This is a genomic window from Bradyrhizobium sp. I71 (assembly GCF_022354745.1).
Classification (GTDB): Bacteria; Pseudomonadota; Alphaproteobacteria; order Rhizobiales; family Xanthobacteraceae; genus Bradyrhizobium; species Bradyrhizobium liaoningense.
In genome coordinates this window covers 2,577,280-2,692,622 of sequence record NZ_CP059398.1, presented here as the reverse complement: position 1 = coordinate 2,692,622, position 115,343 = coordinate 2,577,280, and the positions used below count along the sequence as shown (strand labels likewise).

The window sequence follows — 115,343 nt, the reverse complement described above, 5'->3', positions numbered from 1 at the left end:
CGCGACAAGATCTTCGCGATGGTGGGGCCGATGGGATCGCCGACCGTGCTTGCTGCGCAGGATATCTTGCTCGACGCCGGCGTGCTGCAGCTCTTTCCGCTGACGGCGGCCGAGTTCACCTTCAAGTTCGATCCGGCCAAGCCGCAGGAGCGGCTGAAGTTCAACAACCTCCTGCCCTATGTCGAGAGCACGCGGGCCGCGCTCAAATACATGATTGAGGCAAAGAATTTCAAGAAGCCCTGCATCATGCATCAGGACGACGAGTACGGGAAGAACGTGCTCGATGGTTTTAACCAGCAGCTCGCTGCCATGAAGGTGCAGCCGGCCTCGATCACGAGCTACAAGCGCGGCGCCTCCGACTTCTCGGCGCAGGTCGCCAAGATGAAGTCCGACGGCTGCGACCTCGTCGTGCTCGGCGCGGTCCTCCGTGAGCCGATCGGCACGATGAGTGAAGCGAAGAAGCTCGGATGGGACGTCACCTTCCTCGGCGCCACGCCCGTTAACGTGCTCGAAGTGCCGGCGCTCGGCAAGGAAGTGGTGGAGGGCTTGTATTCCGCTTCGAACTTCGAAATTCCCTATGAAGACACCGCGAAAGGAAAGGTGAAGGACTGGCTAGTCAATTACAAGAAGATGTTTAACGCCGATGCCAACACCCAGGCGATCATTGGCTACAATGCGGTGATGACGTTCGCGCATTATGCCAACAAGGCTGGTAAGGATCTCACTGGCCAGAAGATGCTCGACGCGCTGGAGTCCGGCGACAAGTTCCAGGACATCTTCAATTCGCCGCCGACGGTGTTCTCGAAGACCAACCATCTCGCCACCACCATCACACAGGTCCAGCAGGTCAAGAACGGCCGCTGGGTGCTGGTGAAGGACAATCTGATGTTCTGATGCTCTCTTGCGGAGAACTCGGTGCACCCTCTCCCCTTGCGGGCCCCTTGCGGGCCCCTTGCGGGAGAGGGTGGCTTCGCGCAACGCGAAGCCGGGTGAGCGGTTCTCTCCGCGAGGCGTTGTCCTTCGAGCGCGCCGATAGAACCCCTCATCCGGCGCGCGCAGTGCGCGCGCCACCTCCCAAAACGGAGAAGGAAGTAAAGAGTGAGGCGCCCTACAGCCGGCTGTTGTGGGCGGGAAGCTGTCGCAGGAAAAGGGCGGCGCGGCGATGGGCAAAGCCGGCCGTCGGGCGTTAAGCAGAAATCCCGTGCCTGATCAGAGCATCGCTGATTCTGACTGTCGGCGGACAACACCGGTATTCTTGTGTATAGTTCTACGCGCGCGCGAGGTGCCTGTTTTGGGGTTCGGAGTCATGCACAAGACACTTGCATCACTGTTGTCGTTGGCCATCATTGCTGTTGTTTGCGGCTACCCAGCGAGGGCGCAACAGGTCGCGGCCGAAACGCCGAAGGATGAGCTGTCCGCCCAGATCCGCTTGCAAGGTTTCGCCTGCGAAAAGGCGCTTGGTGCAACACGGGACAAGAAGCGCTCCCGGCCGGACTACGCTGTCTGGGTCCTCAAATGCAGCAACGCGACCTACAGGGTCTCGCGTGCCCCGGACATGGCGGCAAAGGTCGAGCTGCTCCGATGAGCGATGCGAGTGAACGCGTGGTGCATGATCCGGACCCGAAGCGCCGCGCTAGCGCAAAGTGTGCAGCGGTTTTCTGAAAAGATCATGCGCGATCAAGAAGCTAAAGCGCGATGATTTATCCCGATCTCATCGCTTAGTGCACTGAGGCCATTACCGGCTCGTCGACATATTTCATCACGGCCGACTGGTAGAGCACGAACAGCGGTTGATAGCTCCGCTCAGCGTCGTCCTCGACCATCGCCATGCGGCGATTGTCGAGCATCAGCCAGTGGCCGTCGAGCCGTGCAGTAGCAATCGCGTGCTCCTCGCCGACGCGGGTGTCGCGCACCACGACGATGCGGAGGTCTTCCGCAGCTACGCCCGCCAGCCGCAGCGCGGCGAGCTTGGCGATGGCGTAGTCTTCGCAATCGCCGGCGCCGCGCGCGAAGGTCGCGAGCGGCGAGCTCCAGGCGTCGTCGATGCCGTCATTGGCGGCGTGGATGGCGAGATTGATGGCTCGGTTGGTCTCGCCGAGGCGCGCGCGGCCCTCACGGGCGCGGGCCTGGTCGACGATGGCGAGCAGCTTCAGGGCCGCAGGGGATGCACAATTGTCCCGGTCGCCGTCGCACAGCGCGAGCTGCACCATGTCGTCGTCGAGCCTGTCCTTCAGCGTGGACCATTTCTGCTGGAGGCCGCCGGATGAGATGGCGAAGGCGAACACGCCGAACGGTTCGGCGGATTTGCGTACGAGGAGGCCGGCGCCGGGCGACAGCAGCGTGCCGGCGCGAAGCTCGGCGGCCGATCCGAGCAGGATCAAGCCGCACAAGATCAGGATTGCGCGCCAGGCGCGCGAGCGAGCAGCGGTCTCCATCTGACATCCCCTTCCCAGGCTTCGCGAGATCCCCCTCGATCTCGACGTGCCGGGCTGTGTTGCTTTCCTGGAGATAGTGCGAGGCGGGCCGTTTTGTTCTGCTTAACGCGCCCGGCAGGGGTCCCAGAACCGTGGGACAGGCTGAAACAGGCCTGCCCAAATTGCCTAAAATTTTACGATCCCGGAGCTAGGAGGGCGCTGTCGTGATATGGATCCGGTTGCAGGCAGGAGTTGCGAGGTGGCTGATTCTGCGTCCTATGGCTAACGGCGCGCTATTTCACGGGTTCTGTTAGCTAGGTCACAGATCTTGTTCCATATTTGGCGCAGGATGTTGCAGGGCATCAAGCAATGAAGATGACGCAAGTATCTCTTCGACCAATTTTACCAAAAACGACTTGGGATGATGGGGAATGCGTGCATCTAAGCTCGTTTCGACTTCAGAATGCTTGGAGTGTTACTTCAGCTTCTCTGGGAAGGCGCCGGCCTGCGGGGCTCTTACGGCCAAGTGACGCGAAATCACACAAGCAATAGATGGTTTCGCTAAGGACTTGGTAATGCTAAGCAAGCTTAGGCAATGATACTTACTTAAATTTTAACCCTTTTGCGGTGCCCCGGTTGAATTACGCTGGCAAATTCGACGCCGCGACGTCCTTGGACGGCCAGGTTTCCGGTACGTCTGGCCACGTCCATGCCGATTCCCTTGCGGCCAAGCCCTTCATCGCGAAGGGACAGGGCCATGTGCCTGATGGCGCGTTCGTTGTTCCCGATCCCAACCTGATCTTCAACGGCGAGTTCAAGCGCGCCGGCCTTGATCTCGTGCTGTCCCACGAAGGTCAGGAGTTCGTGGTTCACGATTATTTCAGGGGCGAGAAGCGCGCCGCGATTGCCTCGCCTGACGGCGCCCACCTCACCGGCGACATCGTCAATGCCCTCACCGGCCACGTCCAGGTTGCCCAGGCCGCGCCCGGCGCCGCTGCGGCCCAGGTCATCGGCCACGTCACAAAACTCTCCGGCAGTGCGACCGCGATTCGCAACGGCGTCTCGGTCATCCTGAACAACGGCGACAATGTCGAGAAGGGCGACGTGGTCTCGACCGGCGCCGATTCGACGCTCGGCATCACCTTCATCGACGGCACCGTGTTCGGCCTGTCCTCCAATGCGCGGATGGTGCTGAACGAGATGGTCTACGACCCCAACGGGTCGAGCAACTCCTCGCTGCTCAGCCTGGTTGCGGGCACCATCACCTTCGTCGCCGGCGAGACCGCCAAGCATGGCGACATGAAGGTCGACACGCCGGTCGCCACCATGGGCATCCGCGGCACGGCGGTGCTGACCCAGATCAACTTCGTCGTTCCCGCCGGCGGCGGCGATCCGCAGCCGCAGGCGAGCTTCCAGGTGCTGGTCGAGCCGAACGGCACGACCGGCTCCTACATCCTGTTCGACAAGATCACGCTGCTGCCGATCGCGACGGTGAACCAGGCCGGCCAGATGATCCAGATCAGCGGCGGCAACGTCTCCGTCACCAACGCGCTGATGTCGCCGGAGGTGCAGAAGCTGATCACGGACGTGTTCTCGCTGAAGTTCACCGACAACAACACCAATACCAAGCTGACCACGAACTTCACCGACACGATCACGCCGATCAGCCTGGACTTCGTGTTCAAGTCGGGGTCCGGCACTGCCGCAATCGCGACATTCGTCACTCTCAGTGCGCCGCAACGCGACGGCTCCGGCAATTCAACGCAGCAGGCCACCCGTGTTCCCGGCCAGCCGATCGTGCAAAGCTTCGACGCCGGCGGGAATCTAAAGACGGCCTTCGCGCTGACTGAGCGCGCGGGCACGACGGGCGACACGCATGCCGATACGATCACCGGCCTGATCAGATTCGTCGATCAAAACCTCGGCGACCGGCCGACGGTGTCGGTGAGCCTCGCCGAAGCGCCGAACTACGTCTACAAGAGCGCCGGCCAGCAGGACGTTACCGGCTCGCTGACCGAGCTCCAGAAGCAGGGCATCGCAGCGACGCAGATCCAGATCAGCGTCGTTGCCGACCCCGCCAACGAGAACAATGGCTCGGCGGTCTGGACCTACACGATCCCCGACAAGGTCTTCGACTTCCTCGCGGCCGGCGAAACCCTGACGCTGACCTACATGGTGCGGGTCGACACCAATTTCGTGGTGAACCCAGAGTCCAGGTTCATACCGATCACCATCACGATCACGGGTACGAACGACAAGCCCACCGTGGCGACGTCGGGCGGAATCGTCATCGAGAAGGTCGGGACCGGCAATGAGGCTCTGGACACCATCACGGGCACCGTCACCTTCACCGACGTCGATCTGACGGACCGGCCGATCGTGAGCGCGGCGCTCTCTTCCACCCAGCCGTTCAAATATCTCGATGCCGAAGGCAACGACATCACCGCGACGCTGACGCCGCAGCAACTCGCCGCGATCGCGGCCGTCAAGGTGCCGCTGACGGTGGTGCAGGGCGCAGGCAACGGCAACAATGGCTCGGCGACCTGGACCTACAGCGTTTCCGACCATCTCTTCGACTTCCTTGCCGAGGACGAGAAGCTGATCCTCAATTACGTGGTGCAGGTCGATGACGGGCACGGCGGCATCGTCAGCACGCCGCTCACGGTTTCCATCAATGGTGCCGATGTCAATGTCGAGGGCACCAACGACGTACCGACGATCATCGAGGACGATACGACCCCGACCGGCGCAGTGACCGAGGACGATGCGGCGGTCACGCTCGTGGCCAACGGTACCATTGAGTTCAACGATCCCGATCTCACGGACACGCATACCGCAAGCGTCGTCCTAAAGTCGACGACGTCGAGCGCGCATCTGCCCGGCTTCAGCAACGGCACCACGCATATCGGCGCGTTTGCGCTGACGGCGGTGAGCGAGAGTCCCGGCGTCAGTTCGCAAGGGTCGGTCGGCTGGAAATTTACGCTCGACAATAGCGATCCGGTGCTGCAGTCGCTGGCCGAAGGCCAGACCATCACGCAGGTCTACACCGTTACGGTCGACGACCATCACGGAGGGACGGTCACCAAAGACGTCACGGTCACCATCACCGGCACCAATGACGCGCCGACCATCACGAGCGGCGCAGACGCCGCGACGGGGAGCGTCACTGAGGACGCCTCCGCAATGTTGTCGATCGACGGGACGCTGGCGATCCAGGATCTCGACCTGATCGACACCCATACGGCGGAAGCCGTCTTCAAATCGTCCACGTCGAGCGTTCAGCTTCCGGGCTTCGCCACGGGCACGCCGCTCGGCACCTTCTCGATCGACTGCGCGGTTGACGAGTTCAACACCGACACCGACAACAGCGCGACGCTGGGCTGGCATTTCACGCTCGACAACAGCAATGCGGTGCTGCAGTCGCTAGCCGAAGGGCAGACCATCACCCAGGTCTACACGATCACGTTCACCGACAGTTACGGTGCCGAGGTCTCTCAGGACGTGACCGTCACGATCAACGGCGCCAACGACGCGCCGACCATCACCAGCAGCGCCGCAGATTCCACTGGATCGGTGACCGAGGATGCCAGTGCGACGTTGGCGATCTGCGGTACGCTGGCGATCCAGGATCTCGACCTGATCGATACCCACACGGCGGAAGCCGTGTTCAAGTCGTCGTCCGTCAGCTCGGCTCTGCCGGGGTTCGGTGCCGGCGCGAACATCGGCAGCTTCACGATCGATCCGTCGGTGCTCGAATCCAGCACCGATACCAGCAACGGCGCGACGCTGGGCTGGCACTTCAGCCTCGACAACAGCAATGCGCTGCTGCAGTCGTTGGCGCAGGGCCAGACCATCACCCAGGTCTACACCGTCACGTTCGACGACCAGCATGGCGGCAAGGTGAGCCAGGATGTCACCGTCACGATTGCCGGCACGAACGACGCGCCGACGCTCGCCGATCTCGACATTGGTCCGCTCACGGATACTGCCGCGGCCGACACCTTCGCCAATCTCGCTGGCCATTTGTCCGGAACGGATGTCGACAGCGGCGAGACGGCGACGCTGACCTATGCCGTTCTGAACGCAGATCATCATGCGGTGACGACGGTTGCAGGACTGTACGGCTCGCTGACGGTCAACCCCGACGGTAGCTACAGTTACGTTCCCAACGCGACGGCGATCGACGCGCTGCCGGAAGGATTTTATACGGATACGTTCACCGTCCAGACCAAGGACGCTCATGGCGCGACCGGCACGGCAACGCTCACGGTGGACGTGACAGGCGCGAACGACGGGAACGTCGCACCGGTGATCGACGTGAACCAGATCAGCGTATCGCAGGAAGGCGTCCAGGTCCTCATCCACGGCATCACGGTCACCGACGCCGACGCTACTCCCGATGAAACCTTCGCACTCACCGTGGCGGCGGATTCGGGCACTTATGTGGAGCCTGAACCGACGTCCGATACGCTGGCGAGCGTCAATTCAGCACTCCAGGGGCTGACCTATACGGAGCCGAGCGCGGCTGCGACGGACAAGGTCGTGCTCACGGTGACCGACGGCCACGGCGCGACCGATACGGTCAACCTGATCTTCAACCTGACCGAACAAGGCCCGGTGACCCTCGCCAGCACCAACGGCAAGGATGTGCTGTTCGGGACCGGCTATCAGGATCAGTTCGTATTCGCCGCCGACTCTAACCACGACACGATCCTCGATTTTGAGCACGGTCAGGACCACATCAATCTGACGGCGGTTGTGGCGACCGATATCGACTCGGCATGGATAGCCCAGCACGCGGCGGCCTCAGGGGCAGACACCCTGATCACGATCAATGCGACGGACACCATCCTCCTGAAGGGCGTCGCCCAGGTCCAGGCGAGCGACTTCATCGTCCATGCCTGATCGCGGCGCGATGGGCCACGATCGTCTGCAAGCCGATCTGCGCTGCCGCTCGCCGTCAAAGCGTGATATCCAACCTCCATGAAACGTCTCAAGATCCTGCGGCGGTGGTTCGCGCGGAAGTTCGGCCTTGCGCGGCTGATGTGCCTTGCGCTGCTGGTTCTGTTTGCCGGCGTTCGCCTCTGGGATCCGCCGCCGATCCAGGAATTGCGGCTGCGCACTTTCGACATGTTCCAGCTGATCGATCCGCGCCACAAGACGGCGCGGCCGGTCACCATCGTCGACATCGACGACAAGAGCCTCGCCAAGCTCGGCCAGTGGCCGTGGCCGCGGACCCGGATCGCGGATATGATCCAGAACCTCACCAGCAACGGCGCGGTGGCGATCGGCTTCGACGTGGTGTTTTCTGAGCCCGACCGGCTCAATCCGGATCTGGTCGCGGGCCAGATGCGCTCTCTCGACGATGCCACCCGCGCCAAGCTGCGCGAGCTGCCGACCAACGACCAGATCCTCGCCGAGGCGATCAAGCGCTCTCGCGTGGTGCTGGGCGAGACCGGACAGTCGGCGATCTCCTCCGAGATCGACAAGTCGCTGCCGTTCACCGGCATCGCGACGGTTGGTGAGGAGGGCGCCGAGCGCTTCCTGTTCGAATTCCCCGGCCTGCTCCGCAACGTGCCGGTCATCGAGAAGGTCGCGGCCGGCCGCGGCCTGTTCACCATCAAGACCGAGCGCGACGGCCTGATCCGCCGCGTGCCGATGGTGATGCGCGCCCAGGGCAACATCATGCCCTCGCTGAGCCTCGAGATTCTGCGCGTCGCCACGGGCACGCCGACGCTGCTGATCCGGACCGACAAGACCGGCGTTCGGGCCGTTCGCCTCAAGGGCGTCGAGATTCCGACCGACAAGAACGGTCAGCTCTGGGTGCATTATGCGCGCCAGGACCCCTCGATCTACGTCTCGGCGGCCGACGTCCTCGACAACACCGTCCCGCCAGCCAAGCTCGCCGGAAAGCTGGTGCTGGTCGGCACCTCCGCGGTCGGGCTCAATGACATCAAGACCACGCCGGTGTCCTCGACCATGCCCGGGGTCGAGATCCATGCCCAGGTGCTCGAGAGCCTGCTGAGCGGCGCGGTGATTTCCCAGCCGAACTACGCGCTCGGCATCGAATTGATCGCTGCGCTCGTCATCGGCCTGCTCGTCATCATCTTCACCCCGAATCTCGGGCCGGTGCGCCTCGTGCTCGCCGGTGCGACCTTCGCGGCGATCCTGGTCGGCACGTCCTGGTTCTTCTACGCGCAGCGCCGCTACCTCATCGACTTCACCTATCCGCTGCTCTCGACCACGGCGATCTATCTGACGCTGATCTTCGCCAGCTTCGTGCGCGAGCAGCGCCAGCGCGTGCAGATCCGCGGCATGTTCGCGCAATACATGTCGCCGGTGCTGGTCGAGCAGCTGGCGCAGTCGCCGGAAAAGCTCGTGCTCGGCGGCGAGGAGCGCGAGATGACGATCATGTTCTCCGACGTGCGCGGCTTCACCACGATCTCCGAGAGCTACAAGCACGATCCGCAAGGGCTGATCGCGCTGATGAACCGCTTCCTGACGCCGCTGACCGACGTGATCATCGAGCGCAAGGGCTACATCGACAAATACATGGGCGACGCCATCATGGCGTTCTGGAACGCGCCGCTCGACGATGCCGAGCACGAGGTCAATGCCTGCGAGGCGGCGATCCAGATGCTGGAGCAGATCGACGTGGTCAACAAGGAGCGCGAGCAGGAAGCTGCCGACGGCGGCCACATCTACATCCCGCTCAACGTCGGCATCGGTCTCAATACCGGCATCGGCGTCGTCGGCAACATGGGCTCCGACCTGAAGAAGAACTATTCGGTGCTTGGCGACAGCGTGAACCTGGCCTCGCGCCTGGAAGGGCAGACCAAGGAATACGGCTTCCCGATCATCGTCGGATCCAGGACCGCGCTCGCGGCCAAGGAGAAGTTCGCGATCCTCGAGCTCGACTTCATCATGGTCAAGGGCAAGACCGAACCGGAAGTCATCTATGCCATCGCGGGCCGTGAAGACGTGATGCATTCGGGCGCATTCCAGCGCCTGCGCAACATCACCATCGAGATGCTCGGCTGCTACCGCAGCCGCAACTGGCAGGGCGCACTGGACGCGATCGAGCGCGGCCGCCGCAGCGAGGACGCCGACACGCTCGAGAAGCTGTTCAGGCTCTACGAGGTGCGGATTAAGGAATTCCAGGTCAATCCACCGCCCGAGGGCTGGACCGGCGCGTATGCGCTGCTGACGAAGTAGGCTGCAAGTGAGTGGGTTGTGCAGTCACCCACACTCCGTCATTGCGAGGAGCCCTTGCGACGAAGCAATCCAGAATCCCTCCGCGGAAAGATTCTGGATTGCTTCGCTCCGCTCGCAATGACGAGTATCGAGGCGATTGCGCGCGATCATTCCGGGCGATCGTCCCGGCGAAAGCCGCGACGGCCGCGTTCATTGAGCCTGGCGCTCAGCCCGCCGCCCTCACTCCATCCCGATCGTCGTCAGATCCTGGAACCAGTGCTGCGCCTGGACGAACTGCTTGATTTTCGGCGACAGCGCGTGCGGGTTGGTGTCGTGGACTACCCAGACCAGCGTGGCATCGTCCACGATCAGCGCATGCGCCTGGGCCAGCAATGCGTCCTGCTTGGCGCTGTCGAAGGTCTGCTTGGCCTCGTCGATCAGCGCGTCGACCTTCGGGTTCTTGTAGCCGCCCCAGTTGACGCCGACAGGCGCGATCTGCCCGGAATGGAAGAAGCGGACGATGGCGTAGAGCGGGTCCGAGGTGACATAGGCGATGTTGTTGGCGGTGATGCCGGCGTTCATCTCGTCGGCCGCGCCCTTGCGCCAATGCGTATAGAGCGTCTCGAGCTCGACCACCTTGAAATCGATGTCGATGCCGATCTCCTTGAAGCTCTGCTGCAGGAATTCGTTCATCGGCAGCGACAGCATCTGGCCGGTGCCGCCCTGCGCGATGATGAAGGTGGTCTTGAGCGGCTTCGCCTTGGAGTAGCCGGCTTCCTCGACCAGCTTCTTGGCTGCTGCGAGATCATATTTCAGCTCGAAAGTGGGCTTCCCGAACCACGGGCTCGACGGGTCGACCTGGCCCTTGGCTGGCTTGGCCAGCCCGTTCATCAGGCCGACCACCGCCTCGCGATCGATCGCAAGGTTGAGCGCCTTGCGCAGGCGGATGTCGGTCCAGGGCGAGCCGGGCAGCACGCTGAGATGATAGTTCCAGACATGCGGCGTGACGTTGTCGACGAGCTTCATGCCGGCCGCTTTCAGCTGCGGCACGGCATCCGGCGCCGGCGTCTCGATCAGGTCGACTTGTCCCGCAAGCAGCGCATTGGTGCGCGTCAACGCTTCCGGCATCGGCACCAGCACGATCTTGTCAGCCTTCGGAATCCGCTTCTTGTTCCAGTAGTCGGGGTTCTTGGTCAGCTCGGCGAGCTCGCGCGGCACCAGCTTGGTCAATTTGAACGGGCCGGTGCCCGAGGGCTGGCTGGCGAACTTGTCCCAATCCTTGCCGAGCTTTTCATACTGTGCCGGGCTCGACACCAGGAACCACAGCATCTGATACGGGAAGAAGGAATCGACCGTCTTGGTGGTGATCTCCACGGTGAAGTCGTCGATCTTGGCGTAGCTGGCGACCGAGGGCAGGCGGGTCTTCACCTGCGCGCTCTGCCGCTTGTCGAATTGCGGCGCCTTGTCGTTGAGCACCTTGTCCAGATTCCAGATCACCGCATCGGCGTTGAACTCGCTGCCGTCGTGAAACTTCACGCCCTTGCGAAGCGTGAAGCGCCACTTGGTCTTGTCGGCATCGTCGACTTTCCATTCGGTGGCGAGGCCCGGCACCAGCTTGCCGGGGCGATCGGCGACGTCCATCTCCCAGGCGACCAAGGGATCGTAGATCGTGTAGGCCGTGAATTGGTAGGCGCCGGCGCCGCGATCGGGCTGGCCCGTCGTCAGCGGGATGTCCGCCATCGAGATGCCGTAACGCACCACCGTTTCGGCGCGCGCCGAGATTGCGGAAACTGCCAGCGCAAGCACGGCGAGACAGGTCGACAGACGAATATGCATGAATCAAAGCTCCAGGGAGGATCTGGGGCCGAACCTGCAATCTTGATGCCAGAATAGGCAGTGCGCCGATTTCGCCGGTGCGTCATCACAAGTACTTGTCGTCGCGGAGGCAATTTGCAGAATAAGTTTCTCCTTGGCATAGCCATTGCATACGAGTGCATCAAAATTAATCATCGAAAGCCGGAAAAGGACTGAGGCGATGCTTATCAAGAAGAACAAGACCCGCGCGGCGCTGATCGCGCTGTTGGCGCTCGGGAGCGTGGCCGCATGGCCGCGGGCGGTCAGCGCCGAGACCGTGCTGCGCATCGGCATGACCGCTGCCGATATTCCGCGCACCCTGGGTCAGCCCGATCAGGGCTTTGAAGGCAATCGCTTCACCGGCCTCACCATGTACGACGCGCTGACCGGCTGGGACCTGTCCTCTGCCGACAAGGCGAGCGTCGTGATCCCCGGTCTTGCCACCGAGTGGAAGGTCGACGATGCCGACAAGACCAAGTGGACCTTCAAGCTGCGCCCCGGCGTCACTTTCCATGACGGCTCGCCGTTCAACGCCGATGCCGTCGTGTGGAACGTCGAAAAGGTGCTGAAGCAGGACGCGCCGCAATTCGACGCCAGCCAGGTCGGCGTCACCGCCTCGCGCATGCCGACGCTGGCCTCGGCAAAGAAGATCGACGACATGACGGTCGAGCTCACCACCAAGGAGCCCGACAGCTTCCTGCCGATCAACCTCACCAACCTGTTCATGGCGAGCCCGGCGAAGTGGCAGGCCTTCTACGACAAGGCTGAAGGCGCCGATGCCAAGGCGAAGTCGCAGGCCGCCTGGACCGCGTTCGCCAAGGACGCCTCGGGCACCGGCCCGTGGAAGATGTCGAGCTTCACGCCGCGCGAACGGCTCGAGCTGGTCAAGAACGCGAACTATTGGGACAAGGCGCGCGTGCCCAAGATCGACAAGATGGTGCTCCTGCCGATGCCGGAGGCAAATGCGCGCACCGCAGCGCTGCTCTCGGGACAGGTCGACTGGGTCGAGGCACCGGCACCCGACGCGCTGCCCGAGCTCAAGCAGCGCGGCTTCAAGCTCTACGCCAACGAGCAGCCGCACGTCTGGCCATGGCAATTCTCGCGCGTCGAGGGCTCGCCCTGGAACGACATCCGCGTGCGCAAGGCGGCGAACCTCTGCGTCGATCGCGAAGGCCTCAGGGACGGCCTGCTCGCCGGCCTGATGGTGCCCGCGACCGGCACCTTCGAGCCCGGCCATCCCTGGCGCGGCAAGCCGACCTTCGAGATCAAGTACGACAAGGCGGCAGCGCAAAAGCTGATGCAGGAAGCGGGCTTCGGTCCCAACAAGAAGCTGACGGTCAAGACGCAGACGTCCGCGTCCGGCTCGGGACAGATGCAGCCGCTGGCGATGAACGAATATCTCCAGCAGGCCCTCGCCGAATGCTATTTCGATGTGAAGCTCGACGTCATCGAGTGGAACACGTTGTTCACCAACTGGCGCCGCGGCGCCAAGGACCCCTCGGCCAACGGCTCGAACGCGACCAACGTGACCTATGCGGCGATGGACCCGTTCTTCGCCCTGGTGCGCTTCCTGCAATCGGGCATGGCGCCGCCGGTCTCGAACAATTGGGGCTTCATCAACAACCCCAAATTCGACGAGCTGGTGAAGAAGGCGCGTCAGACCTTCGATCCCGCCGCACGTGATGCCGCGCTCGCCGAACTGCATGCGGCCTCCGTCGACGACGCGGCGTTCCTCTACGTCGCCCATGACGTCGGCCCGCGCGCGATGAGCCCGAAGGTGACGGGCGTCGTGCAGCCGAAGAGCTGGTTCATCGACTTTTCGCCGGTGTCGATCAAGCAGTAGTCTCGACTTGCTCAGTGCACCCTCTCCCCTTTGTGGGAGAGGGTGGATCGCCGCGACAGCGGCGAGACGGGTGAGGGGTCTCTCTCCGCGAAGGGACTCTATCTCTCGTTTGAAATGCTGTAACCGCGGAAACAACCCCTCATCCGGCGCTTCGCGCCACCTTCTCCCACAAGGGGAGAAGGGAAGAAAAGAGACAACGTGCTCGCCTATATCGCCCGACGCATCGTCTATGTCGTCCCGATCGTCATCAGCGTGGCGCTGGTGTGCTTCCTGCTCGTGCATATCACGCCGGGCGATCCGCTCGTTGCGGTGCTGCCGGCCGATGCATCGCAGGAGCTCGCGGCGCAGCTTCGCGCCGCGTATGGCTTCGACCGGCCGCTGCCGGTGCAGTTCGGCCTGTGGCTCTTGCGCGCGCTGCATGGCGATCTCGGCAACTCCATCGCGACGGGCCGCCCCGTGCTGGCCGAGGTCATGCGTGCGGTCGGCAACACGGTCACGCTCGCGATTGCCGCGGCCATCATCGGCTTCACGATGGGCATCCTGCTCGGCTTGATCGCCGGCTATTTTCGCGAGACCTGGATCGACAAGGTCGCAACGTCCTTTGCCATCGCCGGCGTCTCCGTGCCGCATTACTGGCTCGGCATGCTGCTCGTCATCATCTTCTCGGTTCAGCTCAACTGGCTGCCCGCCGTCGGCGCCGGGCCCAGCGGCTCCAATTCCTGGGCCTGGGACTGGGCGCATCTGAAATATCTCGTGCTGCCGGCAATCACGACATCGGTGATTCCCATGGGCATCGTCACCCGCACGGTGCGTGCCCTCACCGGTGACATTCTCTCGCAGGACTTCGTCGAAGCCTTGCGGGCCAAGGGTCTGCACGAGCGCGGTGTGTTCCGCCACGTCGTCAAGAACGCCGCGCCCACTGCGCTTGCCGTGATGGGTCTTCAGCTCGGTTACATGCTCGGCGGCTCGATCCTGATCGAGACCGTATTCTCCTGGCCGGGATCGGGCTTCCTGCTCAACTCCGCGATCTTCCAGCGTGACCTGCCGCTGCTGCAGGGCACAATCCTGATCCTGGCGCTGTTCTTCGTGTTCCTCAATCTGCTGGTCGACATCGCCCAAGCCGCGATCGACCCGCGCATCAAGCGGGGCTAGTCAGATGAGCCCAGCTGCAGCCACACAAAAGGTCCGCCCCCTCCCCCGCCTGCGGGGGAGGGTTGGGGAGAGGGTGTCTCCTCAATCGAGAACCCCCAAGAGGAGAGAACCCTCACCCGGCGCGCGGGACGATGCTTCGCATCGCCCGGAGCGCCGACCTCTCCCGCAAGCGGGAGAGGTGCACTGCCGCCTTGGCGCGCGCCGGACCCACCAATACGCACCGGGAGCCGGCCAATGAGCGAGCTTCCGTTGTCCGCCACCGCGGACGCCGCGCTCCAGGCCGCGCCCGCGACCAAGGCGCGCGGCTATTGGGCGACCGTCGGCCGCCGCATCATGCGCGACAAGGTCAGCATGGCCTGCGCGCTGGTGCTGCTGCTGATCTTCCTCTCCGCGGTCCTTGCGCCATGGCTGGGTCTCGAAGATCCCTACAAGGGCTCGATGATCCGCCGCCTGCGCCACATCGGCACGGCCGGCTATCCGCTCGGCACCGACGAACTCGGCCGCGATATGCTGGCGCGGCTGATCTACGGCGGCCGGCTGTCGCTGGTCATCGGCATCCTGCCCGTGATTCTCGCCTTCTGCATCGGCACCTCGCTCGGCATCATTGCCGGCTATGTCGGCGGCAAGCTCAACACCGCGATCATGCGCACGGTCGACGTGTTCTATGCCTTTCCGTCCGTGCTGCTGGCGATCGCGATCTCCGGCGCGCTCGGGGCCGGCATCCTCAATTCCATCGTGTCGTTGACGGTGGTGTTCGTGCCGCAGATCACCCGCGTCGCCGAGAGCGTCACGACGGGCGTGCGCAACATGGATTTCGTCGAAGCCGCGCGCGCCTCCGGTGCCGGGCCCTTTACCATCATGCGCGTGCACATCCTCGGCAACGTGCTCGGCGCGATCTTCGTCTATGCCACGAGCCTGATCTCGGTCTCGATGATCCTGGCGGCCGGTCTCTCTTTCCTCGGTCTCGGCACGAAACCGCCGGAGCCGGAATGGGGCCTGATGCTGAACACGCTGCGGACCGCGATCTACGTCAATCCCTGGGTCGCGGCATTGCCGGGCGCGATGATCTTCGCGGTCTCGATCTGCTTCAACCTGCTCTCGGACGGCCTGCGCAGCGCCATGGACATCAGGAATTAAAGCCATGAGAGGGATTCTGATTGCGGCGATGCCGGTGCCACACCTCTCCCATAGGGAGAGGTCGGATTGCATCGTTAGATGCAATCCGGGTGAGGGGCTACACTCCACCGAGTTTGCCGCTCCCCCTCACCCGCGCCTTCGGCGCGACCTCTCCCCGATGGGGAGAGGTGGGAGTCCGCGGCTATGAGCGAGAGCACCACATCCGTTGAAATGCTGGAGCCGGTCGAGGACGTCGGCGGCGTCGCGCAGCCGCTGCTTCAGGTCAACGGCCTGACGAAACATTTCCCGGTGCGCGGTGGGCTGTTCGCCGCCAAGCGTACCGTGCGCGCCGTCGACAACGTCTCGTTCACTGTCGCCAAGGGCGAGACGGTCGGCATCGTCGGCGAGTCCGGCTGCGGCAAGTCCACCACTGCGCGGCTGCTGATGCATCTGATGCCGCGTGACGACGGCGACATCATCTATGACGGCATGACCGTTGGCCAATCGCTGAGCCTGCGCGAATTGCGCCGCGGCATGCAGATGGTGTTCCAGGACTCCTACGCCTCGCTCAATCCGCGCCTCACCATCGAGGAATCGATCGCCTTCGGCCCCAAGGTGCACGGCATGGCCGACGCCACGGCACGCGCGCTCGCGCGCGAGCTGCTCGGCAAGGTCGGCTTGCGTCCGGAAACATTCGCCAACCGCTATCCACACGAGATCTCCGGCGGCCAGCGCCAGCGCGTCAATATCGCGCGGGCACTGGCGCTGTCGCCGCGGCTGGTGATCCTGGACGAAGCCGTCTCGGCGCTCGACAAATCGGTCGAGGCGCAGGTGCTCAATCTCCTGGCCGATCTCAAGCGCGAGTTCGGCCTGACCTATCTGTTCATCAGCCACGACCTCAACGTCGTCCGTTACATCTCCGATCGCGTGCTGGTGATGTATCTCGGCGAGGTCGTCGAGCTTGGCCCGGTCGACCAGGTCTGGGACGCGCCTGCCCATCCCTACACGCGTGCCCTTCTCGCGGCGATGCCGTCATCGGATCCGGACAACCGCACCGAGACGCCGCCGATATCAGGCGATCCGCCCAATCCGATCGATCCGCCCTCGGGCTGCCGCTTCCACACCCGATGTCCGTTTGCGGAGCCGCTCTGCGCAAACGCGACACCAAAGCTCACCGCGCTCGATAGAATGGGCCACGAGGCCGCGTGCTACATGGCGATACCGGGTTCAGGCCATAGCCGCGCGCCCAGGGAGAAGACCGCATGACCAGACCGACACCGAAAGACATCAAGCCGATCGCGCTGGTTGCAGGCGTGCCCGTGGACGACGAGATCGCAACCCGCATTTCCAATGCCATCGGACCTGCCTTCGAGGGCTTCGCGGCCATTGCCGGCACGCTGCCGTTCGACCTCGAGCCCGCCGGCTATGTGCTCGCACAGACGCAGAAGGTGTCGAAATGAGCACCGAACCCGCATTGATGACGCTCACCGAGGTCGCGCGTGCGATCGCGATGAAGCAGCTGTCCTCGCATGAGGTGACGCGCGCGCTGTTGCATCGCATCGCGCAGTGGCAGCCGCACCTCAATGCCTTCATGTCGATCGAGGCGGAGGCTGCGTTGAAGGCGGCCGATGCAGCCGATGCCGAGCTTGCCAAGGGCAACGTCCGTGGTCCGCTGCACGGCGTGCCGCTCGCGCACAAGGATATGTACTACGACGCGGGTCACGTCGCGACCTGTGGCTCGCTGATCCGCCGCGACTTCGTGCCGACCGTGACCTCCACGGCCTTGCAGCGGTTGAAGGACGCCGGCCAGGTCCGTCTCGGCACGCTGCATCTCGCCGAATTCGCCTATGGGCCGACCGGGCACAACGCCCATTACGGCCCGGTGCGCAATCCCTGGAATGTCGCCCACATCACCGGCGGGTCGTCATCCGGCTCGGGCTCCGCGGTCGCCGCGCGCCTGACCTATGCGGCGCTCGGCTCGGATACCGGCGGCTCGATCCGCATGCCCGCGCATTTCTGCGGCGTCACCGGTCTCAAGACCACGGTGGGCCGCGTCAGCCGCGCCGGCGCGATGCCGCTGTCGCAATCGCTCGACACGGTCGGCCCGCTGGCCCGCACTGCCGAGGACTGCGCGCTGTTGCTTGCGCTGATGGCCGGCCCCGATCCCGCCGATTCGACCTGCAGCCACGAGCCGCTGTCGGATTACGTCGGGGCGACCAAAGGCGCGCTGAAGGGCCTGAAGATCGGCGTGCCGGTCTCCTTCTATGTCGACGATCTCGACAGCGAGGTTGCGCGCGTGCTGGACGAGACCATCGCAGTGCTCAAGCGCGAGGGCGCCGACATCGTCAAGGTCGAGCTGCCGGACCAGCGGCAATTGTCCTCGGCCAGCCAGCTCGTGCTTGCCGCGGAAGCCGCCGCCTTCCACAAGCGCTGGATGATCGAGCGTCCGCAGGATTATGGCGCGCAGGTCCTGATGCGGCTCCAGAACGGCCTCGCCGTTCCCGCCATCACCTATCTCGAGGCCATGCGCTGGCGCGGGCCGGCGCTCGCCGCGCACGACGCCGCGACGTCAGGCGTCGATGCGGTGATCGCTCCGGCCTCGCCCGTGCCAGCGCCGACGATCGAGGAGAGCGACGTCGGCGGCGGCCCGAACGCGCCGGCGCTGTTGCAGCGGCTCACGCTGTTCACCCGCCCGGTGAATTTTCTCGGCCTGCCGTCGCTCACAGTGCCCTCCGGCTTCACGAAGACCGGCCTGCCGGTCGGGATGCAGCTGATCGGTCGCTCCTTCGACGAGGCGACCTTGCTCACCATCGGCGCGGCCTTCCAGCGCGCCACCGACTATCACGATCGATTGCCGAAACTGCCGTCATGACAAAGCTGGTCGAGATCTCGGGCCTCAACATCCGCTTCACCGGCGAGCGCACGGTCTATGCCGTGAACGATCTCAGCCTCTCGCTCGGCAACAGCGAGGTGCTGGGCCTGCTCGGAGAGTCCGGTTCCGGCAAGAGCGTGACACTGCGTGCGCTGATGCGGCTGCTGCCGAAGAAGCGTACGCAGATCACTGGCACGGTCAACGTGCTGGGCCGCGACGTGCTCGCCATGAACGACGAGGAGCTGTCGTCGTTTCGCGGCCAGACCGTGTCGATGATCTTCCAGGAGCCGGCGCTCGCGCTCGATCCGGTCTACACCATCGGCGCGCAGATCGCCGAAAGCGTCGTGCGCCACGAAGGCAAGAGTTTCGCGGAGGGCAGGGCGCGGGCGCTCGAAATGCTCGAGGTCGTGCGCATCCCCTCGGCGAAGCGAAGGCTGGATGCCTATCCGCACGAGATGTCGGGCGGCATGCGTCAGCGCGCGATGATCGCGCTCGCGCTCGCCTGCCGTCCCAAGATCCTGCTGGCGGACGAGCCGACCACGGCGCTCGATGCCACCGTGCAGATCCAGATCCTGTTGCTGCTGCGCGAGCTGCAGCGCGAATTCGGCATGTCCGTCATCTTCGTTACCCATGACATCGGCGTCGCCATCGAGATCTGCGACCGCGTCGCGGTGATGTATGCCGGCCAGATCGTGGAGCAGGGCACGCTTCGCGATATCGTCCGCTCCCCGGTGCATCCCTACGCCAAGGGCCTGCTCGCCTCGACCATCCATGGCGCCAAGCGCGGCGCCCGCCTGGAGACCATTCCTGGCACCCCGCCCTCGCTGGCGGAGAAGCCGCACAATTGCTCCTTCGCTCCCCGCTGCAAGCTCGCAGAGCCGCGCTGCCTGGAGCAATTGCCCGCGAATGTCGAGGTCGGCCCGGGCAGGGCGGCGAGATGCGTGCTGGCGCAGCCGGTCACCGTGGTGTCATAGTCCCGGATGAGTTGGGCTAGGCTGCGCGAGCCTCGCCGCCAGTATTCACACCTTATTCATCCCGGTTCGCGTTCCATGGCTCTCTTCACGGAGAGGGGACCGCACTGATGCACATTTCCAACGAAGGCCTGCTCGTCATCCTGTTCGTCGGCCTGGTCGCCGGCTGGCTCGCCGGCAAGGTGGTGCGCGGGACCGGGTTCGGAATCATCGGCGACATCGTGGTCGGCATCGCCGGCGCGCTGGTGGCGAGCTTCCTGTTTCCGAAGCTCGGCATTCGTCTCGGCACAGGGCTCGTCTCCGAAATCGTCTACTCCGCCATCGGCGCCGTCATTCTGCTGGTTGTCGTGCGCCTGGTGCGTGGCGGGGGCAGGTTCTAAGCATGATCCGGAAAAGTGCGCAGCGGTTTTCCGAAAAGATCATGCTTAAACAACAACCTAAAGCGCGATGACGATTCATCCTAATCGCATCGCGCTTTAGCCCGCATTCGGCAGGGGGAACTTCCAGCCTCTCCGTTTTCCCGGAAGAGGCTGAAAGCCTGCAAGAAAAAGCCGCAAGCCTGTGAAATTCCGGGCTTGCGCGGGAGGTCATCAGGGGTAGATGTGGCCTCATCAGGGCTCTGGATGAGCTCGGCTGCGTTGGACGCCGGGCAAACATGATGTTAATCCGGGGCGAGTACCCTGAATTGCCCGTGAAATCAGGGGCTTTGCCCCCTTAGTCGAAAGAGATCAGACTGATGGCAGCCATCCCTGGCGTCCGCCGTTCAGAGCTCGGTGACGCCTTGCGCGCTTGTCGCACGGCATTCATCGGCGTCGGCTTGATGAGCTGCATGATCAACCTGCTCTATCTGACCGGGTCGATCTTCATGCTGGAGGTCTACGACCGGGTGCTGCCGAGCCGCAGCATCCCGACCCTGGTCGGTCTCATCATCCTCGCCAGCTTCCTCTACATGGCGCAGGGCGTGCTCGACATGATTCGCAACCGCATCCTGGGGCGGATCGGTACGTCGCTCGACGAGGCCCTCAACAAGCGCGTGTTCGACACCATCGTGCGCCTGCCGCTTCTGGTCGGCAGCCGCAACGAGGGCCTCCAGCCGCTACGCGACCTCGACAATGTCCGTTCCTTCCTCGGCGGCATGGGCCCGAGCGCATTCTTCGATCTGCCCTGGCTGCCGCTCTATCTCGCCATCTGCTTCGCCTTCCACGTCCTGATCGGCGTCACCGCGCTGGTCGGCGCCATCATCCTGGTCGGCCTGACGCTGGTCACCGAGTTCATGTCCCGCCAGCCGGCACGCGAGGCGATGGGGCTCGCCGCCCAGCGCAACGATCTCGCCCAGGCCAGCCGCCGCAACGCCGAGGTGATGGTGTCGATGGGCATGGCCGGACGGATGAACCAGCGCTGGAGCGAGGCCAACGAAAAATATCTCGCCGGCAATCAGCGTGCGAGCGACGTCGCCGGTGGTCTCGGCGCGATCGCAAAGGTACTGCGCATGATGCTGCAATCGGCCGTGCTCGCGGTCGGCGCCTATCTCGTCATCCACCAGGAGGCGACGGCCGGCATCATCATTGCCGGCTCGATCCTCTCCGCCCGCGCGCTCGCTCCGGTCGATCTTGCCATTGCGCATTGGAAATCCTTCGTCGCCGCACGCCAGAGCTGGCACCGCCTCACCCGCCTGTTGGAGCAGATGCCGGCGCAGGCGATGCCGACCCAGTTGCAGGCGCCCACCAGCCGGCTCTCGGTCGAAGGCGTCGCCATGGTGCCGCCCGGCGATCAGCGTCTCGTGGTGCAGGACGTCACCTTCGCGCTCGCCGCCGGCAACGGCCTCGGCGTGATCGGCCCGAGCGGCTCCGGCAAGTCGTCATTGATCCGCGCGCTGGTCGGGGTCTGGCAGCCGGTGCGCGGCAAGGTACGGCTCGACGGGGCGGCGCTCGATCAATGGTCGTCCGACATGCTCGGCCGCCACATCGGCTATTTGCCGCAGGACGTCGAATTGTTCGGCGGCACCATCGCGCAGAACATCAGCCGGTTCGATCCCGAGGCGACCTCCGACGCGATCATCGCCGCGGCCAAGGAGGCCGGCGTGCACGAGATGATCATCAAGATGCGCGAGGGCTACAACACGCAAGTGGGCGAGCAGGGCGCAGCGCTCTCCGCGGGCCAGGCGCAGCGCGTGGCGCTGGCGCGCGCGCTCTACGGCAGGCCGTTCCTGGTCGTGCTCGACGAGCCCAACTCCAACCTCGACACCGAAGGCGACGAGGCGCTGACCCGCGCCATCCGTGCCGCGCGCGAACGCGGTGCCATCGTCGTCGTGGTGGCGCACCGCCCGATCGGCGTCGAGGCGGTCGACCAGATCCTGGTGCTGCGCGACGGCCGCATGCAGGCGTTCGGCCCCAAGGAGCAGGTGCTCGCCCAGGTGCTGCAGCCGCGCGCGACGCCGCCGGCACCGATCAAGATCGTCAGCGAAGGCGGAGTGGCCAAGTCATGAGCAGCAAGTCATGAGCAGCAAGTCATGAGCACGTTGGCTATCGGCGGAACGAAGCCCCCCGCCAAGAAGACTGTAGGTGATTCCATCAGGTTTCACCTGGTCCTTGGCCTCGCCATCGTGGTGGTCCTGGTCGTCGGGCTCGGCGGCTGGGCGTCGACCGTCTTGATCTCGGGCGCGCTGATCGCGCCGGGGCAGATCGTGGTCGAATCCAACGTCAAGAAGGTGCAGCATCCGACCGGCGGCGTGGTCGGCGAGGTGCGTGCCCGCGACGGCGACCGGGTCAAGGCCGGCGACATCGTGGTGCGGCTCGACGACACCGTGACCAAGGCCAACCTTGCCATCGTCACCAAGAATCTCGACGCCGCGCAAGCGCGCGCGGCGCGACTCCAGGCCGAGCAACGCGGTCTCGACAGCATCGAGTTCCCGCAAACGCTGATCGAGCGCGCCGGCGATCCCGAGCTCAAGGTGCTGCTCTCCGCCGAAACCAAGCTGTTCGACGTCCGCGTCAACGGCCGCACCGGGCAGAAGGCGCAGCTGCGCGAGCGCATCACGCAGCTCAACGAGGAGATCTCCGGTCTCAGCGCCCAGGAGAAGGCCAAGGACCAGGAGATCGCACTGGTGCAGAACGAACTCACCGGCGTGCGCGAGCTTTACGAAAAGCGCCTGGTGCAGATCTCGCGCCTGACCCAGCTCGAACGCGACTCGGCACGTCTCAACGGCGAGCGCGCGCAGTACATCGCCTCGCGCGCCCAGGCCAAGGGCAAGATCACCGAGACCGAGCTCCAGATCATACAGATCGACAAGGACGTGGTCAGCGAGGTCTCCAAGGACCTGCGCGAGACCAACGACAAGATCGGCGAGCTGATCGAGCGCAAGGTCGCTGCCGAAGACCAGCTCCGCCGCATCGACATCCGCGCGCCGCAGGACGGCATGGTGCTGCAATCGACCGTGCACACCGTCGGCGGCGTCGTCACGGCCGGCGATACCTTGATGCTGATCGTTCCGCAGGCCGACGATCTCCAGGTCGAGGCCAAGGTCAATCCGGTCGATATCGACAAGCTCCAGATCGGCCAGAAGACGCTGCTGCGCCTCTCCGCGTTCAACCAGCGCACCACGCCTGAGCTCAACGGCGTCGTCAGCCGCGTCTCGCCCGACGTCACCACCGACCAGCGCACCGGCCAGGGCTACTACACCATCCGCGTCTCGATGCCGCCCGAGGAGATCGCCCGCCTCGGGGACGTCAAGATGATTCCCGGCATGCCGGTGGAGGCCTTCGTCCAGACCGGCGACCGCACCATGCTGTCCTATCTGATGAAGCCGCTGCACGACCAGCTGATGCGCGCTTTCCGGGAGAAGTGACGCGCGAAGGCGCGTCATCTTTCCTCGTCATTGCGAGCGTAGCGAAGCAATCCAGATTGTCTCCGCGGTGAGATTTCTGGATTGCTTCGCTGCGCTCGCAATGACGACTTGGCTGCGATCCTGCTATAGTGCGCTTGTTTCAAGCAAAGCGGCGGTCGAATCATGCAATCTCCCCCCTCCATCGCCACCGAATCCTTCTCCGATGCGTCCCTCGCCGTCGCCCGTCTCGAAGAGATCTACGAGCGCAACACCAAGTTCCTGCGCGAGCGGTTCGAGGCCTATGTCAATGGCGAGACCGTCACGACGCGGATGCGGGCCTATTATCCCTTTGTCCGCATCACCACCGCGACGCATGCGCGGCTGGATTCGCGCCTGTCTTACGGCTTCGTCGCTGGGCCCGGCGTGCACGAGACCAGCGTGACGCGGCCGGATCTGTTCCGCAGCTATCTCACCGAGCAGATCGGATTGCTGATCCAGAACCACGGCGTGCCGGTCGAGATCGGCGAATCCACCGAGCCGATCCCGATCCACTTCGCCTATCGCCGCGACATCAACATCGAAGCCGCCATCACGACCAGCGAGAACTCCGCCGTCACGCGGTCGCTGCGCGATGCGTTCGACGTGCCTGATCTCGCGACGATGGACGATGCGATCGCCGACGGCACCTTCGAGCTGCAGCCGGGGACGCCCAAGCCGCTGTCCCTGTTCCGCGCCGCCCGCATCGATTACTCGCTGCGCCGGCTTTATCACTACACCGGCACCGATTCCGAATATTTCCAGAACTTCGTGATCTTCACCAATTACCAGTTCTATGTCGACGCCTTCGCGCAGCTCTGCCAGCAGCGTCTTCAGTCCGGCGAGGCGGGCCTCGACGCTTTCGTCGCGCCCGGCAACGTCATCACGCGCAGCGGCGGCGCGACGACGGGCGTTGCCCCCGCGCGCGCACCGCAGATGCCGGCCTTCCATCTGGTCGCGCCGGGTTATCGCGGCATCACGCTGATCAACATCGGCACCGGTCCGTCCAATGCGCGCAACGTCACCGACCATGTGGCCGTGTTGCGGCCGCATGCCTGGCTCATGCTCGGCCATTGCGCGGGCCTGCGCAACACGCAGCGGCTCGGCGACTACGTGCTCGCGCATGGCTATGTGCGCGAGGACCATGTGCTCGACCGCGAGCTGCCGCTGTGGGTGCCGATTCCCGCGCTCGCCGAGATGCAGGTCGCGCTCGAGGAGGCGGTCGAGGATGTCACCGGGCTCGAAGGTTTCGAGCTGAAGCGCCTGATGCGCACGGGGACGGTGGCGAGCGTCGACAACCGCAACTGGGAGATTTCCGGGCCTGAAGTGATCCGCCGCCTGTCGCAATCGCGCGCGGTCGCGCTCGACATGGAATCAGCCGCCATCGCCGCCAACGGCTACCGCTTCCGCGTCCCCTATGGCACGCTGCTCTGCGTCTCGGACAAGCCGCTGCACGGCGAGATCAAGCTCGCCGGCATGGCCAGCGAATTCTACCGCCGCCGTGTCGGCCAGCATCTCGAGATCGGCCTGAAGGCGCTGGAGCGGCTCAAGCAGCAGGAATCGGAGCGCCTGCATTCGCGAAAGCTCCGCAGTTTCGCCGAAGTCGCGTTCCAGTAGGTCGGGGCCCCCCTTTCATCCTTGCTGACAAGCCGGAGAATTTTTCGCATTGTCCGCGAGGGGGGCCGACCGGGACGCTTGCAATGCCGCTCACGCGCGACAAGATCATTGGCCATGATCTCGAACGTCTGGCCTTTCGCTTCACCATGCTGAACGATGGCGAGGTCGTGCAGTGCCAGATCAGCGACGCTGCCATGGACGAGCTCGCGGGCATGCAGGGCACCGAGAGCAGCGCGCGCCAGGCACAATTCTTGTCGCTGCGCGAAACCATCGAACGCATTGCGTCGGACCTCTACGACGAAGCGCCGCGCTTTCACGGCTATGTGGTGCGAATTTTCATGCGGCATTTGGGGCGGTGACATTGAGCCGTGCCGCGGACACAACCCCCTCACCGTCACCCCTCCAGATTCCTCAGCAGCAACTCCAGTGCCGTTGCCGCAAACACCTGCATGTTCGCAAACCGGTCGCTGCTGCCCGTCTCCAGCGTCATCACCTCCGCGGCGGGTCCTGCGACCGCCATGCAGCTATGGCCCGCTGCGTCGCCGTAGCGGTTGCCGGTGGGGCCGGCGGCACCGGTCTCGGACAGGCCCCAATCACAATTGAAGCGGCTGCGCATCTGCTCGGCCAGTAATTGCGCGTAGGGCTCCGACGACGACCGGAAGCCTTTCATGCCGTCATCCGAAATATCCATCAGCACCCGTCTGGCGTCGCGGGTGTAGACCACCGCGCCGCCGAGGTAATAGGCGGAGGCGCCGGGCACCGCGAGCAGGCTGGCCGAGATCAGGCCGCCGGCCGATGATTCCGCAACCGCGATGGTCTGCTTGCGCGCGATCAGTTGGGCCGCGACCCGTTCCGCAATGCCGACGAGCTCTTTCATCCCTGAAACCCCTCATTCCTTCGCAACCGAGCTGCGCCTTCCTAGCATATGCCGGCGGCCCCGGCTGAGTTGCGGGCGGCGGGCAGGCCTGCTTGAATGCGGGCACGAGACAAGAATTGACGAGGAAACGTGAAGGAGACGTCATGGCGTCCCTGATCGCCGGTGGGGTGGACTGCGATGTGCATCCGGCCGTGCCGCATCTGACCAGCCTGCTGCCGTACCTGAACGATTATTGGCGCGATCAGGTCACGACGCGCGGCATGGTCGACCTCGTCTCGCAATCCTATCCGCAGAACTCGCCGATTACGGCACGGCCCGACTGGCGGCCCGAGCAGGGCAAGCCGGGCGAGAGTCTGGCGGACATGCAGCGCCATGTGCTCGATCCCTTCCAGCTCGAGCATGCCATCTGCAATCCGCTGTACGGCGTGCAGATGGTGTTCGCCGAGGACATGCAGGCCGCCTTCTGCCGCGCGCTGAACGACTGGCTGGCGAAGGAATGGCTCGATCGCGATAATCGCCTGCGTGGCTCGATCGTGATCCCGACGCAAAGCGTCGAGAAGGCCGTCGCCGAGATCGAGCGCCGCGCCCCGGACAAGCGCTTCGTGCAGGTCCTGATGCTGGTCATGGGCGACGTGCCGCTCGGCAAGCGCGCGCTTTGGCCGATCTATGAGGCCGCGGAGCGGCTGGAACTGCCGGTCGGCATCCATGCCGGTTCCGCCTATCACAATCCGCCGACCGCGGTGGGGTGGGGGTCCTACCACATCGAGGACTATGTCGGGCAGGCCCAGGCGTTCCAGACCCAGCTCACCAGCGTGATCGTCGAAGGCGTGTTCGCCAAATATCCGCGGCTGAAAATGGTGATGCTGGAGTCCGGCGTCTCCTGGATCGCGCCCTATCTCTGGCGACTGCACAAGTTCTGGCGCGGGGTGCGGATGGAGACCCCATGGGTCGATCGCGCGCCGCTGGAGATTGTGCGCAGCAACATCCGCTTCTCGTTACAGCCATTTGATGCACCGCCGGAAGCCGAGACATTAATTCGCCTGTTTGATCATATGCAGTCGGACGAATTGGTCCTATTCTCCACGGACTATCCGCACTGGCAGTTCGACGGCCAGGACGCGCTGCCCGGAGGTCTGTCCCCCGATCTCGTGCGCAAGATCATGATCGACAATCCGCATGCAACCTATCCCCGCCTGACGTGAGCCGCTGCCAAAGGAGGCAAGGCGATGAATATCCAGTTCCGCGAGAGCCAAGAAGCCGCGTCCCCACTGACCGTCAAAACCGCGATCGCGGACTGCGACATCCATCCGGCACGCGCCACCCGCACCGAGCTCTATCCCTACCTCGCCAAACGCTGGCAGCATCACCTCGAAGTCTACGGCGTCCATGCCTATCAAGGCATGATGGAAGGCCCGCCCTATCCGAAAGCCCAGCCCAACGCCTCGCGCCGCGATGCCTATCCGCCGGAGGGCGGACCGCAGGGCTCCTCGCTGTCGTTCATGCAGAAGCAGCTGCTCGATCCCAACAACGTGCAACTGGGCGTGCTCAATCCGCTCAACACCGGACAAGGCATCCGCAATCACGAGCTCTCGGCGGCCCTGTGCTCGGCGATCAACGACTGGCAGATCGACAAATGGACCTCCAGGGACAAGCGGCTGAAGGCCTCGATTGTCGTCGGCAATGAGGACGGGCTGTCGGCCGCCGCCGAGATCCGCGAGCGCGCCGGCGACAAGAACTTCGTGCAGGTGCTGCTGCTCAGCCGCAATGTCGAGCCGCTCGGCCAGCGCCGCTATTGGCCGATCTACCAGGCCGCGGAGGAGGCAGGTCTTCCCGTCGGCGTCCACGCCTTCGGCTTCGGCGGCAACCCGATCACGCCCTCGGGCTGGCCGTCCTACTACATCGAGGAGATGGTGGGCCACTCGCAATGCCAGCAATCGGCGCTGGCGAGCCTCGTGCTGGAGGGCGTGTTCGAGCGCTTCCCGAAACTGAAGATGGTGATGATCGAGGCCGGCTTCGGCTGGGCGCCGTCGCTGGCGTGGCGGCTCGACAAGGCCTGGCAGCGGCTCAGGAGCGAGGTGCCGCATGTGAAGCGGCCGCCGTCGGAATATATCCGCGAGCAGGTGTGGTGGACGACGCAGCCGATGGAGGATCCGGAGCGGCGCGAGGACCTGTTCGACGTCATCAAATGGATCGGATGGGATCGGCTCCTGTTCGCGACCGACTATCCGCATTGGGATTACGATGAGCCCTCGCGCGTCTTGCCGGCGGGCGTCAGCGAGGCCAATCGCGAGGCGTTCTATCTCGGCAATGCGAAGAAGCTTTACGGGATAGCCGCATGATCCGAAAAAGTGTGAAGCGGTTTTTCGATCAGATCGTGCGGAAAACATAAGCATGGCCCGGCATGTCATTGCCGCGGTCGACGAGCTTCCGCCGGGCACCCGAAAATTCCTGGAGATCGACGGACGGCCGATCGCGGTCTTCAACGTCAAGGGCGAGTATTTCGGCCTGATGAACCGCTGCCCGCATCAGGGCGCGGCGCTGTGCGAGGGTCCGCTGATCGGGCTCGCACAATCGAGCAATCCCGGCGAGATCGAATACACGAAACTCGGCGAGATCATCCGCTGCCCCTGGCACGGCTGGGAGTTCGACATCCGCACCGGCCAATCCTACTGCGACCCCCGCCGCTTCCGCGTGAAGGCCTATCCGGCCCATGTCGAGCCGGGCGCAAGCGTGGTGAAAGGGCCATATGTCGCCGAGACGATCCCGGTCAGGATCGAGAGCGACTACGTGGTGGTGGAGCTGTAAGCCCGGCCGTCATTCCGGGGCACCCGAAGGGTGAACCCGGAATCTCGAGGTTCCCCGGTGCGCAATTGCGCACCTGAGGCTCGATGCTTCGCATCGCCCCGGAACGACACTCAACGCCCCGCGACCGGCTCCGGCACCGCATCATAGGCCGGCACCGCTTTGCCGCCGCGATACACCGTCGAGGCCGCGATGATGCCGAGCAGGGCGGCGAGCATCAGCCAGAAGCCGGGCGAGGCCTTGTCGCCGGTCCGCTCGATCAGCCAGGTCGAGGCGAACGGCGTGAAGGTGCCGAACAGGGCCGCGGCGAGCGCGAACGCCAGCGAGAAGCAGGTGGTGCGGACATGCGCCGGCACGATCTCGACGAGGGCACCCAACATGGTGCCGCTGTAGACGCCGAAATAGAACGAGAACATCATCTCGACCGCGAGCAGCTTGCCGAAGGTCGGCGCCGCCACCAGCCAGTGCAATGCCGGATAGGCGGTCACCAGCGCCAGGCAGGCGATCGCGATCAGCACCGGCTTGCGGCCGATGCGATCGGAGAGCGCGCCGCCGACCGGATTCCAGATGAAGTTGGCCACCGCGACGAGCAGCGTGACCAGTAGCGCGTCATGCGTCGACAGCTTCAGCACGGTCTTGCCGAAGGTCGGCGTGTACACGGTGACGAAGTAGAACGTCGTCGTGGTCAGGATCGCGATCATCATGCCGAGGACGACGATGCGCCAGTTGGCGAGCGCGGATGTGAACACCTCGCTCGCGGTCGGATGCTTCTTCATGGCGAGGAAGGCCGGCGTCTCCTCGAGCGTCCGCCGCAGGAGGAAGATCAGCGGAATGATCAGGCATCCCACGAAGAAGGGAATGCGCCAGCCCCAGGCGGCCACGGTGTCGGCGGGCATCACCTCGGAGAGGATGTAGCCGAGGATCGAGGCCACGAAGATCGCGACCTGCTGGCTCGACGATTGGAACGAGGTGTAGAAGCCGCGATTGCCGGGCGTCGCGATCTCCGCGAGATACACCGACACGCCGCCGAGCTCGACGCCGGCCGAGAAGCCTTGCAGCAGCCGGCCGATCAGCACGATGATCGGCGCTGTGATGCCGATGGTCGCGTAGCTCGGGCAGAACGCGATGACGATCGTGCCGAAGGCCATGATGCCGAGCGTGACGATGAGGCCCTGGCGGCGGCCGATGCGGTCGATGTAGGCCCCCAGCACGATGGCGCCCACGGGGCGCATCAAGGCGCCGAGCCAGAACACGCCGAAGGTGTTGAGCAGCGAGGCGGTCTCGTTGGTCGAGGGGAAGAACGCCTTGCCGATCGCGGCGGCGTAGAAGCCGAACAGGAAGAAATCGAACTGCTCGAGGAAGTTGCCTGAGGTGGCGCGCAGGATCGCGCCGACGCGCGACCTGATTGCGGGCGGATTGGTTGAGGCGGCTGGTCCAGCCATGACGTTGCTCCCCTTGGAAAGACGTGGCCGGGCCGAAATGCATTGCACGGCAAGGCGACAGATTGATGCTGCGACAATCTGTCATACCCCATCCCGCGCGGAGCGGAGCGAGTCAACCGGTATTCCGGAGGAAGCTGATGATTTTTCAGGCTTTATTTTGCGTTGCAGCGACGATCCATTGCCGGAACGCGGCAAGCTTCGGCGCCTCGCGGCGGCCCTCCGGCGCGACCAGGTAGAACCCGGCATCGGCCGGCAGCGCGATCTTGAAGGGCACCACCAGGCGGCCCTTGGCGATGTCGTCCTGGACGTAGGAGGTCCGTCCCATCGCCACGCCGATGCCGTCGATCGCGGCCTGGATGGTCATGAAGATCATGTCGAAGGTGATGCCGGGCTGCCTTGCGATATCGACGGGCAGGCCCGCCGCGGTCAGCCACAGCCGCCAGTCGTCGCTGTTGGTGTTCGAGGTGTGCAGCAGCGGATGGTTGCGCAGATCCTCAGGCCGGCGCAGCGGCTTGTCGCCGCGCAGCAGTGACGGACTGCATACCGGAAACAGCTCGTCCGCCATCAGCCAGTCGGCGCGCACGCCCGGCCACTGGCCGCGGCCATAGCGGATTGCGGCATCGACATTGTCGCGCTGGAAGTCGACGAGGCTGGTCGAGGTGGTGATGCGCACGTCGATGCCGGGATGCTGCTCCTGGAAATCGGTCAGCCGCGGCAGCAGCCATTTTGCCGCGAGCGAGGCGAGCGTCGACACGGTCAGCACCTTGTCGTCCTCTTTGCGCAGCAGTCGATCGGTGGCGAGCCGGAGATCGTTGAAGGCGGCGCGGACGCCCGGGAGGTAGTCGCGCGCCTCCGGCGTCAGCGCCAGCGCGCGGTTCTGCCGGATGAACAGGCGGATGCCGAGCTCCTCCTCCAGCCTGCGGATCTGATGGCTGATCGCGGTCTGGGTCACGTTCAGCTCGCTGGCTGCCAGCGTGAAGCTGAGATGGCGCGCGGCGGCCTCGAACGCCCGCAATCCGTTCAGGGATGGCAATCTGGCAGTCATCTGGCAGCAGGATGCATGACGTTATTTCATGCGAAAGGGTACAAATTGTCGTTTGTCGCAGCGCGGTAGGAAGCAGATATTAGTAGTCAACTTAGCTCCAGGAGCTGAAAATGTCTACTTTGACCGACAATTCGATGACAAATCATCATGCACCCGGCCTGATCCAGCAGATCGGCGAGACGCTTCACGTCTGGCATGAGCGCTACCGCACCAGGCGCGAGATGACCAACTGGACCGCCCGCGACCTCCATGATGTCGGGCTGTCCTGGTCCGATGTCGCCTATGAGGCCGACAAACCCTTCTGGCGGGCCTGATAGGCCGCCAGGCCGGCGCCGCCTGACTGTGGGGGCGCCGGCGGTCCCTTTTCCGCACGGCATGTGTCATGAGCATCCTTCGCCTCGAAGACCTGAAGCAATATTCGGACAGGCTGCGCACAAGCGACGGCACGGCGCTCAACGTCCGCTTCGTCGAGCCGCGCGACACCGACGAGCTCCAGCACTACTTCCGCTCCCTCTCGACCCGCTCCCGCTACAACCGTTTCTTCGGCGCGATCAGCGAGCTGCCGCAGGGCCTGCTGCACGACTTCCTTCGGGTGGGCGAGGGCGAGCGCTTCACAATCGTTGCGACCATGATGGTCGACGGCTTCGAGACCATCGTGGCCGAAGCGCGCTACGCCTTCCATGCCGAGACCGCGACTCTCGAGTTCGGCCTGTCGGTCGACGACCGCTGGCAGGGTCTCGGTATCGCCACCGCGCTGATGAAGAACCTCGAATGCCGCGCCGCCGCGCTTGGCGCCGAGCACATGTTCGGCGACACGCTGCGTTCCAACGAGGCGATGGTCTCGCTTGCGCGCAAATCCGGCTTCGCTTTCGTCAACCATCCCGACGACTGGAAGCTGGTGCGTTTCGACAAGGAGATCAGCGTCGCGCCCAGAGACATTCCCTGCGCGAGCTGGCGCCTCGCCGCCCTTTCCCGTCAGGCCGACAGCCCCTCAGCCTCGGCCTGACACCACTGCAGCCCGGCCTGGCCAAGCCAGAGCCGGGTTTTTTTTGCTTTCCTGCCCGATCCGTCATCCTGAGGCGCTCGTTCTGCGCACTTTCGCAGAACGAGCCTCGAAGGATGAACGGCCCCGCTGTTTCCAAGCAGTCTCTCGCAGCAACAGTCGGGCCGTCGCCCTTCGAGGGCCGCTGAAGAAGCGGCCGCCTCAGGGTGACGGTCACAGATTTCGGGTGTCGGCTACTTTCCCGTGAACACCGCCTTGCGCTTCTCGATGAAGGCCTGCACCGCCTCCTTGTGATCCGCGGTCGTGGTCAGGCGGATCAGTCGTTCAGCCTCGTGGTCGCGCGCCGTTTCGAAGTCGAACAGCACGGCCTCGTCGAGATTGTCCTTCATGTAGCGCAGCGCCAGGCGCGGGCCTTCGGCGAGCGATCTGGCCAGCGCGAAGGCCTCGGTTTGCAGCTTGTCATCAGGCACCACGCGGTTGACGAGGCCGATGGCTTCGCAGCGTACCGCATCGACGCGATCGCCGGTGAACATCAGCTCGCGCGCCCGCGCGGTGCCGACGAGCCGGGTCAGGAGCCAGGCGATGCCGTAGTCGCCGCTGAGCGCGATGCGGGCATAGCCGGTTGCAACGAAGGCGGATTGTGCGGCGATGCGGATATCGCAGGCCATGGCGATGGCAAGCCCGGCGCCGACCGCGGGACCGGGCAGCGCGGCGATGGTCGGCTTGCGCACCGACACCAGCGCGCCGGTCAGCAGCCGTTGCCGCTCCTGAAGGTCGGCAACCTTGTCGTCAAAGGACATATCGAGCTTTGCCTTGTCGCGATGTGCGCCCATGCCCTTGACGTTGCCGCCGGCGCAGAACGCTTCGCCCGCGCCGGTGAGCAGCAGCGCGCCGACACCGGGATCCTCGCCGCAGGTTCGGATCATCGTGCGCAGCGCCGGCGTCAGGTTATCGGATAGCGCATTGCGCGCCTCCGGCCGGTTCAGCGTGATGATCGCGACGCGGTCGCGCACGACGCAGAGGAGTTCACTGGTGCCGGTGTCGATGGTGGTTTCCGTGGTCATCGTCGCTCCCTACTCTTGTAGAGTGGGCAAAGCGAAGCGTGCCCACCATTTCTTTCCGTCTCCGAGATGGTGGCATGGCGCTAACGCGCCTTTGCCCACCCTACGGCAGCTGTGAATTTATCGCCTCAAAACTTCTCCACCCAGGGCCGCAGCTCCAGCTCCCAGCTCCAGGCGCTGCGCGGCTGCTGCAGCACGTTCCAGTAGCTCGCTGCGATCGCGTCGGGATCGAGCATCGAATCCGGCTTGTCCGCCGGTTCGGTTCGCGCCGCGCTGCGGATGCCGCCGTCGATGACGAAATGCGCGACATGGATGCCTTGCGGCGACAATTCGCGCGCCATGCTCTGCGCGAGGCCGCGCAGCGCGAACTTGCCCATCGCGAACGGCGCCGACTGCGCATAGCCCTTGACGCTGGCGGAGGCGCCGGTGAACAGGATCGCGCCGTGCTTGTTCGGCAGCATGCGCCTGGCCGCCTGCTGCGCCACCAGGAAGCCGCCATAGGCGCTGACCGCAATCGCCTGCGCGACGTCGGCCGGAACGAGCTCGATGAAAGGCCCGCGCGTGCGGCCGCTGGCATTGTAGACGACGAGGTCGGGCGTTCCGATCTCGCGCTCGACGAGGCCGAACAGCCGCTCCACCTCGTCGGGCTCGGTGGCGTTGCAGGCATAGGCCTTTGCGCCGGTCTCGCTGCAGAGCGCGCCGAGCTTCTCGATCTTTCGCGCGGCGAGCGCGACGCGGATGCCCTGGGCGGAGAGCAGCCGCGCCAGCGAGGCGCTGAGGCCTTCGCCGGCACCGACGATGAGGGCGATCTTGTGTTTCGGATGTTCCATTGCGTGATCTCTCGGAAGCAGGAGCCGCTGATCTATGCATGGGCTGTGCGAACGACCAGCCGGGTCGATCACAATTCCGCAGAGCGAATTGCTCCTCCACGGCGATCATGCCGCCCTGACAATTTGCGGCTTTATCGCTGTCCGCGACTGGAGCATGATCGACATCATCCAAAGCGGCAAGCGCAAAGAATTGCCGTCGGACGGAAACGAAGAGGACGATCATGCACAAGCCGGTCACAGCGCAGCCACAAAATGCCGCGGCCGCACCTTCCGGCCTGCTGGCGCCCGATACGTCAGGCATGAATTTCTACCGCGCCGATCCGGCGCTGGCCGATCTCCTGCGCATTCATCTGCCGGATACGCTGTTCCGTCATATCGAGCCGCATCTCGACCGTCTCGGCGAGCTCGCCGGCGGCCATCTCGACGAGTGCGCGCGGCTCGCGGACCGGCACACGCCCGTTCTGCACCAGCGCGACAAGTTCGGCCGCGACATGCAATGGATCGAATACCATCCGGCCTATCGCGAATTGGAGAACGCCGCGTTCGGCGAGTTCGGCATCCACGCGCTCTCGATCCGCAAGGGCATCATGGGCTGGCCGGACAAATATCCCGTCGTCGCCAAGCACGCCTTCACCTTCCTGTTCAACCAGACCGAATTCGGCATGGGCTGCCCGATCAACGTCACCGACGGTTGCGCCAAGCTGCTGGCAAATTTCGGCAGCGAGGCGCTGAAGGCAAAATATCTCGACGGCCTGACCTCGACCGACACGAGCAAGCTGACGCAGGGCGGCCAGTTCATGACCGAGAAGGAGGGCGGCTCCGACGTCGGCACGCTGACCACGCGTGCGGTGCAGGAGGGCGACCATTGGCGTCTCTACGGCGAAAAATGGTTCTGCTCGAATGCGGACGCGAAGGTCGTGATGCTGCTGGCGCGTCCTGAAGGGGCGGGCCCCGGCACGCGCGGCGTCGGCCTGTTCCTGATGCCGCGCTTTCTCGACGACGGCTCGCAGAACAACTACCGGATCGTGCGCCTCAAGGACAAGCTCGGCACGCGTTCGATGGCCTCGGGCGAGATCAAGCTCGAAGGCGCGATCGCCTACGCGGTCGGCAAGCTCGACCGCGGCTTCGTGCAGATGGCCGAGATGGTGAACTCGTCGCGGCTCTCCAACGGCGTCAAATCCACCGCGCTGATGCGCCGCGCCTATCATGATGCGATGACGGTGGCGACGAACCGCGTGGTGTTCGGCAGCCGCATCGTCGACCTGCCGCTCGGTCGCCGGCAGATGCTGAAGATCATGCTGCCGGTCGAGCAGGCGCTGTCGATGAGCTTTCTCACCGCCGATGCGCTCGATCGTGCCGAAGCCGGCAGCCAGGATGCGGCGGCGCTCCTGCGCATCCTCACCCCGACGCTGAAATTCCGCGCCACGCGCGATGCGCGCAAGGTCTGCGGCGATGCGCTCGAGATGCGTGGCGGCATCGGCTATATCGAGGAATTCGCCACCGCCCGCCTGCTGCGCGATGCCCATCTCGGCTCGGTCTGGGAGGGCACCGGCAACATCGTGGCCATCGATGCGTTGCGGCGCGCGGTCGGCCGTCACGGCGCGGAGTCCGCGCTCGCGGCCGATCTGCAGGCCCGGCTCGACGACAGCGCTTCCGTGCCGCAGGCCTGGCGCGACCGTCTGCGCGGCCTCACCGATCGCGCCGTCGGCTTCGCGCGCGAGGTCGCAAGCAAGTCCGAGAACGAGGCGGAGGCCCGCCGCGCCACCAGCCTGCTCTATCATGTCGCGAGCGCGGTCGCGCTCGCATGGGAGGCGCATCGCATCCACGACATTCGCGGCGATGCGCGCCGCCTGCTGCTGTCGCGCCTCGTCATCGATCATCGGGTGTCGCCGAGCGATCCGTTCCGGCTGACGGAAAATGCCGCGCAAGCGAAGATCGCCGCGTTGCTGCTCGGCGATCGCGCAGGCAGCATGAGCGAGGTTGGCGAACTGGTTCTGGCAGCGTAGGCTCTCTTCACCTCTCCCATGGGGAGAGGTCGGATCGCGCCGGCGGCCCGGGTGAGGGGTTGTGCTTTCATCGAGAGACCTGAACCCCTCACCCGGAATCGCATCTTTGATGCGCTTCCGACCTCTCCCTTTGGGAGAGGTGAAGTGCCCACGCAACGATAATCATAACAACGAGGAAACACCGATGAAGGCCGCCGTCCTCCATGAAGTCAACCAGCCGCTCGTCATCGAGGACATCAGTCTGCCGAAGCCCGGTCCGCGCGAGGTCCTGATCCGCACCGCGGTCGCCGGCCTCTGTCACTCCGATTTGCATTTCATGGAAGGGCTCTATCCGCATCCGCTGCCGGCGGTGCTCGGCCACGAATCCGCCGGCGTGGTCGAGCAGGTCGGCTCCGACGTCACTTACGTGAAGCCGGGCGACCACGTCGTCACCTGCCTGTCCGTGTTCTGCGGCACCTGCGACAACTGCACCACGGGCCGCACCGTGCTCTGCACCGACACCACGGTGAAGATGCTGCCGGGCGTCTCCAACCGGATGCAGTGGTCGAAGCCGGAAAAGCTGCACCAGTTCCTGAACCTCTCCTCCTTTGCGGAGCAGATGCTCGTGCACGAGAACGCCATCGTCAAAATCAGGAAGGAGATGCCGCTCGATCTCGCCGCTCTGATCGGCTGCGGCGTCATCACCGGCTACGGCGCGGTGGTGAACACGGCGAAGGTGACGGCCGGCGAGACCGTCGCCGTGATCGGCTGCGGCGGCGTCGGCATGGCCGCGATCAACGGCGCGCAGATCGCCGGCGCCGGCCGCATCATCGCCATCGACACCAATCCGGCCAAGCTCCAGCTCGCGACCAAGCTCGGCGCCACCGACATCGTCAACCCGACGGACGGTGACGTGGTCAAGCAGGTGCGCGACCTCACCAACGGCGGCGTGCATCATTCCTTCGAAGTGCTCGGCCGCAAGGAGACCGCGGAGCAGGCGTTCGGCATGCTCGCCTCGGGCGGCACCGCGACCATCGTCGGTATGATTCCGTTCGGCCAGAAGATCGAGCTGCACGGCTTCGACTTCCTGCGCGAGCGCAAGATCCAGGGCTCCTCGATGGGCTCCAACCATTTCCGCGTGGACATGCCGCGGCTGGTTGATTTCTACCTGCGCGGCCGCCTGCACCTTGAGGACTGGATCTCGGCCAAGCTGAAGCTGTCGGAGATCAACGAGGGCTTTGCCAACATGAAAGCCGGCAAGACGCTGCGCAGCGTGATCGTGTTCGATAGTTGATTTCAGTATCGCTGTTTTCGCTCCGTCATTGCGAGGAGCTCGCGACAAAATTGCGAAGCAATTTTGCGCTGATGCGACGAAGCAATCCATGATTCTCCGCGGAGGTGGTCTGGATTGCTTCGCTTCGCTCGCAATGACGTGGAGGAATCAATCATCGAACATCTTCGGCGGCACGAACCCGCCGAACTCGCGCTCGATCAACTCTGCGAGCTTCAGCGGCGTGCGATCCTCCAGCCACGGGCCGACGATCTGCACGCCGACCGGCAGGCCATCCTTCGTCAAGCCGAGCGGAACCGCCGTCGCAGGCAGGCCCGGAAGCGTTGCGACGCCCGGCCAGGCGAGCTGGTCGGAATAGGGATAGTCCTTGCCATCGATGCTGATGCGCCGCAGGCGTTGCTCCGGCGAATGGTCATGCGGAAAGGCCGGCGTCGGCATGATCGGGCAGATCACCGCGTCGAAGCTCTTGAACAGTGCGCGCCATTGCGCCCGCAGGCCGGCGCGGCTGCCTGCGTCGAGCACCCAGGCGCGGTGGCTTGCGGTGATGCCGCGCAGTCGCTCCGCGCCGAGGCTGCGATCCTCGGGCGACAACTGGCTCGCCCGGGCCTGCGCATCCGCAAGCTCATCCGGCAGGAAGAATGCGCCGAGAAAGCTCAGGAGCATGCGCATGTATAGCCGCGAGGTCTCCGCGAAATCCGGGAGCTGGCCGCTCTCGCGCGCGATCCTCACGCCGGCCTTCGACAGATCGGTTGCGAGCCTGTCGATCGCGCTGCGGACGTCCCGGTCGGTCGGCAGCAGCGGGTGGCTGTCGATCACCAGGATACGAAAGTCCCGCAATGATTGATGCCGTGCAACGGGCAAGTCGAGCTTGTATGCGACACCGGCATCGAGCGGATCCGGTCCGGCCATGATTTCGAGCAGCAGGGAGATATCTGCTGCCGTGCGCGCCATCGGCCCGATGACGGCGAGGTCGCCCTCGCGCGGAATGGCTGGAAACGGCGGCGGAGTCTCGCCCCGCGCCGGGCAGAGATTGAGGGTCGGCTTGTGCGCGAAGACGCCGCAATGAAAAGCCGGCACACGCAGGGAGCCGCCGATGTCGGAGCCGGTGGCGAGCGCGCAATAGCCCGCGGCAAGGGCTGCGGACGATCCCCCGGACGATCCGCCCGGCGTGCGGCCGAGATCATAGGGGTTGTTGGTGGTGCCGTAGATGTCGTTGTAGCTCTGCCAGTCGCCGAGGCCCACCGGCACGTTGGTCTTGCCGAGGATCACGCCGCCGGCCTGCTTGATACGGGCGACAGGTAGTGCGTCTTCCATAGGCTTGAAATCCTTCTGCGGAACGAACCCCCAGGTCGTCGGCAGGCCGGCGATGTTGAAGGATTCCTTGATCGTCACGGGCAGGCCGAGCAGCGGCTTGCGCTCGCCGCGCGCCAATGCAGCGTCCGCCTCGCGCGCGGCAACGAGCGCGCGGTCGAAATCGCGCACGCAGATCGCATTGATCCTGCCGTCATGCCGTTCGATGCGCTCGATCGCATCCTGCGTGAGCTCGACCGCGGAGACCTTCTTCGCGCTCAATGCGGCCGACAGCTCGACCGCACTCTTGAAACTCCATTCCGACCTCGCCACGGCGCTTCTCCCGCTCTGGTTGTTGGAGGATGATGCGCAGTTTGGCCGAACGCGGCAACGGCTGTTTGATGGCGATTGCTATGTCAGTGGGACAGTGTGGCTCCTACGCCGCCCCGATCACGATCCCGACCGCCAGCACGATGGCGCCGCCGAGCACGATCTGGAACACGGCCTGGAGGAACGGCGTGTCCATGTAGCGCGAGCGGATGAAGGCGATCGCCCACAATTCGAAGAACACCACAATGCAGGCGATTCCCGTCGCGATCCAGAACGCGTTGGCCCAGCTGTCGGGTACGAGATAGGGCGCGGTGTGGCCGAGCCCGCCGAGCGTCGTCATCGCGCCACAGGTGATGCCGCGCAGCCAGGGCGAGCCGCGCCCCGTGAGCGAGCCGTCGTCGGACAGCGCTTCCGCAAAGCCCATGCTGATGCCGGCGCCGATCGAGGCGGCAAGGCCCACCAGAAATGTTTGCCAGTTCTGATGCGTGGCAAAGGCGGCCGCAAACAGCGGCGCGAGCGTCGAGACCGAGCCGTCCATCAGGCCGGCGAGGCCCGGCTGCACATATTGCAGCACGAACATCCTCCGGCGCGTGCGGTCCTCCTCGGCACGCACGTCGGGCTTCAGGATCTCGTCGGTGAGTTTCGCGGCGGTATGCTCATGAGCCTTCTCGGCTTCGGCGAGGTCGCCGAGCAGCCGGCGCACGTTGACGTCCTCGGCCTGCTCGGCGGCCTTGGCGTAGAAGCGCTCGGCCTCGAGCTCCATGGTCTCGACTTCCCGGCGGATCGTGTCGAGCGGCAGGTTCTTGGTCAGCCAGATCGGGCGGCGGCGCAGGAAGCCCTTGACGTCTTCGCGGCGGATCGGCGGCAAATGCTGGCCGAAGCGCTGCTCGTACGTTTCCAGCAGCATGTGGCGATGGCCGCGCTCCTCCTCGGCCATCTGCTCGAACAGTTTCGCGGAGTCGGGATAGCGCTCCTTCAGATCCTCGGCGAAGGTCATGTAGATCCGGCTGTCCTCCTCCTCGGAGGAGATCGCAACCGCCAGCACCTCGCGCTCGGTCAGATCGGCAAAATTCTTCACGGCCGCCCTGTCATAAGTTTAGAACCATTCTAAAAACTATATAGGGCGCAGTGGTTCCCTGGTCAAATCAGGCGGTGCCAGCCCTGGTGAGGAAGTCCAGCAGCAATCGGCTGACCTCGGCCGGCTGCTCCTGCTGGACCCAATGGCCGGCGCCGTCGACGAGATGGCAGCCGAGCATCTTCGTGCATGCGCGCGCCTGCATCGTCTCGAACACGCCCGGGCGCTGATAAGTGCCCCAGTCCTGCTTGCCCGAGATGAAGCAGGAGGGCACGTCGATGCTGCGGCCGGCAAACAATTGCAGCTCGTTGTTGAAAGCGCCCGATGTGCCGCAGCGATACCATTGCAGGCCGCCCTGGAATCCGGTGCGGCCATATTCGGCGCTGTAGTAAGCGAGTTCGCGGTCCGGCAGCCATTGATTGGCGGCGACCGCGGCCGGCGACGGCATCTCCTTCGCAACCGTCTCGGCCATGGTCTCGTTCAGGTCCATCACGTAGTAGGTCGGCAGCTTCGCAAGCTCACCCGCCGACCACGATTCGAGCGGATAGGGCTTGTTGCCGGTCCAGTCCGCGCTCTTGTGATGATAATAGGCGCGCAGGAAATCATGCACGCCCTGCGGCGCGCGCTGCATGTCGGCGCTCGCCTCGCGCGTCGCGTAATACCATTGATAGTGTTTTCGCGGCCGCGGGAGCGCGGCAAGCGCGCGATGAACGGGGTCTTCGGCCGCAGGCTTGGCCGGCATGTCGACGGTGCCAAATGGCAGCGGCGGCGGTCCGCCGAACGGCGCGCTCATCATCGTCACCGAACGAAACACGTCAGGCCGGATCAAGGCGCACCAGGCCGCGACAGGGCTGCCGAAATCATGGCCGACGACATCGACCTGCCTGTAGCCGAACGCCGACACCAGGGCGAGCGCGTCACGCACCAGATTGAAGAGCGAGAACGGCGCGAGATCGCCGTCGTACTCCGCACTCCATCCCGTCGTGCGTCCATAGCCGCGCTGATCCGGCGCAATCACGTGATAGCCGGCCGCGGCGAGCGCCGGCATCACCTTGCGCCAGGAGAAGGCGAGTTCAGGAAAGCCGTGCAACAAGAGAAGACAGCGCCGCCCCCTGGTCTCGAAGCCGGCCTCGAGCACATGCATGCGCAAGCGGTTGATGCCATCGATGGTGCGCGAGCGGATGCCGGCGGGGAGGGGAATGTCGGGCAGATCAGGCATGTTGTTTCCTCGTCATGGCCGGGCTTGTCCCGGCCATCCACGTTCTTCGTGATCGATGGATTGTAAGAGCGTGGATGCCCGGGACAAGCCCGGGCATGACGGGAGGAAGCAGGAAGACCGCTTGCGCTACACCGCCGCGCAAACGAATCCGCTGCCCTTGCGCTTGATCTTTCCGACCGACGGCGAGGGGAAATGTGCCGTGCAGCACAGCGTGTCGGTGTCGCAATAGCGCTCAAGGAAGCTGCGGCGCGTCGTGGCTGCCTTGGTCGGATCGACATCGAACTTGATCGACAGCTCCGGATAGAGCGTCTGCAACGGCGAGTGCATGAGATCGCCGGAGAACACCGCCTCGTCCTTGCCGCGGCCCATCGTGAAGGCGACGTGGCCCGGCGTGTGACCGGGCGTCGGCAGGATGCGGACATGGTCGCCGATCTCATGGTCGTTGCCGACGAGCTCGTGCCTGTTGGCTTCGACCACAGGCAGCACGCTGTCGGCGAAAGGCGGGATCTCCGCCTTCGCATTCTGCTCGGACCAGTGGTCGAACTCCTGCTTGGCGAAGACGTAACGCGCTTTGGGGAAGGTCGGCACCCAGCGGCCGTTCTCCAGCCGCGTGTTCCAGCCGACGTGATCGACATGCAGATGCGTGCACATCACGAAGTCGATGTCGTCCACCGAGAAGCCGGTAGCGTTCAGCGCGCGCAAATAGGTGTCGTCGGTCTTCATGTTCCATTTCGGCCGCTGCGGCCGCGGCTTGTCGTTGCCGATGCAGCTGTCGATCAGGATGGTGTGGTGCGGCGTCCTCACGATGTAGGATTGGAAACACAGCAGCAAAACGTCCTGCTCGTCCAGCGCCCTGGCCTGACGCATCCACGCCCGATTCTCGGCCAGCACCTCCGCCGTCAATCCCGGCAGCATTTCCAGCGCAGGAACGAAGGAGGTCTCCTGCTCGATGACGCGATGGATGGTGAGGTCGCCGACTGAGAACTTCAGGCTCATGAGAACTCCCGGGATTTACGCGGCCGGCGGCACCGAGATATTCACCGAGGGCCGCGCCATCATCTTCTGGTGGAACGCATCGAGCTTCGGATAGGCCTTGCGCCAGCCGCAATCGGCGAAGCGGAAGTCGGCGTAGCCGAGCACGCAAACAAGGCCGATCTGCGAGATGTCGAACGGGCCGTTCAGAACGTCGGGCATGTTCTCGAAGCGCGCCATGCCGGTCCAGGCCCGGTTCCAGTGGTCGTCCGACCAGGCCTGCCATTGCAGACCCTGCGGCCGCACCAACTTCTCATAGCGGCACAGCAGCATGGAATCGAGCATGCCGTTGATCAGCGAGTGATTGGTCTTGGCCTTCCAGCGCCGCGGGCCGTAATCCGGGATCAGGCTGCCGCCGGCCATCTCGTTGAGATATTCGACGATGACGTAGGAATCCAGGATCACGTCGCCGTCATTGGTGATCAGCACCGGCAGCTTCTTCAGCGGCGTGATCTTCGAATAATCCTCGTTGGCCGTGCCCGGCGTCACGGCCGCAGGCACGAACTCGATCTTGTCGATCAGTCCGAGCTCGATCGCGGCGATGCGCACCTTGCGGGCGAAGGGCGAGGCGGGGGAGAAGGTGAGCTTCATGGGAAATGTCCTAGGCAGTATTCGGAAGTTGTCTTCGTCATTGCGAGCGAAGCGAAGCAATCCAGTCTGTCTCTGCGGAAATAGTCTGGATTGCTTCGTCGCTTCGCTCCTCGCAATGACGACGGGAGGGCACGGCTTACGCTGCGATGATCTCCTGGCGCTGCTCGCCGAGACCTTCGATGCCGAGCGTGACGACGTCGCCGACATTGAGGAAGGTCGGCGGCTTCATGCCGAGGCCGACGCCGGGCGGAGTGCCTGTCGTGATGATGTCGCCGGGCAGCAGCGTCATGAACTGCGAGACATAGGAGACGCACTTGGCCATGGAGAAGATCATGGTCTTGGTCGAGCCGGTCTGGCGGCGCTGGCCGTTGACGTCGAGCCACATCGACAGGTTCTGCACATCCTTGATCTCGTCCTTGGTCGCGAGCCACGGGCCGAGCGGGCCGAACGTGTCGTGCGACTTGCCCTTGGTCCACTGGCCCAGGCGCTCGATCTGGAATGCGCGCTCGGAGACGTCGTTGCAGACGCAATAGCCGGCGACATGGTTCAGCGCGTCGGCTTCCGAGACGTATTTTGCGCGGGTGCCGATGATGGCGGCGATCTCGACCTCCCAGTCGAGCTTGGTTGAGCCGCGTGGCTTCTCGACCGGATCGTTCGGGCCCGACAGCGAGGTGTTGGCCTTCATGAAGATGATCGGCTCGCTCGGAATATCGGCGCCCGTCTCCTTGGCATGGTCGCTGTAGTTGAGGCCGATCGCCACGAATTTCGAGATGCCGGTGACGGGCGCACCGAACCGCGGCTTGCCGGAAACGGCGGGCAGCGAGGCGGGATCGAGCGCCGCCAGCTTCTTCAGGGACTCGGGCGAATAGGCTTCGCCGGTGAGGTCCTTCACATGCGCCGACAGGTCGCGCAGCTGGCCGGATCTGTCGATCAGGCCGGGCTTTTCCGCACCCTTCTCGCCGTAACGAACAAGCTTCATTCTCGTTTCTCCCTGGAGATTGGACCGATCGGTTAACAGCTTCATGGAACAGGGCGGCAGGAAATTCAACCGCCCAAAACAGAGATCACCCCAGCGCTACAAACCTGAACGCGTCCCCATCCCGCCTGATATGCCCGGCCGAAAAATGTCCGCCGATCACCAGCGTCGGCGTGTCGGCGAAGCGGCCGAACAGCGCTGCCCGCGTCATGGCCGATTGCGCCCGGTCGGAATCGGCGGTCGAGGACCAGTCGAGATGGGCCATCTGGCAGGGGTGATGGGCGACGTCGCCGGTGAGCAGGGCCTGTTCGCCGTCCGACTGGATGAGGATGCTCATATGGCCGGGACTGTGGCCCGGGGTCGGGATCATGCTGATCTCCTCGCACAGACGGTGGTCGCCCGGGATCAGATCGGCCCTGTCGGCATCGACGATCGGCTGCACGGAATCGCCGAACACGGCCTGCTTGTCCGGCTCGGTCGAATGGTCGCGCCAGTATTCGTATTCGGTCCTGCCGAAAACGTAGCGCGCCTTCGGGAACGTCGGCACCCATTTGCCGCCGGACAGTTTCGTATTCCAGCCGACGTGATCGACGTGAAGATGCGTGCACAGCACGGTGTCGATGCTGTCGGGCGCAAAGCCGGCCGCCGTCATGGTCTCCAGGAACGGCGTGCTGCGGTTGTTCCAGGTCGGGACGTTGCGGCCCTGCTTGTCGTTGCCGAGGCCGGTATCGACCACGATGCGCCTGCCGGGCGTCTCCACCACCAGCGAATGGATCGACATTTTCAGCCGGCCTTCCTCAGTGGCAAAATGCGGGATCAGCCAGGGCAGCTTGCAAATTTCCTCATTGCTCGCGAGCGGCAGGATGAAGCGGGTCGAGCCGACCGTCTCCAATTCCACCACTTTGGTGATTTTGACCTTGCCCACCTGCCACTGCATCCGGCACCTTCCCATGTTCTTGCTTCACCATCTCCGTCATTCTGGGGCGATGCGCAGCATCAAACCCGGAATCTCAAGATTCCGAGTCGCGACGTCTTCCCGCCCCGGAATGACGGCAAAAGAGGGCGAAACATGCGCACTTTCCGCATCTTGGCGCAATGGATCATCTGACGCGATGCGGCGTTATCGCGGGAACCCTGGAGAGAGCCATGCCGGAGCTTACGATTTCCGCCGAGAAGGTTGCCTTCATCATCGAGAAGGCGCGTGAATTCGACGTCAAGGAGGGGGATTCCGATCCGGATTCCGGCTCGAACCCGAGCGATGACGATGCGATCGATGTCCTCGAGGACAATGGCTCCGACCCTGTCGTCAACGAGCTCGGGAGCTTCATGATCGCCTTGAACGAGGACGAGCAGGTCGATCTCGTCACGCTGACCTGGCTTGGTCGCGGCGACGGCACCATCGATGATTGGGACGATCTGCGCGCCCGCGCCGTGGAGGCGCGCGGTGAGTATCGCAGCCCGCGCCGCGAAACGGTGCACTATCTGCTCGGCGAGCCGATGCTGGGCGACCTACTCGCCAACGGGCTCGAGGAATTCGGCATCGACTGGACCGGCGAGCGCTTAACCGCCGATTCCTCCGATCCCAGCGAGCGGGACGAGGACGAGGCGACGAAGCAGCGGTGATCGTCATGCCCGGGCTTGTCCCGCCTGCGCGGCCGAAGCCGCTTCGGCGAGGCGAAGGCCCGGGCATCCACGTTCTTCATAACTTGCGGCAAGTCGTGGATGGCCGGGACAAGCCCGGCCATGACGATGCGGAGCCTTCAGCGCCCCGCAATCGGCGCTACAGCGTTCCCGGGAACGCACCACCATCCAGCAGAATGTTCTGCCCGGTGATGAAGCCGGCCTTGGCGCCGCACAGGAAGGCGCAGGCATAGCCGAACTCGTCGGGCTGGCCGAAGCGTCCGGCGGGGTTCAGCTTGGCGCGCTCGGCCAGGATCTGCTCCGGCGTGACGCCGCGCTTGTCGGCCTCGGCCTTGGCGGTGCCGGTGAGCCGATCGGTCTCGAACGGGCCCGGCAACAGGCCGTTGATGGTGACGTTGTTGATCACCGTTTTGCGCGACAGGCCGGCGATGAAGCCGGTGAGGCCGGCGCGCGCGCCGTTGGAGAGGCCGAGGATGTCGATCGGCGCCTTCACCGCGGCCGAGGTGATGTTGACGATGCGGCCGAACTTGCGCGCCATCATGCCGTCCACCGTCGCCTTGATCAGCTCGATCGGGGTCAGCATGTTGGCGTCGATCGCCTTGATCCAGTCGTCGCGGGTCCAGTTGCGGAAATCGCCGGGCGGCGGGCCGCCGGCATTGTTGATCAGGATATCGGGCTCGGGACAGGCCTTCAGCACCGCCTCACGGCCGGCGGGCATCGTGATGTCGCCGACGATCTCGGTGACCGTCACGTCGGGATAGGCCTTGCGGATCTCATCGGCGGTTTTCTTCAGGGCTTCGGCGCCGCGCGCGGTCAGCGTGACGTGAACGCCGGCGTCCGCCAGCGAGATGGCGCAGGCGCGCCCGAGGCCCTTGCTGGATGCGCAGACGATGGCGCGGCGACCCTTGATCCCAAGATCCACTGTATCACTCCGTAATGTCAGGCAGGTTTTGGACGGCGGCACTCTAGCCAACTGCGGCGCCGCTGGTAAGGGACGGGCTCGCAACAAAATGCATGCGCGGCCACGCTGCGATGCAAATGTGCAGGCATGATCCGGACCCGAAGGCGCGTTAGCGAAAGGTGTGTAGCGGGGTTTTCCGAAAGGATCATGCCCAAACGGCGGGCGCGATCTTGCCGCGCTTCAGATGCGCCGCTCCTGCTTGAGGCGGTCGATCGCGGAGGCTGCCTCCGGCGGCAGCGACTTGAAGCCCATCTGGCCGGCGGCCGAGAACAGCGGCCGCAGATGCGAGCCGGCGAGGAAAGGCGGCTCGCGGTTGGCCGGCACGATCTGGTCGAACACCAGCACCAGCGTGGTGGCGACGAGGCCGACCCTGATGGCGCCGAGCGCGGCGCCGCCGAGCCGGTCGCCGATTCCCGCCTCGCCGACGGTGTCGTTCAGCGCGATGCGGCCGATATGGCCGAACAGCATGCCCACCACCACGAAGATCGCGAAGAACCAGATCCAGTTCTGGAGCAGCGGCGAGTTTGCATTGCCGGCAATCTGCGGTGCGATCAGCGGCATCAGCGCAACCGCGATCGGCGCGGCGAGGAGATAGGCGAGGATGGTCGTGGCGCTGCGCAGCAGGCCGGTCCTGAACCCGAAGCCGACCGCGACGGCGAGCGCAGCATACACGGCGAGATCGAAACTGTTCATGAGCGAAACCCTGCCTCTGGAACGAATGAACGCCGAACCGATCATTCCGGTTTCAGATCGCTAAAATCGTCTGTATTGATGGCCCCAAAGCTCAAGGGATGCGCCCAAGAAACTGGTAAGGAAATCGGCAAGGAAATCGTCATGTCAGACCTATTCGACGTCAGTAAAGAAACCATCCTCGTCACGGGCGCGAGCCAGGGGCTGGGCCGGCAATTCGCACGGGTGCTGGCGGCGCATGGTGCGGCGGTCGCGCTGGCTGCGCGGCAGACCGACAAGCTGAAGAGTCTCGAGGAGGAGATCCGCGGCAAGGGCGGCCGCGCGGCCGCGGTCGCGCTCGATGTCACCGACACGGCCTCGATCGCCAGGGCTGTCGACGCCGTCGAAGCCGCGCTCGGCCCCGTCACCGTGCTGATCAACAATGCCGGCATCGCCATCGAGAAGCTCGCGACCGAGCAGACCGAGGCGGACTGGGACGCGGTGATCGGCGCGAACCTGAAAGGCGCCTATTTCCTCGCGACCGAAATCGCCCGCCGCATGATCGCGCGCAAGCAGGAAGGCAACATCGTCAACATCGCCTCCGTGCTCGGCACCGGCGTCTTGAAGGCGGTCTCGCCCTACGCGATCTCCAAGGCCGGCATCATCCAGGCGACCAGGGCGATGGCGCTGGAGCTGGCGGGGCAGAACATCCGCATCAACGCGCTCGCGCCGGGCTATATCGACACTGAAATGAATCATGCGTTCTGGTCGACGCCATCAGGCGAACGCCTCGCCAAACGCATCCCCCAGCGCCGCGTCGGCGCCGAAACCGATCTCGACGGCGCCATCCTGCTGCTGGCCTCAAAGGCCTCGCGCTACATGACGGGGAGTGTGGTGACGGTGGACGGCGGGTTCTTGTTGAATTGAACGTCTCTTCGCCTCTCTCCGTTTGCGGCAGGGTTATCGCATATGGGAGCGATTCCTCTGTGTCCATCCTTCGAGACGCCCGCCGTTGGCGGGCCCTCAGGATGAGGACGGAGGGCGCGGCAGCAGTTTCAGCGGGCACCGATGCCGCTCAGCCTCATCCTGAGGAGACCGCGAAGCGGTCGTCTCGAAGGACGAGGCGCGCGCTCAGGCCCCGCCAAGAACTCACTCGCCAAGAACTCATATGCGATAGCCCTGCCGTCTGCGAATATCCGCATCGTCATTGCGAGCGCAGCGAAGCAATCCAGAGTCTTTCCGCGGAGGGATTCTGGATTGCTTCGCTGCGCTCGCAATGACGGAGGGGGCGGCGGCGGGCGTCTATCCAATACCGTCCTTGCGGAGACTCCTCCTAACCCCAACCCTCTCCCGTAAGCGGTGAGAGGGAGAAGATCATCGCATCTCCGCCCGGATCATGTCCGCCGCCTTCTCCCCGATCATGATCGTCGGCGCATTGGTGTTGCCGCCGATCAGCGTCGGCATGATCGAGGCATCGACGACGCGCAGGGCTTCGAGCCCGTGCACCTTCAACGCCGGATCGACCACGGCCATCGCGTCCGTCCCCATCTTGCAGGTGCCGACCGGGTGATAGACGGTGTCGACGCGTTCGCGCAGCACGGCGCGGATGTCGTCGTCGCTGCGCACGTTCGCGGTGAACATGTCCCTGGTCTGCAGCGCGCGCAGCGCCGGTGTCTCCATCAGGCGGCGCGTGGTCTTGAAGCCCGCGACCATGGTCTCGAGATCGTCCTCGTGCCCAAGGAAGTTCGGATCGATCAGCGGGGCCTGCATTGCATCAAGGCTGGCGAGCGAAACGCTGCCGCGGCTCTTCGGGCGGAGCAGGCAGACATGGCAGGAGAAGCCGGTGCCGCCATGGCGCTTGCGGCCGTGGTCGTCGACCATCGCCATGCCGAAATGCAGCTGGATGTCGGGAATGTCGAGATCGGGCCGCGTCTTCAGGAAGCCGCCGCATTCGGCGAAATTGGAGGTGAGGGGACCGCGGCGCTCGCGGCGATATTGCAGGATGGCGCGGATCAGCCGAGGCATGCCCTTCAGCGAGATGCCGGAGAAATAGGGACTGTCGGACATGTAGCCGAAAATGAAGTCGGGATGGTCCTGCAGGTTCTGTCCGACGCCGGGCAGATGATGCACGCTTGCGATCCCGTGCCCGCGCAGCGCGGCGGCATCGCCGACGCCCGACAGCATCAGGAGCTGCGGCGACTGAAACGCGCCGGCGGCCAGGATCACCTCGCGTCTCGCGCGAAGCTGCTTCACATCCTTGCCCTGGCGGTATTCGACGCCGACCGCGCGCCTGCCCTCGAACAGGATGCGCGTGGCATGCGCCTGCGTCACCACGCGCAGGTTCGCGCGCTTGCCCATGTGCGGATGGACATAGGCCCGCGCCGCGCTCCAGCGCTCGCCGTTCCTCTGCGTCACCTGGTAGATGCCGAGGCCCTCATGGTCTTCGGCGTTGAAATCCTCGCGGATGCGGAATTGCCCTTCCTGCGCCGCCTGCAGGAAGATCTGCTGCACCGGATTGCCGGAGCGCAATTTGTTGACGAAGAGCGGCCCGTCCTTGCCGTGATACTCGCCGTCGAAATCGGCGTTGTTCTCCGACCGCTTGAAATAGGGCAGCACGTCTGCGTACGACCAGCCGGCATAGCCGAGCGAAGCCCAGTGGTCGTAATCGGCGCGGTGGCCGCGGATATAGACCATGGCGTTGATCGCGGACGAGCCGCCGAGACCCTTGCCGCGCGGCTGATAACCGATGCGGCCGTTCAGCCCCTTCTGCGGCACGGTGTTGAAGGCCCAGTTGTTGACGTTGCCGGCGACCATCAGCACCAGCGCGCCCGGCGTGGTCACGACCCAGTTGTCGCAAGCCCCGCCGGCATCGAGCAGCGCCACCGATGTCCCTGCATCCTCCGACAGCCGGCCCGCGACGGTGCAGCCGCCCGAGCCCGCGCCCACGACGACGAAATCGAATGTGTCGGTCAATGTTGTTTCCCCCTGCCTTTTCTCGTCATTGCGAGCGCAGCGAAGCAATCCAGGCTGTTACCGCGGAGGGATTCTGGATTGCTTCGCTGCGCTCGCAATGACGGCGTTTGTGTAGGCCCTACGACATGAACCGCATCAGCTTCTCCAGCCGCGCGATCTTGCCGCCATATGGCGGATAGAGATCGGCGAGGCGATTGAACCTGGAGCGATAGAACACCGGCTTCAGCTTGCTGAACGTCTTGAAGCCCCATTCGCCGTGATAGGCGCCGGTGCCGGATGCGCCGACGCCGCCCATCGGCTGGTTCACTTGCGTGAAGTGGAACAGGCAGTCGTTGATCGTGACGCCGCCGGAGACGGTGCGCGCCAGCACCTCGTCGCGCGCGCTCTGGTCGCTGCCGAACCAGTACAGCGCCAGCGGCCGGTCGCGGGCGTTGACGAAGGCGATCGCTTCCGACGGGTCGCGCGTGCCCAGCACCGGCAGCACCGGCCCGAAGATCTCCTCCTGCATCGCCGCCATCGCTTCGGTCGCACCAGCGATCAGCGTCGGCGGGAATTTGCGATGCGCCTTCCAGTTCGGGTCATCGGGCTTCGCAGGTTGCAGGATCTTTGCGCCGCGCTGCGCCGCATCCGCGACCAGGCCTTCGAGCCGCGCGTAGTGCCGGTCGGAGATGATCGAGGTGTAGTCCTTGTTGGCGGGATCGGTGCCGAACATGCGCCGCATCTGCGCGCGCACCTTCTCGGCGAAGGCCTGCAACGAGCGCTCCGGCACCAGCACATAGTCCGGCGCGATGCAGGTCTGTCCGGCATTGAGCAGCTTGCCGTAGGCGATGCGCTCGGCCGCCTCGTCGAGATCGGCGGAAGCATCGATGATCGCGGGCGACTTGCCGCCGAGTTCGAGCGTAACAGGCGTGAGATTGCGTCCCGCGGCCTCCGCGACCAGCCGGCCGACACGGGTCGAGCCGGTGAAGACCAGGTGATCGAACGGCAGGCTCGCGAAAGCCTTGGCGATCTCGTCCTCGATGCCGGTGACGAGCACCTCCGCGGCATCGAATCGCTGCGCGACCGTCTCCTGGAGCAGCGCCGAGAAGTGCGGGACCAGCTCGCTCGGCTTGATGATGACCCGGTTGCCGGCGGCGATCGCGCCGATCGCGGGTGCGAGCGTCAGCTGGAGCGGATAGTTCCACGGCGCGATGATGCCGACGACGCCGAGCGGCTGCGGCATCAGCCGGTTGCGCGCGGGGAGGAATTGCAGCGCGGTCGCGACGCGCTGCGGCGCCATCCAGGCCTTGAGGTGCTTGGTGGCATGCCGAATCTCCGAGAACAGCAGCATGGTCTCGGCGATGGTGGTCTCGACCGCCGAGCGGTGGCCGAAATCGGCCGAGATCGCCTGCCGGAAGCGCTCCTCGTTGTCGGCGATCACCGCGCGCAGCCGCGCCAGCCGGTCGAGCCGCTGGGCCAGGTCGGGCGCCGGCTCGTTCCGCGACCGCGCGACCATGGCATGGAAGGCCGCTTCGAGGGCCCGCAGCGGGGCGCTCGTCAGGGATTTGTCCACGGGCGTTCCTCCCTCAAGGGCGCGTTTCAGCTTAATCTTGTTGCCGCAAGCTGGTCCTTTGTGGAACTTCTGGCAAGAGCGCGCGGAACGCAGCGGAAATCGGTCGGATTCCCCTGTCATAAAGTCGAAAAAAACGTTCCCGCAGCCCTTTCCAAAGCCAGCCCGCCTTGATACATACGCCCCGCACCCGATGGGCTTTGCCCCGGGGTCGCCTTCCAAGGAAGCCTTTGGGACGGAAGAGCAAGCCACGCGAACAGCGCCGGCCTCAACCGACCGTCCCCGGGATTTTCGCAAAGGCAAGCAACGATTTAACGCGGGGTGGAGCAGCCCGGTAGCTCGTCAGGCTCATAACCTGAAGGTCATAGGTTCAAATCCTATCCCCGCAACCAAGTTGATGAAATACCCCAGCAATCTCACAGGATTGCTGGGGTATTGTTTTGGTGCCGAGGTCGAACCCAACAACATCAATAGCTTAGCTTGCGCGTTCAAATCGCCCCGCAACGATCCATTCGCATCTTCACCAGACGAATAATCTCCCAGTTGGAAAGCTTCGCGGCGTCGATATTTCGATCGGCCAATTCGTTCCGGCACCGTCTTGTTATTCGCGGTGTCTGAATCAAAGACCGGCCGCGCGCTTACTTCAACAGTTCATCGAGCGCAGCATGTTCTGGGTCCAGCGAGGAACTGCCCTATTTGGACCTGAAGTGGATGACGCCGTCCCAATCTTGGGGCGGGGGCTCCAGCAGAAATCCGACAACTCGATCGAGATAGATTCCAGCCACGACATCTTCGGGATGCTCGGTGGCAAACCCCTCCAGAGCGTTGAGCGTGCGCAGCCAATCCTTGCTGGCGTACATCTCATAGACACTATTCCAGTCCCGGACGAGCTTCGCCATTTCCGGGGTGACGCGGTATTCCTCGGGGCCATCGATCATGCCGAGAAGTTCGAAGACGTTCAGCGCCTTTCCTGCGCCCTTCGGCTGGCTGCGGTCCACGCGCCGGAATAGGAATTCTCGCGAACAGAGATCTGCGACCTGTCCACTCGCGAGAATGCCGGTCCCATAATACTTGTTCAGTGCCTCCAGCCGCGCGGCGATGTTCACGGTGTCGCCAATCGCGGTGTAGTCGATTCGATCGGATGACCCGACATTTCCCAGCACGGCCTCGCCGACGTGAATCCCGAAGCGCGTCTGCCAAGGGGGCAAACCTTCCTTGACCCACCGCTCGTTCAAACGTCGCGCTACGGCGCGGCATGCAAGGGTCGTCGCGCAGGCCACATGTTCGTGTCGCGCAACCGGAAGCGGCGCATTCCAGAAAGCGAAAATTGCGTCGCCGATGAATTTGTCCACCGTTCCACTCTCCTTGATGATCAAGGATGCGAGCTCTTCAAAGTATTCGGACAGTCTCACCATGAGATTCTCAGCTGGCATGCCCTCGGCGATGCGAGTGAAATCCTTGACATCGGTAAACAGTATGCTGACGCGACGGGTCTCTCCGCCGACCTCAACCAGGCTCTCGCTTTCGAGAAGATCCTTGACCAGCGCCTTTGGTACGAATTTGGAAACTTCGCGAATCGTGCCCTTCATGCCGGACATTGACCTGATGAGCGTGTTGATCTCACGCACCCGCGATTCCATTCTGATCGGATCAGCCAGTTGGAACGATCGTATCAATTCCGCCTCGTCGGAAAGCTTCCTGAGCGGCTTCGAGATCGAGTGCGCGAGGTAAATGATGGCCGGCAGGGCAAGAACAAAGACGAGCAATGCGGTGGGGATGTTTCGCGCAGCGGCGTGGGCCAGAGACCCCAGAAAGTCCGAGAGAGGAGCCGCATAAAGCACAAAGAAGACGCCTCCGTCTCTGGCGACCTGCCGGACCACTGTGGCCAGATATTCCGTACCGGCTACATTAAGATTGGCCAGTTGGTAGGGACCGCTGCGTGCGAAGATCTGCAATGCTTCCCGAACCACGGGGTCGGTAAGATCGGTGGTCCTTGCGAGTTCAGTCGCTTGGGTTTCCCCTGCGCTGGGGGCTTTGAACATCCGATCAGGATCGAAGTGAGCAAGCAGACGATTCTCTTCGTCAAATGCCACGAATCGCTGCTCTTCATTCGATCGGACCGACCGGACATAGGCCATCAACCGGTCGAGTGTGATGTCGACGCCGACGACACCGCCTTCAAATGCCCTTGCCAGGGTCATTCCTGCTTGCGAGGTGGCCGCGAAGATATACGGCGGCGTGCGGGCGACGCTTTGCGGTTGTGCGCGCGCACTACGATACCAATCGCGGCGACGAGGGTCATAGGCGGAAAGCTGATGGCCAAGCGTCCCAATCTGCTGGCGATTGGAGTCGAGAAATCGCCAGGTTTCGACGCGAACGCCGCTGCCATCGACGCGGATCTCCCGAATCGCGAACCGGGTGGTCTGAGGCCCGCCCAGACCTGCGATAAAGGAGTTTTCGGCTTCCGAGATCGACAGAACGTGAAAGAAATTCCCGTTCTCGAAACCAGCATACACCGCGGATATCTGCGGGCTCAGCGTCAAGCTGGAGAGGATCAAAGGCAGGATCGCCTCCTTCGAGCCGGAGGCCTGATGGAACGTGGGATCGTTGCCGAGTTGCTCGGTCATCAAGAACGCGGTCGCAAAGAATGCGAGACGTCGCTCATTGATCCGGTCTATTTTCGCCTTGAACGTATCGGATGCGACCTTGATCGCGGTCTTGCGGTCCTCAACGTAGTTGGCGACCGTAACTCCGGCGCCTACCAGCAGCGAGGCGGTCAGGAAGAGTGTCAGGACCGTCACGAAGAGAGGGATGCGCGAGATGCGAGCCGGAGCGGGATACATTGAACTGCCGCCTCCGCGGACGTTTTATTGCGTAGACAGGTCGATAATGCGCTTCGACAGATAGTCGACCCAGTAGCGAAGGAACGGGTCGGCTTCATCCAGTTTCTGTTTGAGCTTTTCCTCGCTCACGGCCAGCAACTCGCATCCGCCTTTCGTAAAGGCCGACGCGGCGCGCTGCGCTCCGGCCATGAGCGCGTGAACGCCGAACATCTGACCGGGCTTCAGCTCCGTCAAAGCACGCTGTTGAGCCGTTCCGTATCCAACGAAAATCGTGACGTCGCCCCGAAGCAGGATATAGGCGATCGTTCCCAATTCACCTTCGGCGAAGATCGTTGCGCCCGCGGGAAACACCCTTCGATCTAGGCCTTTCCATGCGGACTGGACCAAGGTCTTTGCATTTCCGGGCTCGAAGGTCATTCGAAAGCCTCTCAATTGAGGCGGCGGATGCTCATCGTGCACCCCTCAGAGATTCTGGAACGGATAGATCACCTTCCAATCCCGCTTCATGTCCACGATGGTCCAGCCCTTGGCCAGGCCTTCCTCCAGCGCTTTGTCGAGCTTGCCGACCGGAGAGGTGCGGTCGTAAGCCCATTCACGCTCACCGTCGGTATGATGCACAATGCCGATGAAGCGCGCCCCGCCGCCGGCTGCGGTCCATTGCAGCATTTGAAGGTCACCGTCCGAGTTGCCGAAAGCGAGGATCGGCCGACGGCCGATGAAGCGGTTGATGCCAACCGGCTTTCCGGGGCCATCGTCTATGAATTCGATCTTGGGCTCCTTGATGAGTTCAGGCGTGCCATCCGGTCCGAGTTGGAACTTGACCACGCCGGACGAGCCGACGACCTGCTCCGGCGGGATGCCGTATGTCCGCTCGGCGAACACGCGCATGAACTCGACACCGCCGCCAGACACGATGAATGTCTTGAAGCCGTTTTGGCGAAGGTAGGCGAGGAGCTCGAGCTGCGGCTGGTAAACCAATTTGTCGTAGGGCTGATTGAAACGCGGGTGGCGCGCAGACGCTAACCAATCGGCGACCGTTTGGGAGAAAGCATCGGTTGTCATGCCTGCGTGACTAGCCGTCACGATTTCCAGCAGCCCTTTTTCGCCGGAGGCCGCCAGCGCCCCGGAGTCGCTCTCGATCGCTGCCTTGAATGGCTGTGCGTCCTTCCACTCCGGATGCCGCGGCGCCAGAGCCTTGATACGGTCGAAGGCGAACATGACCTGGAAATACACCGGCTGCTCGGACCAGAGCGTTCCGTCGTTGTCGAAGACCGCAATGCGTTGAACGGGCGCCACGAATTGCGGTCCGCCGGGCGTCGCTACCCGTGTGACGAACTCGATGATCGATTTCTTTGTCGCCCCTTCCTGCCAGGATGGCAGCGGATCGGCTTGCGCGAACGCGCTGTGGCTTGCAAGCACGCAAAGCACGGCCCTGAGCAAACCTGTAAGCATTGCGCGCCGGGTGATTTGCCGCATGGTGGTAATCATGACAATCTCCGTCCGGTCGGGATTCTCCAGCCGCGGGCGCCGGCCGGAGCACGTGATCCGGCCGACGCATTGTTGCCACTGTCACCCGCCGTGCGGATTCGACATCTGCGCAAGGACTTCGTCTACACTGAAGCTCGAGGGCTTTTGCCGTGGCGGGAAGTCTTTGAATGTCTCGACGAACTGCGCCACCATCGCTTGAGCCGGGACGATCAGGAACGCCCGTTGAATCGTCCAGTCGTAGTAGGTGTTCGACGTAACATCGGCCCGTTCGTATGGGTCCAGGCGCAGATTGAACATCTTGGGCAAGCGGCGACAGACAAAGGGCGCGGCCCAGATCTCCAACGTCCCTTGGACCTTCTGCTCGCAGAAGACCATTTTCCAGTTCTCATGGCGCATCGCCACAAGCTGGGCGTCATCGTTGATGTAGAAGAATTCCTTGCGCGCGGACTTCTCCTGTTGGCCGGTAAGGAGCGGCAACTGGTTGTACCCGTCGAGGTGCACCTTGAACGTCTTGCCGGCGGCGGCATAGCCGGTAAGCAGCTTGTTCTTGATGTCGGGCTCCCCGGCCGCTGCCAACAGTGTCGGGAACCAGTCAAGGGCGGCGAAGATTTCGTTGCTGACTTGTCCCGGTTTGATGCGGCCCGGCCAGCGGATCATCGCTGGAACGCGATAGGCGCCTTCCCAGTTGGTGTTCTTCTCGCTGCGGAACGGTGTCATGCCGCCGTCCGGCCACGAGTTCATGTGCACACCGTTGTCGGTGCCGTAGATGACGATGGTGTTGTTGGCGATACCCAGATCGTCGAGGGCCTTGAGCAGGTTGCCAACGTGGCCGTCGTGTTCGAGCATGCCATCCATGTATTCGCTGAGGCCGCTGCGGCCCTTATATTCCGGCCGCACATGGGTATAGAGATGCATGCGGGTGCCGTTCCACCAGCAGAAGAAAGGCTTGTTGGCCTGAACCTGCCGCTTGATGAAGTCGATCGCCGCATTGGATGTCTCGTCGTCGACCGTCTCCATCCGCTTCTTGGTAAGCGGACCGGTATCCTCGATGGTCTGCTTCCCGACCTTGCCGAAGCGTGGATCGACGGTCGGGTCATCCCGATCGGTGGCTCTGCATTTGAGCACGCCGCGCGGGCCGAATTTTGCCTTGAACCCGGGGTCCTTCGGATAGTCGGGATGCTCGGGCTCCTCCTCGGCATTGAGGTGATAGAGGTTCCCGAAGAACTCATCGAACCCGTGCACCGTCGGCAGGAATTCGTTGCGGTCGCCAAGATGGTTCTTGCCGAACTGGCCAGTGGCATAGCCGAGCGGTTTCAGCGCCTCGGCGATGGTGATGTCCTCGGACCGCAAGCCTTGCGCCGCACCGGGCAAGCCGACCTTGGTCATCCCGGTGCGTAGGCCGGATTGGCCGGTTAGGAACGAGGCCCGGCCCGCCGTGCAGCTCTGCTCGGCGTAATAGTCGGTGAACATCAATCCTTCGCGGGCGATACGGTCGATGTTCGGCGTTTTGTATCCCATCAGGCCGAACGTGTAGGCGCTGATATTGGCGACGCCGACATCGTCGCCCCAGATGACGAGGATGTTCGGCCGTTGCCCGGCAGGAGCGGGCTGCTGCGCTTGCGCCTGCGTCACCTCGACTCGCGCGCCCGCGACGAGCGCGGACGTGGCGGCGAGCGCCGTACCACCGAGCAGAATCCTGCGCCGATCAAGTGCACTGGCCTTCGCGTTGGACTTGTCTCCATCCTTCTCTGTGCTCATGACTTGCTCCTTTCGCGAATGACACAACGAAATCCCACGTGGCTCGTGGACGTATCGATCGGCTCTGCATGACGCGCGGCCGGACGGTAGCGGCGGCAGTAGTTCGGGGCGCACAGGTGTGAGCCGCCTTTCAGCACCTTGCGTGGAATCCTGATGTTGGGTTGGCAGGGGTCGTAGCTGTTGGCCTCGCGACCCCCGCGCGGGTTTTCCGGGATGCAGCACGGCTTGGCCGCGTCGGCTTCGTGCTGTGCGCACCACCAATCGGAGGTCCATTCCCAGACATTGCCGATCATGTCGTGCAGGCCGTAGCCATTCGGCGGAAACGCCGTCACCGGCGAGGTGCGCTCGAAACCGTCGCTGTTGAGATTTTCATGGGGGAAGTGGCCCTGCCAGGTATTGGCCATGTGCTTGCCGCCGGGGGCAAGCTCGTCGCCCCATGCGAATTCGGCGCCGTCGAGCCCGCCGCGCGCGGCGAATTCCCATTCCGCTTCCGTCGGCAGGTCCTTGCCGGCCCAGAGCGCATAGGCCAGCGCATCGGAATAGGCGACGTGCACCACGGGATGATCGTCGAGCGTGTTGATGCTGCTCTTCGGGCCGTAAGGATGGCGCCAGTCGGCGCCCTTGAGGAAGCTCCACCATTGGCTCCAGTCGCGCAGATCGACCGGACGGAGCGGGGGTGCAAAGACCAGCGACCCGGCATAGAGCATGTGAGGCAACGCGCCGGGATAGTCCTTCGGATCCGGGGAAATCTCGGCAAAGGTGACGTGGCCCGTCGCCTTTACGAACGCCCTGAATTGACGGTTGGTCACCGGCGTCCGGTCGATCCAGAACGGATCGACGATGACGCGGTGCACTGGCGCCTCTTCCCGATAGTGCCGGTCCGAACCCATGCGGAAGGTGCCGCCGGGGATGAGGATCATCTCCGCGCGATCGGAGATGGATGCGGGGTCGCTTTCTGTGCTGCGCTGACCGCTTCCGCACTGACGATCGCCCGCGAGATCGAACGCGTCATTTGATGCCGTTCTTGAAGACATCGCGTCCCTCACCCTGCTGTTGCTGTGCCTTGGGTGCTTCGCGCGGGGCTTACCTGTCAATGCGCGCTTTTCAGCGCGTGCCGCGCAGAAGAAGACACATAGAGACCTCCACCAAGAACCGCTTGTAAGGCATCCGCCAGTTTATCGCCGGCGTCGGATTTGATGACGTATCCCAACGCTCCTTCCGCAAGGGCTTTTCTGATGACGGCCGGCTCGTCCAGAACCGAAATGAAAATAATACGAGCCTCCGGATGCGCGTCCCGGAGGCTGCAGGTCGCAGGGCAACAGCAGCACGCCCCTTGGGTTGGCAGCGAATACGTCGCTCGTGCCGCGCATAAAGAAAACTAAGCACGCCAGCGCAGTGCCCACGCGTTTCATTGCGCGCAGCTCTCTCGCGACACTGCCAGACCAGACAGCAAGTCCCCGCGCCGGCTCCGTTTGGGGCCCGCGCGAAACGTCTCCGTGATCAGAGCGCGTATCAAGCTAGGCACTACTACCCAAGGTTTGCAAGCGGATTAAGGGACACGTGTGCTGGCCTATTCAACTCTGGATTGGCTTTATTGAGCCTCGGCCGGTGGGCGCCGGTGCTTGGCCATACTGAGTCCCACGAACGATCCCACGCCAAAGTAAGAAGATTCGGATCTCAAATGGCTACCACCAGCGAATGTCGGTATCGGTGGTTGCGCCTCCCCGCAACCAAATTCGGATTTTGCCGGATCCGATACGAAAATGGCCCGCGCGATGCGGGCCATTTTTGTTTGGATTGCCTCCGCTTCAAAGCTCCCTAATCACTTTCCCCATCCGCACCTACCACGGTCGACGGCGCTTCCCCAAACACCAGCCCCTCAGGCTGAAACTTGATCGTCTTTCCTCGAAGGCGGGGATGGCTCTGGCGAGATGCTTCCACACCGGCAGCTTCCTGGTTCGCGCGGTCTTGGCAAGCGCGAGGAAGGCCCTGATCTCGTCCTCGTTCATCGAGGGTAGAACGTCGGATAGGCAAAGCCCTGTTCGACCAGCCAGTGGTTGATGTCGACCTTTTCGCCCGCGACCGTCACCTCGATGCAGCGGATCATCTTCGTGCGACAGGCCCGTGGCGGAATGTGAGACGAGACCACGTCACGGTGCCCGCGAACAAAACGCCCGCGCGTCTGGAGCGCGCGGGCGACGATGATTTTCGCCAACAGAGTAGAATCTTTCCAATCAGGATCGGTACGGGCAGACCATCGTCAGATTCAGCAGCGTCGGCGTGTTCGAGCCCTTCTTGTATTCCCACTCCAGCCGGATCTCATGCCGGTGGGCATAGGCGTCGTTCGGCCCGTGGACGATGATGTTGGTCTTCATCGGGATCGGCGGCTCGGAGTTGAAGCATTTCCGGACGCAGGCATCGAGCAGATCGCATCGCGTCAGCGGGATCACGCCCGGCTCGTCCCTGGACAGCGGGACCGTGTTCGGCTGGGTGCTGAGGTCGAGACGAGCCCGGCCCTTCTCCTTGTGCCAGTATTTGGCGCTTCCCTGCGGCCACTTCGAGGCCGGGTTCAGGATCAGGTGGTACTGACCGTATTCCAGGGTCGGCAGGTCGATGTCCTCCGATGCCTTGAGCTTGGCGACGCTCTTCTTCATGTTCGCCAAGGGATAGTAATTACTGTTCATCAAATCCCTGAAGGCTTTGCCGTTATATGTCTTGCCGCCCATCGCCTTGTCCTTCGATACAATCTAATCGGTCAGGGAGACGTGCAGCCCAGCAAAGCTCGTTGGCCCTGTACGAAAGCCTCGGTGCCCCCTAGAACGCGTCGCCCCATTTTCGCGCGCCGACGACGCTACCATCCCAAAATGCAACTCGTCCAGAGAGGCACCTTTGCCGGCACAGGTATGTTTCTCGGCGAGTTGATTGCCATGCATGTGCCGTTCGGTATTCTTGTGCAGAGCTCACCTTGAGCATCGGTCGGTATAGACGCCGCCGTGACTTTTGAAGGCACAGGAATGCAGTGTGTCGCGTGTCAGTCGACGATCGATCCGAGCGCTGGCTGGTGCCCGAAATGTGGGCTGGCTGTGCGGCGCTCCGATCCCGAGAGCGACCGCCGGTTCGTGACGATTCTCCGCGCCGATGTCGTCGATTCCACCGGCCTCATCGCCGAGCTGGAGCCGGAGGCGGCCATCTCACGGCTGGAGCCGGCCCTGGCCGCGATGCGAGCCGCGGTGCGCCAGTTCGGGGGCATCGTCAGCAAGGAGCTGGGCGACGGGATCGCGGCTGTGTTCGGTGCCCCGATCGCGGACGATAACCACGCGCCGCTGGCGTGCCATGCGGCACTTGAACTCGTTCGGCGCGTCGCAAGCCTCGGCGATCCCGGGCTTCAGGTGCGTGTCGGCCTCCATTCCGGTCACGTCGTCGCCTACATGGTCGCCAGCGAGTTTTCCAAGGTCTACGAGATTGGTGGTGCCGCTCAGCATCTGGCGGCACGGCTGGAGTCGGTGGCGGAGCCGAATCATATCTACGTGTCGCAAGCCTGCCAGGAACTGGCCCAAGGGCATGTCCGATTCGAGTTTCTCGGCGGCAAGCCGCTGCGCGGCTTCAACCAGCCTGTGCCGGTCTACCGCATCGTGGGCGCGAGCGACCTGTCGAGCTGGCGGGTGCGACGGGCGCGCAGCATCTCCCGGTTCGTCGATCGCACGATCGAGCGGGCACTGCTTGCCCGTGCCGCGGAGGCGGTCGGTGCCGGCCGGCGGACCGTTTTGCTGCTGGGCGATGCCGGTATCGGAAAGTCACGTCTCGCGCACGAGTTTGCCCAGGAGCTCAAGGCGGCTGGTTGGCGCCTGATCGACGCCGAGTGCAGCCCGAACCTCCAGGGCGCGCCGTTCAGCACGCTCAAGCGCCTGTTGCTGTCGCTGCTGGACGCCGCCGCGAAGGGTTCCGACGGACTTGAAAATCCGCGGATGGACCGACCGCTGATCCAGCAATGCGCCCTGGATGCTGTGCTGGATCTGCCGATATCGGAGCCGCAGTGGACCGAGCTGGAGCCGCACGCGCGAGGGCGAGCGATTTGCGACGCGAGCTGCGCATTGGTCGAGAATGCGGTTCGCCGCCACCGCACGATACTCCTGCTCGAAGATCTCCACTGGATCGACCGGGCCAGCGATACGGTGATGTCTGCGATCGCCTCGCTTCAGACGCCGAATCTCCTCGTCTTGCTCACATCCAGGCCGAACGGCATGCCGGTATGGACCACGCGCTGCCAGGCCGAAGTCGTCGCGATGCGCCCCCTCGACGACGATTCGGGGATGGCGATGCTAGCCGACATGCTTGGCCCCTCCGCGGCGAACAACGATCTGAAGACCAGGATCATTTCGCATACGGCGAATGTGCCCTTGTTTATCGAGGAGGTCTGCCGCGGCCTGAGGGACAGCGGAACGCTGCGAGGTCAATGGGGTGATCTCGCGCTCATGCGCCCCATCGAGGAACTCGGGATTCCCACGAGCATCCAGGGCGTGATCGCCGCGCGTCTCGATCGCGTGTCCCGGCAGGAGCGTTCCGTCTTGCAGGTCGCAGCAGCCCTGGGCCCGAGATCGAGCGTCGCGATGCTGCGAGAGCTGGTCGAGTTGCCGGAGGCTGCCCTCCAGGACTGCCTTGCGGTGCTCGATCGCGCCGAGTTGCTGGTGCGAATCGACAGTGAGCTGGACGATGAACTCGAGTTCCGTCACGAAATGGTCCGCCAGGTGACGTATGACTCGATGGTCGAAAAGGTGCGCGAGGACATCCATGCGCGCATTGTTGCGGTTTTCGAGAGTGACGGAACGAGTGCCGAAGAGCCCGATACGCTGTGCTATCACGCGCTGCGCGCGAAGGACTGGCTCAGGGCTTTCACCCATGGCAGGAGCGCGGGACGAAAATGCCTGAGTCGGTCGGCCTTTGCGGATGCGGCGAACTATTTCGAGATCGCGATGGGCTCGCTCGACAAAACGCCGCCGACGCCATTGCGGGAATCGGATGCCATCGATCTCCGGATGGAGGCGCGCGGGGCATTCATCGCATCCGGGCAGGTCGCCGAGTGGCTGGATCTGGGCAAGGAAGCCGAACGGCGCGCTGACGCGATCGACGATATCGGACGCAAGGTCGCCGCTATGACCGTCAGGTCGGGCGCACAGAATTTCTACGGGGCGCCAGTCGAGGCGGTCGCAATCGGCGAAGAGGTCGTCGGCCTCGCCGTGGAATGGGGCAATCAGGGTTGGCTCAATCTCGCGCGATATGGATTGGGGCAGGCCTATTTCCTTGCCGGCCGGTACCGTGAAGCCGAACAGACATTGGCACTGGCTCACGCCCAGTTGGCGAGTCCGGAGGCCAGCGCGCCGATCGGCACGACGCCAAGATATCTGCTCTTGCTCTGCTGCATGATGAAGAGCTTCACCCACACCGTCATGGGCGAACTCGACGCCGCCGAACAGCTCCAGCAACAGGCCTCCGCGATCGCCGAGGAGACCGGCCGTCCCTACGACCGCGTCGCTGCCGCCTATAGCGGCGGCTGGCTGAAGCTCGGTCGGGGCGACCCGGCGGCGGCCGCCGCCATCCTCGAAGAGGGTTTCGTCCTCGCGCAGAAGCACGGCATTCGGCTGTTCGTGCCGGTGCTGGCCTGTCATCTCGGCATCGCCTATCTCGAGCAGGGCCTGTTCGACCGGGCGCGCGGCATGCTGACGGAGGCGCGCGAGGAAGCGAAGGCGGTCGGCTACACCTCGGCGGTGCTGCGCAGCTCGATCTACCTGGCGCTCGCCACCCACCGCCTCGGCGATGTCAGGGCCGCGCAGAACATGCTGCGCGAGGCCCGCAACACCGCCCGCCAGCAGGGGTTCTCAGGCCTCGAGGCCGAAGCCCTGTTCGGCGAGGCCGTCGTGACGCCGCCATCGGACGCGGTGAACAAGGCCGCGATCCTCGCCGCCCTGCGCGCCGCCATCGCGATCGCCTCCGAAAGCGGCGCGCTGCCGCTCAAGCACAAGGCCGACGCGATGCTGAGCGGGATGCTCGCCGGCGGCGACCGGCCCAGCTGAGCCTGCTCCCCGTCAGTCTGGCGGCAGCGCCGGCGCGCACGAACCTGCCCGACGCGTCAAATAAATCCCGCAGCTAAAACAAGGGGATCGCTACTGTGCATGGGGTTGTTTTCGCTCTTTTTGAAGCAGCGCCTCACGCCAGAAACGCGCGGAACCGGCGCAGCGCGATCACGAAGAAGACGCCGCCGATCACGGCGAGCGCGGCAAGCTGCGGCCACACCGCCTCCAGGCCCGCGCCGCGAAACAGGATCGCCTGCGCCAGCATCACGAAATGCGTGTTGGGCGCCGCCAGCATGATGTCCTGGACGAATTGCGGCATGCTCTCCCGCGGCGTCATGCTGCCCGACAGGGTCTGCAGCGGCAGCAGGATCATGATCAGCAGCAGTCCGAACTGCGGCATCGATCCGGCGACGGTGGCGAGGAAGATGCCCATGCTGGTGGTGGCGAACAGCTGCAGCGCCGCGCCGACCAGGAACAGCGCCAGCGAGCCGTCGATCGTGACCGCCAGCCAGCCCTTGACGACGAAGGCGATCGACAGCGCCGAGGCGATCAGCACCACGGCTCCCATCGACCAGACCTTGCTCACCATGATCTCCAATGGCGTGACCGGCATCACCAAGAGGTGCTCGATCGTGCCGTGCTCGCGCTCGCGGATCAGCGCGGCGCCGGTCAGGATGATCGAGAGCATGGTGATCGAGGTGATGACGTGATCGATGGCGCCGAACCACGACTTCTTCAGCTCCGGGTTGAACCTTGCCCGCAGCGTCAGCTCGATCGGCGCGGCCTGCGCATTGCGCGCGCGCGCCAGGAACTCCGCGACTTCCGCGCTGACGATCTGCTCGATATAGCCGCCGCCGTTGAACGCCTGCGAAATGCGCGTCGCATCGATGTTGAGCTGGATCGTGGGCGATTTGCGCGCCAGCAGATCGCGCTGGAAATCCGGCGGGATGTCGAGCGCGAAGGTGTCGATGCCGGCGTCCATCCTGCGGTCCATCTCGTATTGCGAGATCAGGCGCGGCGTCGAGAAATAGGGCGGGGTGAACGCCATCCCGATCCTCGTCGAGACCGGCGAATGGTCTTCGTCGACGATGGCGATCGCGGCGTGGTTCAGGGTTTCCGGCAGCGCCTTTGCGCCGGCATAAACCGCCAGCGTGAACGAATAGACGATCAGCACGAGCAGCATGGGGTCGCGCATCAGGCCGCGCAATTCCTTGATGCCGAGTTGAAACACATTGTCGAAGCGCATGGTCAGCGGGCCTGTTTCTTCAGCAGCATCGTGCCGGCGATCACCAGGACGGGGACCATGATGGCGAGCGCCAGGAGATCGTTGTGGAGGGTGTCGAACCCCAGGGCCTTGGAGAACGTGCCGCGCGAGATCGTGACGAAATAGGTGGTGGGATAGAGCCGCCCGATCAGCGCGCCCGCTCCCTGGAGGGATGAAACCGGGTCGATCAGCCCGGAATACTGGATGGCCGGGATCAGCGTGATCAGCACCGTGCCGAACAGGGCCGCGATCTGGCTGTTCATGAAGGCCGAGATCACCATCCCCATGCCGGTCGTGGCCGTGACGTAGAGCAGCGCGGCCAGGGCGTAGGTCGGAAAGCTCCCGGTGAAAGGTACGCGGAAGACGGCGAGGGCAAAGCCGACGAGGAGGAGGAAGTTTCCGAATGCCAGCACGACATAGGGCAGCTGCGTGCCGAGCAGGAATTCCAGCCGCGTCACCGGCGTGACGTAGAAATTGACGATCGATCCGAGCTCCTTCTCGCGCACCACCGCCAGCGCGGCGAGCACCGCCGGAATCATGATCAGCAGCAACGGGATGATGCCCGGCGCCATGGCGACGACGCTGATGACGTCCGGGTTGTAGCGGTAGCGCACCTGGAGCTGGTAGGTGCCGGCGATCGCCGCATCGCCATAGAGCTCGCGGCCCTTCTGCGCGAGCCAGGTCGCGTGGATCGCCTGGGCGTAGGAGCGCAGCGTCTCGGCCCGTGTCGGATTGGCACCGTCGACCCAGGCGCCGATCTCGACATGGCGGCCGCGGCTGACATCGCGGCCGAAGCCCGGCGGCAGCTCGATGGCGAGACCGATCTCGCCGGCGCGCATGCGGCGGTCGAGATCGGCGTAGTCGGTGATCGGGGATTTCTGGGTGAAGTAGCGCGAGCCCGCGATCTGAAGGCTGTAGTCGCGGCTGATCGTGCTGTCGTCGCGATCGAGCACCGCGAAGGTCAGATTCTCGACGTCCATGCTGATGCCGTAGCCGAGCACGAACAGCAGCAGCACGCTGCCGAGGATCGCGAGCGTAGCGCGGATCGGATCGCGCCGCAGCTCGAGCGTCTCGCGGCGGGAATAGGCCAGCATGCGCGTCGGATTGAACGCGGCGCTGTGCCGACGGACCGCTGTGGGGCTCGCAGATGCGGGCGGCGGCGAGGCGGCCGCCGGCTGGCGGGCCGGCTCCGTCGTGTCCGCGATCGCCTCCTCCAGGCAGGCGATGAAGGCCTGCTCGAGCGTGGCGGTGCCGCGCGCGGCCACGATCGCTGCGGGCGTATCCGACGTCAGCACCTTGCCGGCATGCATCAGCGAGATCCGATCGCAGCGCTCGGCCTCGTTCATGAAATGGGTGGAGACGAAGATGGTGACGTTGTCCTTGCGGGAGAGCTCGGCGAGGATCTGCCAGAAGCGGTCGCGGGCGACCGGATCCACACCGGAGGTCGGCTCGTCGAGGATGAGGATGTCGGGCGCATGGATCATGGCGACCGCCAGCGACAGCCGCTGCCGCAGCCCGAGCGGCAGGGCATCGGGCAGGGCGTCGACGACGTCGGCAAGATCGAACCGGGCGATCATCTCGTCGATGCGCGCGGCGATGGTGCCCGCCGGCAGCTCGAACAGGCGCGCATGCAGATCGAGATTCTGCGTGACCGTGAGCTCGGAATAGAGTGAGAAGCCCTGCGACATGTAGCCGATGCGGCGCCGCACCGACATGTCGCCGGCATCGATGGTGTTGCCGAACAGCCGCGCGGTGCCTTCGCTCGCGGGCAGGAGGCCGGTGAGCATCTTCATGGTCGTGGTCTTGCCGCAGCCGTTCGAGCCGAGAAAGCCGAAGATCTCGCCCTTTCTGATGCGGAAGCTGACGTCGTCGACGGCAACGAAACCATCGAACCGCCGGGTCAGGTGGTCGGCTTCGATCGCGATCTCCTCGTGGTCCTCGTCGCGCGGCGGGATGACGACATTGGTATGGTTGCCGCGCTCGGCCTCGGGAAGAAGACGGATGAAGGCGTCATCGAGCGTATCGGCTCCGGTCTGCCGCTTGAGTTCGGCGGGCGTTCCGGTCGCCAGCACGCGGCCGGCGTTCATCGCGATCAGGAAATCAAACTGCGCGGCCTCCTCCATGTAGGCGGTCGAGACGATTACGCTCATGCCGGGCCGGCTGTCGCGGATCGAGGCGATCAATTCCCAGAACTGGCGGCGCGACAGCGGATCGACCCCGGTGGTCGGCTCGTCCAGGATCAGGAGCTCGGGATCGTGAATCAGCGCGCAGCACAGGCCGACCTTCTGCTTCATGCCGCCGGAGAGTTTTGCCGCCGGCCGGTCGGCAAAGGGCGTGAGCCCCGTGTCGCGCAGCAGGCTCGCGATCCGCCTGTTCCGCTCCGCCTTGTCGTGTCCGAACAGGCGGCCGAAGAAGTCGATGTTCTCGAACACCGACAGTGTCGGATACAGATTCTTGCCGAGGCCCTGCGGCATGTAGGCGATGTCGGGGCACACGTTGCGGCGGTGGCGCGCGCTCGCCATATCGCCGCCGAGCACGTCGATACGCCCCTGCTGGATCGCGCGCGCGCCCGCGATCAGGGCGAGCAGGCTCGATTTGCCGACGCCGTCGGGGCCGATCATCCCGACCATGCAGCCGGACGGCAGGTCGAGCGTGATGGACTCGAGCGCCCGGGTCTTGCCGTAGCTCAGGCCCACGCCTTCCAGATGCACCACGCTGCCGACGGCAGCCGGTGCTTCGGCTGCGGCAGTCGTGCTCATCTCGTCAACTTGATCTTGAGGTTGTCGGGCCATTGCGAGGCCGGATCGAGCTGCACATAGGCCATGCCGGGCAGGCCGGTCTTCACATGCTCGATGTGCTGACGCAGCAGCTCGGGCGCGATATGCGCCTTGATGCGGAACATCAGCTTTTGGCGTTCCTCCTCGGTCTCGACCGTCTTGGGCGTGAACTGCGCGACGTCGGCAACGAAGGTGGCCTTGGCGGGGATCACGTATTGCGGGATGGCGTCCAGCACGAGGCGGACTTCGGCGCCGATCGCGACGCGGCCGGCCTCGGCCGTCGGCAGGAAGAACGTCATGTAGACGTCGCCGAGATCGACCATGTTGAGGACGCGGCCGCCGGCAGCGAGCACCTCGCCGGGCTGTGACACGCGATACTGCACGCGGCCGTCGCGCGGCGCCTTCAGTACGCTGTCGTTGAGGTCGGCGTTGATGCTTTCGATCGCGGCCTTGGCCGCGTCGACCGCGGCGCCGGCATCGATCACCATGGCGCGGGAGGAGCTGATTGCGGCTTCCGATGCCGCGACCTGGGCATGGGAAGCGGCCAGTGCCGCTTTCGCCGTGGCGTTGGCGGAGCGGTCGTCGTCCAGGACCTGCTGGGACACCGCACTCGTCTTGATCAATTGTTCGGACCGGTCCAGCTTGCGGCTCGTGGTGTCGAGCTGGGCGATGCGCTGGTCGACCACGGCTTCGGCGGCCTTCCGTTCGGCCTCGCGCTGGTTCACCAGGCTCTTCGCGGTCTCGACATTGATCATTGCCCGCTGGAGCTGCGCTTCGGCCTGGCGGCGCTGTGCCTGCAGCTGCTCGGTGTCCATGCGTGCCAGAACCTGGCCCGCGCTGACGAAATCGCCTTCGTTGACCAGGATCTCGCGGATTCGTCCCGGCGTCTTGGTGGCGATGTCGATCTCGACCGCTTCGATGCGGCCATTGCCGCGGGCGAAACCTGGTGGCAGCGCGTCGGCATCACGGTGCTGCCAATAGTAATAACCGCCGCCCGCGAGCAGGATGGCGAGCGCGGCGACGACGCGACCCGGTGTTAAATTCATCTGTGCACAACGCCGTGCGGTGGCGCCCACTGTTGAGATACGAACGCCCCGCCGCTGATCGCGCGGCAAGGGCGGGCTCAACATTGCAGCTAATTTTGCACCGCAGCTTGATGCAGATCAGACGGCGGCGCGCGGCGTGCTGCCTCCATTCTGGGCCGCGCGTCGTCATCGCCGCGCGTCCGCCCGGATCGGCCGAGCGGACGCGCGAGACTTGGTGGAGGGATTGCCGTCGGCTCGATCCGGGCCGACTCACTTCACCAGCGGGCAGCCGCCGTCCTTCAGCGGCCGGAACGCCTGGTCGGCGGGGACTTCGGCGAGCAGCTTGTAATAATCCCACGGTCCCTTCGATTCCTCCGGCTTCTTCACCTGGAACAGGTACATGCTGTGCACCATGCGGCCGTCCTCGCGCAGCACGCCGTTGTCGGTGAAGGCATCCCGCACCGGAAGCTCGCGCATCTTGGCCATCACGGTCTTGGTGTCGCGGGTGCCGGCGGCCTGCACCGCCTTGAGATAGTGCAGCGTGGCGCTGTAGGTCGCGGCCTGGTTCATGGTCGGCATGCGCTTGACCCGCTCCAGGAAGCGCTTGCCGAAAGCGCGGGTCTTGTCGTTGAGGTCCCAATAATAGGCCTCGGTGACGATCAGGCCTTGCGCCAGCTTGAGGCCGAGGCTGTGCACGTCGGAGATGAACATCACGATCGCAGCCAGGTTCTGGCCCCCGGCAACGATCCCGAACTCGCCGGCCTGCTTGATCGCGTTGATGGTGTCGCCGCCGCCGTTCGCGAGGCCGATGATCTTGGCCTTGGAAGCCTGGGCCTGAAGCAGGAACGAGGAGAAATCCGCCGTGTTGAGGGGATGCTTGACGCTGCCCAGCACCTTGCCGCCGGAGGCCTTCACGACGTCACCGGTGTCGCGCTCGACCGAATGGCCGAACACGTAGTCCGCGGTCAGGAAGAACCAGGTATCGCCGCCGTTCTTGACGATGGCGCTGCCGACGGTGTGTGCGTTGGCATAGGTATCGTAGGTCCAGTGCGCGGTGTAGGGCGAGCAGGACTTTCCGGTGATGTCGGAGCTCGCCGCATCCGTCACGATCATGATCTTCTCGTACTGCTTCGACAGCTCCATCACCGCCAGCGCGGTCGCCGATGTCGGCAGATCGATGATCATGTCGACGCCTTCGGTCTCCCACCATTTGCGGGCGATGGTGGAGGCGACGTCGGGCTTGTTGAGCACGTCGGCACTCAGCATCTCGATCGGCTTGCCGAACATCTGCCCGCCAAAGTCCTCGATCGCCATTTTGGTGGCCTCGACATTCCCCATGCCGCCGATGTCTGAATAGACGGACGAGAAGTCGGAGAGCACGCCGATCTTGAGCGGTGCCTGCTGGGCCGAGGTGGGGGCGATCAAGGCAGCCGACAGCAATCCGGCCGCAGACACGAGTGCCGCGATAGGTCTCATTGGATACGTTTCCTCTATACGGGGCTATTCTGCCCCTTTGTCCGACAAAGCTAGAGCCAGGTTCCGGCAGAGTCAATTTCTTGCACCAGAGGCTTAAATGCGAGAGTTTGACGCATTCTCCGGTCAAGCATAAGGTTTGTCGGACAATCGCCAATGGAGTTTGGTTTGCCTGTCGCTCCGCTGTTTCGTCCGATCGATGTCGCGCCCGCCTATCAGAGGGTTGCTGACGCCATCGAGCGCGAGATCGTCAATGGCCGCATCAAGCCGGGCGATCCCATCGGCACCGAGCACGACCTGGTCCGCCAATTCGGCGTCAATCGCTCGACCATTCGCGAGGGCATCCGCGTGCTGGAGGAAGGCGGGCTGATCAGGCGCGATTCCTCGCGCCGCCTGCACGCCTGCCTGCCGCGCTACAGCAAGCTCGCGAGCCGTCTCAGCCGCGCGCTGGTCCTGCACGAGGTCACCTTCCGTGAACTCTACGAGGCCTCGATGACGCTGGAAGTCGCCAGCATCGAGGGCGCGGTGGAACGGGCGACGGAGGAGAACATCGCCGAGCTCGCCGGCAATCTCGCGCGTAGCGAGGCTATAGTCGGCGACGCCGCGATGCTTGCCGAATGCGATGCCGAATTCCATGTTCTGGTCGCCAAGGCCTCGCAGAACCGCGTGCTCCAGCTCGCGCGGGAGCCGGCAGCGCAGTTGTTCTATCCGACCACTGAGATGATCGTGACAGGTGTCGCCGAAGGTGGCCCGCGTCTCGTCGCGGCGCACCGCCATCTCATCGATGCGATCCGCCGCCGCGACCGCGAAGCCGGCGTGCTGTGGACGCGCCGGCACCTGCAGGACTGGCGACGCGGCTTCGAGAAAATCGCGTCGCTCGATCGCTCGGTCGAGCACATGTACATGGAGCACGCGCAGGCGGCCCGCCGCAGATAGCGCCTTTGGAATTCGTGCAGCACAACAAACAAAGACATCACACGGAGGAACACATGACCGGCGACACCGCAGCCACCATCTCGGAAGCGCGCGAGCATTCGATCGGCGATCTCTTGCGCCGCTCGGCGGGCCGCGAGCCGAACAAGCTCGCGGTAAGCTGCGGCGGTGTGAGCTGGACCTTTGCCGCAATGGACGCGATCTGCAACCGGCTCGGCCGCGGCCTGCTCGGGCTCGGCGTCAGGAAGGGCGACCGTGTCGCCGTGCTGTCGCGCAATTCGCACGCCTTCGCCGCGCTGCGCTTCTCGGTGGCGCGGATCGGAGCCGTGCTGGTGCCGATCAACTTCATGCTCAATCCGGACGAGATCAATTTCATCCTGAAGAGCTCCGGCGCGAAACTGCTCTCGACCGGACCGGACTTCGTCGAGCAGGCACGCGCGGCCAGCGCCAAGGATTGCGCGGTCGAGAAGATGGTCTGGCTGCCGGGCGAGGATGCGGCCACGGCGCCTGCGGGCCTCACCACCTTCGACGATCTCCTCGACGCCGACGGCTCGTTCCTGGACGCATCGGTCGACAGCCGCGATCTCGCGCAGATCGTCTACACAAGCGGCACGGAATCTCTGCCCAAGGGCGCGATGCTGACCCACGAGGCCGTGATGTGGCAGTATGTCAGCTGCATCATCGACGGCGGCATGAGCGCGGACGACAAGTTCCTGCACGCCCTGCCGCTCTATCATTGCGCCCAGCTCGACGTCTTCCTGGGTCCGCAGATCTATCTCGGCGCCTCAGGCGTCATCACCGGCAAGCCGACCGCCGACAACATCCTGGCGCTGATCGAGGCCCACAAGATCACGTCCTTCTTCGCGCCGCCGACGATCTGGATCGCGATGCTGCGCTCGCCGAATTTCGACAAGACGGATATGTCGACCCTGCAGAAGGGTTATTACGGCGCCTCGATCATGCCGGTGGAAGTCCTGCTCGAGCTTCAGCGTCGCCTGCCTGCCGTAAAATTCTGGAATTTCTACGGCCAGACCGAGATCGCGCCGCTCGCAACCGTGCTGCGGCCGGAGGACCAGCTGCGCAAGGCCGGCTCGGCCGGCAAGCCCGTGCTCAATGTCGAAACGCGCGTAGTCAACACGGCGATGGAGGATGTCAAGGTGGGCGAGGTCGGCGAGATCGTGCACCGCTCGCCGCATCTGCTGTCCGGCTACTACAACGATCCCGTCAAGACCGCCGCCGCGTTCTCCGGCGGCTGGTTTCACTCGGGCGATCTCGCCACTGTCGACGACGAGGGCCACATCACCGTGGTCGATCGCGTCAAGGACATGATCAAGACCGGTGGCGAGAACGTCGCGAGCCGCGAGGTGGAGGAGATGGTCTACCGCATCCCCGCCGTCTCCGAAGTCGCCGTGGTCGGCCTGCCCGATCCGCGCTGGATCGAGGCGGTGACCGCGATCGTCGTGGTCAAGGGCGGGGAGACGCTGGACGAGGACGCCGTCATCAAGCACTGCGCCGGCCAGATGGCGCATTTCAAGGTGCCCAAGCGCGTCATCTTCGTCGACAGTCTGCCCAAGAATCCGAGCGGAAAGCTGCTCAAGCGCGAGCTGCGCCAGCGCTTCGTCGGCGGCGAGACGCTCGATAAGGCGATCCAGAAGAATTTCGGGACCTGAGACGGAGCGATCGTCATGAGAGCCTGGCAGTCGCGCGCGATTGGTCGATAGAGGGGATGGATCTGGTTGAGCTGCCGGACCCGCGCTCGGCGGCACGCGGCCGGGCGTCCTGCAGGAGGTCATGGTGCTCGGGTTCAGCTTCGATGCCGTGCCGGAGCGATGCGCCTGATGCAGCACGGCGGCCATTTCGGCAAGATCGTGGTCGAGTTCGCCTAGTTTGTCTCGCCGGCCAGCTTCCTGACGTCGTCCGGCGTCTGCCCGAAGCGGCGGCGAAACGCGCGGTGGAAATAGGATACGTCGTGAAATCCCGCCAGATGCGCGATCTCGATGATCTTGCGCGTGCGCATGGCGGGATTTCGCAGCAACCGCTCGGCCCGCAGCAGCCGCTGCTCCAGCACGAAACCGCTATAGGTGGTGCCGGCGCGCTCGAACAGCAATTGGATGGTGCGCGGGCTGATCCGGTGCGCGGCGGCAAGATCGGACAGCGACAAGGCGGGGCTGTCCAGCTGCGCCAGGATGTCGGACTTCAGGGCTTCGAGACGCGCCGCGGCAAGGCCGCGCGTCCGCGCCTCCTCGGCGGCATCGCCGCGGGCTCCGATCATCAACACAGAAAGATCGAACAGGTGCTGCGAAACCGCGTCGAGCTCCGAGGCTCCGAGCCCGGCAGCATGCGCATGTGCGAGGTCGTAATATCGAAGGAACATCGATGCGATCGGCTTGAGGCCGTCGATCGGTCGTGCAATCAGGTCCTCGGCATTCGGGCAGGCGCGCAGCAGCGCCTTGCGGGGCAACAACGCGGTCTGGAAGTTGCCGTACGCGGTCTGAGTGACGTGGGCTCCCTTGATCGACGGATCTCCGATGGTGAGGTCGCCGGCGGCAACGTTCAGCGCGCGACTTCCCATGGCCCCGCTCAGGGCCGAATTCGGTGACATGACGATGACCAATTCGTCGTTCGTGCCCATCGACACGAAGCTCATCGGCGTGCCGAACGAGGCGGACAGTCTGATGCGCGGAAGAATGGCGGGAGTGATTGTCCGGTGCACCGGGCCGTCTCCGATGGGAACGAAATCGGTTCCCATCACCTGCCGGCAGAACTGCTCGCGCCAGCCCTCATAGGCCGGCCCCGTGGGATCGCCGTTGAATGAGAGCTGAGGCGGGGTCATCGGTCGGCCGTAAACGTTGGTGGGCGATCTGTATCCTGATCGGGTCACCGAGGTGCGGCAACGAGAAAAGCGCCAAATTGCGTGAAAAACCACTCGCAATCGCGCGTTGAACCAGTGACCAGGTGCCGCAATAGGACACTCCGCGCCGCGGAAGCTCAATACTCCTTCACCGCCGCCGCGAAGGCCAGCCACAGCGCGATCGACGCGAGCCCAAAGCCGCCGAGCAGCAGGAAGGTCGGTCCGTAGCCGATCCATTGCGCGATCCAGCCGCCAAGTGCGGGACTGAGACTCGCGCCGATGCCCTGCACCGTGATCACGGCGCCCTGGCCGAGATTGATGCGGCCGGTGCCGTTGAGCGAGCGCGCGACCATGCCCGGGACGGCGACAGTCTGCAGCCCGGTGCCGATGCCGTCGAGCACCTGCATCGGCACGACGCCCCACCATCCCGTGACGAAGAAGGCGAGCACGCCGCGGATCGGCAGGAACATGAAGGACACCAGGATCACCGGCCAGTAGTTGCGCTTGCTCGCGGCCTTCATCGCGATCAGCGACGTCACGATCATCACGCCTTGCGCGATCACCACGGTAGTCGCGACGAAGCTCGGGCCGTTGGCCTGCCCTTCGGCCACCGCGGCTAGTCCGTAGAGCGGGACGATGGCGGCGTTGCCGAGATGGAAGAGGGCGAGGGCGAGAGCCAGCACGAGCAGCGCCCGGTGCTTGAGCAGTATCGTCATCGCATCCGGCGGAGCTTTGGAGTCGTCCTCCTTGCTGCCGCGCGCGGCGCGGTCGTCGATTGCCTTTGCGGGGATCATCAGGACGCAGGCGATGGCGATGGCACCGAACACGGCCGCCAGCGCGAACACGGCGACATAGCCGAACTTGTAGCCGAGATAGCCCGACAATGCGGCGCCGACCATGTTGCCCGCATGGTTGTAGGCCTGGTTGCGGCCATTGAGCGCATTGAAGCCCTTCTGCTTGGCGATGCCGAGCGTGATGCCCGTTACCGCTGGCACGATCGCGGCGCTCGCCAGCGATTGCGCGACCTGCGAGAACGTCACTGCCCAGAAGTTCTGCGAGATCAGGATGATCCCGGAGGCGAGAACGACGCAGATGCCGGGAATGACGACCCAGAGCCGCTTGTTGCGGCTGGCGTCGATGAAGCCCCCGATCGGCGTCGTGATCAGCATGCCCGCGACGTTGCCGATGGTCATGGCGGTGCCGATCAGCCCGCTGGCCCAGCCGCGCTCCTGCAGAAATACCCCGACGAACGGCCCGATGCCCGACTGCATGTCGGCCATGAAGAAGTTGAGCGCGAACAAGGGCCAGATACGGGAAGAGGTGGGAGACCGCGATGCCATCGATACTCGAACATGCTCTTCGTGTGTCGTGATCCCCTTGGCCCATCGTGCCGGCGTGGACCTGAACGTAACGGGCGCTCACCGCGTTGGTTCCAGCCACTGCTGCCGGCCATCGATCTTGCCGGGAGCTTGTCCGCAATGTCATCCTGGATCTTCCCACGGAGCCCGAGTCATGCCTCTCTGGACCTGCGAAACCTGCGGTGCTCAATTTCCCTCACGCGGATCGCCGCCCGACTCCTGCCCGATTTGCGAGGACGAGCGACAGTTCGTGAACTGGAAAGGGCAGACCTTTCTCGCGCGCGAGGAGCTCGCGCGAAGGCATCGACTGGTGGGCCGGGACGATCTTGGCCTCACCGGGATCGGGATGGAGCCGAGCTTTGCCATCGGGCAGCGCGCACTTTTGGTGCCCCAAGACGACGGCTGCGTGATGTGGGATTGCATTCCGCTTGCGACCGACGAGGCCATCCAATATGTCGCGGCACTCGGCGGGCTGAAGGCCATCGCGATCTCGCATCCGCACTACTACGGCGCGGTCGCGGACTGGAGCGACACGTTCGGCGGCGTGCCGGTGTACCTGCACGCCGATGACAGCGCCTTCGTCACACGGCCTCATCCGGCGATCGTGCACTGGACCGGCGAGCGCCATCGCATCACCGATGACGTGCTGCTGCTGCGCACCGGCGGCCACTTCGCCGGCGCCACCATGCTGCATTGTGGGCGTGGTGCGGACGGCAAGGGCGCGTTGCTCACCGGGGACATCGCGCAGGTGACGATGGACCGCCGCTTCGTCAGCTTCATGTATTCCTATCCGAATTACATGCCGCTGGGCGCCGCCGCAGTGCGGCGGATCGCGGCAGCCGTCGAGCCGCTCGCCTTCGACCGGATCTACGGAGCCTGGTGGGGCCGCAACATCGCCAGCGGCGCCAAGGCTGCGTTCGCGGCGTCGGTCGCGCGCTATCTGTCGGCCATCGCCTGAGCCGATGTGCGGACCGGATTTATCTTGCCGGTCCGCAATAACTGTACTAAAGGTACATTATAGTGGCCTTGCCGCAAAACGACGTATCTGCGGGTTCGGCATGATCGATGCATCGCTGAAGCCGTGGGGTTTTGCGGCCTCCGTGAGCGGGAGCTGAATGCATGACGGCGCAGCGTGACTACGAGATCTTCGAGGCCGGCGACGTCCTGCTCCGGTCCGGGACCGTCCTTCCCGCCATGAAGCTCGCCTTCAAGACCTACGGCACGCTGAGTCCGGCCCGCGACAACGTCATCCTCTATCCGACCTCGTTCGGTGCGCAGCACACCGATACGGAATGGCTGATCGGGCCCGACGGCGTGCTCGACGCCACGCGCTACTTCGTCATCATCCCGAACCTGTTCGGTAACGGCCTGTCGTCCTCGCCGTCGAACATGTCCGTTCCGTTCCCCGAGGTGACCTATCACGATGCCGTCGCGATCCAGTACCGGCTGCTCACCGAACGCTTCGGCATCTCCAAGCTTGCGCTGGTCTATGGCTGGTCGATGGGCGGTATGCAGGCCTATCACTGGGCGACGCTGCACCCCGACATGGTCGAGCGCGCGGCGGTCGTCTGCGGCAGCGCCCGCTGCGCGCCCTACAACTACGTCTTCCTGGAAAGCGTGAAGGCCGCGCTCACTGCCGATCCTGCCTTCCGCGACGGCCGTTTCGCCGAAAGACCCGTCGCCGGCTATCGCGCCATGGGGCGCGTCTATGCCGGCTGGGCGATGTCGCACGGCTTCTATCGCGACGAGCTCTGGCGCGAAGCCGGTTTCACCTCGCTGGAGGATTATCTCGTCCGCGCCTGGGACGTGACGTTTGCGCGGCGAGACGCCAACGACCTCCTGGCGCAGATCGGGATCTGGCAGAATGGCGACGTCAGCCGCTGCCCGACATTCGCGGGCGATTTCGATCGGGCGCTGGCGGCGATCAAGGCGCACATGCTGCTGATGCCGGGCGCGACCGATCGCTATTTCGACGTCCGCGACAACGAGGACGAACTCGGCCGGCTCGTCAGCGCGAAATCGGCCGTGCTGCATCCGATTCCATCGCTGCATGGCCATCGCGCCGGCAACCCCGTCAACAATCCGCGCGACCAGGCCTTCATCAAGGCCGAGATCGCCGCGCTTCTCAGCAAGTAGGGCAGGCACCCGATCATGAGCGACGCAACCGTTTCAGAGCCCGGTCATCGCCTGAAGCCGCTGACCCCGGCCATGCTGCGCGAATTGTCGGTTCGCTCCAATGTCAGGGGAGCGGCGCAGAGCCTTGGCCATTACGGCGTGATCCTGCTGGTGGGCGCGTTGATCTGGAAGGTTTCGTCGACGTGGGGCGTGCTCTGGGCGCTGCCGCTGATGGTGGTGCAGGGCTATCTCGTCGCCTTCCTGTTCATGGCGGTGCACGAAACCGCGCACAAGACCGCGTTCAGGAGCCGCAGCCTCAATCTCACGGTGGGCTATCTCTCGGCCTTCATCATCGGACTGCCTTACGAATATTACTGCCTGTTTCACTGGGACCATCATCGCTACACGCAGGATCCAGAAAGGGATCCCGAGTTGATCGTCGGGGTGAAGCCGGCATCCGACACGCAGCTTGCGCTCGCCTATAGCGGCCTGCTCCAGGTCGCCGGCCGGCTGCGGCTGATGCTCGGCCATGCGCTCACCGGCAAGGTCACCGTGCCCTGGATTCCCGAGAGCAAGCGCGCCGTCATCGTGACGGAGGCGCGGATCCATGTGGCACTCTATGCGCTGCTGCTCGCGCTCTCACTCTGGTTTTCCTCGGCGCTGCTGCTCTGGGTCTGGATCGTGCCGCTGATCATCGGGCAGTTCTTCCTGCGGCCCTACCTCTACGCCGAGCATACCGGCTGTGACCACACCCGCAGCGCCTTCCACAACACCCGCACCACCTACACCGGCGCGGTCGTCAAATGGTTCGCGTGGAACATGCCCTACCATGTCGAGCACCACGCCTATCCCTCGATCCCCTTTCACGCGCTGCCGAAGCTGAACGAGATCGTCGACGGCGAGATCGTGCATCGCGGCCGCGGCTACATCAGAACGACGCGGGAGACCTGGGCCTGGTTTCGCCGGCAGCGGCAGGCCGGCTAGTCGCGCGCGTCTCTCACATGCGTTTGCCGGCTTCCGATAAGAAGCTTCATTGCACGTTCATCACGCGCGCTTGTCTGACGCGTCATTTCAATACCGTCTCGCCGCGCCGGCGCGAATGATTCGAAATACTCTATTGAAATCAATTGTTTGGACGGCCTCGGAAACGTGGCTAATAAGTACTTCCCGATAGGGAAAGTTTTAGCCGTCTTGTATTCACAACCGAGCGAGGCCGCCGCTCTAGCGTTAAGCAATCAACGGGAGATTGATGATGAGCGCGACGAGAGGCCGTCTTCTTGTGGTCGACGACGACCTGGTGCAGCGGGTTTTGATCAGCAAGATCGGCTCGAAGCTCGGATATGATTCCGTCGTTGTCCCGTCGTACGAGGCTGCAACCGAGCTTCTGACGCGCGAGGCCTTCGACGTCATGGCGCTGGACCTGTCGCTCGGCGAGCGGGACGGGGTGGAGCTGTTGCGCTTCGTCGCTGAGCGAAACCTCCGCGCGATGGCGATCGTGATCATCAGCGGCTGCGATGATCGCATCATGAAGGCGACGCGCCGGGTCGCCACCGGGCTGAAGCTGCATCTCGGCGGGTGCCTGACCAAGCCGCTCGATCTCAACCGCCTGCGCTGCGCGCTCGAAATGCCGCAGGGCTCGCCGCTGATCGCGACGGCTGCCGCGCCGCCGCCCCGGATCACGCCGGACAGAATTGCGCGTGGTCTCGCCGATCACGAGTTCTTCGTCGAGTTTCAGCCGAAGATCGCACTGCGGACCGAGCGAGTCGTCGGCGCAGAGGCACTCGCACGCTGGCGTACCGCCGAGTTCGGCATGGTCTCGCCCATGGTTTTCATTCCGATCGCCGAGGAGGCTGGCCTCATGCGCGAGGTGACCGACTGCATCCTTTCCTCCGCGCTGTCGCAGGGCCGCAAGCTGATCGAGCGCAATCCCGGTTTCACCATCGCCGTCAACATCTCGGGCTCGCTGATGTCGGACCTGACCCTGCCCGACCGGATCGAGGAGATCCTGCGCCGTGAGAACGTGCCGCCGTCGTCGCTGACGGTGGAAATCACGGAGACCACGGCAATGGCGGACGTCGATCGCGCCAACGACATTCTGGTGCGTCTGCGGCTCAAGAACATCGGGACGGCGATCGACGACTTCGGCACCGGCTATTCGTCGCTCGCGGCCCTGGCGCGGCTACCGTTCAGCGAGCTGAAGATCGATCAGTCCTTCATCAAGGGCTGCGAAGCCGACGACGACATGATGAAGATCGTCGATGCTTCCGTCGCGCTGGCGAAGGCATTCAACATGAAGGTCGTGGCGGAGGGTGTCGAGAGCTCGCAAGCACTCGAAATCATCCGCCGGATCGGCTGCGACGTTGCCCAGGGCTTCTATTTCGCGCCCTCGCTGCGGCGTTCGCGCGCCGAACGGTGGATATCGCAGCGCAATTCTCTCGCGGACGAAAAGGCCGCGGCCTCGGCGGCTTTGGCGAGTTGAGACGACGAACCCCGGTCGCACTGCGACCGGGGTCGCGCCAGCCGACGGCTGTATCAGTAGATCCCGTAGGCGCAGACATTCACGACGCGCACGCGCAGGCCATGACGGGTGCGGACGAGGCGCTCCTGGTAGCAGTTGCTGACGCCCGTGTTGAGGTAGATACCGCCAACGCCCCAGCCGGGACCCCAGTGGTGATGACCGTGATGGTGATGGAAGCCGCCCGCCGAGGCCGCGGTGGGCGCGAGGGCGGCAAAACCGAGCGAGCCGGCAGCGATCAGACCGAGAGCAAGCTTACGAAACATCTTCATTCTCCATTTGGCGCAGGGGCCATTGTTGTGTCCCTGCATCTCGGTCGAGATGAGATGCGATCGCGTTCACACGGGATGCGGAGAATCGTGTTTCAGGATTGTTTCGTGGGCTGCGACAAAGTGTGCTGCCGTCAGGCTTTTCGCACCGCGCGATAGCGCACAGCCATCGCCTGCGTCATCTCCGCCATCTTGTCGCGGAGATCGGCAGGCTCCAGCACTTCGGCCTCGGGGCCGAGCCGCAGCAGTTCGGCCGCGGCGTGCCACGACGTCTTGCCGACCGGGACTCGTGCAATGCGCCAGCCATCGGCATCTATGGTCTCTTCAAGCTGCGTGCGTGCCTTGACATAGGGCTGGCTCAGCGCGTCGAGCAGTTTGACGCCGAACGGCGACAGCCGCACCATCGCGACATTGGGATGCATCTCGGCTTCGAGGCGCAGCGTCGCGGCCTGCCAATAGGCGGCGAGATCGAAGCCGGCGGGCCTGTCGAAGCGGTCGTCGAGCGCCGTGCAATCCAGCACGCGCGCGACGCGATAGGTGCGCACGCTGCCGTCGACCTGGCCGGCGAGATACCAGCTGCCGCCCTTCAGCACGAGGCCGAGCGGCGCGACGCGGCGTTGCTTCTCCGCGCGCCAGCTCTGGTAGCGGATCTTGATCAGCGTCCCGCGCAGCACCGCGCCGGCGATGGCGCGCAGGTGCTTTGGGTCTTCCGCCTCGCCGAACCAGCCCGGCGCGTCCAGATGAAAACGCTCCTGCATCCGGCCGGCGTCTTCGCGCAGAGTCTCGGGCAGGGCAGCCATCAGCTTGTTCTGCGCGGCGATCATCGCGGCGTCGAGCCCGAGCGCGGCCGCCGGGCCGGGCAATCCCGCCAGGAACAGCGCGCCCGCCTCGCTCTGCGACAGGCCGTTCAGCCGCACGCGATAGCCGTCGAGCAGGCAATAGCCGCCCTCGGCGCCGCGGTCGGCGTAAACGGGAACGCCGGACGCCGCGAGCGCGTCGATGTCGCGATAAATCGTTCGCACCGAGACTTCGCAGGCCTCCGCGAGCTCGGGCGCGGTGATCCGTCCCCTGGCCTGGAGGGTGGTGAGGCTCGACAGCATCCGGCTCGCGCGCATGATCCCCTTAAACCATACCTGACAGAAGATGTCAGGTATGGTCCGCTACAAGCAGCCCAGCGCCAGCCGGCCAGAGGGAGACTGCCATGACCGATCCGAACCGCATCACGCTGTATTATTCGCCGCAGACGCGCGCCACCGGCACGCGGGTGCTGCTGGAGGAGCTGGGCGCTCCTTACGATCTCCACGTTCTCAACATGAAGGCCGGCGAGCAGCGCATGCCCGCCTATCTCGCCATCAACCCGCTCGGCAAGGTGCCGGCGATCCGTCACGGCGAAGCGCTGGTGACGGAGCAGGTCGCCATCACCATCTATCTCGCCGACCTGTTTCCGCAGGCCGGCCTCACGCCCGCCCTGAACGATCCGCTGCGCGGCCCCTATCTGCGCTGGATCGCATATTACGGATCGTCGTTCGAGCCGGCCCTGATCGACAAGTTCATGCAGCGCGAGCCGGCGCCGATCACGCAATCGCCCTATGCCGATTACGACACCATGCTGGGTGCGCTCGAGGCGCAGCTGTCGAAGGGCCCGTATCTGCTCGGCGAGCACATGACGGCCGCCGACGTGTTGTGGGGCGTCGCGTTCAGCTGGACCATGATGTTCGGCATCGTGCCGAAGAAGGACGTGTTCGTCCGTTATGCCGAACGCATGACGGCGCGGCCGGCGTTCCAGCGTATCACGGCAGCCGACGCCGAGATGGCGGCGCAGCATGCGGCTGCGGTTGGGGGATGAGCGGCTCCCCGGGAGCCCGGATCGGCGCTTCGCTTGTCCGGGACCACGGATGAGTGTGAAGCACCTGCCTGTGATTCCTGGCAGGTCCCTCAGAACCGTGGTGCCCGCTTCTCGGCAAACGCCTTGATGCCTTCCTTGATCTCGTCGCCGCGCATGCTGTCGCGGTGGCGTTGGTCGGCGGCGGCTTCATCGAACTCGCCGTGGGCGAACTCGTTGATGGCGCGTTTCATGCCGCGCATCGCCTGCGGGGCGTTGCCGGCGAGGACGCCCGCGAGCTTGTCGACTTCCTCGTCGAGGGATTCCACCGGCACCATCGCGGTGAGATAGCCGATGCGCAGCATCTCCGGCGCGCCGATCTTCTGTGCGGTCAGGAACAGTTTCTTCGCATTGTCCACGCCGAGACGCGTCACGTAGCGTTTGATACCGCTCGGGTAGTAATGCAGCCCAAGCCGCGCCGCTGGCATGAACATCTCCGCGGTATCGATGCCGATCCGGAAATCGCAGGCGAGCGCGAGGTCGGTCGCGCCGCCATAGACGCCGCCGTTGAGCCGGCAGATGGTCGGTACGCCCAAATCCTCCAGCCGGTTGACGACCACCTCGAAAGCCGAGCCCGCGCTCTGCTGCTCGCTCGCGCTGACCGCGCGCTCCGCCACCGAGTTGAGATCGTAGCCGGCGGAGAAGGCACGCCCGGTGCCGGTCAGCACCAGCACGCGAATATCGGGATCGGCCTCGATCCGGTCGAACAGCCTCGTCAGCTCGCCGAGATCCTCCGCCTGGAGCCGGTTGAGATGTTTCGGTCGATTGAGGCGGATGGTGGCGCGTGCGCCGGTGATTTCGAGCAGGGGGCCGGTGGCGGCCTCGGCTGTGTCCGACATTCTTGTCTCCATTGTCGGCGCCAAAGTGCCCGCCTGGGCGGAGGCCGTCAACGACGGGGCGCAGGCAGTTTCATTGGCGCGGTTGCACCGAGCGCGCTCGTCCGTGCCGCCATCGCTCGCGGAGTGCCTACTTGAAATGTGGCGGCTCGTCGTAGCCGCGGCGGCTGCTGAAGAACAGCAGCACCATCAGCCCGACGCCGACGATGACGGAAAACCCCGCGCCCAGCGCCAGCGCCACATAGCCTTCCGTCGGGATCGGCTCACCTTCGACCGCCATTGCGGAATAGGCGAAGTAGCCCGCCGCCAGCATGGCCAGAAGGAGGATGATCAGGAGTGCACGCATGCCGCATTCTCCGGTTGCAGCCGGAAAACCAACAATTGCGAATGGGCGGGGTTCCAGGCGGCCGGCTGACGAGCGGCGCAGCGGCGGGCGGCCCCAAACCGGCGGATCAGGCGCTCTGGGCGGTCTTCACCACCACGACATTGCTGTCGTCCAGCTGGGCCGGGCCGGCATCGCGTACCGTCTTGTCGGCTTCGCCGGCATGACGTTTCAGATAGTCGCGGCGCATGCCAATCTCGTCGCGGACGAACTCGTAGCCGAGCTTGAAGGTGTCGAGCCCGTCGGTACTGATCGTGCCGTCTCTGAGGCCGATAACGGCGCCGCGCAAGATGGCCTCCAGCTCGTCCTGGAGACATTCGAGCTGGTCCAGCGAGTGAGCATGCTCGATCCGCTCGCCGATGTCGAGGATAGCCGTGGAGAGCTCGCTGGCCTTCTCCGGCGCGATCCTCGTGATCTTGGCGTAGATCGCCGCGAAGATCGAACCGATGATGCTGAGCGCGGCAACGCCCACATACATCAGGTCGCTGTACTTGTCGATGAACGACTTGGTGTCGTCGTTGATGTAATCGGCGGCGCCCTGGTGCGCGATCACGAACGCATCCTTCTCGACGGAGGCGGGTTCTATCCTGGTGGCGAAGCCGTTGTCGAGGCCGAGCGCGGACTTGTTCTCGTAGATGATACGCGCGAGCTCGCCTGCCGTCGTCGGGGACATTCTGGATTGTGCGACCAGGAGCCATTCGAGCCCGATCGTGTCGAGATCGTCGTCGGGAATTTGCGGCGATGTCGACAACGTGCCTGCCGTCAGTGTCTCGCCGGAGATGCCGGGGAATTTGCGGGCCAGCATCTTCGCTTCGTCGATTGCGTTCAGCGTGAAGCCGCCGCGTCTGGCGACTTGCTCATAGGATTTGTCCCTGACGGCCCTGGAGGCGTGGACGATGGCGATCACCGCGCCAAAGCCGTTCGGCGGGGCGAACAGCCTGTCGAGCGTTGCGCCCTGCGGCGCCATCTGGATCCTCGCAGCCTCGGGGCCGTCCGGGACCTCGAGGATGCTGCGGACGAAGGCGAGCGAGGCTTCGTTCTCGGCGACGACCGCGACTTTCTTCTTCCTGAGCTCGGAGAGGGACTTGATCTTCTTGTTGCCGGGGCCGAGCAGCAGCACGAGATCATGCTCGAGGATCGCGAGCGTGCGCGCGCGCGGCGGCACCTTGGAGTCGCTGCGCAGGACGGCGAGGTCGGCCTGCTTGCGGTCGAATTGGGCGAGCGCCTTGGTGTTGTCCGCGTTGTTGACGATCTTGATCCGGACGCGGGAGTCGCTGTCCCTCAGCACTGTGGCGAGATTGGCCGCGAACAGCGCCTCGTCACTGTTGGGAGCGCCGACGGCGAAGGTCAGCGTCTCCGAATTGTGCAGCAAGGTACGACCGCCCCAGACGGTGGCGAACGACAACAGCAGGGTCAGCACGACGTAGAGGAAAACCTGCTGCTGGTTTGTCTTGATCACCTTGGGGCGCCGGGGTGGCGGTTCGGTCGGCGATGAGGTGGGGCCTTCAGTACTCATGGCAGCACCTGGCCTTAGTCTCGGATGGCGGTCGGCTCGCGGCGGGCGCCCTGCAATTCGTAAATGTCTGAAAAAAGAACGATATTCTCTGTCGCCGATGATAGCGCGACCGTAACAGAAAGCAAATTTCGAGCCGGAGGTAACCGGACGCGACACGTCCGCGGCGATTGGTCATCCTATCACCGGTTAGCCACAGTTGGCGATTTTCCGGTTCCCCCGGCTGCATTCCGCCGCGGGAAATGTCATAAATCGCGTCCCGGCGATTTGACCGGTCCAAGAAGAAGTTGCGCTGAACGCTCCAATTCTTCCCGTCACGTCAATGAGGCGTCAGCTTGTCGTTTCCACCCATGTCATCGGCGATTCCGGTTGAAGCGCTCATTGGCTGGATGTTGCTGCTCACCTTCAAGCACATCATCGCCGATTTCGTTCTCCAGACCGCCTGGATGGCGCACGGCAAGGACCAGAAGCATGGCTGGGCCCTGCCGCTTCTGGTGCACTGCCTGATCCACCTTGCCGTTGCGCTGCCGCTGATCCTGATCGTGGCGCCGAGATTCTGGTTCGTGGCGCTGATCGACTTCGCGATCCACATCACGATCGACCGCGCCAAAGGGTTCGTCTCCGCCAATTTCGGCGTCGACCTTGCGCATCCCTGGTTCTGGACCCTGATCGGCGTCGACCAGGCGCTGCATCACCTGACCGGCTTCGGCCTCTCCATTTTCATGGCGGCGAACTGACGGCGGCCCTTCTGCGGCCTCTGGCTGGAAGCAATCGCTTGCATCACGAAAGGTCGTCATGCCCGGGCTTGTCCCGGGCATCCATGTTCTTCGTGCCGCTTGGTTCTCCGTGGATGGCCGGGACAAGCCCGGCCATGACGCCGGGAGAGCATTTGCGCTCCCGCGCCCACCAATTCGCGGCCCACACGCAAGCACCCCGGGCGACTACCGGGCAGCGTGGTTAACCTTTCGTTAGAGAATTGCGCTGCATCTTCCTGACACGAGGGAGAACTGCAATGTTTTCAAGCCGCGACACCTTTGAAAGCGATTTCTGCCCGGTCCGCGACGAGCTCCTTGGCGAAATGTATCGCGCCAGCGAGAGTGGGCTGCCGAGGCTGGTTGAGAGTGTTGCCCCTGACGCGCGCGCCAGGCTGGCGCTGTTCTGCTACCGCCGCAGCCATTTGCACTCGCTGGCGGTCGCGATCGCAGCAAGCTGCAGCGAGCGCGACCTGGTCGAGAACGGCGGCCGCGTCGGCTCGACGCTCTACGCGCTGTCGCGCGAAGGCGCGGTGAAATCCTCGCCGTCGCTGTCGGGCGGGCGCAAGCCGATCACGCTGTCGACCAAGCCGCTCTCGGTGCTCGCACCGCTCGATGACGAGCTCGACGACGAAATCGGCGAAGCCGTTCCCGCCTAAGCGGCCTCTATAACCGGCAACCCGAACTTCCGTCGCGCCATCGCGCATTCGGCGTCGCCCGGCATGCAGGTGCGGCACACTTCCGGCCGCACTTCATAGATGCCGCAGGCCGTCATCTTTCCGATCTCTCCCTGCAAGGCCGAGCAGCGATCACCCTCGCAGCGCATGCCGGACTGGCGCTCGTTGACCAGCGTTCCGGGAATGGCGGCAAGCTCCTCGTCGCTCTCGATCGAGAAGCGCGGCCAGTTTTGCGAATAGCCGCAGCAGGCGCCGCAACCCTGGCAACAACTCGACAGGTCGATCTCTTCCATCGTCCTCACGTGTCCTTTGGCGGACCCCAGACCAGGCTCTGCCGCCATCTTGCGCGCAGCACGTCGCGCCGTTCCGGATATTTCTCGTCGAGATAGGTCGCCTCCACCACGCGGTCGGTGCGGAAGCTGCGGAAGTCGCCGCGCAGCTCGCACCAGGCCGCCAGCAGCCGGACTGCTTCGAGATAGCCGACCGAAATCGGCCAGATCACGCGCTCGCTGGGACGACCCTGCTCGTCGCGATAGCGTAGCATGATCTTCTTGCCTTCGTGAATCTGGGTGCGGGTGCGCGCCATGTCCAGGCGGTCCGGCTCCCTGTTCCAGCTCGGCCGCGCCCGGCTCGCCGGCTCCAGCACGAAAGGTCGCAGGCGCTCAGGCACGGTGTCGGCGATCTTGGCCATCAAGTCTTCGGCCGCGCGCGCCAGCGTGGAATCGGCGTGGCCCGCGACCCATTGCGCGCCCAGCACCGCCGCCTCGATCTCGTCGGGTGTCAGCATGAGCGGCGGGAGGTCAAAGCCCTTTTCCAGGATGTAACCCATGCCGGCTTCGCCGCGGATCGGCACGCGCTGGCCGATCAGCGTCGCGATGTCGCGATAGATCGTACGCTTCGAGGTCTCGAGCTCGGCCGCGATCGCGTCCGCCGTCAGCGGCTTCCGCGTACGCCTCAGCACCTGGATGATTTGAAACAGCCGGTCAGCGCGTCTCATGACAGGTCCCTTGTCGCTGCTTTTTTCCGGTGGTCTTTTTCAGAAGGCGGCGCGCGGCTGCTGACAGGATGTTGGCAGCAGGGGAGTTCTATACCGGGACAACACTTCGACTGAAGAGGATTTGTCCATGATCATTCGAACCCATTTCGGCCCGGCCGGCCCGTTGTGGCGGAGCCAGCCTTTCCAGGCCCAGGCGTGGCAGGCTTGGGCGTTCCGCCGCCTCGTTTCGCTTGATGTCACGGTCGTCGACCTCCGCTTTGCGCTCGCGACCGCCGTGACGCGGTCGCTGGTCCATGCCGCGGATGCGCTGGTCCGCCACGTGATGGGCCGCGCCTGGCGAGGGGCCCGCTTCGCAGAAGATATCACGGCTGCTGCCACCATGGTGGCAGCAGCCGGCCGCTAGGTTCCGTCAATTCGTTCGACAGGTTCAGGAGAGCCCGCATGATCACGCTTTACGGCTTTGGCGCCGGCTTCGGCCTGCCGGAAATCAGCCCCTTCGTCACCAAGACGGAAGTGCAGCTCAAGATGGCAGCGCTGCCTTACCGGAAGGAGCGGGCGATGCCGCCCGCGTCCCCCAAGGGTCAGCTGCCCTTCATCGACGACGGCGGCGAGGCGGTGGCCGATTCCACCTTCATCCGCGCCCATATCGAGCGCCGCTACGGCTTCGATTTCGATGCCGGACTTTCGTTGCAGGAACGCGCGCAGGCCTGGGCCTTCGAGCGCATGATCGAGCATCACGTCTATTGGGCGCTGGTCGGCGCGCGCTGGGTCGATCCGGTCAATTTCGCCAAGGGGCCTGCGCATTTCTTTGACGGCGCGCCGGAGCACAACCGCGAGAAGCTGCGCGAGGATGCGCAATTCCGGGTCGCCGAGAACTATCTGCTCTCCGGCCTCGGCCGCCATGCGCCGGACGACGACGTCGATCTCGCGGTGCGCTCGCTGTTCGCGCTCTCGGTGCAGCTCGGCGACAAGGCGTATTTGATGGGCAGCAAGCCCTGCGGCGTCGATGCCACCGCCTTCGGTATGCTCGCCGGAATGCTGACGCCGTTCTTCGAGTCCGGACTGCGTCAGCGCGCCGAGGGATTTCCAAACCTCACCGCCTATGTCGATCGCATGATGGACAACTACTATCCGGAGTTCGCCTGGACCCCGCTGCGGCAGGCGGCGTGAGGCGGATATTGTTTCCGCATGCACGGTGCACCTCTCCCGCTTGCGGGAGAGGTCGACGCGCTCGCAGAGCGCGGCGGGTGAGGGCTCTCTCGGCTGGGAGACTTTCTCGGCAAGCCTCGGGCAATCCCAACGCGGAAGAACCCTTTCCCCAACCCTCTCCCGCAAGCGGGAGAGGGGGCGCAGCACCACCGGAGCGTCAGCTCGCTCACACGGCCAAACCAAAAGAGCCGGCCCATCGGGCCGGCTCTCGTCGCCTCGGATCTTTCGCAGCGTCTACTTCACCAGCATGTACTTGCCGTCCTTCACCGTGAGCAGGATGCGCGAGCGCTCGTCGAGGCCGTAGCGGTCCTTTTCGGTGAAGTTGTAGACGCCCTGGCTCGCCGCCAGCTCCTTCTCCGTCAGCAGCGCCTGGCGAATGGCTTCGCGGAATTCCGGCGTGCCGGGTTTTGCCGTTTTCAGCGCCGCCGGGATCACGCGCTTGAGGATTTCGAACGCGTCATAGGAGTGGCCGGCAAATTGGCTGCGGCTGTTCGGGCCATACTTGGCTTCATAGGCCGAGTTCAGCGCGAGGCCCGGCTTCTTGGTCAGCGCGGTGTCCGGCTGGTCCTCGGGGTCCATGACGGGACCGGAGGCCATCAGCACGCCCTCCGCCGCTTTGCCGGCGATGCGGATGAAGTCCATGCTGGCAGCACCATGGGTCTGGTAGATCAGGCCCTTGTAGCCGCGCTCGCGCAGCTCGGTCTGCGGCAGCGCGGCTGCGGTGCCGGACGCGCCGACCAGGATCGCGTCCGGATTGGCGGCGACGAGCTTCAGCACCTGTCCGGTCACCGAGGTGTCAGGACGGGCAAAGCGCTCCTCGTCGACGATGGTCATGCCCATCGGCACGGCCTGGGCCTTGAGGTCGTTGAACCAGAGGTCGCCGTAGGAATCGGAATAGCCGATGTAGCCGAGCGTCTTCACGCCCTTGGACTTCATGTGATCGTACAGCACCTTGCCCACGATCGGAATCGGCTGCGGCATCGCGACCGACCACTTCATGCGCTCGGGCGTGATCGGGAACGGCGCAAGACCGAAATGCGGGATGCCGGCTTCGTTGGCGACGTTGGAGACCGCGATGGTCGGCGGCGTCAGCGCCGAGCCCATGATGATGTCGGCCTTGGATTCGGTCACGAAGCGGCGGGCGTTGGTGGTCGCGGTGGTGGGATCGCCGCCGTCGTCGAGCACGATCACCTTCAGCGGCACGCCGCCGATCTCCTTCGGCACGAATTCCAGCGCGTTGCGCTCGGGAATGCCGAGCGCGGCGCCCGGGCCGGTCGTGGTGGTGGTGATGCCGATGGTGATTTCGCTGGTCTGGGCCAGCGCAGGCAATGCCGGCAGCGCCAGCGCGGCCGCGGTGATGGCAGCGGTCAAATAAAAACGTTTCATCTATTCCTCCCTTGACGTGTTTCTTTGAAAGCAGAAATCGGGGGGTAATTCAGCCCCCTCTTTTGGTGATGCGGCGATTTAGCTCCGGGCTCTAGCTCCCCGTGAATTTGGCTACCATTTCCGCCGGGAACGGTGCCGATTTCAGCTTGTCGGGGTTAACGGGATCGCGGCTGACCAGGACGCGGGTCTCGAACCCCTCGATCGCCAGCGCCTCGCCCTTGTAGACGTTGTGCTTCACCTCGAAGCTCGAGCGCTTGATGCTCTCGATTTTGGTCTCAATGGTGATCCAGTCGCCATAGGTCGAGGGGATGTAGAACTTGGCCCGCGTGTCGACCATGGGAATGCCAACCAGGCCATACTTGCGGACCAGGTCCTGCTTGGAGAAACCGGCGACCTCGAACAGGGTCGAGGTCGAATCGTCGAACATCGCGAAATAGCGCGGGTAATAGACGATGTTGGCAGGGTCGCAATCGCCCCACTGGATCTGGACCTCGCGCCGGTTCACGAACATGAATTATGCATCCACTAGCGCTGTGACACACCTCTCCCGGAGGGAGAGGTCGAATTGCGCAGCAATTCGGGTGAGCAAGTACGGTCTCCCGATGGGGCAGGGCCCCTCACCCGGCGCCGCGCGCCGACCTCTCCCAATGGGAGAGGTAAGGTCGATGTCGCAATCCCGCTCATCGATTTATTTCGGCGCCATGCGCAGCGAGCCGTCGAGGCGCACCACTTCGCCGTTCAGGTAGGCGTTCTCGACCATGTGCAGCGCGAGCGCGGCGAACTCGTCGGCATTGCCGAGCCGGCGCGGGAACGGGATCGCGGCGGCGAGCGAGTCCTGGGCTTCCTGCGGCAGGTTGGCGAGCAGCGGCGTGAGGAACAGGCCGGGCGCGATCGTCAGCACGCGGACGCCGAACTGCGCGAGCTCGCGCGCGATCGGCAGCGTCATGCCGACGATGCCGCCCTTGGACGCCGAATAGGCCGACTGGCCGATCTGGCCGTCATAGGCGGCGACCGAGGCGGTGTTGATGATGACGCCGCGCTCGCCGGTCGCCTGCGGCTCGAGCTTGGACATCTCGGTCGCGGCAAGACGCAGCATGTTGAAGGTGCCGATCAGGTTGACCTTGATCACCTTGTCGAAATCGGCCAGCGCCATCGGGCCGTCGCGGCCGACCACGCGCTTGGCAACGCCGATGCCGGCGCAATTGACCAGCACGCGGGCCGGGCCGTGGGCCTTCGTCGCCTGCGCGATCGCGGCTTCAGCGGAGGCGGCATCGGAGACGTCGCAGGTCACGGCGACGCCCTTGATCTCGGCGGCGACGGTTTCCGCGAGCTTGGCATTGAGATCGAACACCGCGACCTTCGCGCCCTGCGCCGCCAGTTTTCGCGCAGTGGCAGCGCCAAGCCCCGATGCGCCGCCGGTGACGATGGCTGCCTGATCCTTCAACAACATGGCATTCTCCTTCGATTCTAATTCAGACGCGATCGTATCCAAGCGCTCGATGCGCTCCCTCGCCCCGCTTGCGGGGAGAGGGTTGGGGTGAGGGGGACTCTCCGCGGAGACGGCGAGAGTGAGACTCGCGGAGAGCCCCCTCACCCGAATTTGCGCGTTGCGCAAATTCGACCTCTCCCCGCAAGCGGGGAGAAGTGAAGGAAGATCCGGCCTGGTTCATTCCGATTGTCATGTTACCCGACCGATATCACACGGTTCGATGGATTGGCAGCGTAGAGCTCCTCGATCAGCTCGCCGCGATGCTCCAGCACCGCGCGCTGGTTGATCGAGCCCTTGTCGGTGACCTCGCCCTTGTCGATCGACAGCGGCGTGTCCATCAGGATCGCGCGCGTGATCCGTGTCGAGGAGCCCGTGGCCGAAGCCAGGAAACGGGTCTGGCGTTCGCGAAACGCCTCGCGCACCAGCCGGTCGCGCGTGGCGACGACGAGATCGTCGGTCGGCAGCGTCGGGTTGATCAGCCGGCAACCGTCGAGATCGAGCACGACCAGCGCGGAAATCTCGTCGCGGTTGATGCCGGCGATGACGACGTCGCGCACCAGCGGTGCGCAGGCCGCAACGAAGCGCGCACGCAGGGGGCCAACGCTGACCCAGGTGCCGCTGGCGAGCTTGAAGTCTTCGCCGATGCGCCCGTCGAAATCGAATCCGGCGTTGAGATCGTCGGGATCGGCCGGCTTGAGCGCGTCGCCGAGTTTGTAGAAGCCTTCCTCGTCGAACGATTTCGCGGTGATGTCGGGCTGGCGCCAGTAGCCGGGCATCACGTTCGGCCCCTTGCAGCGGACCTCCAGCTTGCCGTTGTTCGGCACCAGCTTGGCGTCGTTGCCCGAGACCGGCAGGCCGACATGGCCGGAGCGGCTGGTACGCGGATTGACCGACATGAAGAACGGCGCAGTCTCGGTCGCGCCGAGGCCCGTCAGCATCGGCACGCGGTAGCCTTTTTCCTTCACCGCGAGCTCGTCGAGGCTGTCCCAGACGAAGGGCGACAGCGCCGCACCCGAGAAGAACATCGCGTGCAGCCGGTCGAAGAACCTTGCGCGCAGGCCCTGGTCGTCGCGCAAATACGGCAGCAGCGATTCATAGCCTTTCGGCACGTTGAAATAGACCGTGGGCGAAATCTCCTGGAGATTGCGCACGGTCTCCTCGATGCCGCCGGGCATCGGCTTGCCGGCGTCCAGGTACATCGAGCCGCCGTTGTAGAGCGTCAGTCCGATGTTGTGGTTGCCGCCGAAGGTGTGGTTCCAGGGCAGCCAGTCGATGATGACGGGCGGCTCGTCCTTGAGGAAAGCGAGCGTCTCGCGCAGCATCACCTGGTTGGCGCAGATCATGCGCTGGGTGTTGATGACGGCCTTGGGGTTGCCGGTCGAGCCCGAGGTCAGCAGGAATTTCGCGATCGTGTCGGGGCCGATCCGGCCGTGGACGTCGTCGAGATCGCCGCGGAGCGGCGTCGCCATGAGATCGGCGAGCAGGGTGACGTCGCGGCCCGGCACGTGGCCATAGGACGCGGCGATCTCGGTGCCGAGCGAGACATTGGCGGTGAGTGCGTCGGCGAACTTGTCGGCATCCTCGGCGAAGACGAGGCCGGGCGTCAGCAGCTTCATCAGATAGGACAGCTTGCCGTAATCCTTCGACACCAGCGAATAGGCTGGCGACACCGGGCAGAACGGAACGCCCGCATAGAACGCGCCGAAGGCGAGCAGGGCGTGGTCGATCGAATTGCCGGACAGGATGACGACCGGGCGCTCTGCGGACAATCCGCGCGCAATCAGGCCTGAGGCGATGTGCCGGCTCGCGGTGAGCAGCTCGGCATAGGTGAGCTTGCGCCAGCCGCGGCCGCCTTCGCGCTCGGCCATGAAGACGCGGTCTGGCGTCGTCGTCGCCCAATGATGCAGGCGCTCGGTGATGCGGACGGGATAGTCGCCGAGCGGCTGCTTCGGCCTGAGGTAGATCGTGCCGTCGTCGCGGCGCTCGACGTTGACGGCGGGATCGCCGAACGAGATCGGCCGCAGCGGGAAAGTGCTCGCGCCGCGCTCCGTGCTGGAAGAGGACGGCTGTGCGCTCATGACTTCGGCTTTACCTTCGCGGTCTTGTGTTCGAGGAACTCGCGGATCCGGCGCTTGGCCTCCTTGTCGCTCTGCGCGACGGTGGCCATCAGCGATTCCATCAAGAGACCCGTCTGCGGATTGGCCTCCGCGATCATCGGCAGCGCCTGGAGCACGGCAAAATTGGTCAGCGGCGCGTTGGAGGCAATCTTGGTCGCAAGTTCCAGCGCCTTGCCGAGCCCGTTGCCGGCCTCCGTCAGATATTGCGCGAAGCCGTAGGATGCGCCCTCGGTCGCGCTATAGACGCGTCCGGTCAGCATCATGTCCATCATCCTGGCGACGCCAATCAGCCGCGGCAGCCGCACCGAGCCGCCGCCGCCGACGAAGATGCCGCGTTGTCCCTCCGGCAGCGCGAAATAGGTCGAGGGCTCGGCGACGCGGATATGCGCGGCGCAGGCAAGCTCCAGCCCGCCGCCGATCACTGCACCCCGGAGCGCCGCGATCACGGGCACGCGGCTGTACTGGATGCGGTCGAACACCCGGTGCCACATCTGGGAGTGGAGCAGGCCGCCGGTCGCATCGTGCTCGGTCAATTCGGAGAGGTCGAGGCCTGAGGAGAAATGGTCGCCGATGCCATGGATCACGACCGCGCCGATGTCCTCGGGTAGGGACGCAAAACACTCGCCGATTTCCAGGATGATGCCGTCATTGAGCGCATTGCGCTTGGCCGGCCGGTTCAGACCCACGGTCAGAACCCGGTCCGCCCGCTCGATCTTCAACAGCCCGGCGGTGCCCGCGTTGGCGGTCTCGGCGTTTCCCTGTGTCATTTGCGTCCTTATCAGAATAGTTATGTTGTATAACGAATTCTGGGGGAGTCAAGGTGGACGATATCACCCCCGGGGCAGGGATTGGATTGCTGGGGGCCTGACCCGGCGGTCAGAGGCTTCGGGGAGTATTTGACATGCTGCTGTTGCCACATCCTCCGTCATTGCGAGCGCAGCGAAGCAATCCAGAATCTTTCCGCGGAGGGACTCTGGATTGCTTCGCTGCGCTCGCAATGACGCGGTGAGAGCCTTCCTCACACCACCTGATGCACGTCGATCACGACGCGGTCCGCGTGCCGCGCCGCGGAGCCGACAAAGATGTGCTCCATCAGCCAGCGGTACTTCTCATGCCCGGTCTCGAACCGCGGCACGGTGCGGAAATAGATCAGCTTGGGATCGACCGGCTCGCCACGCTTGAGCTTTTGCAGGAGCTCGACCGGGCCGAAGCGCATGCCCTTGTTCTCGACATAGACGACGGCGCCGTCGTCGGTCTCGAAGGCGTACTTGGCTTCGAGGTCGATCAGCTCGTTGGGGCGGATGGTCTGGAAATCGGCGCCGAACGGCAGCACCTTGCCCGTGATCGCGCCCGTCACCTCGCCGCCGATGATCGGGATGATGCGCCGGACGCCGATCCCGGTCTCGCCGGCGGTGACGACGTCGCCGATCCGCGCGGTGATGGTGAAGACGTATCTGGTTTCGAGCGTCGGCGTGGTCATCGGTCACCTCTTCTGTATCGAACTAGCGCCGCTGCCTTCCTTCTCCCCTTGTGGCAGAAGGTGGCGCGAAGCGCCGGATGAGGGGTTGTTTCAGCATACGCCATTGCGAGCGGCTCGCTCGCTGAGAGATACCCCTCACCCGTCTCGCCGCTTAGCGGCGTGTCCAGCGGATGGATGGGTAACAAACCAGACCGGATGGATAGGTAACAGTCGTTCATGGTTCGGTCCGCTGCGGCGCTGCGCTAGCGCAGCGCCGCAGCGTTGATGTTTTCTGGTCGACGATGCCGATCGGCATGTTGAAGAAGCGCACTTGCCATTGCCCCTCGGCGGTTTCCTCCACGGCAACTGTTTCACCAGCGAGAGCGCTGCAAAGATGGATGAGCTCGCCACGCCATTTGATCTCGCCGTTGGAGCGAACCTGGCGCACGGCCGCTCCGACCGGATAATTCGGCTCCGGAAGCCGACTGGGCATCGCACGAGGGGAAGCCTTGTAGACGCTGGCAGGTGGACGCTGCCCAAGTGCCTCATGCGGCCGTTCTTCGTTGTAGTCGCGCATAAATGCTGCGAACCGACGGGCTTGCGCGGCCTTGGTCGGCGGCGGTGGCCGCATGGCCTCCAGAAGCGTGAGGTGGAAACACTCGTGTCGGCCATTCTGCTGCGGATGGCCGGGATCAATCCGTTCATGGTAGATGCCAAGCTCGATCCACCATACCGACAGCGCGGTCAGACCAGTGATCCCAGTCGAGGCGAACGGCGAGCCGTTGTCGGAGCGGATGATCTGCGGCAAGCCGTACTCGCGAAACGCCCGTTCCAGCAGGGGTTGGCACTCGGCATATTGCGTGCTGCCCGTCGCCGCCAAGCTAATCAAATAGCGGCTGAAGCCATCGGTCATCGTGAAGGGCTCAACGCGAGATCGGTCGCCCAGCCGGATCCAGCCCTTGTGATCGAGGGCCCAGACATGGTTGGCATGCTGAGGCACTGTCAGTTGTCCCATACGCGGCGGCGCTCGTCGCCGGACCCGACGGCTGTTCACCAGTCCAGCCCGCTTGAGAATCTCGCCTGCCGTCGAGGCTGACGGCCAATCGACATCCCCTTGACGGACCTCTAGCTTGCTGACGATCTTGCGCGGTCCCCAGCTCGGCCGCTCGAGCCGCAGCCCGACAATCGCATCCACAATGTGCTGCGGCGTCGCTCGCCCATGCACTCGCGCGGCATGGGAGCGATCCTCAAGCCCGCTAGGCCCCTCCAACCGGTAGCGGTCCAGCCACTTGTAACCGGTCTTGCGGCTGATCTCGTAGCGCTCGCAGAGCTCTGTCATCGTCCACAAGCCGCTTCGCTGATCCGCTATGAAATCAATCCTCAGGTCCACTGTACAGCTCTCCCGCCAAGGCATCGGCTGATCCTCCCAGCCGACAGAGAACTGTCACCCATCCATCCGGTCTACTGTGTTACCTATCTATCCGGTCTGGACAGGCGAGCCACCCTCTCCCGCAAGGGGAGAGGGGAAGTCAGCCCGCCGCTCTCACGCTTCACCTCTCAATGCGCCATCATCCGCGTCGGCAGCCAGGTCGCCAGCAGCGGGAAGGCGATCAGGATCACGAGGCGCACGAGGTCGGTCGCCACGAACGGGATCACGCCCTTGAAGATGGTGGAGAACGACACGTCCTTCACCACGCTTTTTATGACGAAGACGTTCATGCCGACGGGCGGATGGATCAGGCCGAGCTCGACGGTCATCACGATGATGATGCCGAACCAGATCGGATCGAAGCCGAGATGCATGATCACGGGGAAGATGATCGGCACGGTCAGGATGATCATCGCCATGGCGTCCATCAGGCAGCCGAGCACGAGATACATCACCATGATCAGCGCCAGCACGCCGTAGGGCCCGAGGCCGAGGCCGGTGAGGAATTCCGTGACCTTCTGGGGCGTCTGCGTCACCGTGAGGAAATAGCCGAAGATCAGCGCGCCGATCAGCACGGTAAACACGGCGGCCGCGGTGCGCGTGGCCTGGAGCAGCGAGGCCAGCACCTTCTCGCGGTCGAGGCGGCCGGTCAGCACGCCGATGATGAAGGCGCCGGTGGCGCCGACGCCGCCGGCCTCGGTCGGCGTGAAGCGCGGCAGGAAGGGCAGGCCGTAGAGGCCGCCGATCACGAATATGAACAGCAGCACCGGCGCCCAGATGTCCTTCAATCCGGCGAAGCGTTCGCGCCACGGTGTCACCTTGCCCTTGGGCAGGAAATCGGGGCGGAAATAGCCGATCAGGAAGATCGTGATCATGTACATGGTCATCGCGAGCAGGCCCGGGATGATGCCGGCGATGAAGAGTTTTCCGATGTCCTGCTCGGTGATGATGCCGTAGACCGCGAGCACGGTGGAGGGCGGCAGCATCGCGCCCAGCGTGCCGCCGGCCGCGATCACGCCGGTGGCGAAGGATTGCGGATAGCCGAACCGGCGCATCTCGGGATAGGCGACGGCGGAGAAAGTCGCGGCCGTCGCGACCGAGGAGCCGCAGATCGCGGCAAAGCCGCCGCAGGCGCCGACGGTCGCGATGCCGAGGCCGCCGCGCAAATGGCCGACAAAGCCGTTGGCGGCGCGGAACAGCTCGCGGCTCATGCCGGAATTGCTGACGAAGGAGCCCATCAGCAGGAACATCGGAATGACGCCGAACGTGTAGTCGGTCACCGTGCGCATCGAGGTCTGCCCGACCAGCTTCAGCGCCGGCGTGGCGCCGACGAGATAGGAGAAGCCGGTGACACCGACGAGGCCCATGGCCATGCCGACCGGCACGCGCAGGAGCATCAGGACGAAGAGGGAAACGAAGCCGATAACGGCGACGGCATCGGTGCTCATGATTACTCCGTCGCCTTGATCTTGGGGTCGTGCATCTCTTCGGGATGGAAGATCAGCCGGTAGGTGCGGATCGCGATCAGCAGCACGGCGCAGACGTCGCCGATCCAGGCGACGAGAAAGAAGGGCCATGTCGGCATGTGCAGGTCGAAGGTCTGGACGTTGTCGTTGTAGGTGCCGCGCACCTTGTCGAACAGCGTCCAGGTCTGCACGGTGACGACGAACAGCAGCACCAGCGTCGCGAACACGTCGATCCAGCGCTGATAGCGCGGCCCGACATTGCCCCAGACCAGGTCCACCGTGATGTGAGTGCCGCGATAGGAGGTCGCCGCGATGCCCCAGAAGATGAGGATGCCGAGCAGCATGCGGCCGATGTCGAAACTGTCGGGAATCGAGTAGTTCAGCGTGTTGCGCAGCAGCACCGACAGGAAGATGTCGAGCGCGACGATGCCGACGAAGCCGGCCGCGATCCATTCGATCGAGTCGATCACGCGATCCATCCAGGAGCGCTTCATGGGTGTGTCCTGTGTGATGTCATTCTTGTGCTCGACCCGGCTGCAGCCCTTCGCCTCTCCCCGCTTGCGGGGAGAGGCCGACACGCGAAGCGTGGCGGGTGAGGGGGACTCTCCGCGAGTCCCGCTGTCTCCGTCCCCGTGGAGACTCCCCCTCACCCCGACCCTCTCCCCGCAAGCGGGGAGAGGGGGACGAAGCGTCGTGCGCTGCTAACGGTACCTTGCAGGGCAACGGCGGCGAGATGCCCCTCGCCGCCGCGTTTCCTTCGACGAAGGCTACTCCGCCAGCGCGTTGTACTTCTTCAGCGATGCCTTCAGATCCGCGATCGCCGCATCGGGATCGGCGCCGGCCTTCTTGGCATTGTCGCTCCAGGTCTTGACCAGCGGCTCGGCGGCCTTCTTCCAGGCGGCGGTCTGCTCGGCCGTCAGCTTGTAGACCTCGTGATTGGATTCCGCCTTCACCTTGTCGATGCCGGCATCCTCGAACTTGCCCCAGTGCTCGCCGACCGCGCCCGCCATTTCGACCGTGCAATTCTTGTCGATCACGGCCTTCTGCTTGTCGGACATGGCATTGTACTTGTCCTTGTTGATCACGAACACGAAGGTCGTGGTGTAGAGCGGCGCCTCCATGTCGTATTTGGTCACCTTGTCGATGCCGAACAGCACCAGGGAACCCCAGGGGAAGGTGACGCCGTCGGCGACGCCGCGCTCGATGATGTCGCGCACTTCGGGCGCGGAGGACTGCACATTGGTGCCGCCGAGCGAAGTGACGAAATTCGCCATGGTGGCGTGCGCGGGGCGGATCTTCAGGCCCTTCACGTCCTCGGGGTTGACGATCTTCTTGGTCTTGGAGTGGAACGAGGAGGGCGAGTGGACGAAGGCGAGGCAGTATTTGACGTCCTTCATCTCCTTCTCTGCATATTTGCGATACCAGGCGTCGAGCCCCATCGAGCCGCCCTTGGCGTCCGAGATCAGGAAGGGCAGCTCGCCTGCGCCGATGATGGGGAAGCGGCCGGGCTGATAGCCGGGATTGACATAGGTGACGTCGGCGATGCCGTCGCGCGCCATGTCGTAATGGTCGAAGGCCTTGCCGAGCTGCTGGGCCGGAAACACCTTGCCGGTGATGGTCCCGCCGGAATCCTTGTTCACCGCGGCGACCCAGTCTTCCAGCGATTTCTGCAGCGGATGCGAGGCCGGCACCCAGTGCGAGACCTTCAGGTCGATGGCTTTGTCCTGCGCAAACGCAGGCGTCATGCTTGCTGCCAGCAGCAACGCCAGACAGGCTTTCCTCATCACACGTCTCTCCCTGTTTTTGACGGCGGGCTTCGATGGCCCGGTCTCGTTAATTAACATGTTATCTAATTGGCCGGCGCGTTCAAGCCGGAAACTGGCGCGCACCTCGCCGCGCCGTCTACATCATCCATGTTGCATGGATTTGTCGCGCTGCGGCGAACGCCCTCCCTTCTTCTCAACCGTTATATGATATAATTATCCTGCGCGGAGCGAGGCGACAAGCGACCCGCGACGGAAGCCTACAGGATCGGAAGGAGCAAGTATTGCGGACAAAAGTCGCAATCATCGGGGCCGGGCCGGCCGGATTGTTGCTAGGGCAACTTCTGCACACATACGGCATCGACAACGTCATCCTGGAGCGGCAGAGCCCGGACTACGTGCTCGGCCGCATCCGCGCCGGTCTCCTGGAGGAAGGAACCGTCGCGCTGCTCGACCAGGTCGGCGCCGGCGCGCGGGCCCATGCCGAAGGCCTGGTGCACGAAGGCATCGAGCTCGCCTTCTCCGGCCGCCGTCACCGTATCGACATGAAGGGTGCGACCGGCAAGACGGTGATGATCTACGGCCAGACCGAGGTCACGCTCGACCTGATGAATGCGAGGAAGGCCGCTGGTCTCATCTCCGTCTACGAGGCCAGGGATGTGCAGCCGCAAGATTTCGACGGCGGTCGCCCGCGCGTGTCCTATGTGAAAGACGGCGTCACCCACACCATCGATTGCGATTTCATCGCCGGCTGCGACGGCTTCCATGGCGTCAGCCGCGCCAGCGTCCCGTCTTCGGCGATCGAGGAGTTCGAGCGGGTCTATCCGTTCGGCTGGCTCGGCATCCTGTCCGACACCCCGCCGGTCAGCCATGAGCTGATCTATTCCAACCACGCCCGCGGCTTTGCGCTGTGCACCATGCGCTCGACCAGGCGCAGCCGCTACTATGTGCAATGTTCGCTCGACGATCATGTCGATCAGTGGCCGGACGACCGCTTCTGGGACGAATTGAAGCGCCGGCTCGACCAGGAGGCGGCCGACAGCCTCGTCACGGGCCCCTCGATCGAGAAGAGCATTGCGCCGCTGCGCAGCTTCGTCGCCGAGCCGATGCGCTTCGGCCGGATGTTCCTGTGCGGCGACGCAGCCCACATCGTGCCGCCGACCGGCGCCAAGGGATTGAACCTCGCTGCCAGCGACGCGCATTATCTGTCGAGCGCGCTGCGCGAGTTCTACGACGAGAACTCCAGCGCCGGCCTCGACGCCTACTCCACCAAGGCGCTGGCACGGGTCTGGAAAGCCGTGCGGTTCTCCTGGTGGATGACCTCGATGCTGCACAAATTCCCCGATACCGGCACGATCGGCGCCCGCATCCAGCTCGCCGAGCTCGACTACGTCACGCAGTCGCAGGCCGCGATGACGTCGCTGTCGGAGAATTACGTCGGGCTGCCGTTTTAAAGCGGCATCGCTCTCTCGGCATCGTCATTGCGAGCGAAGCGAAGCAATCCAGGAATCCCTCCGCGGAGACAGCCTGGATTGCTTCGCTCGCAATGACGAGGCGCGCCCGTTTCAAACGCCCGCGCAAATTCCGTTTGAAACTTTGTAATTGATGCAACCGTCATCCACATCGCGTTCAATGCCGGCAGCCAGCAACGCGAGACAGCCATGACCTCCATCGACGTTCCCGCCGGCTTCGAGCCGCATTTCCGCAAAGCCCCGCTCACCGATCCCTGGGAGCCGCTCTATTCGAGGAAGTCCGACATGGGCGTCACCGTGGGATTGCGGCTGGCGACGCCGCACACCAATGCGCGCGGGCTGATCCATGGCGGGCTGATCGCGGCGCTGGCCGATGCCGCCATGGGCTACAGCTGCGCGCAGGCGACGGGCTGGACGACGTCATTCGTCACCATCTCGCTGTCGGTCGACTATGTCGGCGCCGCCGAGATCGGCCAATGGCTCGCAGTCGAGGGCGAGGCCATCAAGACCGGCTCCACGATCTGCTTCGCGCAGTGCCTGGCGAAGGCCGACGATGCCGTGATCGCGCGGGCGAGCGGGACGTTCCGCGTGGTGCCGAAGAAGGGGTGATGCTGTCGTTCCGGGGCGGCGCGGAGCGCCGAACCCGGAACCTCGAGATTCCGGGTTCTCGCTTCGCGAGCCCCCGGAATGACGATGGTCACCCGAACCTCCACTCCGCCGTCTCCACCACGAGATCGACGAACGCCCGCACCTTGGCCGAGAGCAGGCGCGAGGTCGGATAGACGATGTGGATCGGCAGCGCCGGTTGCTCATATTTCGCCAGCACGATCTTCAGCCGCGCCCGCTTCAAGCCCTCGGCGGCCTGATAGGCCAGCACCCGCGTCACGCCGCCGCCCGCCTCGGCATATTGCAGCGCCGCGTCGGCGCTGTTGCTGGTGAAACGGGGTGACGGCGTCACCTCGATGTCGCGGCCGTCGTGCCGGAAGCGCCATTCGGACAAAGGGCCGAACTGGATGGTCTGGTGCTCGCGAAGCGCCTCCGGCGTCTTCGGCTCGCCATGGCGTTTGAGATAGCCGGGCGCGGCCACCACGATCCGCCGCATCGCGCCGACCTGGCGCGCAACCAGCGAGGAATCGGCGAGATGGCCGATCCGTACCGCGGCATCGACGGCGTCCTCGACGAGATTGACCAGATGATCCGATAGCCTGAGCTCGCAGGCGACCTCGGGATAGCGTTTGAGATAGGCGGTCATGACCGGCCCGACATGCAGCCGGCCGAAGCCGACCGGCGCCGACACCACCAGCCGCCCGCTCGGCCGGTTGCGCTCCTGCCGCGCCGAGCCGTCGGCCTCCTCGACATCGGCGAGAATGCGCCGCGCGCGCTCCAGATAGCGTGTGCCGACGTCGGTCAGCGTCACCTGCCGCGTGGTTCGCTGCAGCAGCCGCGCGCCGAGGTGCTCCTCCAGCGCCGCGATCAGCCGGGTCACCGCCGAGGGCGACAGGCGCAGCTTGCGCGCCGCCGGCGCGAAGCCGCGCAGATCGGCGACGGCGACGAACACGTGCATGGCTTCGAGCCGGTCCATGGAGATTATTGCTTATATTGCAATGATGAAGTGTCAAGCGGCCAGATTGTTCTGGCGGACGACAGGTCTATCTTGAGCCGTGAAGACGCAGAGATGCGCCGGAATTTCAGGAGATGTTCCGATGACGACAGCAGCCCATACCTATGCCAGCGACGTCGCGTTCTCGCCGGCGGTGAAGGCGATCCAGGCGCGCAAGGGCTCGCGCGAGGCCTATGCGCGTAGCGAGCAGCGCGGCTGGCGCACCGAGGTCGATGACAACCTCGCGGCCTTCCTGGCTGACGCCAACAGCTTCTATTTCGCCACCGCATCGGCCGACGGCCAGCCCTACATCCAGCACCGCGGCGGACCGAAGGGGTTTCTCAAGGTGCTCGACAAGCAGACGCTGGCCTTCGCCGACTATGCCGGCAACCAGCAGTTCATCACGCAAGGCAATTTGACGGAGAACCCCAGGGCCTACATCTTCGTGATGGACTACCCCCATCGCCGCCGTGTCAAGATCTGGGGCGAGGCGCGGGTGGTCGAGGACGACGAAGCGCTGACCGCGTCGCTGATGCCGAAAGGCTACCGTGCGCGGCCGGAGCAGGTGATCCTTTTCAAGATCGCGGCCTGGGACACCAACTGCCCGCAGCACATTCCGCAGAAATTCGATGCGGGCGACGTCGCCGCGGCTCTGGCGGCGCGGGATGCGAGGATCGCGGAGCTAGAGGCCGAGGTGGCGGCGCTGAAGGGGGAGAAGGCAGGCTGAGGCGTCTTCGCCTCTCCTCGCCTGCGGTGAGAGGCTGGAGCTTGCGCAGCAAATTCCGGGCGACGGCGACTCTCCGCGAATTCAACTGCTTGATAGAGCTCCCGCTCCGCCTACACTGTCATTGCGAGCGAAGCGAAGCAATCCAGGACCTCTCCGTGGAAAGATTCTGGATTGCTTCGCTGCGCTCGCAATGACGAAGAGGAGAGACCACGACTTCAAATGATCAGGGCGCGGAGACTGTCCTCACCCGGCCCTCTCCCGTAAGAACGGGGGGAGGCAGAGGAGAGACCTACAACACGCTCTCGCCTTCGTGCTGGAAGCCGAGATAGCTGGCCGCCACCCGCTCGTTGGCCGCGACGTCGCTGGCGTTGCCGCTGAGAACGAATTCGCCGAGCTCCATCACATAGGCCTGGTCCGCGATCTTCAGCGCGGCCTGCGCGTTCTGCTCGACCAGCAGCACGGAGACGCCGGCGGCGCGCAGCTCGGTGACGATACGGAAAATGTCGGCGACGATGATCGGGGCGAGGCCGAGGCTCGGCTCGTCCAGCATCAGGAGTTTTGGCTCGCCCATCAGCGCGCGGCCCATCGCGAGCATCTGCTGCTCGCCGCCGGAGAGCGTGCCGGCAAGCTGCTTGCGCCGCTCCTTCAGCCGCGGGAACAGCGTGTAGACCCGCTCCATCGAGGCTTTCGCCCGGCTCCGCTCGATGCGGAAGGCGCCCAGCTCGAGATTGTCCTCGACATTCATGGTCACGAACAATTCGCGGTGCTCGGGGACGAGTCCGAGTCCCATCGCGACGCGGTCCTCGATATCGAGCCGGGCGAGATCCTGCCCGGCGAAGGCGACGCGGCCCTTCAGCGGCAGAATGCCCATGATGGCCGAAAGCAGCGTGGTCTTGCCGGCGCCGTTGGCACCGACGATGGTGACGATCTCGTTGGCCCCGACCTCGAGCGAGACCGAGCGCACCGCCTCGACCTTGCCATAGGCGACATGCGCGTCGGTGACGGACAACAGCGCGCTCATGCCGCCACTCCGAGATAGGCCTTGATCACTTCGGGATTGGTCTTGATCGTGGCGGGGGTGCCCTCCGCGATCTTGGTGCCGAAATCGAGCACCACGATGCGGTCGGCGAGATTCATGACGAAGCCCATGTCGTGCTCCACCAGGAGCACGCTCATGCCGCCGTCGCGCAGCTCGCGCAGCAGCGTGGCGAGCCGCTGCTTCTCCATGTGGCGCAGGCCCGCGGCCGGCTCGTCGAGCAGCAGCAGCATTGGATCGACGCAGAGCGCGCGGGCGATCTCGACGATGCGCTGCTGGCCGAGCGAGAGGCTGCCTGCGAGCTGGTGCATCTGCTCGGTGAGGCCGACGCGCTCGATCTGGCGGGCGGCTTCCGCGAGCAGCTTGGCCTCGTCGGCGCGGTCGAGGCGCAGCATCGAGGAGAGGGGGCCGGAATGGCCGCGCAGATGCGCGCCGATCGCGACGTTCTCCAGCACGGTCATGTCGGGGACGAGCTTGACGTGCTGGAAGGTCCTGCTGATGCCGAGCTTGACGATCTCCTGCGGCGGCGCGTTGTCGACCTTCTTGCCGAGCACCGAGATCGAGCCCGAGGTCGCCGACAGCACGCCGGTGATCAGGTTGAACGTCGTGCTCTTGCCGGCGCCGTTCGGGCCGATCAGCGCCACGATCTCGCGGGCCCGGACGTCGAACGAGACATTGTTGACCGCGACCACGCCGCCGAACTGCTTCCGCGCCTTCTCGACCTGGAGCAGCACGCCGGCCTCGCCGGGCGCGCGGGTGCGGTGCCCGAGCTGCAGCGAGGTATCGGGCTTCTTGCCACCGGTGCGCTCCGGCAGGAACGACATCAGCCAGGGCCAGAGGCCGCCGGGCGCGAGCTGCAGCAGCGCCACCAGCATGATGCCGAACACGATGGTCTCGACCTGGCCGGAGCCCGGCAGGATCAGCGGCAGATAGCTTTGCAGCACCTCTTTCAGCACGACGACGATCGCCGCGCCCAGGACGCCGCCCCAGACATAGCCGGCGCCACCGACCACGGCGATGAAGAGATATTCGATGCCCATATGCGCGCCGAACGGGGTCGGGTTCACCGCGCGCTGGAGATGCGCGTAGAGCCAGCCGGAGAGGCCGGCGAGCACCGCGGCATGGATGAACACCAGCAGCTTGGCGCGCGGCGTATGCACGCCGAAGGCTTCCGCCGCGACATGGCCGCGCCTGAGCGCGCGGATGGCGCGGCCGGTGCGGGAGTCCAGCAGGTTCATCGTCAGCAGCGCCGAAACGATCACGGCGATCCAGATCGCGTAATAGATCGAGCCGGGCGAGAGCATCTTGAACGTGCCGATCGACAGCGGCGGGATCGACGAGATGCCGTCGTTTCTCCCCAGGAATTCCAGCTTGCTGAAGAGATAGAACAGGCCGAGCCCCCAGGCGAGCGTGCCGAGCGGCAGATAGTGGCCGGAGAGGCGGACGGTGATCAGCCCGAGCAGCACCGCGAGCGATCCGCTGACCACGAGCGACAGCGGCAGCGTCAGCCAGGGCGACAGGCCGTAGGCCGTCGACAGCACCGCGGTGGTGTAGGCGCCGAAGCCGACGAAGGCCGCCTGCCCGAACGAGGTCAGACCGCCGACGCCGGTCAGCAGCACGAGGCCCATCGCGACCAGCGCCGCAAGACCGATATTGTCGAGCAGCACGATCCAGAACGGCGGCATGCCCGGGATGAACGGGATCGCCGCCATGACGGCTGCAAAGACGATGATGGGAAGCCGGCTCTGCATCTTGGCGTTAGTCCTTCTCTTCCTCGACCGCGGGCGCGGCGAGCGAGCGCAGCAGCAGCACGGGGATCAGCAGCATGAAGACGATCACTTCCTTGTAGTTGGAGGCATAGAAGGACGAGAAGGCCTCGACGATGCCGACGACCAGCGCCGCGACGGCGGTGAGGGGATAGCTGACGAGCCCGCCGATGATCGCGGCGACGAAGCCCTTCAGGCCGATCAGGAAGCCGCTGTCATAGTAGAGCGTCGTGATCGGCACGATCAGGATGCCCGACAGCGCGCCGATGACCGACGCCAGCAGGAAGGCGATCTGCCCGGACAGCGTGGTGCGGATGCCGGCAAGCCGCGCCCCCAGCCGGTTCACGGCGGTGGCGCGTAGCGCCTTGCCGTAGAGCGTCAGGCCGAAGAACAGCCAGAGCCCGACGATGAAGGCGATGGTGATGGCGTAGACGGTGATGCTCTGGCCGGTGAAGCGCAGCGCACCCGCAGTGAAGGCGCCGGACAGCACGGCAGGCCCGCGCTGCCCCTCGGCGCCGAAGAACAGCAGGCCCAATCCCTGCAGCGCGAGGTGGACGCCGACGGACGCAATCAGCAGCACCAGCACCGAGGTGTGCGCCAGCGGCTGGAACGCGATGCGGTAGAGGTAGAGGCCGATCATCGCGACGATCACCAGCGACAAGGCGATGCAGACCGCGACCGGCGGCTTCTGCGCGGCGAAGTAAAGCGTCAACCCGAGCACGATGGCCGGCAGCACGATGTTGGTGATGAGGCTGCGCACGATCAGCCGCGCATGCAGCGCCTTGCGCGCCACGAACAGGTCGAAGCCGAAGGCGCCGATGCCGAGCGCGAGCGCGAGCTTGGCCGTGCCCGGCATCTGGCCCGCGGCCAGCGAGGCATAGGTCAGCGCGCCGTAGGTGACGAATTCGCCCTGGGGAATGAGGATGACGCGGGTGACGGCGAACACCAGCACCAGCGCCAGGCCGAGCAGCGCGTAGATCGCGCCATTGGTGATGCCGTCCTGCACCAGGAACAGCATGATGGTGGTATTCAAGACCGGACGCTCCCCCTCAAGATTGAGGACCGGTCTCCGCAATTGCGGTGGATGGTCCCCTCACAGCCATTGAAATACGCTGACGATATTTGATATGGTCCATAACAATTATCAAATATAACATCAAGGGTGGGGAACGACCCGTCCCGAATTTAGCGGGATTACGAGCACGAGGCGATGACCGTTTCCAAAACCGCTGAAAAGTCCTCCGAAAAACCGGCCGACGCGGGCAAGGGCCGCAAGGACGCGGGCGAGGTCCAAACCGAAGCGCTCCAGCTGGGCGAGCTCTCCGAACAGCTCGGCTATGTCCTGAAGCGGGCCCAGCTCAAGGTGTTCGAGAACTTTCTGCGCTGCATGGCCTCGCTCCAACTGACGCCAGCGCAGTTCTCGGTCCTGCTCCTGGTCGAGAAGAACCCCGGCCGTAACCAGACCGAGATCGCCTCCACGCTCGGCATCCTCAGGCCGAACTTCGTGGCCATGCTCGACAATCTCGAAAGCCGCGACCTCTGCGCGCGGATCCGCTCCACCAACGACCGCCGCTCGCACATCCTGGTGCTGACCGACAAGGGCAAGGCCGTGCTGGCGCGGGCGAAAAAGCTCGTCGCCACCAAGCACGAGGCCCGGCTGAACGATCTGCTCGGGCAAAGCAACCGCGAAGCCCTGATCGGGATGCTCTCGAAGATCGCCAACGAGTTCTGAGGGGCGGACAGTCATTCCAGGATGCGCGGGAGCGCGACCCCGGAAAGGTCGAACCGCCTTTGCGCGGTCGTCATGCCCGGGCTTGATTGAGCGTTGTCCTGGGCGTCCACATGCGCCCGGAGCAACGGCGGGGCGGGACGAGCCTGACGCCGGAGCAAGAGGGCATGAGCTCTGAGGACGTCGAATGGTATGATGCTTCGCTCATGTAAAATGATGCTTGAAACATCATTTTACGTGCCCTAAGCTTGGCTGATCAATCACTGTACCTGCCACGGACATTCGCCCGTGATCACCGCCGCGCAGCTTCGAGCCGCCCGTGCCTTACTCAGGATTGACCAGCGCGAACTCGCGCAGCGCTGTTCACTGTCGCTGCCCACTATCCAGCGCATGGAGGCCTCCGAAGGGGTGATCCGGGGCAATGTCGATTCTCTGGTGAAGCTGGTTGACGCGCTGTCGGTTGCCGGCATCGAGTTGATCGGCGAGGGGGCGGTGTCAAGCGCCGGGGGCCGCGGGGTGCGGCTGAAGTCTCCACCTCCAAGCGCGGGCGACCAATAGCGATGACAGCCAGCGCACAAATCATGATCGAGGACCGGCCATGATCGCCGTCGCGCTATGGTCGGTGGCCGCTCTGCTGGCGCTGGCGCCTGCCGGAATCGTGCTGTCGACGCGCCCGCGCGGCTCGCTCATCCTTTACGGCGGATGCCTGATCGCCACATCGACGCTCTGTGTCACGGCGCTGTCCGGTCTGCTCTATCCCCCTCAGCTGGCGCCGAGCGCGATATTGCCGATTGGACTGCCCTGGCTCGGTGCTCATTTCCGCCTCGATGCGCTGTCCGCCTTCTTCCTCGTCGTCGTCAATCTCGGCGGCGTCGCTGCGAGCCTGTTCGCGCTCGGTTACGGCCGGCACGAGGACTCCCCCGGCCGCGTGCTGCCGTTCTATCCCGCCTATCTCGCAGCGATGAACGTTGTCGTGCTGGCAAACGACGCCTTCAGCTTCCTGGTCGCCTGGGAATTCATGTCGCTGACCTCCTGGGCGATGGTCGTGTCGCATCACCGGGACCCGGAGAATGTCCGCGCCGGCTATGTCTATATTCTGATGGCAAGTTTCGGCACGTTGGCGCTGCTGCTCGCCTTCGGCCTGCTCGCGAGCGGCGCCGGTTACGATTTCGATGCGATCCGAGCCTCGCATCCTTCCACTGCGCTGACCGGCACGGTGGTCATCCTCGTGCTGCTGGGTGCCGGCTCCAAGGCCGGCCTGGTGCCGTTGCACGCCTGGCTGCCGCTCGCCCATCCCGCCGCGCCCAGCCACGTCTCCGCCCTCATGAGCGGCGTCATGACCAAGGTCGCCGTCTACGGCTTCGTGCGCATCGTCTTTGATCTCGTGCCCGAACCGGTGTGGTGGTGGAGCATGGTGGTGCTGCTGGTCGGCGGTCCGACGGCGACGCTGGGCGTGCTCTATGCGCTGATGCAGCGCGATATCAAGCGCGTGCTCGCCTACTCAACGATTGAGAACATCGGCATCATCTTCACCGGTCTCGGGCTGGCGCTGGCTTTCAAGGCGGAAGGGCTCGACTGGGTGGCGGCGCTCGCCTTCACCGCGGCGATGCTGCACGTCTTCAATCATGCGCTGTTCAAGAGCCTGTTGTTCTTCGGCGCCGGCGCGGTGCTGGGAGCGACCGGCGAGCGCGACATGGAGAAGCTCGGCGGCCTGATCCATCGCATGCCGAAGACGGCGTTCGCGATGCTGGTCGGCTGCGTCGCGATCTCGGCATTGCCGCCGTTCAACGGCTTCGTTTCGGAATGGCTGACCTTCCAGGCGATCCTGCTTTCACCGCAACTGCCCTCCTGGGGCCTCAAGCTGGTCATCCCGGCGGTTGGCGGTTTGCTGGCGCTTGCGGCCGCCTTTGCCGCGGCCTGCTTCGTCAAGCTCTATGGCATCAGCTTCCTCGGTCGGCCGCGTTCGGATGTGGCGGCGTCAGCGCATGAGACTGACCGCTTCTCGCTGACCGCAATGTTCGCGCTTGCCGCCTTCTGCCTCATTGCCGGTATCCTGCCCGGGCTGTTCATCGACGCACTGGCGCCGGTGAGCAAGGATATGGTCGGCAACATCATGCCGCATCAGGCCGGATTGCAGTGGCTCACCATCGTGCCGATCGCGGAAAGCCGCAGCTCCTATAACGGCCTTCTGGTGTTCCTGTTCGCGGCCCTCTGCGGCACGGCGGCGGCGTCAGCCATTCACCGTCTCGCCTCCGACCGCCTGCGCCGCGCGCCGGCCTGGGATTGCGGCTATCCCGATGCGAACCCGGCGATCCAGTACTCGGCCTCCAGCTTCTCGCAGCCGATCCGCCGCGTGTTCGGCAGCGTCATCTTTGGCGCACGCGAGATCGGCGAGATGCCGCCGCCGTCCTCGCCGCTTCCTGCGCGGCTCCAGGTCGAACTGCACGATCTGATCTGGGATGGGCTGTACGCGCCGATCGCGAAGGCCGTCGGCTTTGCGACGGACCGCATCAATATCCTGCAGTTCTTCAGCATCCGCCGCTACCTGACGCTGGTGTTCGTGGCGCTGGTCGTGCTGCTGATGGTGGTGGCCCTATGAACGAGCTGCGCGACATCCTCTCCCAGGGCGCGCAGATGTCGCTGGTGCTGGGACTCGCGCCGCTGTTGACGGGTTTCGTGCGGAAGGTGAAGGCTCGGCTGCTACGCCGGCGCGGGCCGCCGATGCTCCAACCTTATCGCGACCTCATCCGCCTGATGCGCAAGGACGTCGTGCTCGCGGACAACGCCTCCTGGCTGTTTCGCGTCATTCCGTATCTGATCTTCGCGGGCACCTGGGTCGCCGCGTCGCTGGTGCCGACCTTCGGCAATGGACTGTTGTTCTCCTGGACCGCCGATCTCATCGCCATCACTGCGCTGCTCGGCAGCGCCCGTTTTTTCCAGGCGCTCGCCGGCATGGACGTCGGAACCGCCTTCGGCGGCATCGGCTCCAGCCGTGAGGTGATGATCGCCTCCCTCGCCGAGCCCGCGATGCTGATCACCGCGTTCTCGGTTGCAATGATCGCCGGCTCGACGCAGCTCCCCACGGTGGCCGAGTTCATGGGCTCGGACGCGGTCGGCCTGCGCGTGTCGTTGGGGATGGCGTTCGTGGCGCTGACCATCGTGGCGCTGGCGGAGAATGCCCGTATCCCCATCGATAACCCCGCCACCCATCTTGAGCTCACCATGGTGCACGAGGCCATGGTGCTGGAATATTCAGGGCGGCATCTCGCGCTGATCGATTTGTCGTCGCAGCTCAAGCTTCTGCTCTATGTCTCGCTGATCGCCTGCGTGTTCCTGCCATGGGGCACGGCGACCGCGGATGCGAGCGTTGCAAGGCTCGCTCTTGGCGCGCTGGTCTATCTCGGCAAGCTGACGGTCCTCGGCTTCCTGCTTGCCGTGTTCGAGACCGCGATCGCCAAGATGCGCGTGTTCCGGATTCCGGAGTTCTTGGGCGCGGCGCTGATGCTGGCATTGCTTGCCACGCTGTTGCGCTTCGTGTCGGGGAGCCTCTGAGATGAGCAGCCTGCAATTCGACATCGCCCATCTGCTCGCCGGCTCCCTGGTGCTGGCGAGCTTCATGATGCTCTACCAGGACCGGCTCTATGCGCTGCTCAACGTCTATGCGCTGCATGCCGGCGTGCTGGCGCTGTCGGTGGGCTGGCAGGCCTATGTGCAGCAAGCGCCGCATCTCTATATCACGGCGCTGATCGCGCTGGTCTTCAAGGCCATCATCATCCCCGTGGCGCTGCACCGGATCATCAAGCGGCTCGGTATCCACCGCGAGATCGAGAACGTGATCGGCATCGGGTTGACCATGATGGCCGGGATAGGCCTCGTCGCGCTGTCGATGGTGGTGATGTTGCGGGTGACGCCGGGCGCCGATGCCCTCGCGCGCGAGGACCTCGCCTTCGCGCTGTCGGTGGTGCTGCTGGGGCTCCTGATCATGGTTACGCGACGCAACGCCGTGAGCCAGGTCGTCGGCTTCATGTCGCTGGAGAACGGGCTGGTGCTGGCGGCAACCGGAGCCAAGGGCATGCCGCTCGTGGTGGAGATCAGCGTCGCCTTCTCGGTGCTGATCGCTTTCATCGTGATCGGGATATTCCTGTTCCGCATCCGCGAGCGTTTTGACAGCGTGGACGTACAGGCGCTCGATCGCTTCCGGGGAGAGCGGCGATGACGATCGATGCGCTCGGTGCGATCCTGCTGATCCCGTCCGTCTCGGCCGCTCTGCTCGCGATCCTGCCTGGCTACATGCTGGCGGCGAAGCTCAACATCGTCGCGGCGCTCGCGACCTTCCTCACTTCGCTGTCCCTGTTCGTGATCGAGCCGACGTCGGGGCAATATCTGCTGCTCGACGACCTCAACAAGGTCTTCATAGTTCTGACGACCTTCATCGGCTTCACGACCTCGGTCTTCAGCGCGAGCTACATCCATCACGAGATCGAGATCGGGCGGCTGACGCCGGTCTTCCTGCGTTTCTATCACGCGATGTACCAGATGCTGATGTTCGCGATGAACCTCGCGCTCGTCGCCAACAATATCGGCCTGATGTGGGTCGCGGTCGAGGTGGCGACGCTGACGACCGTGCTGATGGTCGGCATCTACCGCACCCATGAGGCGCTGGAAGCCGCCTGGAAATACTTCATCCTCGGCAGCGTCGGCATCGCGCTCGCGCTGTTCGGCACCATCCTGGTCTATATGGCGGCGCGCCCCGCGGTGGGCGAGGGGCTGGACGGCATGGTCTGGACGGTGCTGGTGAAGCACGCCGCACAGTTCGATCCGGCGTTGCTCAACGTCGCCTTCGTCTTCCTTCTGCTCGGCTACGGCACCAAGGTCGGCCTCGCGCCGTTGCACGCCTGGCTGCCGGATGCGCATGCCGAGGGCCCGACGCCGATTTCGGCGGTGCTGTCCGGTCTGCTGCTCAATGTCGCGCTCTATGCGCTGCTGCGCTTCAAGATGATGCTTGCGGTCAACTCCGCGGCGATCGCGCCGGGTCCGCTGATGGTGACCATGGGCCTGATCTCGGTGATCTTCGCCGCGCTGATGCTGTACCGGCGCCGCGACATCAAGCGGATGTTCGCCTATTCCTCGATCGAGCATATGGGCATCATCGTCTTCGCCTTCGGCATGGGCGGGCCGCTGGCGAATTTCGCAGGGCTGTTGCATATGACCATGCATTCGCTGACCAAGTCGGCAATCTTCTTCGCTGTCGGTCATATCGCACAGGTCAAGGGCACACAGAAGATCGCCGATATCGGCGGCCTCACGACGACCAACCCCGTGCTCGGCTGGGGCCTGATGCTCGGCGTCATCGCCATCGTCGGGCTGCCGCCGTTCGGCATCTTCATGAGCGAGTTTCTGGTGGTGAGCTCGACGTTCGCCCGCGCGCCCTGGCTGACGGTGATCCTGGTGCTCGGCATCATCATCGCGCTCGGGGGGCTTTTCCTGCGGGTCGGCGTGGTGATGTTTGGCGAGCCCAAAGGCAAGACCGCACCCGCCGAAGCCTCCTACGTGCCGATGTTCACACACCTCGGATTGGTGCTGATGGCCGGCATCTATCTGCCGCCGGTGCTGGTCACCGGCTTCCAGAACGTCGCGAAGCTCCTGGGGTAAGCGATGGGCATCCTCGACAGCATCCCCCATGTCAAAGCGGTGTCGTCGCACCGACCCTGGCCGCGCGCCGTCGTGACGGAAGCGGGCTGGCAGGTGGCGATCGATCGGCTCGTCGAGGGGGGCCTCACACTGCTCGGCCTCTGGGGCGAGCCGACCGCGGTGCATATGGCGATGCTCGATGGGGGCTCGGCCGCGATCGCGGTCGTCACCTACGAGTGTACGGCCGGCACATTTCCAAGCGTCGCCAACCGTCATCCGCCGGCGCTTCGGCTGGAGCGGACCATCCATGATCTGTTCGGGCTTGTTCCGACCGCTGCTGACGATCTGCGGCCGTGGCTCGATCACGATGCCTGGGGTCAATCCTATCCGCTCTCCGGCCGCAACGCATCGCGCGACGTGCGCCCATACCGGTTCCTGCCGGCCGAGGGCGAGGCGTTGCACCAGGTGGCGGTCGGCCCGGTCCATGCCGGGATCATCGAGCCCGGCCATTTCCGCTTCACCGCCAATGGCGAGCATGTGGTGCGGCTGGAGCAGTGGCTCGGCTACACCCACAAGGGAATCGAGTCGCTGATGCACGGTGCGAGTCTCGAGGCTGCGGCAAAGCTCGCCAACCGCACCTCCGGCGACAGCGCCGTCGCCTATGCCTTCGCCTTTGCTTGTGCCGTGGAAGCCGCGCTGCAGATCGAGGTACCGAGGCAAGCGACCCTCTTGCGGGCGCTGATGGCCGAGCTGGAGCGGCTCGCCAACCATCTGGGTGACATCGGTGCCATCTGCAACGACGCCTCGTTCGCGCTGATGCATGCCCAGACCGGCATCTTGCGAGAGCGCTGTTTGCGCGCTGCGAACGTCGCGTTCGGCCATCGCCTGATGATGGATGTCATCGTGCCCGGTGGCGTGACGCGAGATATCGCGCCGGAAGGCGTTTCCGCGCTGCGCGCGCTGCTCGCGGAGCTACGCAAGGTCTTTCCGCGCTTGATCGAGCTCTATGACAATACGGCGTCCCTGCAGGACCGCACCGTCACCACGGGCATCGTGAAGGCGGAGTATGCGCGCCAGTTTGGCGCCGGCGGCTATGTCGGCCGCGCCTCTGGCCGCGATTTCGATGCGCGGCGCGCGCTGGCCTACATGCCTTACGACGCGCTATCGTTCGAGGTGCCCGTCCTGCAGGCCGGCGACGTGAACGCGCGGGTCTGGATCCGGATCCGCGAGGTCGAGCAGAGCGTCGCGTTGATCGAGCAGATTCTCGACCAGCTTGGGCCGGGCGGGCTCGAAACCGCGCTGCCAGCCAGGATCGGCGGCGGTGGCTGTGAAGGCATGGCGCTCACCGAGGCCTTCCGCGGCGACGTTCTGGTGTGGCTGCGGCTCGATGGCGAGTTGCGCGTCGAACGCTGCCACCTGCGCGACGCGTCGTGGTTCCAATGGCCGCTGCTGGAAACCGCGATCGAGGGCAACATCATTGCCGACTTCCCGCTCTGCAACAAATCGTTCAACTGTTCCTATTCGGGCGTGGACCTCTAAGCCATGCGCAAGACCCTGCTCGAAAGCCTCACCCATGGTTCTCTGACGGAGCCCGCTCCGGCGCCGGACGGTTCGGCGCTGGCCGAGCTTGCAGCGAAAGTCGACCGTGCTGCCCAGGCCCGGCTCGGGCGTTCTCTTGCCATTCGCGAGGTCGATGCCGGGTCCTGCAACGGCTGCGAGCTGGAGATCCATGCGCTGTCCAACGCCTTCTACGA

At 64.5% G+C, this 115,343-nt stretch carries 100 protein-coding genes and 1 tRNA gene (2 of these 101 only partly in view); 49 read left to right on the top strand and 52 right to left on the bottom strand.

All coding sequences use genetic code 11. The annotated features are described in order from the left end of the window. A protein-coding gene (locus tag FJV43_RS13180) for an ABC transporter substrate-binding protein (RefSeq protein ID WP_239627542.1) crosses the window boundary here: on the top strand, positions 1–894 show its 3' portion. The gene continues 306 nt to the left of window position 1, outside the view; only the last 894 of its 1,200 coding nucleotides appear in the window; its start codon lies off the left edge, out of view; the stop codon is at positions 892–894. Positions 895–1,123: 229 nt separating this feature from the next. Further along, positions 1,124–1,585 (top strand): hypothetical protein, encoded by a 462-nt coding sequence (locus tag FJV43_RS13175; RefSeq protein WP_239627540.1) that lies wholly within the window; start codon positions 1,124–1,126, stop codon positions 1,583–1,585. 133 nt (positions 1,586–1,718) lie between these two features. Here the strand turns inward: FJV43_RS13175 and FJV43_RS13170 are convergent, their stop codons facing one another. Further along, a complete protein-coding gene (locus FJV43_RS13170; RefSeq protein WP_239627538.1) occupies positions 1,719–2,435 on the bottom strand; it encodes a transglutaminase-like cysteine peptidase in 717 nt (238 codons plus the stop codon). Between the two features lie 615 nt (positions 2,436–3,050). Between FJV43_RS13170 and FJV43_RS13165 the strand changes: the two genes are divergently transcribed. Then, positions 3,051–7,319, top strand: coding sequence for a VCBS domain-containing protein (locus tag FJV43_RS13165; protein WP_239627536.1), 4,269 nt, complete (start codon positions 3,051–3,053; stop codon positions 7,317–7,319). Positions 7,320–7,397: 78 nt separating this feature from the next. Continuing rightward, complete coding sequence (locus FJV43_RS13160; protein WP_239627534.1) at positions 7,398–9,629, top strand: adenylate/guanylate cyclase domain-containing protein; 2,232 nt, start codon at positions 7,398–7,400, stop codon at positions 9,627–9,629. A gap of 219 nt (positions 9,630–9,848) precedes the next feature. Here the strand turns inward: FJV43_RS13160 and FJV43_RS13155 are convergent, their stop codons facing one another. Continuing rightward, positions 9,849–11,444: an ABC transporter substrate-binding protein gene (locus tag FJV43_RS13155; RefSeq protein ID WP_239627532.1), complete on the bottom strand. Its 1,596-nt coding sequence runs from the start codon at positions 11,442–11,444 to the stop codon at positions 9,849–9,851. A 199-nt stretch (positions 11,445–11,643) separates the two neighbouring features. On the opposite strand from FJV43_RS13155, the gene FJV43_RS13150 reads away from it, so the two are divergent. From FJV43_RS13150 to FJV43_RS13095, 12 genes are all read left to right on the top strand, one after another. Next, a complete protein-coding gene (locus FJV43_RS13150; RefSeq protein ID WP_239627530.1) occupies positions 11,644–13,305 on the top strand; it encodes an ABC transporter substrate-binding protein in 1,662 nt (553 codons plus the stop codon). Between the two features lie 198 nt (positions 13,306–13,503). Then, a complete protein-coding gene (locus FJV43_RS13145) occupies positions 13,504–14,457 on the top strand; it encodes an ABC transporter permease (protein WP_239627528.1) in 954 nt (317 codons plus the stop codon). 234 nt (positions 14,458–14,691) lie between these two features. Further along, positions 14,692–15,594 carry an ABC transporter permease gene (locus FJV43_RS13140; RefSeq protein WP_239627527.1) on the top strand — a complete coding sequence of 301 codons (903 nt, stop codon included), beginning with the start codon at positions 14,692–14,694 and terminating at the stop codon, positions 15,592–15,594. Between the two features lie 183 nt (positions 15,595–15,777). Beyond that, complete coding sequence (locus tag FJV43_RS13135) at positions 15,778–16,839, top strand: ABC transporter ATP-binding protein (RefSeq protein ID WP_239627525.1); 1,062 nt, start codon at positions 15,778–15,780, stop codon at positions 16,837–16,839. Then, positions 16,836–17,033, top strand: coding sequence for a hypothetical protein (locus tag FJV43_RS13130; protein ID WP_028179607.1), 198 nt, complete (start codon positions 16,836–16,838; stop codon positions 17,031–17,033). Before FJV43_RS13135 ends, FJV43_RS13130 begins: the two co-directional genes overlap by 4 nt. Continuing rightward, a complete protein-coding gene (locus FJV43_RS13125) occupies positions 17,030–18,445 on the top strand; it encodes an amidase (protein WP_239627523.1) in 1,416 nt (471 codons plus the stop codon). Before FJV43_RS13130 ends, FJV43_RS13125 begins: the two co-directional genes overlap by 4 nt. Continuing rightward, positions 18,442–19,419: an ABC transporter ATP-binding protein gene (locus FJV43_RS13120; protein WP_239627522.1), complete on the top strand. Its 978-nt coding sequence runs from the start codon at positions 18,442–18,444 to the stop codon at positions 19,417–19,419. Before FJV43_RS13125 ends, FJV43_RS13120 begins: the two co-directional genes overlap by 4 nt. Positions 19,420–19,526: 107 nt before the next feature. Continuing rightward, positions 19,527–19,796 (top strand): GlsB/YeaQ/YmgE family stress response membrane protein, encoded by a 270-nt coding sequence (locus FJV43_RS13115; protein WP_028179604.1) that lies wholly within the window; start codon positions 19,527–19,529, stop codon positions 19,794–19,796. A gap of 356 nt (positions 19,797–20,152) precedes the next feature. Then, the gene (locus FJV43_RS13110; protein ID WP_239627520.1) at positions 20,153–21,901 is read left to right on the top strand and encodes a type I secretion system permease/ATPase; all 1,749 of its coding nucleotides are present in this window, start codon (positions 20,153–20,155) and stop codon (positions 21,899–21,901) included. Between the two features lie 24 nt (positions 21,902–21,925). Continuing rightward, positions 21,926–23,260 (top strand): HlyD family type I secretion periplasmic adaptor subunit, encoded by a 1,335-nt coding sequence (locus FJV43_RS13105; RefSeq protein WP_239627519.1) that lies wholly within the window; start codon positions 21,926–21,928, stop codon positions 23,258–23,260. 162 nt (positions 23,261–23,422) lie between these two features. Then, positions 23,423–24,892 (top strand): AMP nucleosidase, encoded by a 1,470-nt coding sequence (locus FJV43_RS13100; RefSeq protein ID WP_239627517.1) that lies wholly within the window; start codon positions 23,423–23,425, stop codon positions 24,890–24,892. An 83-nt stretch (positions 24,893–24,975) separates the two neighbouring features. Next, a complete protein-coding gene (locus FJV43_RS13095) occupies positions 24,976–25,251 on the top strand; it encodes a DUF1488 family protein (RefSeq protein WP_131872072.1) in 276 nt (91 codons plus the stop codon). A 35-nt stretch (positions 25,252–25,286) separates the two neighbouring features. Here the strand turns inward: FJV43_RS13095 and FJV43_RS13090 are convergent, their stop codons facing one another. Beyond that, positions 25,287–25,769: a CinA family protein gene (locus FJV43_RS13090; RefSeq protein WP_239627516.1), complete on the bottom strand. Its 483-nt coding sequence runs from the start codon at positions 25,767–25,769 to the stop codon at positions 25,287–25,289. Positions 25,770–25,912: 143 nt separating this feature from the next. Here FJV43_RS13090 and FJV43_RS13085 point away from each other — a divergent pair, with 143 nt between their 5' ends. From FJV43_RS13085 to FJV43_RS13075, 3 genes are read left to right on the top strand one after another with little or no spacing between them, the layout of a single operon-like run. Then, positions 25,913–26,971, top strand: a complete 1,059-nt coding sequence (locus tag FJV43_RS13085) for an amidohydrolase family protein (RefSeq protein ID WP_239627514.1) — start codon at positions 25,913–25,915, stop codon at positions 26,969–26,971. Positions 26,972–26,995: 24 nt separating this feature from the next. Further along, positions 26,996–28,108 (top strand): amidohydrolase family protein, encoded by a 1,113-nt coding sequence (locus FJV43_RS13080; protein WP_239627512.1) that lies wholly within the window; start codon positions 26,996–26,998, stop codon positions 28,106–28,108. Positions 28,109–28,160: 52 nt separating this feature from the next. Beyond that, entirely contained in the window at positions 28,161–28,574 is a 414-nt protein-coding gene (locus FJV43_RS13075) for a Rieske (2Fe-2S) protein (protein WP_239627511.1), read from the top strand. A 110-nt stretch (positions 28,575–28,684) separates the two neighbouring features. On the opposite strand, the gene FJV43_RS13070 is transcribed toward FJV43_RS13075, so the two are convergent. Both FJV43_RS13070 and FJV43_RS13065 read right to left on the bottom strand, forming a co-directional pair. Beyond that, complete coding sequence (locus tag FJV43_RS13070; RefSeq protein ID WP_239627509.1) at positions 28,685–30,013, bottom strand: MFS transporter; 1,329 nt, start codon at positions 30,011–30,013, stop codon at positions 28,685–28,687. Positions 30,014–30,158: 145 nt separating this feature from the next. Then, on the bottom strand, positions 30,159–31,058 hold the full coding sequence (locus tag FJV43_RS13065; RefSeq protein WP_239627507.1) for a transcriptional regulator GcvA: 900 nt from the start codon (positions 31,056–31,058) through the stop codon (positions 30,159–30,161). Positions 31,059–31,168: 110 nt separating this feature from the next. Between FJV43_RS13065 and FJV43_RS13060 the strand changes: the two genes are divergently transcribed. Both FJV43_RS13060 and FJV43_RS13055 read left to right on the top strand, forming a co-directional pair. Beyond that, complete coding sequence (locus tag FJV43_RS13060) at positions 31,169–31,372, top strand: DUF1127 domain-containing protein (protein ID WP_239627505.1); 204 nt, start codon at positions 31,169–31,171, stop codon at positions 31,370–31,372. A gap of 68 nt (positions 31,373–31,440) precedes the next feature. After that, on the top strand, positions 31,441–32,064 hold the full coding sequence (locus tag FJV43_RS13055) for a GNAT family N-acetyltransferase (protein WP_239627504.1): 624 nt from the start codon (positions 31,441–31,443) through the stop codon (positions 32,062–32,064). Between the two features lie 230 nt (positions 32,065–32,294). On the opposite strand, the gene FJV43_RS13050 is transcribed toward FJV43_RS13055, so the two are convergent. Beyond that, the gene (locus tag FJV43_RS13050; RefSeq protein ID WP_239627502.1) at positions 32,295–33,125 is read right to left on the bottom strand and encodes an enoyl-CoA hydratase; all 831 of its coding nucleotides are present in this window, start codon (positions 33,123–33,125) and stop codon (positions 32,295–32,297) included. Between the two features lie 125 nt (positions 33,126–33,250). Continuing rightward, the gene (locus tag FJV43_RS13045) at positions 33,251–33,952 is read right to left on the bottom strand and encodes an SDR family NAD(P)-dependent oxidoreductase (protein WP_239627500.1); all 702 of its coding nucleotides are present in this window, start codon (positions 33,950–33,952) and stop codon (positions 33,251–33,253) included. A 221-nt stretch (positions 33,953–34,173) separates the two neighbouring features. On the opposite strand from FJV43_RS13045, the gene FJV43_RS13040 reads away from it, so the two are divergent. Both FJV43_RS13040 and FJV43_RS13035 read left to right on the top strand, forming a co-directional pair. Continuing rightward, the gene (locus tag FJV43_RS13040) at positions 34,174–35,958 is read left to right on the top strand and encodes an acyl-CoA dehydrogenase family protein (RefSeq protein ID WP_239627499.1); all 1,785 of its coding nucleotides are present in this window, start codon (positions 34,174–34,176) and stop codon (positions 35,956–35,958) included. A 184-nt stretch (positions 35,959–36,142) separates the two neighbouring features. Further along, positions 36,143–37,231, top strand: coding sequence for a Zn-dependent alcohol dehydrogenase (locus FJV43_RS13035; RefSeq protein WP_239627497.1), 1,089 nt, complete (start codon positions 36,143–36,145; stop codon positions 37,229–37,231). A gap of 147 nt (positions 37,232–37,378) precedes the next feature. On the opposite strand, the gene FJV43_RS13030 is transcribed toward FJV43_RS13035, so the two are convergent. From FJV43_RS13030 to FJV43_RS13000, 7 genes are all read right to left on the bottom strand, one after another. Further along, a complete protein-coding gene (locus FJV43_RS13030) occupies positions 37,379–38,851 on the bottom strand; it encodes an amidase (protein WP_239627495.1) in 1,473 nt (490 codons plus the stop codon). 103 nt (positions 38,852–38,954) lie between these two features. Further along, a complete protein-coding gene (gene mbfA / locus FJV43_RS13025; protein WP_239627494.1) occupies positions 38,955–39,926 on the bottom strand; it encodes an iron exporter MbfA in 972 nt (323 codons plus the stop codon). Positions 39,927–39,993: 67 nt separating this feature from the next. Next, positions 39,994–41,142 (bottom strand): alpha/beta hydrolase, encoded by a 1,149-nt coding sequence (locus tag FJV43_RS13020; RefSeq protein WP_239627492.1) that lies wholly within the window; start codon positions 41,140–41,142, stop codon positions 39,994–39,996. A gap of 126 nt (positions 41,143–41,268) precedes the next feature. Further along, a complete protein-coding gene (locus FJV43_RS13015; protein ID WP_239627490.1) occupies positions 41,269–42,138 on the bottom strand; it encodes an MBL fold metallo-hydrolase in 870 nt (289 codons plus the stop codon). A gap of 15 nt (positions 42,139–42,153) precedes the next feature. Further along, on the bottom strand, positions 42,154–42,765 hold the full coding sequence (locus FJV43_RS13010) for a glutathione S-transferase family protein (RefSeq protein ID WP_239627489.1): 612 nt from the start codon (positions 42,763–42,765) through the stop codon (positions 42,154–42,156). A gap of 136 nt (positions 42,766–42,901) precedes the next feature. Next, the gene (locus FJV43_RS13005; RefSeq protein WP_239627488.1) at positions 42,902–43,744 is read right to left on the bottom strand and encodes a fumarylacetoacetate hydrolase family protein; all 843 of its coding nucleotides are present in this window, start codon (positions 43,742–43,744) and stop codon (positions 42,902–42,904) included. Positions 43,745–43,829: 85 nt separating this feature from the next. After that, the gene (locus FJV43_RS13000; RefSeq protein WP_239627486.1) at positions 43,830–44,678 is read right to left on the bottom strand and encodes an MBL fold metallo-hydrolase; all 849 of its coding nucleotides are present in this window, start codon (positions 44,676–44,678) and stop codon (positions 43,830–43,832) included. Between the two features lie 209 nt (positions 44,679–44,887). On the opposite strand from FJV43_RS13000, the gene FJV43_RS12995 reads away from it, so the two are divergent. Continuing rightward, entirely contained in the window at positions 44,888–45,364 is a 477-nt protein-coding gene (locus tag FJV43_RS12995; RefSeq protein ID WP_239627480.1) for a DUF3775 domain-containing protein, read from the top strand. Between the two features lie 157 nt (positions 45,365–45,521). Here FJV43_RS12995 and FJV43_RS12990 read toward each other — a convergent pair whose 3' ends face one another. Next, on the bottom strand, positions 45,522–46,304 hold the full coding sequence (locus FJV43_RS12990) for an SDR family oxidoreductase (protein WP_239627478.1): 783 nt from the start codon (positions 46,302–46,304) through the stop codon (positions 45,522–45,524). 219 nt (positions 46,305–46,523) lie between these two features. Further along, entirely contained in the window at positions 46,524–47,036 is a 513-nt protein-coding gene (locus FJV43_RS12985; RefSeq protein ID WP_239627477.1) for a CvpA family protein, read from the bottom strand. Positions 47,037–47,177: 141 nt separating this feature from the next. On the opposite strand from FJV43_RS12985, the gene FJV43_RS12980 reads away from it, so the two are divergent. Then, the gene (locus tag FJV43_RS12980) at positions 47,178–47,939 is read left to right on the top strand and encodes an SDR family oxidoreductase (RefSeq protein WP_239627475.1); all 762 of its coding nucleotides are present in this window, start codon (positions 47,178–47,180) and stop codon (positions 47,937–47,939) included. A 447-nt stretch (positions 47,940–48,386) separates the two neighbouring features. On the opposite strand, the gene FJV43_RS12975 is transcribed toward FJV43_RS12980, so the two are convergent. Together FJV43_RS12975 and FJV43_RS12970 are read right to left on the bottom strand one after the other, a co-directional pair. Then, positions 48,387–49,985: a choline dehydrogenase gene (locus tag FJV43_RS12975; protein WP_239627474.1), complete on the bottom strand. Its 1,599-nt coding sequence runs from the start codon at positions 49,983–49,985 to the stop codon at positions 48,387–48,389. Positions 49,986–50,103: 118 nt separating this feature from the next. Next, the gene (locus FJV43_RS12970) at positions 50,104–51,537 is read right to left on the bottom strand and encodes a coniferyl aldehyde dehydrogenase (protein WP_239627472.1); all 1,434 of its coding nucleotides are present in this window, start codon (positions 51,535–51,537) and stop codon (positions 50,104–50,106) included. A 312-nt stretch (positions 51,538–51,849) separates the two neighbouring features. Here FJV43_RS12970 and FJV43_RS12965 point away from each other — a divergent pair. After that, positions 51,850–51,926, top strand: a tRNA-Met gene (locus tag FJV43_RS12965). 300 nt (positions 51,927–52,226) lie between these two features. Here FJV43_RS12965 and FJV43_RS12960 read toward each other — a convergent pair. The 7 genes from FJV43_RS12960 to FJV43_RS12930 all read right to left on the bottom strand — a co-directional run bounded on the left by FJV43_RS12960 (position 52,227) and on the right by FJV43_RS12930 (position 60,349). After that, complete coding sequence (locus FJV43_RS12960) at positions 52,227–54,377, bottom strand: adenylate/guanylate cyclase domain-containing protein (RefSeq protein ID WP_239627470.1); 2,151 nt, start codon at positions 54,375–54,377, stop codon at positions 52,227–52,229. A 24-nt stretch (positions 54,378–54,401) separates the two neighbouring features. Beyond that, complete coding sequence (locus tag FJV43_RS12955) at positions 54,402–54,794, bottom strand: cyclic nucleotide-binding domain-containing protein (protein WP_239627468.1); 393 nt, start codon at positions 54,792–54,794, stop codon at positions 54,402–54,404. A gap of 45 nt (positions 54,795–54,839) precedes the next feature. Further along, positions 54,840–55,865, bottom strand: a complete 1,026-nt coding sequence (locus tag FJV43_RS12950) for an HAD family hydrolase (protein ID WP_239627466.1) — start codon at positions 55,863–55,865, stop codon at positions 54,840–54,842. 81 nt (positions 55,866–55,946) lie between these two features. Continuing rightward, the gene (locus FJV43_RS12945) at positions 55,947–57,623 is read right to left on the bottom strand and encodes an arylsulfatase (protein ID WP_239627465.1); all 1,677 of its coding nucleotides are present in this window, start codon (positions 57,621–57,623) and stop codon (positions 55,947–55,949) included. Then, positions 57,620–58,543: a formylglycine-generating enzyme family protein gene (locus FJV43_RS12940; protein ID WP_239627463.1), complete on the bottom strand. Its 924-nt coding sequence runs from the start codon at positions 58,541–58,543 to the stop codon at positions 57,620–57,622. The genes FJV43_RS12945 and FJV43_RS12940 overlap by 4 nt, the downstream gene beginning before the upstream one ends. Before the next feature lie 1,085 nt (positions 58,544–59,628). Further along, positions 59,629–59,838, bottom strand: coding sequence for a hypothetical protein (locus tag FJV43_RS12935; RefSeq protein WP_239627461.1), 210 nt, complete (start codon positions 59,836–59,838; stop codon positions 59,629–59,631). A 19-nt stretch (positions 59,839–59,857) separates the two neighbouring features. Next, positions 59,858–60,349 carry a hypothetical protein gene (locus FJV43_RS12930; RefSeq protein ID WP_239627460.1) on the bottom strand — a complete coding sequence of 164 codons (492 nt, stop codon included), beginning with the start codon at positions 60,347–60,349 and terminating at the stop codon, positions 59,858–59,860. Between the two features lie 288 nt (positions 60,350–60,637). Between FJV43_RS12930 and FJV43_RS12925 the strand changes: the two genes are divergently transcribed. Continuing rightward, positions 60,638–63,691 (top strand): adenylate/guanylate cyclase domain-containing protein, encoded by a 3,054-nt coding sequence (locus FJV43_RS12925; protein ID WP_239627458.1) that lies wholly within the window; start codon positions 60,638–60,640, stop codon positions 63,689–63,691. A 133-nt stretch (positions 63,692–63,824) separates the two neighbouring features. Here the strand turns inward: FJV43_RS12925 and FJV43_RS12920 are convergent, their stop codons facing one another. The 4 genes from FJV43_RS12920 to FJV43_RS12905 form a co-directional block, all read right to left on the bottom strand. After that, positions 63,825–64,937 (bottom strand): ABC transporter permease, encoded by a 1,113-nt coding sequence (locus FJV43_RS12920; protein ID WP_239627457.1) that lies wholly within the window; start codon positions 64,935–64,937, stop codon positions 63,825–63,827. A gap of 2 nt (positions 64,938–64,939) precedes the next feature. Then, the gene (gene rbbA / locus FJV43_RS12915) at positions 64,940–67,714 is read right to left on the bottom strand and encodes a ribosome-associated ATPase/putative transporter RbbA (RefSeq protein ID WP_239627455.1); all 2,775 of its coding nucleotides are present in this window, start codon (positions 67,712–67,714) and stop codon (positions 64,940–64,942) included. Then, the gene (locus FJV43_RS12910; RefSeq protein WP_239627454.1) at positions 67,711–68,778 is read right to left on the bottom strand and encodes an HlyD family efflux transporter periplasmic adaptor subunit; all 1,068 of its coding nucleotides are present in this window, start codon (positions 68,776–68,778) and stop codon (positions 67,711–67,713) included. The genes rbbA and FJV43_RS12910 overlap by 4 nt, the downstream gene beginning before the upstream one ends. Before the next feature lie 249 nt (positions 68,779–69,027). Beyond that, positions 69,028–70,233, bottom strand: coding sequence for an ABC transporter substrate-binding protein (locus tag FJV43_RS12905; protein WP_239627452.1), 1,206 nt, complete (start codon positions 70,231–70,233; stop codon positions 69,028–69,030). A 153-nt stretch (positions 70,234–70,386) separates the two neighbouring features. On the opposite strand from FJV43_RS12905, the gene FJV43_RS12900 reads away from it, so the two are divergent. Both FJV43_RS12900 and FJV43_RS12895 read left to right on the top strand, forming a co-directional pair. After that, positions 70,387–71,166 (top strand): FCD domain-containing protein, encoded by a 780-nt coding sequence (locus FJV43_RS12900; protein ID WP_239627451.1) that lies wholly within the window; start codon positions 70,387–70,389, stop codon positions 71,164–71,166. A 53-nt stretch (positions 71,167–71,219) separates the two neighbouring features. Beyond that, positions 71,220–72,833, top strand: coding sequence for an acyl-CoA synthetase (locus FJV43_RS12895; protein WP_239627449.1), 1,614 nt, complete (start codon positions 71,220–71,222; stop codon positions 72,831–72,833). Positions 72,834–73,045: 212 nt separating this feature from the next. Here the strand turns inward: FJV43_RS12895 and FJV43_RS12890 are convergent, their stop codons facing one another. Together FJV43_RS12890 and FJV43_RS12885 are read right to left on the bottom strand one after the other, a co-directional pair. Next, a complete protein-coding gene (locus FJV43_RS12890) occupies positions 73,046–73,996 on the bottom strand; it encodes a helix-turn-helix transcriptional regulator (RefSeq protein WP_239627448.1) in 951 nt (316 codons plus the stop codon). 155 nt (positions 73,997–74,151) lie between these two features. Next, positions 74,152–75,354: an MFS transporter gene (locus tag FJV43_RS12885; RefSeq protein ID WP_239627446.1), complete on the bottom strand. Its 1,203-nt coding sequence runs from the start codon at positions 75,352–75,354 to the stop codon at positions 74,152–74,154. A 172-nt stretch (positions 75,355–75,526) separates the two neighbouring features. On the opposite strand from FJV43_RS12885, the gene FJV43_RS12880 reads away from it, so the two are divergent. From FJV43_RS12880 to FJV43_RS12865, 4 genes are all read left to right on the top strand, one after another. Further along, entirely contained in the window at positions 75,527–76,330 is an 804-nt protein-coding gene (locus FJV43_RS12880; RefSeq protein WP_239627444.1) for an MBL fold metallo-hydrolase, read from the top strand. Between the two features lie 161 nt (positions 76,331–76,491). After that, positions 76,492–77,508 carry an alpha/beta fold hydrolase gene (locus FJV43_RS12875; protein ID WP_239627443.1) on the top strand — a complete coding sequence of 339 codons (1,017 nt, stop codon included), beginning with the start codon at positions 76,492–76,494 and terminating at the stop codon, positions 77,506–77,508. Positions 77,509–77,523: 15 nt separating this feature from the next. After that, positions 77,524–78,471: a fatty acid desaturase gene (locus tag FJV43_RS12870; protein ID WP_239627441.1), complete on the top strand. Its 948-nt coding sequence runs from the start codon at positions 77,524–77,526 to the stop codon at positions 78,469–78,471. A gap of 268 nt (positions 78,472–78,739) precedes the next feature. Beyond that, positions 78,740–79,966: an EAL domain-containing response regulator gene (locus FJV43_RS12865; protein ID WP_239627439.1), complete on the top strand. Its 1,227-nt coding sequence runs from the start codon at positions 78,740–78,742 to the stop codon at positions 79,964–79,966. Between the two features lie 53 nt (positions 79,967–80,019). Here FJV43_RS12865 and FJV43_RS12860 read toward each other — a convergent pair whose 3' ends face one another. Together FJV43_RS12860 and FJV43_RS12855 are read right to left on the bottom strand one after the other, a co-directional pair. Further along, the gene (locus FJV43_RS12860; RefSeq protein ID WP_061881237.1) at positions 80,020–80,268 is read right to left on the bottom strand and encodes a hypothetical protein; all 249 of its coding nucleotides are present in this window, start codon (positions 80,266–80,268) and stop codon (positions 80,020–80,022) included. A gap of 137 nt (positions 80,269–80,405) precedes the next feature. Then, positions 80,406–81,386 carry a YafY family protein gene (locus FJV43_RS12855; protein ID WP_239627438.1) on the bottom strand — a complete coding sequence of 327 codons (981 nt, stop codon included), beginning with the start codon at positions 81,384–81,386 and terminating at the stop codon, positions 80,406–80,408. Positions 81,387–81,472: 86 nt separating this feature from the next. Between FJV43_RS12855 and FJV43_RS12850 the strand changes: the two genes are divergently transcribed. Beyond that, positions 81,473–82,117, top strand: coding sequence for a glutathione S-transferase family protein (locus FJV43_RS12850; protein ID WP_239627436.1), 645 nt, complete (start codon positions 81,473–81,475; stop codon positions 82,115–82,117). 89 nt (positions 82,118–82,206) lie between these two features. Here the strand turns inward: FJV43_RS12850 and FJV43_RS12845 are convergent, their stop codons facing one another. From FJV43_RS12845 to FJV43_RS12835, 3 genes are all read right to left on the bottom strand, one after another. Continuing rightward, positions 82,207–82,992 carry an enoyl-CoA hydratase/isomerase family protein gene (locus FJV43_RS12845; protein WP_239627435.1) on the bottom strand — a complete coding sequence of 262 codons (786 nt, stop codon included), beginning with the start codon at positions 82,990–82,992 and terminating at the stop codon, positions 82,207–82,209. Positions 82,993–83,119: 127 nt separating this feature from the next. After that, positions 83,120–83,335, bottom strand: coding sequence for a hypothetical protein (locus FJV43_RS12840; RefSeq protein WP_239627433.1), 216 nt, complete (start codon positions 83,333–83,335; stop codon positions 83,120–83,122). A gap of 106 nt (positions 83,336–83,441) precedes the next feature. Continuing rightward, a complete protein-coding gene (locus FJV43_RS12835) occupies positions 83,442–84,887 on the bottom strand; it encodes a TAXI family TRAP transporter solute-binding subunit (RefSeq protein WP_239627432.1) in 1,446 nt (481 codons plus the stop codon). Between the two features lie 386 nt (positions 84,888–85,273). Between FJV43_RS12835 and FJV43_RS12830 the strand changes: the two genes are divergently transcribed. Both FJV43_RS12830 and FJV43_RS12825 read left to right on the top strand, forming a co-directional pair. Then, positions 85,274–85,621, top strand: coding sequence for a DUF3307 domain-containing protein (locus tag FJV43_RS12830; protein ID WP_050995144.1), 348 nt, complete (start codon positions 85,274–85,276; stop codon positions 85,619–85,621). A 275-nt stretch (positions 85,622–85,896) separates the two neighbouring features. Continuing rightward, entirely contained in the window at positions 85,897–86,295 is a 399-nt protein-coding gene (locus FJV43_RS12825) for a hypothetical protein (RefSeq protein ID WP_028180693.1), read from the top strand. On the opposite strand, the gene FJV43_RS12820 is transcribed toward FJV43_RS12825, so the two are convergent. Together FJV43_RS12820 and FJV43_RS12815 are read right to left on the bottom strand one after the other, a co-directional pair. Further along, entirely contained in the window at positions 86,292–86,606 is a 315-nt protein-coding gene (locus FJV43_RS12820; protein WP_239627430.1) for a YkgJ family cysteine cluster protein, read from the bottom strand. The genes FJV43_RS12825 and FJV43_RS12820 overlap by 4 nt on opposite strands. Before the next feature lie 5 nt (positions 86,607–86,611). Next, positions 86,612–87,310 carry a YafY family protein gene (locus FJV43_RS12815; RefSeq protein ID WP_061029950.1) on the bottom strand — a complete coding sequence of 233 codons (699 nt, stop codon included), beginning with the start codon at positions 87,308–87,310 and terminating at the stop codon, positions 86,612–86,614. Positions 87,311–87,437: 127 nt separating this feature from the next. Between FJV43_RS12815 and FJV43_RS12810 the strand changes: the two genes are divergently transcribed. Both FJV43_RS12810 and FJV43_RS12805 read left to right on the top strand, forming a co-directional pair. Then, positions 87,438–87,713, top strand: a complete 276-nt coding sequence (locus FJV43_RS12810) for a hypothetical protein (RefSeq protein ID WP_239627428.1) — start codon at positions 87,438–87,440, stop codon at positions 87,711–87,713. A 38-nt stretch (positions 87,714–87,751) separates the two neighbouring features. Beyond that, complete coding sequence (locus tag FJV43_RS12805) at positions 87,752–88,480, top strand: glutathione S-transferase family protein (protein WP_239627427.1); 729 nt, start codon at positions 87,752–87,754, stop codon at positions 88,478–88,480. A 273-nt stretch (positions 88,481–88,753) separates the two neighbouring features. Here the strand turns inward: FJV43_RS12805 and FJV43_RS12800 are convergent, their stop codons facing one another. The 10 genes from FJV43_RS12800 to FJV43_RS12755 all read right to left on the bottom strand — a co-directional run bounded on the left by FJV43_RS12800 (position 88,754) and on the right by FJV43_RS12755 (position 99,649). Then, on the bottom strand, positions 88,754–89,905 hold the full coding sequence (locus FJV43_RS12800; protein WP_239627426.1) for an ABC transporter substrate-binding protein: 1,152 nt from the start codon (positions 89,903–89,905) through the stop codon (positions 88,754–88,756). 91 nt (positions 89,906–89,996) lie between these two features. Beyond that, positions 89,997–90,416 (bottom strand): thioesterase family protein, encoded by a 420-nt coding sequence (locus FJV43_RS12795; RefSeq protein WP_239627424.1) that lies wholly within the window; start codon positions 90,414–90,416, stop codon positions 89,997–89,999. A gap of 177 nt (positions 90,417–90,593) precedes the next feature. Beyond that, positions 90,594–91,355, bottom strand: coding sequence for an SDR family NAD(P)-dependent oxidoreductase (locus tag FJV43_RS12790; RefSeq protein ID WP_028180698.1), 762 nt, complete (start codon positions 91,353–91,355; stop codon positions 90,594–90,596). 233 nt (positions 91,356–91,588) lie between these two features. Next, complete coding sequence (locus tag FJV43_RS12785; protein WP_239627423.1) at positions 91,589–93,472, bottom strand: feruloyl-CoA synthase; 1,884 nt, start codon at positions 93,470–93,472, stop codon at positions 91,589–91,591. Then, positions 93,469–94,278: a crotonase/enoyl-CoA hydratase family protein gene (locus FJV43_RS12780; protein WP_239627421.1), complete on the bottom strand. Its 810-nt coding sequence runs from the start codon at positions 94,276–94,278 to the stop codon at positions 93,469–93,471. Before FJV43_RS12780 ends, FJV43_RS12785 begins: the two co-directional genes overlap by 4 nt. Before the next feature lie 251 nt (positions 94,279–94,529). Continuing rightward, on the bottom strand, positions 94,530–94,991 hold the full coding sequence (locus FJV43_RS12775; protein WP_239627419.1) for a DUF3237 domain-containing protein: 462 nt from the start codon (positions 94,989–94,991) through the stop codon (positions 94,530–94,532). Positions 94,992–95,205: 214 nt separating this feature from the next. Next, positions 95,206–96,360: a DDE-type integrase/transposase/recombinase gene (locus FJV43_RS12770; RefSeq protein WP_239627417.1), complete on the bottom strand. Its 1,155-nt coding sequence runs from the start codon at positions 96,358–96,360 to the stop codon at positions 95,206–95,208. A gap of 167 nt (positions 96,361–96,527) precedes the next feature. Continuing rightward, entirely contained in the window at positions 96,528–97,847 is a 1,320-nt protein-coding gene (locus FJV43_RS12765; RefSeq protein WP_239627416.1) for a TRAP transporter permease, read from the bottom strand. A 2-nt stretch (positions 97,848–97,849) separates the two neighbouring features. Beyond that, positions 97,850–98,359 (bottom strand): TRAP transporter small permease, encoded by a 510-nt coding sequence (locus FJV43_RS12760; RefSeq protein ID WP_028180703.1) that lies wholly within the window; start codon positions 98,357–98,359, stop codon positions 97,850–97,852. Between the two features lie 273 nt (positions 98,360–98,632). Continuing rightward, entirely contained in the window at positions 98,633–99,649 is a 1,017-nt protein-coding gene (locus tag FJV43_RS12755) for a TRAP transporter substrate-binding protein (RefSeq protein ID WP_239627414.1), read from the bottom strand. 263 nt (positions 99,650–99,912) lie between these two features. Here FJV43_RS12755 and pobA point away from each other — a divergent pair, with 263 nt between their 5' ends. Then, positions 99,913–101,082 (top strand): 4-hydroxybenzoate 3-monooxygenase, encoded by a 1,170-nt coding sequence (pobA, locus tag FJV43_RS12750; protein WP_239627412.1) that lies wholly within the window; start codon positions 99,913–99,915, stop codon positions 101,080–101,082. Between the two features lie 207 nt (positions 101,083–101,289). Next, complete coding sequence (locus FJV43_RS12745) at positions 101,290–101,709, top strand: PaaI family thioesterase (RefSeq protein WP_239627411.1); 420 nt, start codon at positions 101,290–101,292, stop codon at positions 101,707–101,709. Positions 101,710–101,797: 88 nt separating this feature from the next. On the opposite strand, the gene FJV43_RS12740 is transcribed toward FJV43_RS12745, so the two are convergent. Next, positions 101,798–102,682 (bottom strand): LysR family transcriptional regulator, encoded by an 885-nt coding sequence (locus tag FJV43_RS12740; protein ID WP_239627409.1) that lies wholly within the window; start codon positions 102,680–102,682, stop codon positions 101,798–101,800. Positions 102,683–102,803: 121 nt separating this feature from the next. On the opposite strand from FJV43_RS12740, the gene FJV43_RS12735 reads away from it, so the two are divergent. After that, entirely contained in the window at positions 102,804–103,427 is a 624-nt protein-coding gene (locus FJV43_RS12735; protein WP_239627408.1) for a pyridoxamine 5'-phosphate oxidase family protein, read from the top strand. A gap of 289 nt (positions 103,428–103,716) precedes the next feature. Here the strand turns inward: FJV43_RS12735 and FJV43_RS12730 are convergent, their stop codons facing one another. Genes FJV43_RS12730 through FJV43_RS12720 form a run of 3 tightly spaced genes read right to left on the bottom strand, consistent with a single transcriptional unit; the run spans position 103,717 to position 107,262 of the window. Then, complete coding sequence (locus FJV43_RS12730) at positions 103,717–104,448, bottom strand: ABC transporter ATP-binding protein (protein WP_239627406.1); 732 nt, start codon at positions 104,446–104,448, stop codon at positions 103,717–103,719. Further along, positions 104,445–106,214, bottom strand: coding sequence for a branched-chain amino acid ABC transporter ATP-binding protein/permease (locus FJV43_RS12725; RefSeq protein ID WP_239627405.1), 1,770 nt, complete (start codon positions 106,212–106,214; stop codon positions 104,445–104,447). The genes FJV43_RS12730 and FJV43_RS12725 overlap by 4 nt, the downstream gene beginning before the upstream one ends. 7 nt (positions 106,215–106,221) lie before the next feature. Beyond that, positions 106,222–107,262, bottom strand: coding sequence for a branched-chain amino acid ABC transporter permease (locus tag FJV43_RS12720; RefSeq protein WP_239627403.1), 1,041 nt, complete (start codon positions 107,260–107,262; stop codon positions 106,222–106,224). Positions 107,263–107,439: 177 nt separating this feature from the next. Between FJV43_RS12720 and FJV43_RS12715 the strand changes: the two genes are divergently transcribed. The 8 genes from FJV43_RS12715 to nuoB all read left to right on the top strand — a co-directional run. Further along, positions 107,440–107,961, top strand: coding sequence for a MarR family transcriptional regulator (locus tag FJV43_RS12715; protein WP_239627401.1), 522 nt, complete (start codon positions 107,440–107,442; stop codon positions 107,959–107,961). Between the two features lie 285 nt (positions 107,962–108,246). Further along, complete coding sequence (locus FJV43_RS12710) at positions 108,247–108,516, top strand: helix-turn-helix transcriptional regulator (RefSeq protein ID WP_239627399.1); 270 nt, start codon at positions 108,247–108,249, stop codon at positions 108,514–108,516. Between the two features lie 40 nt (positions 108,517–108,556). Continuing rightward, on the top strand, positions 108,557–110,557 hold the full coding sequence (gene hyfB, locus FJV43_RS12705) for a hydrogenase 4 subunit B (protein ID WP_239627398.1): 2,001 nt from the start codon (positions 108,557–108,559) through the stop codon (positions 110,555–110,557). After that, positions 110,554–111,510 (top strand): NADH-quinone oxidoreductase subunit H, encoded by a 957-nt coding sequence (locus FJV43_RS12700; RefSeq protein WP_239627396.1) that lies wholly within the window; start codon positions 110,554–110,556, stop codon positions 111,508–111,510. The genes hyfB and FJV43_RS12700 overlap by 4 nt, the downstream gene beginning before the upstream one ends. A 1-nt stretch (position 111,511) precedes the next feature. Next, a complete protein-coding gene (locus tag FJV43_RS12695; protein WP_028138582.1) occupies positions 111,512–112,174 on the top strand; it encodes a hydrogenase-4 component E in 663 nt (220 codons plus the stop codon). Then, positions 112,171–113,610, top strand: coding sequence for a hydrogenase 4 subunit F (locus tag FJV43_RS12690; protein ID WP_239627394.1), 1,440 nt, complete (start codon positions 112,171–112,173; stop codon positions 113,608–113,610). The genes FJV43_RS12695 and FJV43_RS12690 overlap by 4 nt, the downstream gene beginning before the upstream one ends. Before the next feature lie 3 nt (positions 113,611–113,613). Next, a complete protein-coding gene (locus FJV43_RS12685; protein WP_239627393.1) occupies positions 113,614–115,128 on the top strand; it encodes a nickel-dependent hydrogenase large subunit in 1,515 nt (504 codons plus the stop codon). Positions 115,129–115,131: 3 nt separating this feature from the next. Beyond that, a protein-coding gene (gene nuoB / locus FJV43_RS12680) for an NADH-quinone oxidoreductase subunit NuoB (protein WP_239627391.1) crosses the window boundary here: on the top strand, positions 115,132–115,343 show its start. The gene runs 313 nt beyond the window's last position; only the first 212 of its 525 coding nucleotides appear in the window; its start codon is at positions 115,132–115,134; its stop codon lies off the right edge, out of view.

Coding starts and splice junctions, on each gene's coding strand:
- FJV43_RS13170 (WP_239627538.1), bottom strand. CDS start 2,435: ATGGAGACCGCTGCTCGCTCGCGCGCCTGGCGCGCAATCCTGATCTTG.
- FJV43_RS13160 (WP_239627534.1), top strand. CDS start 7,398: ATGAAACGTCTCAAGATCCTGCGGCGGTGGTTCGCGCGGAAGTTCGGC.
- FJV43_RS13155 (WP_239627532.1), bottom strand. CDS start 11,444: ATGCATATTCGTCTGTCGACCTGTCTCGCCGTGCTTGCGCTGGCAGTT.
- FJV43_RS13150 (WP_239627530.1), top strand. CDS start 11,644: ATGCTTATCAAGAAGAACAAGACCCGCGCGGCGCTGATCGCGCTGTTG.
- FJV43_RS13140 (WP_239627527.1), top strand. CDS start 14,692: ATGAGCGAGCTTCCGTTGTCCGCCACCGCGGACGCCGCGCTCCAGGCC.
- FJV43_RS13135 (WP_239627525.1), top strand. CDS start 15,778: ATGAGCGAGAGCACCACATCCGTTGAAATGCTGGAGCCGGTCGAGGAC.
- FJV43_RS13130 (WP_028179607.1), top strand. CDS start 16,836: ATGACCAGACCGACACCGAAAGACATCAAGCCGATCGCGCTGGTTGCA.
- FJV43_RS13125 (WP_239627523.1), top strand. CDS start 17,030: ATGAGCACCGAACCCGCATTGATGACGCTCACCGAGGTCGCGCGTGCG.
- FJV43_RS13120 (WP_239627522.1), top strand. CDS start 18,442: ATGACAAAGCTGGTCGAGATCTCGGGCCTCAACATCCGCTTCACCGGC.
- FJV43_RS13115 (WP_028179604.1), top strand. CDS start 19,527: ATGCACATTTCCAACGAAGGCCTGCTCGTCATCCTGTTCGTCGGCCTG.
- FJV43_RS13110 (WP_239627520.1), top strand. CDS start 20,153: ATGGCAGCCATCCCTGGCGTCCGCCGTTCAGAGCTCGGTGACGCCTTG.
- FJV43_RS13105 (WP_239627519.1), top strand. CDS start 21,926: ATGAGCACGTTGGCTATCGGCGGAACGAAGCCCCCCGCCAAGAAGACT.
- FJV43_RS13100 (WP_239627517.1), top strand. CDS start 23,423: ATGCAATCTCCCCCCTCCATCGCCACCGAATCCTTCTCCGATGCGTCC.
- FJV43_RS13095 (WP_131872072.1), top strand. CDS start 24,976: ATGCCGCTCACGCGCGACAAGATCATTGGCCATGATCTCGAACGTCTG.
- FJV43_RS13090 (WP_239627516.1), bottom strand. CDS start 25,769: ATGAAAGAGCTCGTCGGCATTGCGGAACGGGTCGCGGCCCAACTGATC.
- FJV43_RS13085 (WP_239627514.1), top strand. CDS start 25,913: ATGGCGTCCCTGATCGCCGGTGGGGTGGACTGCGATGTGCATCCGGCC.
- FJV43_RS13080 (WP_239627512.1), top strand. CDS start 26,996: ATGAATATCCAGTTCCGCGAGAGCCAAGAAGCCGCGTCCCCACTGACC.
- FJV43_RS13075 (WP_239627511.1), top strand. CDS start 28,161: ATGGCCCGGCATGTCATTGCCGCGGTCGACGAGCTTCCGCCGGGCACC.
- FJV43_RS13070 (WP_239627509.1), bottom strand. CDS start 30,013: ATGGCTGGACCAGCCGCCTCAACCAATCCGCCCGCAATCAGGTCGCGC.
- FJV43_RS13065 (WP_239627507.1), bottom strand. CDS start 31,058: ATGACTGCCAGATTGCCATCCCTGAACGGATTGCGGGCGTTCGAGGCC.
- FJV43_RS13060 (WP_239627505.1), top strand. CDS start 31,169: ATGTCTACTTTGACCGACAATTCGATGACAAATCATCATGCACCCGGC.
- FJV43_RS13055 (WP_239627504.1), top strand. CDS start 31,441: ATGAGCATCCTTCGCCTCGAAGACCTGAAGCAATATTCGGACAGGCTG.
- FJV43_RS13050 (WP_239627502.1), bottom strand. CDS start 33,125: ATGACCACGGAAACCACCATCGACACCGGCACCAGTGAACTCCTCTGC.
- FJV43_RS13045 (WP_239627500.1), bottom strand. CDS start 33,952: ATGGAACATCCGAAACACAAGATCGCCCTCATCGTCGGTGCCGGCGAA.
- FJV43_RS13040 (WP_239627499.1), top strand. CDS start 34,174: ATGCACAAGCCGGTCACAGCGCAGCCACAAAATGCCGCGGCCGCACCT.
- FJV43_RS13035 (WP_239627497.1), top strand. CDS start 36,143: ATGAAGGCCGCCGTCCTCCATGAAGTCAACCAGCCGCTCGTCATCGAG.
- FJV43_RS13020 (WP_239627492.1), bottom strand. CDS start 41,142: ATGCCTGATCTGCCCGACATTCCCCTCCCCGCCGGCATCCGCTCGCGC.
- FJV43_RS13015 (WP_239627490.1), bottom strand. CDS start 42,138: ATGAGCCTGAAGTTCTCAGTCGGCGACCTCACCATCCATCGCGTCATC.
- FJV43_RS13010 (WP_239627489.1), bottom strand. CDS start 42,765: ATGAAGCTCACCTTCTCCCCCGCCTCGCCCTTCGCCCGCAAGGTGCGC.
- FJV43_RS13005 (WP_239627488.1), bottom strand. CDS start 43,744: ATGAAGCTTGTTCGTTACGGCGAGAAGGGTGCGGAAAAGCCCGGCCTG.
- FJV43_RS13000 (WP_239627486.1), bottom strand. CDS start 44,678: ATGCAGTGGCAGGTGGGCAAGGTCAAAATCACCAAAGTGGTGGAATTG.
- FJV43_RS12995 (WP_239627480.1), top strand. CDS start 44,888: ATGCCGGAGCTTACGATTTCCGCCGAGAAGGTTGCCTTCATCATCGAG.
- FJV43_RS12985 (WP_239627477.1), bottom strand. CDS start 47,036: ATGAACAGTTTCGATCTCGCCGTGTATGCTGCGCTCGCCGTCGCGGTC.
- FJV43_RS12980 (WP_239627475.1), top strand. CDS start 47,178: ATGTCAGACCTATTCGACGTCAGTAAAGAAACCATCCTCGTCACGGGC.
- FJV43_RS12960 (WP_239627470.1), bottom strand. CDS start 54,377: ATGTATCCCGCTCCGGCTCGCATCTCGCGCATCCCTCTCTTCGTGACG.
- FJV43_RS12955 (WP_239627468.1), bottom strand. CDS start 54,794: ATGACCTTCGAGCCCGGAAATGCAAAGACCTTGGTCCAGTCCGCATGG.
- FJV43_RS12950 (WP_239627466.1), bottom strand. CDS start 55,865: ATGATTACCACCATGCGGCAAATCACCCGGCGCGCAATGCTTACAGGT.
- FJV43_RS12945 (WP_239627465.1), bottom strand. CDS start 57,623: ATGAGCACAGAGAAGGATGGAGACAAGTCCAACGCGAAGGCCAGTGCA.
- FJV43_RS12940 (WP_239627463.1), bottom strand. CDS start 58,543: ATGATCCTCATCCCCGGCGGCACCTTCCGCATGGGTTCGGACCGGCAC.
- FJV43_RS12930 (WP_239627460.1), bottom strand. CDS start 60,349: ATGGGCGGCAAGACATATAACGGCAAAGCCTTCAGGGATTTGATGAAC.
- FJV43_RS12925 (WP_239627458.1), top strand. CDS start 60,638: ATGCAGTGTGTCGCGTGTCAGTCGACGATCGATCCGAGCGCTGGCTGG.
- FJV43_RS12920 (WP_239627457.1), bottom strand. CDS start 64,937: ATGCGCTTCGACAATGTGTTTCAACTCGGCATCAAGGAATTGCGCGGC.
- rbbA (WP_239627455.1), bottom strand. CDS start 67,714: ATGAGCACGACTGCCGCAGCCGAAGCACCGGCTGCCGTCGGCAGCGTG.
- FJV43_RS12910 (WP_239627454.1), bottom strand. CDS start 68,778: ATGAATTTAACACCGGGTCGCGTCGTCGCCGCGCTCGCCATCCTGCTC.
- FJV43_RS12905 (WP_239627452.1), bottom strand. CDS start 70,233: ATGAGACCTATCGCGGCACTCGTGTCTGCGGCCGGATTGCTGTCGGCT.
- FJV43_RS12900 (WP_239627451.1), top strand. CDS start 70,387: ATGGAGTTTGGTTTGCCTGTCGCTCCGCTGTTTCGTCCGATCGATGTC.
- FJV43_RS12895 (WP_239627449.1), top strand. CDS start 71,220: ATGACCGGCGACACCGCAGCCACCATCTCGGAAGCGCGCGAGCATTCG.
- FJV43_RS12890 (WP_239627448.1), bottom strand. CDS start 73,996: ATGACCCCGCCTCAGCTCTCATTCAACGGCGATCCCACGGGGCCGGCC.
- FJV43_RS12885 (WP_239627446.1), bottom strand. CDS start 75,354: ATGGCATCGCGGTCTCCCACCTCTTCCCGTATCTGGCCCTTGTTCGCG.
- FJV43_RS12880 (WP_239627444.1), top strand. CDS start 75,527: ATGCCTCTCTGGACCTGCGAAACCTGCGGTGCTCAATTTCCCTCACGC.
- FJV43_RS12875 (WP_239627443.1), top strand. CDS start 76,492: ATGACGGCGCAGCGTGACTACGAGATCTTCGAGGCCGGCGACGTCCTG.
- FJV43_RS12870 (WP_239627441.1), top strand. CDS start 77,524: ATGAGCGACGCAACCGTTTCAGAGCCCGGTCATCGCCTGAAGCCGCTG.
- FJV43_RS12865 (WP_239627439.1), top strand. CDS start 78,740: ATGAGCGCGACGAGAGGCCGTCTTCTTGTGGTCGACGACGACCTGGTG.
- FJV43_RS12860 (WP_061881237.1), bottom strand. CDS start 80,268: ATGTTTCGTAAGCTTGCTCTCGGTCTGATCGCTGCCGGCTCGCTCGGT.
- FJV43_RS12855 (WP_239627438.1), bottom strand. CDS start 81,386: ATGCGCGCGAGCCGGATGCTGTCGAGCCTCACCACCCTCCAGGCCAGG.
- FJV43_RS12850 (WP_239627436.1), top strand. CDS start 81,473: ATGACCGATCCGAACCGCATCACGCTGTATTATTCGCCGCAGACGCGC.
- FJV43_RS12845 (WP_239627435.1), bottom strand. CDS start 82,992: ATGTCGGACACAGCCGAGGCCGCCACCGGCCCCCTGCTCGAAATCACC.
- FJV43_RS12840 (WP_239627433.1), bottom strand. CDS start 83,335: ATGCGTGCACTCCTGATCATCCTCCTTCTGGCCATGCTGGCGGCGGGC.
- FJV43_RS12835 (WP_239627432.1), bottom strand. CDS start 84,887: ATGAGTACTGAAGGCCCCACCTCATCGCCGACCGAACCGCCACCCCGG.
- FJV43_RS12830 (WP_050995144.1), top strand. CDS start 85,274: ATGTTGCTGCTCACCTTCAAGCACATCATCGCCGATTTCGTTCTCCAG.
- FJV43_RS12825 (WP_028180693.1), top strand. CDS start 85,897: ATGTTTTCAAGCCGCGACACCTTTGAAAGCGATTTCTGCCCGGTCCGC.
- FJV43_RS12820 (WP_239627430.1), bottom strand. CDS start 86,606: ATGGAAGAGATCGACCTGTCGAGTTGTTGCCAGGGTTGCGGCGCCTGC.
- FJV43_RS12815 (WP_061029950.1), bottom strand. CDS start 87,310: ATGAGACGCGCTGACCGGCTGTTTCAAATCATCCAGGTGCTGAGGCGT.
- FJV43_RS12810 (WP_239627428.1), top strand. CDS start 87,438: ATGATCATTCGAACCCATTTCGGCCCGGCCGGCCCGTTGTGGCGGAGC.
- FJV43_RS12805 (WP_239627427.1), top strand. CDS start 87,752: ATGATCACGCTTTACGGCTTTGGCGCCGGCTTCGGCCTGCCGGAAATC.
- FJV43_RS12800 (WP_239627426.1), bottom strand. CDS start 89,905: ATGAAACGTTTTTATTTGACCGCTGCCATCACCGCGGCCGCGCTGGCG.
- FJV43_RS12795 (WP_239627424.1), bottom strand. CDS start 90,416: ATGTTCGTGAACCGGCGCGAGGTCCAGATCCAGTGGGGCGATTGCGAC.
- FJV43_RS12790 (WP_028180698.1), bottom strand. CDS start 91,355: ATGTTGTTGAAGGATCAGGCAGCCATCGTCACCGGCGGCGCATCGGGG.
- FJV43_RS12785 (WP_239627423.1), bottom strand. CDS start 93,472: ATGAGCGCACAGCCGTCCTCTTCCAGCACGGAGCGCGGCGCGAGCACT.
- FJV43_RS12780 (WP_239627421.1), bottom strand. CDS start 94,278: ATGACACAGGGAAACGCCGAGACCGCCAACGCGGGCACCGCCGGGCTG.
- FJV43_RS12775 (WP_239627419.1), bottom strand. CDS start 94,991: ATGACCACGCCGACGCTCGAAACCAGATACGTCTTCACCATCACCGCG.
- FJV43_RS12765 (WP_239627416.1), bottom strand. CDS start 97,847: ATGAGCACCGATGCCGTCGCCGTTATCGGCTTCGTTTCCCTCTTCGTC.
- FJV43_RS12760 (WP_028180703.1), bottom strand. CDS start 98,359: ATGAAGCGCTCCTGGATGGATCGCGTGATCGACTCGATCGAATGGATC.
- FJV43_RS12755 (WP_239627414.1), bottom strand. CDS start 99,649: ATGAGGAAAGCCTGTCTGGCGTTGCTGCTGGCAGCAAGCATGACGCCT.
- FJV43_RS12745 (WP_239627411.1), top strand. CDS start 101,290: ATGACCTCCATCGACGTTCCCGCCGGCTTCGAGCCGCATTTCCGCAAA.
- FJV43_RS12740 (WP_239627409.1), bottom strand. CDS start 102,682: ATGGACCGGCTCGAAGCCATGCACGTGTTCGTCGCCGTCGCCGATCTG.
- FJV43_RS12735 (WP_239627408.1), top strand. CDS start 102,804: ATGACGACAGCAGCCCATACCTATGCCAGCGACGTCGCGTTCTCGCCG.
- FJV43_RS12730 (WP_239627406.1), bottom strand. CDS start 104,448: ATGAGCGCGCTGTTGTCCGTCACCGACGCGCATGTCGCCTATGGCAAG.
- FJV43_RS12725 (WP_239627405.1), bottom strand. CDS start 106,214: ATGCAGAGCCGGCTTCCCATCATCGTCTTTGCAGCCGTCATGGCGGCG.
- FJV43_RS12715 (WP_239627401.1), top strand. CDS start 107,440: ATGACCGTTTCCAAAACCGCTGAAAAGTCCTCCGAAAAACCGGCCGAC.
- hyfB (WP_239627398.1), top strand. CDS start 108,557: ATGATCGCCGTCGCGCTATGGTCGGTGGCCGCTCTGCTGGCGCTGGCG.
- FJV43_RS12700 (WP_239627396.1), top strand. CDS start 110,554: ATGAACGAGCTGCGCGACATCCTCTCCCAGGGCGCGCAGATGTCGCTG.
- FJV43_RS12695 (WP_028138582.1), top strand. CDS start 111,512: ATGAGCAGCCTGCAATTCGACATCGCCCATCTGCTCGCCGGCTCCCTG.
- FJV43_RS12690 (WP_239627394.1), top strand. CDS start 112,171: ATGACGATCGATGCGCTCGGTGCGATCCTGCTGATCCCGTCCGTCTCG.
- FJV43_RS12685 (WP_239627393.1), top strand. CDS start 113,614: ATGGGCATCCTCGACAGCATCCCCCATGTCAAAGCGGTGTCGTCGCAC.